Raw genomic sequence first — 114,554 nt, 5'->3', positions numbered from 1 at the left:
CTCCCCCCTTCGGGGGAGCTGGCATCGCGCAGCGATGCCTGAGAGGGTTCAAACAAAAACAGAAAGTTGAGTGTGATTTCCCTTTTTATGGACGATGGCAGTATTACGCTTTTGGCGGCGCTGATCATTCTGGTGGCATTTTCCGCCTTTTTCTCCGCCTCTGAGACCGCATTTTCTTCCCTGAACCAGATCCGCCTGAAAAGCCGCGCCGAGGACGGCGATTCGGCAGCAGCCCGTGTGCTGGCTATGTCGGAAAAGTACGACAAGCTGCTCTCCACCATCCTCATCGGCAACAATATCGTCAACATTGCCGCAGCATCCATTGGCACAGTGCTGTTCACCCGCCTGCTGGACCCGGAGCGGGGCGCGACGGTGTCCACCTTCGTGCTGACCATTGTGGTTCTGATCTTTGGCGAGGTGACCCCCAAGAGCCTTGCAAAGGAGATGCCGGAGACGGTTGCCACGGCGGTTTCGCCCTTTTTGAACCTGCTCATGATCCTGTTCACCCCGCTGACCTGGCTGTTCACCCAGTGGAAGCGCCTGTTGGGGCATTTCATCCGCAGCACCGAGGAGGACACCATCACTGAGGGCGAGCTGATGACCATGGTCAGCGAGGCCGAGAACGACGGCGAGCTGACCGACCGGGAAAGCCAGCTCATCCGCAGCGCCATTGAGTTCGACGATGTGGAGGTGGAGGAGATCCTCACGCCCCGCGTGGATGTGATCGCGGTGGAGGACGATCTCTCGCTGGATGAGGTGGCCGATACCTTTGCGGAATCGGGATATTCCCGTCTGCCCGTCTACCACGGCACCATTGACAATATCATTGGTGTGGTACATGAAAAGGACTTTTACCTTGGCCGTCTGCGCAAGGATACCACGCTGGAAGACCTTGTGAAGCCCACCCTTTATACCACCGGCTCCACCCAGATCTCCCAGCTGCTGCGCACCCTGCGCGAGCAGCACCATCACATGGCGGTGGTGGTGGACGAGTACGGCGGTACCGAGGGCATCATCACGCTGGAAGACATTCTGGAAGAGCTGGTAGGCGAGATCTGGGACGAGCACGACGAAGCGACCGAGGACTTCCGCAAACAGTCGGACGGCAGCTGGATCGTACTGGGCAGTGCCGGTGTGGACGACCTGTATGAGAGGCTGGGCCTGCCGGAGGATGAAGATATCGATTCCAATACGGTGAACGGTCTGGTGCAGGAAAAAACCTGCCATCTGCCCAAGGTGGGCGACCGGTTCACGCTGGGCGAGTACGACGGTGTCGTTACCCGCACGGCCAAGCGCCGCGTGACTGAGGTGCGCCTGACCCCGGCGGAAAAGCCGGAACCGAAGAAGGAAGAAGACGAAAAGCCGCACTTCAACCGGCTGACCAATAAGTAAATCTAAGGGAGGATGCCGTTTTCCAATACGGCCCTATCCTGTGAAAAAGCAAACTCCGGCAGACCGCGGTCTGCCGGAGTTTGCTCTATAAAAATAATTGTTCCGCTGAATATGGTTAGAGCGAAGCGGAAGCCATTAAATGGTTTTGCTTTCCGCCTGCAGATAGGTATACAATGCTCCCACCTGATTGGCTTCGCTGCTGAAATGGCAGGGCACGATCTCGCAGCGGGGCAGACCGATCATGTAGGGTGATTCCCCACGGGAAGCAAACAGCCCGGCATATACCCGGCGCAGATCGTCCAGCAGCAGCGGCTGCTTGCTGATGCCGCCGCCGATGGCTACCTTTTCCACATCCAGCAATACGGTCAGGTTGTAGATCTGCACGGCCACCATCCTGCAGAACCGTTCCAGCACTTCCAGCGCTTCCGGCTCGGCGGCATTGGCGGCATCAAAAAAGAGTTTACCGTTCATGGGGGCATCGGCGGGCAGGCCTTTGCGGGCACGGTACCACTTGAGCAGGTATTTGGTGCTGCACTGGCAGGCCATGGTTTTTTCGGTATTCTCCCACTCGTCGGCGTTGGTGTTCACAAAGCTGTACTCTCCGGCGGTAAAGTGCACGCCGCGCACCAGCTGGCCATTGGCAATGATGCCGCCGCCCACGCCGGTGCCGATGATAAACACTGCCGCATTGCAGCAGCCCTGCAAGGCACCGGCCCGCAGCTCTGCAATGGCTGCAGCCTTGCCGTCGTTTTCCAGCGTGACACGGCAGCCGCATCTTTCGCGCACCAGCTGCCCCACCTGTGTGCCGGTGTTGTACAGAAGTGCCCCGCCGTTGGAGACATAGCCGGTGTTGGCATCCACAAAGCCGGGCAGCGCCATGGCGATACCGTCCACTTCATCCTTATGCGGTGCATACAGAGCGTATATTGTGTCGAGAAAATGCTCCTGCGTATCCTGCGGCGTGGGCACGGAACCGGCATCGAAACGGTTCATCTGCTCGTCCATGACCGAATATTTGATCTCGGTGCCTCCTACGTCAAAAACCATGACCTTCATTGCTGTTCCCTCCGCAAAGCTGATCTTCTTCCTTATTATGGCAAATGCGTGCAAAAAAGTAAAGCCATCCGCAACATGCCGCGAATAGCTTTACTTTAATTTAGAGCTTGCTCAGCTGCGGGCCCTGTGCGGTGTCCTTGACCGCCCAGCCCAGTTCGGTCAGCTGTGCACGGATGGCATCGGCAGTGGCCCAGTCCTTGGCCTTCTTGGCGGCGGCACGCTTCTCTACCAGCTCAGTCACCTCGGCGGGCACCTCGTCCTTCTTGCGGTTGTACAGCAGGCCCAGTACGCCGGTAATCTCGTCGAACGCAGCGGCGGCGGTCTGCAGGGCATCCTTGGAGGAAACAGCCGACAGCGTGTTGATCTCCTTGACCAGATCGAACACGGCAGCCAGTGCATCCGGGGTGTTCAGGTCATCGTCCATGGCGGTGCAGAACTTGGTGCGGGCCTCGGCAGCCTTTTCCTTCAGAGTCTCGTCGGTGCCAAAGGCATCCTTGGTCAGGGCAAAATCCAGATTTTCGCGGCAGGTGTACAGGCGCTCGAGACTGTTCTTGCAGCTCTCGATGAGATCCACGGTGTAGTTCAGCGGCATCCGGTAGCCTGCGGTCAGCATGAAATAGCGGATGGGCTCGTAGCCGTAGACGTCCGCCACGTCCCGCACGGTAAAGAAGTTGTGCAGGCTCTTGGACATCTTCTGATTGTCCACGTTGATGAAGCCGTTGTGCATCCAGTAGCGGGCAAAGGTGCAGCCGTTGGCGCACTCGCTCTGTGCGATTTCATTCTCGTGGTGGGGGAAGATCAGGTCCTGACCGCCGCAGTGCAGATCGATGGTCTTGCCCAGATGGGTGCGGCTCATGGCGCTGCACTCGATATGCCAGCCCGGACGGCCCATGCCGTAGGGGCTTTCCCATGCAGGTTCACCGGGCTTTGCGGCCTTCCACACGGCAAAGTCTGCGGGATCCTCCTTCAGGTCGTCGTCCATCTGGCTGCGCAGCTCACGGTTGCCGCTCTCCAGATCGTCCAGCTTCAAATGGCTCAGCTTGCCGTACTCGGGATCGCTCTTCACCCGGAAATACACATCGCCGTTCTTGGCAACATAAGCGTGGCCGGAGTCGATCAGATCCTTCACGATATCCAGGATCTGCTGGATGTGCTCGGTAGCCCGGGGCTGGACGGTGGGCTTTTTGCAGTTGAGGCCGGCGGCATCCTTGAGGTACTCGGCCTCAAAGCGCTGAGCGACCTCCTTCATGGAGGTGCCCTCTTCCTGCCCCTTCTTGATGAGCTTGTCGTCGATATCGGTGATGTTGGAAACATAGAACACCTTGTTGCCGCGGTACTCAAGGTAGCGGCGCAGGGTATCGAACACGATCAGCGGGCGGGCGTTGCCGATGTGGATATAGTTATAAACGGTAGGGCCGCAGACATAGATGCGGTATTCACCGGGCACCTGCGGCACGAATTCTTCTTTCTGGCGGGTCAGCGTATTGAAAATCTGCATGGCTGTTTCTCCTTTTTTACTTTTTTCATTATAACGGTGTACAGAAGGGAAGTCAAGAAAAAACGACCGCTCCCGGCGCATTCTGCACACCGGAAACGGTCGTTTTTCAAATCAGGAGCTTAGCCGGGATAACGGCTCACTTCCAGCAGCTCTTCTGCACGCTTCACCTGCTCCGCGGTGGGCGGCACGGCGTCCGGCAGTGGATAAGGGATGCCCAGCTTCTGCCACTTGAACAGGCCCAGCGTGTGGTAGGGCAGCACCTCCACCCGCTGCACCGTTTTCAGGCTGCGGATGAAGTCTGCGGTCCTGCGCAGGCCCTCCTCGTCGTCGGTCAGGCCGGGTACCAGCACATGCCGGATCCACAGCGGGATGCCGAGGTCAGAAATATGCCGCGCCATCGCAAGGATGTTGGCATTGTCTTTGCCGGTGAGCTGCCGGTGGCGTTCCGGGTCGATCTCCTTCAGATCGAGGATGACCAGACTGGTGGACTTCATCAGCCGGTCAAAACCGGCCAGATAATCCGGGTCATCGGGCCGGAAGGGCTGCCCGGCGGTATCCAGAGCCGTGTGCACGCCTTTGGAGCGGGCCAGCTCGAAGAATGCCGTCAGGAACTCCATCTGGCGCAGCGGCTCGCCGCCGCTGACCGTGATGCCGCCCTTTTTGCCCCAGTAGTTGCGGTAGCGGTAGACCCGCTGGAACAGCTTTTCTGCCGTCCATTCCTCGCCGCCCTCCGCAGCCCACGTTTCCGGGTTGTGGCAGTATTTGCACCGCAGGGCACACCCCTGCAAAAACACCACAAAGCGCACACCGGGGCCGTCCACAGAGCCGAAGGATTCCAGCGAGTGGACATAGCCGATGGGGTTACAGGGCTGCATGGCAGGTGCGGGAGATAACGTCCATCTGCTGCTCGCGGGTCAGGTCGATGAACTTGACGGCGTAGCCGGAGACGCGGATGGTGAAGTTGGCGTACTCCTCCTTCTCGGGGTGCTCCATGGCATCCAGCAGCTTCTCCTTGCCAAAGACGTTCACGTTCAGGTGGTGTGCGCTCTGATCGAAGTAGCCGTCCATGACCTGTACCAGATTCTCCACCCGCTCGTCTTCACTGTGGCCCAGAGCGTCCGGGTTGATGGTCTGGGTGTTGGAGATACCGTCCAGTGCCCAGTGGTAGGGCAGCTTTGCCACCGAGTTCAGGGAAGCCAGCAGGCCGTTCTGCTCTGCGCCATAGCTGGGGTTTGCACCGGGAGCAAACGGGGTGAATGCGGCACGGCCATCGGGCAGAGCGCCGGTGTACTTGCCGTACACCACGTTGGAGGTGATGGTCAGGATAGAGGTGGTAGCCTCAGAGTTGCGGTAGGTGTGGCGCTTCTTGATCATCTCCAGGAAGGTGCGCAGCAGCCACACGCCGATCTCGTCGGCGCGGTCATCATCGTTGCCGTACTTGGGGAAGTCGCCCTCGGTCTCAAAGCCGGTGGCAAGGCCGCTCTCGTCACGCACTACCTTCACCTTGGCGTACTTGATGGCGCTCAGGGAGTCGATGACGTGGGAGAAGCCTGCAATGCCGGTGGCAAAGGTGCGGCGCACGTCGGTGTCGATAAGGGCCATCTCGGCTTCCTCGTAGTAGTATTTGTCGTGCATATACTGGATCAGGTGCAGCACATTGACGTACAGGCCAGCCAGCCAGTCCAGCATCTGGACATACTTGGGCAGCACCTCGTCGTAGTTCAGGTACTCGCTGGTGATGGGGGCATAGTTGGGGCCGCACTGCTCGTGGCTCTTCTCGTCCACACCGCCGTTGATGGCGTACAGCAGGCACTTGGCAAGGTTGGCGCGGGCACCGAAGAACTGCATCTCCTTGCCGGTCTGGGTGGCAGACACGCAGCAGCAGATGGAGTAATCATCGCCCCAGACGGGCTTCATCACGTCGTCGTTCTCGTACTGGACAGAGCTGGTATCGATGGACACCTTGGCGGCATATTTCTTGAAGCTCTCCGGCAGAGCGGAGGAGTACAGAACGGTCAGGTTCGGCTCCGGTGCGGGGCCCATGTTTTCCAGCGTGTGCAGGAAGCGGTAGCAGTTCTTGGTGACCATGCTGCGGCCATCCATGCCGATGCCGCCCACTTCCAGCGTTGCCCACACGGGGTCGCCGGAGAACAGCTGGTTGTAGCTGGGGATGCGGGCAAACTTGACCATGCGGAACTTCATGACCATGTGGTCGATCAGCTCCTGAGCCTGGGTCTCGGTCAGGGTGCCGTTGTCCAGATCGCGCTGGATGTAGATATCCAGGAAGGTGGAAATGCGGCCCACGCTCATGGCAGCGCCGTTCTGGGTCTTGATGGCGGCAAGATACCCGAAATACAGCCACTGGCAGGCCTCCTTGGCGTTCTTTGCGGGCTGAGAGATATCATAGCCGTAGGCCTCGGCCATCTTCTTCATGCCCTTCAGGGCGCTGATCTGGCGGGCGATCTCCTCGCGCAGGCGGATCACGTCGTCGGTCATGGTGCCGTCGCCGCAGTTGGCAAAGTCCTCCTGCTTGAACTTGATCAGTGCATCGATGCCGTACAGCGCCACACGGCGGTAGTCGCCCACGATGCGGCCGCGGCCGTAGGTGTCCGGCAGGCCGGTGATGATGTGGGTGTGGCGGGCCGCCTTCATTTCAGGGGTGTAGGCATCGAACACTGCCTGATTGTGGGTGCGGGTGTAGTCGGTAAAGATCTTGTGCAGCTCGGCGCTGGGCTGGTAGCCGTAGGTGGTGCAGGCCTGCTCTGCCATCTTGATGCCGCCGTAGGGCATGAAGGCGCGCTTGAGGGGCTTGTCGGTCTGCAGACCCACGATCTGCTCCAGATCCTTCAGGCTTTCGTCGATATAGCCGGGGCCGTAAGCAGTCAGGCTGCTGACCACTTCGGTCTCCATATCCAGCACGCCGCCCTTGGCGCGCTCGGCCTTCTGCAGCTTCTGCAGGGCCCCCCACAGCTTGTCGGTCGCTTCGGTGGGGCCGGCCAGAAAGCTTTCGTCGCCGTCATACGGGGTGTAGTTCTTCTGGATGAAGTCGCGCACATTGACTTCTTCTTTCCAGATGCGGCCCTCAAAGCCTTCCCACTGTTCAAAATTGATCATTGGAACCTCCTTGCTCCATTACGCAGTTAGCGTTTTCTAACTAATGAGCCTTTGAAAAACCGCTCTGTATGGCGGCTTTCTGGGGGCAAAACGGTCTTGAACTGCCGACTGCGGCAGCCCCAACTACAAGGTATAGACAAAAATGAAAACCTGCCCACAAAATCTTGCGTTATTATAATAGCAAGAACCACTTTAAAATGCAATAGAAAACAAGTGGGTTTTCTGCCAAAGCAAGGGGCTTTCTTTGGGCAGAATGTAGAAAAAGCGCCGAAATCCCGGCGGTGCACCTATTTTGCGAAAAAAATCGAAAAATAAGGGTTGACAAGACTAACCGGCTGTGGTATTCTGTTCTCGCAACGAGGTTAGACAAATCTAACCACGTTGCACCAGAAAAGCGGAAGCCTCTGCAAGGGCTTCTGCGAAAACCGGATCCGCCATGGCAGAGCTGCGGAGCTGTGTCAGGTGATCCCCAAGTTTGTCGTGGCGAGGCCACTCCATCTTGCTTACGCAAGACCGCTTTGTGGCTTAAAAGCCCCACTGGGGCTTTCATTGCTGCGCAAACGCCAATTCCTCCATTCCATTCTCTTTTTTCAAGTGAGCTGTGGTTTTAGTTTGCTCCCACGGCTCGATGCGCGGCATTCGGTGTGATTGGTACCGCACCAAGTGCAAAAGAAAAACAAAAACGGGACATGCAGCTTGACCACCTGCGTGCCCCGTTTTTTGTTTTTAACTCCTTCAGTCATGGCTGACACCATGCCAGCTCCCTCAAAGAGGGAGTCCTTGGCAGTGCGGAAAACTTTACAGTTTTGCCAAAGCCTCCCTCACTGAGGGAGGTGGATGTGAGTGCAGCGAGCAGACGGAAGGAGTTTTACTTCACGATTTCCGCCAGCTTTTGATACACTTCCTCCGCGCCGCCTTTGGGCGCTTTGACCTTTACGAACTGGCTGTTCACGATGGCGGTGCCATCGGAGTAGACGGTGAACAGGAGGTTATTGTTCTCGGCATCATCGTAGTAGCTCACAGTGACGGAATCCACCGGGTATTCGTGGCTGTAGGAGGAATACTGCTGGTTGAACCGCTTGACACAGGTAAGGCCGGAAAGCACGTTTGCGATCTGCTGATAGGCAGGGTCGTCGGCAGAAAGCAGCTGAACATCCATCTCTGCGGAGCGGGCAAAGTTCTGAATGTGCTCCACCCGGACACTGGCCTGTGTGCTGGCCTTGATCCCGGATGCAAGATCGATCTTTGCGGAAGGAAAGATCAGCACCAGTGCAAGCAGCACTAAAATGACAATGCCGAACCGGGACAGAATGCCTTTTTCCTTCATAAGAGTCATGCCTCCTTTGGCGGCTCCGCTCCCATTTGGCCCAGATGCCGCTGAGCGATGAAGAAGCCCACGGCGCTGGCGGCGAACACCACATAATAGCTGGCGATGCGGTAGAGCATCATCACGCTCATCACCTCGCCGCGCTCCAGAAAGCTGCCGAACACCAGCAGGAATGCCGTCTCGATGGAGCCCATGCCGGCCACATTGGGCAGGGCGTTGGACAAAAACAGCATCAGGCTGGTGAGCAGCTGCACCTGCAAAAAGCTCAGAGGGGAAAGCCCCATGAACCGGATGCACAGGTAGGGCAGGCAGAACAGCCCGAACAGCTTGACCGCCTGTAATGCCAGAATTTCAGCGCAGTGGGGCTTATCTGCCAGCAGACGGCGGCTCTCCTCGCCCAGAATATCCAGCTGCTGCTGCCAGTCGGCGCGGCGCTGCTGCCATTTTTCCGTTTTGGGCAGCAGACGCATCAGCCAGCGGGCAAGGTTCTGCACCAGCGGCGATACGCACACCAGCACCAGCACCACAATGATGGCCGCCACTACAGCGTATGCCATGGGCAGATAATTCATCACACCGGTGGTGTTGGCGGCAAGCCACCTGTGCTGCAACAGCAGCATCACCGTGGCATACAGCAGCACGGTGGTTTTGTGGAACACGTACTGCAGGGTCATCAGGCCCACACCCGGGCCCACCGGCAGGCCGCAGCGGTGGAGATACCAAGTCTGCACCGGCACGGCGCCTGCGCCCAGTGTGACCACATTGCCAAAGGCGCCGCACCACGCGGTATCGATGCCCTGCCGGAGCCTGAAGCCCGGGATGCGGCTGCGCACGATGACCCACGCCACGCACCCTTCCAGCAGCGGATAGCTGAGGCCGATGGCCAGCACCACCAGCACCTGCCATGCGGACAGCTGCGAAAGCGCTGCGGTGATCTCGGCCCAGTTGTCCTTGAACAGCAGCACGATGATGCCGGTAAGTGCGGCGAGCACCAGCAGCGAGATCACTGTCTTTTTGCGGGAAGGTGCGGCAGAGGCGGGTTGGCTCATAGAGAGAACAGGCTCCTTTCAGGCGGAATGATTTGATAAAAGTATAACACACGCGGACTGTGTCTTTGTGAACGGAACTGGAATTTTCTTGTGCAATTTTGATGGAATGATAAAAAGGCAAGGGCAGATGTACGCATCGACCCTTGCCTTTATCTTGTTTTTAGTCTGTTGATTCGTTCACCAGCCGTGTCAGGGTGGCAACATAGGCTTCGTTGGAATAATATTTCTCGTACATTTTCCGGCAGTCAGCTTTCATGGCGGCCAGCTGTTCCGGATGCAGGATAGCATGCTCCAGCACCTTTGCCAGCTGATCCGGGTCGTCGTCTTTGTACACAAAGCCGTCCACGCCCTCGGTGATCAGCCCGGCGGTGCCGGTGTGCTCCGACACGATGGAGGGCTTGCCGAAGATCAGGCCCTCGGTGACGAAGGTTGGCATGGGATCATCGCGGGAAGCGCATACCACGCAGGCGCACTGATCCATCAGGGATTTAATCTCGGGCCGTTCCAGACGCTTGCGGTAGAAAACGGTGTCCGGGTAGTCCTCCACCAGTGCATCCACGGCGTTCTTCAGGCTCTTGTCCGCCGCCTTGCCCACGAACAGGAAAGCAGCCTTCTGGCGCACCTCGGGCTTTAGCAGGCGGATGGCGTTGCAGAAAATATCCTGACCCTTGCGCGGCTCAAAGGAACCTACGGTCACGAACAGCGGCCTGCCGCCGGCATAGCTGATATCGTAGGGCGGGAAGCTTTCCTGCGCATAGTCCGGCAGACCGTAGATCAGCTGTTCAATGCTGAAGTCCGGCCGCACCGAGTGCATGGCGGCAGTGGCGTGGGAGCCTACGGCGCACACATGCACATTGGAGCCCAGTGTTTTGGGAATCTTGTGCGCAATGAACGGGTAGCCTGCAAAGGCATCGTGCAGCCACCACAGCACCGGCACGAAGGAGCCGTTCAGGGTGCTCACGGCGGCAGCCTCTACCACGGTGTTGGCCAGCACAAAATCGGCACTGGTGGCAAGGCCCCACAGCGACGAGTTCATCACGCAGTCGCTGCGGGTCACTACGGCGGCACCGGCATCCAGAAACAGCGGCAGCGAGCCGTCGTCCGCAGGGCCAAGCACCACCACTTCAAAGCCCATGCTGCGCAGCACCGGCACGGCACTTGTCAGCACGATGGGCGCACCGGTCATGGTCAGCTCGTGGCTCAGGATCAAAGCACGCTTTCCGTCTGCAGAGAACACATCGTCGGCACACAGCTCCCGCCGGAAGTGCAGCAAAGACTGCGGGATGCGGTGGCAGTTTTCCGCCATGGCGGTGGCAAGGCGCAGCAGCTCGGTCACGCTGTCCCTGCCGCGCGCAGCGGCGCGCACCCGGTCCAGAAGCTTCCGCGATACCATGGCGCAGCGGCTGCACGGGATGTGCTGGGTGCTCAGATAAAGGGCGGTGGAGCCATCGAAGCCAAAGGCGGCATCACACACCACAAAATCGGCACCGGTGCGCAGGGCGGCGGCAAAATAGGTCAGGGCGGTGGAGGTGCACTCCAGATCTTCGCTGACCAGCAGCACGCCCTCCACCGAGTCGGTCAGGGCGGGGGCCAGCTCCGTCACCAGCCGGAACTTGCGGTGCAGCTGGTTTTCCAGTGCGTGCTCCAGCGCCTGATGACGGCCCGGTGCATACACCAGCAGATAGGTGCTCTGGGTATCGGTATAAACCTGCTTCGTCAGCTGCTTACGCTGCAGGGTGCTGTAACTGCTGTACATGTTGACAACTCCTTTAGCGATCCGATTCAGCCGCGCAGCAGGCGGCGCAAAGCACGCAGCGGTGCGGTAAGCCGCCAGCTGCTGCTCTCGTACAGGTTTTCCAGCGAATCTTCATAGGCAGCACGGCTGTTCTGCAGTTCCGTCAGCTGATTGTTCAGCCGGGTGTTCTCGGCAAGGGCGGCCTGCAGCTGTTCCAGAACATCGTTCTTTTCGGCCTCAGCCTGCAGCTTGATGGTATTCAACGCGCTGAGCAGGGCCTTGCCGGGCTGCTCGTGCTGGAAGCGGCCCAGCGGATAGTAATGATAGGTTACGGCAAACTTCATCCCGGCCGCAAAGGGCACGGTGCTGCACACGGTCAGGTTGGGGTCCACATCCAAAAACAGCAGGCAGTCTTCCTGCAGCCGGATGCCGTTCATGGCGCGGCATTCCAGCCGCTCGTCCGAGATGCTCAGGTCAGTCACGCAGCAGGCCAGCTCACCGGGGTCCAGCCGCAGCGCACGGGCATCCGTGGGCAGGGTGAACACCGCAGAGACCTCGTGGGTCAGTTCGTCGTAGGCGTCCTCGGCAACGGTCAGGCATTCCCGCGGGGAATAGCCGGAGCCGGAATCGTAGAACAGCTGCGGCAGGGTCAGGGCGGCAGGTTCGTTGTCGCTGCCGTGCCTTGCCAGTGCGGCCTGATAGTTCAGCACCTGTTGTTCCAGCTCCAGACACCGCTGTGCCAGCCGGGATACACCTTCGTCAGAGAGCTTGAGCTGCTGTTCCAAGTCAGCAGCGCGGCTGCGGGCCGCAACAAGGGTCTCGGGGGCATCGTTGTTCATAACCGGATTCTCCTCTTACTTTTATGATGGCTGCACCGCAGCAGCCGGAAAAACATGTCAGTGCCGGGAGGTATAGTGCACGGCGGGCGTTCTGCGCTGTGCAGGGAAAAATCGGATGATGAGTGCGCGGCGTACACGCAGCAGCTCACACACCAGCCAGATAGAGCCCAGAGAGATGGCATATTGCAGCCACATGCCCAGCACCGGCTGCGCAGAGAACTTTGCTACCATCAGATACCACGGAATAGCGATGATCTCCACGGTATGTACGCAGAAAATGTTCAGCGAACGGCGGCCCACCGCTTCCAGAAAGTGCACGATGGGGCCATGGCCGCGGCTGAGTCGCATGAACAGCCGGATGAAAAGCAAGCCTGCAGCACCGTCCAGAAAGATGCTCAGCGGCCCCAGTGACCACTCGGCCAGCGAGATGCAGTCGGTGGTGCGGGTAGCAAGAGCGCCTACGGCAATGAGTGCTGTGGCGGCCAGCAGCCCGGCAAAGACCTTGGGCGGCAGGGGCTCGTCCAGCAGATGCTTCTTTTTGGCAAGGAAGCCGATATAGAGGTAGGGCACCACCACGGCACCTTGGATCAGGCAGAAGGGCAGTTCCCACACAAGGCTCGCGCCCCAGCCCAGCAGGACGCAGCCTGCCACAGCCCATGGAACATAGCGCTCCGGGAAGATGTTCAGGATCACATCCAGCAGCACCCAGCCTACCATCAGCGCCAGCAGATACCACATCGGCCCGCAGGAGAAGAACTCCTGCCCGAAATACTTGGCCGTGTGGGGCAGGCCCAGCAGAAAGCCGCCGGTGACCTTGATAGACTCGCCGATGGTGCCGGGCAGGTACTGGAACGTCTTATAATGAATGATAAAGTGCAGCACGCAGGTGAACAGCGCCGTGTAAGCATAGGGTTTGAGCAGGCTTTTGAGTTGCTGGTGGATGCACTTGTGGATAGAGCGCTTGCGGAAGCCGTAGCCGCTGGCAATAAAAAAGGCGGCCATCAGCGCTTCGCGGTAGATGAACGGGAAAAACGCGGTCAGGGACAGGCCGCTGACCGCCTGCATGGGATAAAGCTCGGCGGTATGCGCAAAAACGATGGTCAGCATACCGGCACCCTTGAGCATGTCGAACATGCCGATGGAGCTGGCGGTGCGGGGCTTGGTTCCTTCCATGGAGGTTCCTTCCTTGCGCGGGACATTCCATCAGAGCCGGACGCCGCACAATGCGTAGATTTTGAATGAAAAAGATAAAATTTTGTATGGATATGAACCCAGTATAATGCTTTTTGCACAGACTGTCAATTTTGAATTGCGGTCCGGCGGGCGGGGACACATTGCAGCCTGCAATAAAAGCATAGCACAGGCAGGGCGGCTTCGCAACGAAAGCCAGAATTTACATCTGGAAACGACATGATATGCAAGATTTTATTGTCAATGTTTGGAATTAAATGTTGCAAAACTCTTGCATTGACACGGGCCTTATTGTATACTGGGCACAGTTGGAAATGACTGGAAGGATCTGTGCTGGCCTACACAGGAGCGCCGGATCGGATGATAAAAATGGAGGAAAAAATGATTACATCGCTGTATCAGTCACTTTGCAATATGGAAACCAACATTGCAGACCGTGTGGCTCTGCGCTGGTATGATGAAAAAAAGCAGGGCGTGGCCGAGGTGCACTACGCACAGTATGCCCAGGATCTGCGCCGGTTCGTGGCGTTCCTGCGTGCAGAGTATGGCGATGTGCGCGGCAAGCGTGTGGCGATCCTGGCCCGCAACAGCTACCAGTATGTCATCTGCATGTACGGCACGGTCATTGCCGGAGCCGTGGCTGTGCCGCTGAACCTTGGCAAGGACTGGGATGCCATCTCCTATGAGCTGGGCCTCACCGAGCCGGTGTGCATTCTGCAGGATGGCGAGTTCGCGGAGCGGGAGCCTGCCCTCGCTGAGACCTACGGCAGCATCCTGAAGCCCATGGACGTCTTTGCGGCCTATGAGCCTGCCGAGGACGTGACCGAGGTGGAGGACCTCTCTGCTCTGGCCTTTATCATGTTCACCTCCGGCACCACCGGCCGCAGCAAGGGCGTTATGCTGAGCCAGAAGAACCTGTTCAGCGCCATGCCGGCTTTTCTGGACCCCTTTGACGATGTGAAGAAGTACACGGGCTGGAATACCGACGAGTTCTCGTCCCTGTCCGCCCTGCCCATGTTCCACATCTCCGCCATGACCAGCCTTGTTTCGTGGAGCATCACCGGCCACTCCATCAACCTGTGCAACAACCTGAAGTATTTCTACCGTGATCTGGGCGCCATGCACAGCGAGGTGATGGCGGTGGTGCCGGTGCTGCTGAAGAGCATCTACAGCGATGTGATGAAGGGCCGCCGCGACCGCCTGAACGGCCTGTGCGTGCTGACCTGCGGCGCTGCCATGTTCGACCCCAAGATTCTGAGCGATATGATGGAGAAGGGCTTCTTTGTGGCCCAGATGTACGGCCTGACCGAGACCTGCGGCGACGGTGCATGGAACTCCTCGCAGGAGGCAAAGTACCTGACCAGCGTGGGCCATGTGGACCTCAGCTGTGAATACAAGCTGGACGACGGCGAGCTGTGCATGCGGGGCAACCCCATCATGCTGGGCTACTACAAGGACCCGGAAGGCACTGCAGAAGTCATCGATGCAGACGGCTGGTTCCATACCGGCGACATTGCCCGGGTGGAAGAGGACGGCTACATGTACCTGACCGGCCGCAAGAAGAACGTGATCATTCTGGACAGCGGCGAGAACGTGAACCCCGAGGAGCTGGAAAAGCTGCTGGTGCCCTGTGCGGACATTCAGGAGTGCATCGTGAAGGAAAAGGACAAAAAGATCTGTGCCCTCATCTACTGTGACCCTGCAAAGCAGGATGCGGTGAAGGAGTTCGTCACTGGGGTCAACCGCGGCCTGCCGCTGTACAAGCGCATGGTGACGGAGTTCAGCGCACAGCCGCTGCCCCGCAACGCCATGGGAAAACTGCTTCGCTGAACACGGGAGGAAACAGAACAATGCGTAAGATCAGAGTGCTGGATAATGTCTACGACCTTATCACCATCAACATGGAAGACCGCTTCAAGGATAATGTGGCCTTCCGCTTCTACGACACCGCAAACGATGCCGTGACCACCATCCTCTATAAGGATTATGTGCAGGATATCCGCAAGGCGGTGAATTACTTCCAGTCCACAATCCCGGAGATCAAGGGCAAAAAGATCTGCCTGCTCACCAAGAACAGCTACGAGTATGCCGTGAACACCTTTGGCGTGGTGGCGGCCGGTGCGGTGCTGGTGCTGCTGAACCAGCGCAAGAGCTGGGACGAGCTGAGCTACGAGCTGGGCCTTGTGGAGCCGGACGCCATCCTGACCGACGGCGACGACTACGGCTTCAACGACCAGCTCAAGGCTGCCTACGGCGATATCCTCCGCCCCATGGATGGCTTCCGCAGCTATGAGCCTGCGCAGCTGACCCGCTGCATCGACCACGAAGCCCTGATGGTCCTGATGTTCACCTCCGGCACTACGGGCCGCAGCAAGGGCGTGATGCTGAGCGAGAAGAATTTCTTCTCGGTGATGCGTGCCCACACCCAGATCGGTGAGCACATGATGGCGTATAAGCACGAACCGGACCTCGTCATGAGCCAGTACACCGTGCTGCCCATGTTCCATCTGGGCGCTTTCATCTGCCTGTTCTCCTGGGCCCATGCAGGCTGGGTGCTGAACGTCAGCAGCGACATCCGCAACTTCTATAAAGAGGTAAAGCGGATGCCCAGTCAGGCCATGGCGGTGGTGCCGGTCATTATGAACTCGCTCCACCACGATGTGATGCGCGGCCGCAAGGAACGTCTGGGGGAGCTGTGGGTGCCCATCTGCTCCTCTGCCATGTTCGACCCGCAGGTGATGCTGGATATGGCGGAACACGGCATGTTCGTGGTGCAGACCTACGGCAGCACCGAGACCTGCGGCGACGGCATCATCAACTACGCACAGGACGCAAAGCACATCGGCGCTGTGGGTCAGGGCAACGATTATCTGGACTACAAGATCGCCGAGGACGGCGAGCTGTGCATGCGCGGCGACAGCATCATGCTGGGCTACTACAAGGACCCGGAGGCCACCGCCGAGGTCATTGACGCGGACGGCTGGTTCCACACTGGCGATCTGGCCCGCAAGGACGAGGACGGCTACTATTTCCTGACCGGCCGCAAGAAGAACCTCATCATTCTGGACAGCGGCGAGAACATCAGCCCCGAAGAGCTGGAAGGCATCGTGGGCAAGTGCGAAGCCGTGAAGGAATGTGTAGTAAAAGAAATGGGCAAGAAGATCGGCGTGGTGGTCTATTGTGACGAGGACAAACAGCAGCAGGTGCGGGACTTTATCACCGAGGCAAACCGCACCCTGCCGCTGTACAAGCGTATGAGCGCAGTGGAGTTCAGCACCGAGCCGCTGCCGCGCAACGGTGCAGGCAAGCTGCTGCGCCAGTGATACGGATGCGATCGAATGCCCGGATGCATAAATGGGCCGGCAGACCGGCAGACTGAAAACAGGAGTTCCGACAAAAAACAAAGCTTTGTTGCCGGAACCCTTGCGCACAGGAGAGAATCAGGGTATTATTATGGAAAGGCATAGGAGATTGTGCCTATTATCCGTCACGGAAAGGAAGAAAATTTCTATGGAACGAGCAGAGATCATTTCCCAGATCCTGGCCATCCTGGAGGATGTTGCCGAGGTCTCTCCCGAAGATGTGAATGAGAACAGCGTCCTGATGGACGATCTGGATCTGTCCTCAATGGAGATCCTGACCATTGTGGCAGACCTCGAGGAGACCTTCGGCCTGCGCATCCCTGAAAAGGAGCTGCGCAACTTTGTGACCATAGGGGATCTGGTGGATTATCTGGCGGCAAACGCGGGGTAACAGTTCATGAATGAGTCGCAGCGCTCGACGGAGTACATCTTTCAGGGAACGATGTACTTCTTCCGTCGGGAGAAGATCCTGTGTCGGTACCAGTTTGCGCTGCAGGATGCGGTGGAACCCGCTCTTTTGCAGCGCGCACTGGACGCGGCGCTTTCGGCCGCACCGTACTATCGGGTACAGCTGGTGCAGGAAAAGCGGAGCTTTTTTCTGGAGCCGAACCCGAACCCCTGCCTTGTGTATCAGGGCAGTGCACAGCGCGATATCCCGGAGGAAACGAACGGCTATCTTTTCAGCGTGAGCTGTGAGGGGGATACCGTCTATTTTGACTGGTATCATTTCCTCATGGACGGCCACGGGGTGTCGCCCTTCCTCACCCGCATTCTGGAACAGTACTGCAACCTGCGCTATGGCACGGCGTTTGCAAACACGCCCATCGTGTGCAGCCCGGCCTATGACATCGAGGCCATGATGGCAAAATACCCGCCCCCCACAGCCACCGAAAGCACGATGCAGAGGGATGTGGTGCAGACATGGGAGGGCAGGATGCGCCGCACTCGGGTGCGGCTGACCAAGCAGAGCCTTGTGGACCGGGCAGTGGAGAACGGTGTCAAGCCCTTTACAGCGCTGGCCGGTCTGCTGAGCCTTGCGCTGCGCAACTATCTGGGCAAAGACGAGATCCAGTATTCCTACTCGGCAGATACCCGCAGGGAAGCGGGCGTGCCGGATGCCCTTTACAACTGCGTGTGCTCCTTTCAGAGCGGAGTGAAGCTGAACGATGACACCCGCCTTGCGGACATCGTGCCGGAAATGGATGCCGAGGTGCTCCGCACCCTGCAGCCGGAGGCAAAGCTGCGCCAGATGGTCCAGCAAATGAGCTGGGTGTACAAGGTGGACCAGCAGAAAGCGCCCCTGCGCATCAAGCAGAGGGTGTTCCAGATGGGTGAGTACATCAGCGGTGTCCCGGCGGATTTCTGGCTCAGCTATCTGGGCAATCCGCTGCTGCCGGCTACGCCGGAGCTTGAGCAGTACACCAAAGACTTCAACGTCTGGGTCCCGCCGGATGGCGGCTCCATGGGTGTGGAAGCCTCCAGCCTGAATGGCATCATCACCCTGTGCATCGAGAACAAGGCCGAAATGCCAGGCCTTGCCGGGATGATCCGCACCGCCTTTGAAAAAGAGGACATCACGGTGCTGGAAGCCGTGGATCTGGATACATAAGTGCAGAACATAAAAAGCACTCTTTCCGGGCAGGAAAGGGTGCTTTTTTGCGTCTTATTCGGTCCGTGCAGGCCGTGTGGTCACCTCGCCGCAGCGCAGAGCCTCCTGTCGGCCGTTCTCCCGCTGAATGACCAGCCGCCCTTCCTCGTCGATGGCAAGGGCCTTTGCGGCGTAGGTCTCGGTCTCGGCACACACCGTCACCCAGTGGCCGGGCACAAAGCACCGGGCGCGGTACTCATCCAGACAGTCAAACGCCGGGCAGAGGGCCAGCAGCTCCCGGGCAATGGCCCCGGCCAGTGCGGCCCGGCTCACCGGGGCAGGCCCGCCGGGGTACAGGCTCCCGGCCTTGCGGGCCAGCTCCTCCGGCCAGTCGGCAGCGGTGGAGGTAAGGTTCAGCCCGATGCCCACCACCAGCCATTCCAGCTGTCCGCTCTCGAGGTCGGTCCCCGCTTCGGTCAGGATGCCGCAGACCTTTCTGCCCTGATAGTACAGGTCGTTGACCCACTTGATGGCAAGCTCCAGCCCACAGAGCTTTTTCACGGCACGGCAGACCGCCACCGCGGCGCTGATGGTAGCGGTCTGGGCATTGGCGGCGGGCATTTCCGGGCGCAGCAGCACCGAGCAGTAAACGCCCTTGCCTGCCGGGCTTTCAAATCTCCGGCCCAGCCTGCCGCGTCCGGCGCTCTGGTGGGCGGTGAGCACCAGCGTGCCATGGGGTGCACCATCCAGCGCCAGCAGCTTTGCCGTGCGGTTGGAGCTTTCCAGCGTGTCATATAAATAGATGGGTGCAGGGTAGTCCCCGATGGCTTCGGTGCAGAACGGGTCGCCGCCTGCCAGCCGGTAGCCCCGGCGGGGCGCAGCTTCCAGCGCGTACCCTTGGGCCGTGAGGGCCGCAGCGGCCTTGTGCACGGCAGCGCGGCTCACGCCGAGGGTCTCGGCCAGCTGCTGGCCGGAAACGTAGCTGCCCCCGGCAGCGGAAAGTGCCTGCAAAAGTGCCTGACGGGTACTGACAGCCATGGCCGAATGCCTCCTTTTGTGCTATACTACTTCTATTGTATCATAAAAATAAAAGTTTTTGCAGGATTTTGAACGGCTGTTTCGTATGAATGTGCAGAAGGGCAGCGCAGGGGCTGCACTTCGTCGGACTGGGACGAAACTGAAAGGAGGTGGGCAGGCCGTTGACGACCTTGGAATTCAGCGCGATGGTGCAGAAATACCAGTCGCTCGTATATACGGTCTGCCACCAGCTGGTGCCGGATGCCGGCGATGCGCAGGACCTGACGCAGGAGACCTTTCTGGCGGCATGGCGGGCCATTGACCGCTGCCCGTCCGGGTTTGAAAAACAGTGGCTGGCACGCATCGCTGCCAACAAGGCAAAGGACTATCTGCGCAGCGCATGGGTGCGCAGGGTGAACATTCCCGGCGACGATGTGCTGGCGCTGGAAGGTGCGCCGCCCGGCACCCAGCCGGAACAGCAGGTGCTGGATGCTCTGGGCGAGGAAGAACTCACCGCCATGATCCTGGACCTGCGGGAGCCCTACAGAACGCCTTGCCGTCTGGTGCTGCTGGAACAGCACACCATGGCCGAGGCGGCACAGCTGTGCGGCCGTCCGCCCAAGACGGTGGAAGCACAGATCTACCGGGCAAAAAAGATGCTGGCACAGCAGATACTACAGCGTGAAAACGATGGAAAGGAGTGCGTACATGGAACTGTTTGACAAAAACGGCTGCCTGACCGACGAAGGCCTACAGGCCCTGCAGGCAGGCGGGCTGGATGAGCTGGGCCGGCTGGAAACCGCCGAGCATTTATCCCACTGCGATAAATGCATGGACCGCTACACCGCTCTGCTGACGGCAGATGCGCTGGAAACGCCGCCGCACTCCGCGCACAAGGCGGTGATGGCCGCCATCTGGGTGCGGCTGATGCAGAACACATGGGGCTGTGCCGCAGTGGCCGGTGTGGCGGCGGTGCTGGCCTTTACCATGTGGCGCTCCGGCACCATAGACCAGCTGCTGAATTTCCGGCAGGAGCTGCACACATGGACACCGGAGACCAGCCAGAGCCAGACCGAAGAAGCCTTGCAGCTGGGCAAGCCGATGGAAGATGACCGCCAGCCCGCCCAGCCGGAAATACTGGGAAAGCCAATGGACGACGACAAGCCGAAGCAGCAGGCTTCGCTGGCAAAAGCACTCAATGACCTGCTGTTCGGAGCCGGCGGCCCTGCAGCAGAAAAACACAAAAATTCGCCACTTGCAGATCAAACGAAATAAGGAGATCGATTATGATGAAAAACGGAATCCTGACCTTCCTCTTCGCCTTTTGCCCGGGCGCAGGCCAGATGTATCAGGGCTACATGAAGCGCGGCCTTTCGCTCATTACGATGTTTTGCGTGGCCTTTGGTGCGGGCACTCTGCTGGGAGTTTTGTATGTAGCCATGCCCATTGTGTGGATGTACAGCTTCTTTGACACCTTCAATCTCCGGGCGCAGATCGGCGCAGGCACCGCCCCGCAGGACGATTATCTGGTGCACATCAACTGGCACGACCAGCGCATGGAACAGTTCATGCTGGACAGCCACAAGCTGCTGGGGTGGGGCCTGATCGCGCTGGGCGCGCTGGTGGCCTACCAGAACATCCTTATGAACACGCTGGGGGATATCGTGTGGCGCTGGGGCCAGAGCAGCCCTTTCTTCCGCGCACTTTACCTGATGATGGATCAGCTGCCGGAGGTGGTGGTGTGCGTGGCCCTGATCATCTGCGGTGCATGGCTGGTGCGCGGCCCCAAGGGCAGAAAGCAGAAGCCGCAGAACGATGCCGAAGATGAAGATTTTACCGAGTATACTGCACAGGATGCGCAGGCGGAGCCGAAAGCAAAGGGCTTTGCCATGCCCAAGCTCTCGGCTCTGCTGGGCAAGCCCGTGACCCCGGACGATGAGACGGAGGATGCCGACGATGGACGAGACGAGAAATGATGCGCCGCTGACCGGCGAAGCACCGCAGCCTGCAAAACCGCAGCCGCTGCGCCGGGTGGGCAGCTTTACGCTGGGCGTATGCCTGATCGCAGCGGGCATCTTCTTTCTGCTTGCCTATTTTGTGCCGGGCTTTGACTGGCAGCTGGCGCTGAAGATCGCCCCAGCGGCAGGGCTGATCCTGCTGGGCGGCGAGGTGCTCTTTTTTGCCGCCCGCCCGGGCCGCTGGAAATACGATTTCTGGTCGGTGCTGATCTGCCTTGTGCTCATGGGCGGATGCTTCTGTCTGTCGCTGCTGCCGGTGGTGTGGGATGAACTCGGCCCGGAGCGGAATCAGGCAAGCATGAAGCTGGGGCAGGAATATACGACAGAAGCCTATGACAAGATCAAACAAACAGCCCCGGATATCCGTGTGAAGAATATCAGCGGAAACGCCTACCTGTACAGCAGTGAGGCGAAAACGCTGCGGGATGTGAATGCCGGAAACGGCTATCTGAGCCTGACTGTGGAGCTGTTTGGCGGCTATGACAGCGTACAGGCCTTTGCGCAGGACTGCCGCAGCGTGACCGATGCCGTGCAGCAGTGCAGCGCACAGCCGGATGAGCTGCGCATTACATGGTCGCCGGAGAACGACCCGGGCCAGAGTCTTGCCTCCGGTAGCCTGCAGAATGTGGAGCAGTACACGCTGGAACTGGAAGGCATCGCACAGCTGGACTGGACAGCAGAGCAGATGGCAAAGCAGACCGAGGTGCAGTATCTGCTGGACGAAGAAAACGAAGAAACGGCAGAGTCCGAAGCTTTTTCCGAGGAAAGCGCGGAGCTGAGTGAGTGAAACAAAAAATGCTTCCGTGCGCCGCACGGAAGCATTTTTTTGTACGTTTATACGGTCGATCTTACAGCTTTTTGCCGGTGAGCAGCTCGTAAGCCTCCAGATACTTGGCAATGGTCTTGTCAATCACGTCCTGCGGCAGGTCGTAGTTGCTGTCGGGGTTGGCCTTGAGCCAGTCGCGAACGAACTGCTTATCGAAGGAAGGCTGGCTGTGGCCCGGCTCGTAGCCCTCCAGCGGCCAGAAGCGGGAGGAATCCGGGGTGAGCATTTCGTCGCCCAGCACCACGTTGCCGTTCTCATCCAGACCAAACTCAAACTTGGTGTCGGCAATGATGATGCCGCGGGAGAGCGCATATTCAGCGCACTTCTTGTACAGGGCAATGGTGTAGTCGCGCAGCTTGGTGGCGTACTCCTCGCCGTGGCCAGGGAACTGCTTTTCCAGCACCTCGATGCTCTTTTCGTAGGAGATGTTCTCGTCGTGGTCGCCGATCTCGGCCTTGGTGGAGGGAGTGTAGATAGGCTCGGGCAGCTTGTCGGATTCCTTCAGGCCCTCGGGCAGCTGGATGCCGCACACCTTGCCGGTCTTCTGGTAGCTGGCCCAGCCGCTGCCGGTGATGTAGCCGCGCACGATGCACTCGATGGGCAGCATGGTCAGCTTACGGCACATCATGCTGTTGCCGTCGAACTGCGGCTGCTGGAAGAACTCCGGCATATCCTTCACGTCCACGCTCAGCATATGGTTGGGCAGCAGATCGCGGGTGTAATCGAACCAGAATTTGCTCATCTGGGTCAGAACGGTGCCCTTTTTGGTGACCTTGTTTTTCAGGATGACATCAAACGCGGAAATGCGGTCGGTAGCAACCATGATGAGGCTGTCACCGTTATCATAGATCTCACGAACCTTGCCTTCTTTAATGGGCTTGAACTCAGTCATAATCAAACACTCCATTTTCCAATGCCGAAAAAGCGGCGGTGTATCTTACCTGATTATTGTACCATGTCTGCGGACAGTTTGAAAGAAACAGAATGAAAGGAAAATCAGGCCGTTTTTGCATTTTTCTCGTGAAAAATGTACGAAAAATAGAATCAAAATTCGGCGATTTGACGATAAAAGTCGTACTTTCACAACAATGAAGCACCTTTTTGTAAAATGTAGGCATGGACATTCCGGCGATTGTGCGGTATCTTATAATCAACAAATTAAAATAGGGAGGGTTTACATATGGGCAGTTTTCCCAAAGATTTTCTGTGGGGCGGTGCCACCGCTGCCAACCAGTGCGAGGGCGCATGGCAGGCAGGCGGCAAGGGCCTTGCCACCGTGGATGTGACCCCGTTTGGCCCGGACCGCTTCCCGGTGGCGCTGGGTCGGCTGGAAATGCTGGAGTGCGACGACAAGCACTATTATCCCAGCCATGAAGCCATTGACCTGTATCACCATTATAAAGAGGACATCGCCCTCTTTGCCGAGATGGGTTTCAAGTGCTTCCGGCTGTCCATCGCATGGACCCGCATCCTGCCGAACGGCGACGATGCCAAGCCCAATGAAGAGGGCTTGAAGTTCTATGAGGATGTGTTTGATGAGTGCCACAAATACGGCATTGAACCGCTTGTGACCATCTGCCACTTCGATACCCCCATTGCCCTCATAAAAAAGTATGGCGGCTGGAAAGACCGCCGCATGGTGGATGCCTATGTGCACTACTGTGAAGTGCTGTTTGACCGCTACAAGGGGAAGGTGAAATACTGGCTCACCTTCAACGAGATCAACATGCTGCTGCATCTGCCCTTTACCGGCGCGGGGCTAGTGTTCTATCCGGGCGAGAATGTGCAGCAGGTGGAGTATCAGGCGGCACATCATGAACTGGTGGCCAGCGCAAAGGCGGTCAAGCTGGCCCATGAAAAGATGCCCGGTGCCATGGTGGGCTGTATGCTGGCGGCAGGCCAGTATTACCCGCGCACCTGTGCACCGGAGGATATCCGTGCCGCGCAGGAAGCGGACCGCGACAACTACTTCTTTACCGATGTGCAGGCCCGGGGAGCCTACCCGGTGTGGGCAAAAAAGCGGATGGAGAAGGCCGGCATCACCCTACACACCGAGCCGGGCGATGAGCGGGTTCTGAAAGAAGGCACCGTGGATTTTGTCTCCTTCAGCTACTATTCCAGCCGCTGCATCACCACGGATCAGGAGATCCTGGCAGAAGAAAAGGCCGACGGCAATGCGGTGATGGAAGCCGTGAAGAACCCGTACCTCAAGGCCAGCGAGTGGGGCTGGGCCATCGACCCGGTGGGCCTGCGCGTGACCCTGAACACCATCTACGACCGGTACGAAAAGCCCATGTTCATTGTGGAGAACGGCCTTGGCGCGGTGGATACCGTGGAAGCGGACGGCTCCATCCACGACAGCTACCGCATCGATTATCTGCGCGCCCACATCGAGCAGATGGAAAAGGCCGTCAACGAGGACGGCCTGCCGCTGATGGGCTACACCACATGGGGCCCTATCGACCTTGTGAGCGCATCCACCGGTGAGATGAAAAAGCGCTACGGCTTTATCTATGTGGATAAGGACAACGACGGCAACGGCACACTGGCCCGCAGCCGCAAGGACAGCTTCTACTGGTACAAAAAGGTCATTGCTTCAAACGGCGCCGACCTTGCCTGAAATTTGCGAAAAAATAAATTTGTGAGGAAGAATTGGAACTTATGACACCTGAGATCATTGCACACCGCGGCGCGTCCTATCTTGCGCCGGAAAATACCCTTTCTGCGTTCCGCAAGGCGATGGAGATCGGCGCGGACGGCGTGGAAATGGACGTACAGCAGACCAGCGATAAAAAGCTGGTGATCCACCACGATTTTGTCATTGACTGGCACACCGATATGCGTGGACAGATCTACGACATGACCGAGGGCGAGCTGAAGGCGCTGGACTTTGGCAGCTGGAAGGATGTGAACTATCAGAACGAGAGGATCGCTACCCTGCAGGAGGCACTGGCTCTGTGCAGGGAAATGGAAGGTACCATCGTTCAGCTGGAAATGAAGGCCACCATCGATGACGACCCGGATTTTGTCCCCCGCGTGATCGAGGAGGTGCGTGCAGCAAACATTACCGACCGCCTGGTGGTGATCTCGTTCAACCACGACCTGCTGCGGCAGGCAAAGCAGCTGATGCCGGAGCTGAAGGTGGGCGTGCTGGTCTACGGTGCGATGGAGACCATGGCGTTGCCCACTAGCACATGGGAAATGCTTGGCCTGCAGAACGGGCTGGAAGAGGATGATTTTCCACAGCTGCCGCCGCTGTCGGTGGAAAATGTGGATGACGAAAACTGCAGCTGGGCCCTGCGCTGGATGGGCAATCAGATCAGTATGCTGCAGGCGAACTTTCCGGGCAAGAGTCTGGTAGAGGTAGCCCAGCGCCTGCTGGAACAGCGGGACCCGGTAAAGTATGTGCAGACGCTGGACTTCAAGCCGGACTGGGTGAGCTGTGAATATCACACCGCTTACCAGCAGCCCAGCATGGTGCAGAAGCTGCATGATCTGGGCATCAAGGCGGCATACTGGACGGTGGACGGGGAACAGGCCGTGAAAGACCTTTGGCCCCTGCAGCCGGATGCCATCGTCACAAACCGCCCGGACCGCGTGCGGGAATGGATCTCTGAACTGGAAATGACAGAATAAAGGGCAGAAGCTGCATCCCTTCGGTGCGGCCTGATTCCCCAAGCAACATCTGAAAAGCAAACAGCGGACGGCCTGCAGGCCGTCCGCTGTTGTGCTATGCAAAAGATGTTATAAAATATATCCGAGGCTCCGCAGCACGAACAGCCAGAAGGTCAGGCTGAATGCGCTGAACAGGGTGGTGGTAACGCACACGCTGCCGGTAAGCACACCTTCGTGGCCCATCTGCTTTGCCATAACGTAGCACGCCGGGGTGGTGATGCTGCCCAGCATCACCAGCAGGGCCACCAGCTTTTCGTCGGTAAAGCCAAAGCGCACAGCCAGCGGCAGGAACAGCGCAGGCAGCACCATCAGCTTGACCACAGTAGCCACAGCAGTAGGCTTGAGGTATCCCAGAGCTTTTTTGCCCTTGAAGCCTGCACCAATGGCAAGCAGGGCCAGAGGGCTGGTCAGACCGGCCACGTTGGAAAGGGCCTTATCCAGCATGGCAGGCATGGAAATGTGCAGCATGCTCCACGCAAAGCCCGCTGCAATGCCCAGAAGGATGGGGTTCGTCAGGATGCCTTTCACACTCTTTTTGAGCTTTTCAGTCATATTGCCGGTCTGAGCCTGCGCAGTGGGCGCTTCCAGCATCAAAATGACCACTGCCATGATGTTATACAGCGGCACACTGCCAAGGATCATCAGGCTGGACATGCTGGCGTCGCCGTAGATGCTCTGCAGAAAAGCCGAGCCGAGGATGGCAGCCGACGAGCGGTAACACACCTGAACGAACTCGCCCACAAGGCCGGTGCCCTTTAAAAACAGCTTTGCCAGCGCCCAGATCACAAGGATGCACGCCAGTGTGACCGCAAAGCAGAACAGCACATACCGGCCATCGAAGGTGGCGCGGACATCGTTTTTGCCAAGGTCGCGGAACAGCTGCACCGGCAGTGCCACATAAAACACGAACTTGTTGGCCCCGGCCACGAACGCATCGCTCAGAAAACCGGTGCGGTGCAGCACATAGCCCAGCAGCATGATAAAGAACAGCGGCATGGTGCTGTTCATGCTGAACAGAATATTTTCCAGCATGGCTCACACTCCGCCATGACGGCGCTGTTCCGCTGAAAGCTCCTGCTGCAGAGCAGCTTTGCGGTGGTCCAGCAGCAGGTCTTTGTTGTACTTGAAGTAGCGTTCGCAGCCGTTCTCGGTGAGGAAGGCGTGGGACACCGGGTCCACCGTCAGCTCGGTGACGAACACCACCATCTCCTGGCTTTCGGCAAAGGCCTGCTCCATAAAGTCGAAAGCGGCTTCCAGCGCGGCGCTGGCGGTCTGCTGGGCCTTTTCGCGCTCATCGGCAAGGGACTGGAACTGCCCGCGCAGCAGGTCGAAGGCTTCCTGTGTACCGGCGGCGTTGGCACGGCGCAGTTCGCCCTCCCAGCCGCGCAGCACGGCCAGCACCTGCAGGCGGGTGGTCAGAGCATCTTTGCTCAGCAGCCCGGCGGCACGCTTTTGCTGTGTTTCGGTGTCGTAATCCATGATCTGCTGGTGGAACATTTCTGCCGAGCCGTCCGGGATATCCTCCGGAACGGTGGCAAGGGCTTTTTTGGTCTCCCGCAGAAAGGCATAGCAGCTGTCGGCCACTGCATCTGCCTGACGGGAGGCCGTGAACCGGGTGCCGAGGCCTGCAAGGATCAGGCTGACCAGCGAAAGCCGCTCGTCGAAGGGGGCCTGCAGCAGCCGTGCGAACACGGCGGGCTTTGCCTGTCCGGCCAAGATCTCCTCTACGCCGTAGTCGTCGCGGTACTTATAGTAAAGGTCGAGGTAGGCGGAGAAGTCCTCTGCGATCTTCGGGTGCTGGATGTACTCGCGGATCAGGTCTTCATCAGCCTGCAGACCCAGTGTTTCGTAGGTGTCCAGCAGATTGGAAAGATCCTCCCAGCCGCGGGCGGTCACGAACTGGGTGCCGTCCACATCGGCGTTGATCTGGTAGAAGTTCTGCGGGTGCAGCTCCAGATAGCTCAAAATGGCGCTGTGGATGTGGGCAGCGCGGGCATAGTCCTTCCACACGGGCAGGTCCGGCTCAATGTCCATGCGGCGCACGCGGTCCAGCGTAACGATATCAAAGTCGCGCACAGATTTGTTATATTCCGGTGGGTTGCCTGCCGCCACGATCACCCAGCCCGCAGGCACGGCCTGATTGCCAAAGGTCTTGCATTGCAAAAATTGCAGCATGGTGGGGGCCAGCGTTTCCGACACACAGTTGATCTCGTCGATGAACAGAATGCCCTCGGAGAGGCCGGTGGCCTCCATCTTGGCGTAGATGCTGGCAATGATCTCGCTCATGGTATATTCAGTCACTGAGACATCTTTTCCGCCGTAGTTGCGCTGGCGGATGAAGGGCAGGCCCACGGCGCTCTGGCGGGTGTGGTGGGTGATGGTGTAGGCCACCAGCGCCACGCCGCACTCCCGGGCTACCTGCTCCATCACCTGCGTCTTGCCAATGCCCGGAGGCCCCATGAGCAGAATGGGACGCTGCCGGATGGCCGGGATGGCGTATTCGCCCAGAGCATCCTTGGCAAGGTAGGCTTTTACGGTGTGTTCAATTTCTTCTTTGGCTCGTTTGATATTCATAGCAAATTCCCTCACGAATTGTTCAGGTCACGGTACAGGTCGTCCTCTTCGGCCAGCGCGTCGGCAAGGGTGCTTTGCGGGCGGGCTGCTGCACCGGTAAATTCCTCTTCATCCAGAACCACCTTCATGGCCCACGGTGGTACATTGGCATCGTCGAACCGCTCCCCCAGAAACAGAAAAGCGGTGTCGTAGGCCGGGCGCTTGGCGGGGTAGGTTCCCATGCCGTCGGTGAAGTACAAAAGGCCCCGCAGGTTCGAGAACTTCTTCTCGGCGCACAGCTGGTTCACATATTCAAAGGCCGGGCGGAAGTCCGTTCCTCCGCCGCCCCGCAGCTCAAAGTGGTTCATGGCGTGGATCAGCTCGTCCTCGTTGTGGATCAGGATATCCTGCCGGATGGCGTTATCGGCCTGGATCAGGTGCAGGTTCATCCGGTGGAAAAAGTTCTCCTGTCCTTTCAGCAGAGTGTAGGTCTCCGCAAGGAACGCCCGCACCAGTTCACCGGAGGTGGAGTAGCTGGTGTCGATGACAAGGGCCAGCTCCTCGATCTTTTTGCTCTCCCGGCTTTCCAGAGGCTCGATGAGGGGCAGGTTTCCGTACACCGAAAGGCCGTAGGTGTAGAAGTTCAGGTCGAACTCGTCCGGGTCCAGCTTTACTTCCTCCCGCAGCACGCAGAACCGGCGCAGAAAATCCCGGTAGCTGCGGCGGCTGCGGTTGGAGGCCTTCACCTGCTGCTTCAGAGCATCGGCCCCGTCGCCCGCTTCCTTGTCCCGCAGGTCCAGCTCTGTCTGCATCCGCTCCCCGATCTTCTGCCACGTTTTCTGGGGCAGCGGCGTGGGCATCTGCTGGGGCTGGTCAGGCGCATCCTTCGGCCACAGACGGTGGTCGTCGGTCACGAACTCCCGCTCCAGCTGGCGCAGCACACCGGGGGTCTGCCGGGTGAGCCACCGATACACCGGCGCGGCTGCCACCACGGTTTCCTCGGCGGTGATCTGCTGGTAGGCGTTCTGGCGCACATAGGTCAGCGGGCGCTTGACGCTGGTGCGGTTCAGGCTGTCGATAACGTTTTCCACTGCGATATCACAGGCAAGGCTCCACAGCTGCGGCTCCCGGCGGCCTTTCAGCCACAAATGTCGGAATACGCAGTGGAATATGGTGTGCAGATACAACCGGTTGAGATATTTTGGATTGTCCTGATAGAGCCGCAGCAGGTGGCTGGGCTGATAAAACAGGACCTGACCGTCCGTAGCCAGCACCCGGCAGCGCTCGTCCGGGGCGGGGGACAAGGCACTGAGCGCCATATCCAGAAAGCGGAAGTCCAGATACAGCCCGCTGCGCACCACCGCCAGCACCTCGCCGCCCATGCGTGCCTGCCACTCCTCGTGGGTCTCCGGCCGCTGGGACTGGAACGGCTTGCGCGGGTCAAAAAATTTTTCTTTTTGGATCGTTTGGGGCAAAAGTGTCACCTCACTTAGAACCCTCTCAGCCTCGCTGCAAACTCCCCCAGTCATCGCTGCGCGATGCCAGCCCTCTCAGGGATGGGGTCTCTGGCGAAACCGGAAGCTTACCCTTACTGCCAAAGGCTTCCTCTTAGAGGGAGCTGGCGCACGAAGTGCGACGGAAGGAGTTTTCTGCTGTTTAAAAATCAAAATCGTACCGCTGCTTTTTGGGCTGAGGAACATACTTTTTGTGCTCCGCATCCGCCAGCAGAGCGGCGGCAGCGGCGTTCCCGGCCTTGGCAGCAAGGGCTGAAGCTTCGGCAAAGCCGTCTTTGTCCAGCACATCCAGCGCAATGAGTGCACGCACGGCATCATTGTCCTGTGCCTTCAGCAGGCGGGCCAGCACCCGGTCGGTGTTTGCCGCCAGAAACGCCCGGTAATGCCCGGCGGCAGCTTCGGTCAGCTGCCACGGATACCGCAGCCGGTCAAAGCAGAGCATTGCCATCACATTGGCATCGTCGGCATCGTGGCCCTGCGGGAAGATCGCGTCGTATTCTGCGGGGAGGAATTTGTTCTCTAAAAAACACTGCCGGTAATGGTATCCTTGGCCGGAAAAGGTGTGCAGAAGGATGTGGGCGGGGGTCTCCTCGATGTCCTCCCAGTAGGCGGGATACCACAGCGCCGCCAGCGGCGCGGCGGCACCGGCAGGGCAAAACTCAGCCCGCACGGCCTCGGTGATGTTGTTCACAAGGGCAAACAGGCCGGTAGGTTCTTCAGGGCCTGCCTGCACCCGGATGGTCTCCAGCGCGAAGCAGTTCAAAAACACATCGCTGCCTACGGTCAGGCTGCCGCTGCCCACCGTGAGCAGGCGCAGGCTGCGGCAGTTGTAGAATGCGCAGCTGCCGACGACCTGTAAGCTGTCCGGTAGGGTCAGCTCTTCGAGAAAGTTCCCACACACCGGGTGCAGGTCGTCTGCATCCAAACCGGCAGCGGGCGCGTCAAAGTCGAAGTCGTACCGGCGGCAGGTGCCGCCCACCGTCTGCCCAAAGGCCCGGGTCAGCTGCACCGTGCCGTCCGGCTCCACCGTGTAGCGGCAGGTCTTGTCTGCCGCAGGCAGGCTGCGCGGCTTTTCGGAAAAGCAGTAGTCGCCCAGTTCGGTAACAGCAAAGCTGCCGCCCTCCGGTGCTGGCAGGGTGCCGGGCAGCGCGATACACGGCTCTGTGCCGTACACCCGCACCAGCCGGGCTGTGTCTGCCGAAAGCGGCAGGATGTCCAATGTAAGGGCGTTTTCCGGATATGCCATGTTCTGACCTCGTTTTCCTGCAATTCATTCAAGGTTCAGTATACCGCGAACAGGGGGTGATTGTCCAGAGCGGAGAAGAGAAAAGGAGCCGCCGCACGGCGGTGTGCCGGTGCGGCGGCTCTTTTGAGAAGGTAGAAAAACGCTTAGTCCTCGGCCAGATTGCCGGTGTACAGCTGGTAATACTTGCCCTTCTTGGCGATCAGCTCGTCGTGGCTGCCGCGCTCGATGATGCGGCCCTGCTCCAGCACCACGATGCAGTCTGCATTGCGGACGGTGGACAGGCGGTGCGCAATGACAAAGCTGGTGCGGCCGTACATCAAGCCGTCCATGCCGCGCTGCACCAGCGCTTCGGTGCGGGTATCGATGGAGGAGGTGGCCTCGTCCAGGATCAGCACCGGGGGATCTGCCACGGCGGCGCGGGCGATGGCCAGCAGCTGGCGCTGGCCCTGCGAGAGGTTGGCACCATCGCCGGTGAGCATGGTGTTGTAGCCTTCCGGCAGGCGCTTGATGAAGCCATCCGCGTTGGCAAGGCGGGCGGCGGCGATGCACTCTTCATCGGTGGCATCCAGCCGGCCGTAGCGGATGTTCTCCATCACCGTGCCGGTGAACAGATGGGTGTCCTGCAGCACGATGCCCAGAGAACGGCGCAGATCGGCCTTTTTGATCTTGTGGATGTTGATGCCGTCGTAGCGGATCTTGCCGTCCTGAATGTCGTAGAACCGGTTGATGAGGTTGGTGATGGTGGTCTTACCGGCACCGGTAGAGCCGACAAAGGCGATCTTCTGGCCCGGACGGCCATACAGATTGATATCGTGCAGGACGGTTTTTTCCGGCACATAGCCAAAGTCTACATCGGTAAAGGTGATGCTGCCTTCCAGCTTGTGGTAGGTGGTAGTGCCGTCGTGGTGCGGGTGCTTCCATGCCCAGATGCCGGTGCGCTCGGTGGCTTCCACAAGGTTATCGTCGCGGTCATACTTGGCGTTGACCAGCGTGACATAGCCCTCGTCGGTCTCGCTCTCTTCGTCCATCATCTTGAAGATACGCTCGGCACCGGCCAGAGCCATGATGATGCTGTTGGCCTGCATGGACACCTGACTGATGGGCATGTTGAAGCCCTTGTTCAGGCTCAGGAAAGCCACCACCGTGCCAAGGGTCGTGCCGCCCATGCCGCTCACGGCCATGGCTGCGCCTGCCAGCGCGCAGACGGCATAGCTGATGTTGCCCAGCTGGGCGTTGACCGGCATCATGATGTTGGCAAAGCTGTTGGCTTTGTTGGCGCTGTCCTTCAGCTGGTCGTTCAGCTGGCGGAAACCGTCCAGCGCCTTCTGTTCGTGGGTGAACACCTTGACGACCTTCTGGCCCTCCATCATCTCTTCGATGTAGCCGTTCAACTTGCCCAGATCCCGCTGCTGCTGGATGAAGTATTTGCCGGACTGCTGGGTGATCTTTTTGGAGCAGAACATCATCAGCGCCACCATCAGCATGGTAACGATCGTCAGCTGCCAGCTGAGCATGCACATGCTGAAGAACACCGAAACAATGGTAATGGCGCTGGACACTAGCTGCGGGATGCTCTGGCTGAGCATCTGGCGCAGGGTATCCACATCGTTGGTGTACACGGACATGATGTCGCCGTGGGGATGCTGGTCAAAATACTTGATGGGCAGGCTCTCCATGTGGGTGAACAGCTGGGTGCGCAGGTTGCGCAGGGTGCCCTGCGTCACGTTGACCATGATGCGGGCGTTGAGCCATGCGGCCAGAATGCCAATGACGTAGATAATGCCTACCCGCAGCAGAGCTGCTGCCAGCGGGGCAAAATCCGGATCCTGCTGCTGGGTCATGGGCACGATGTAATCGTCCATCAGGGTCTTTAAGAACAGACTGGCCTGTACGTTTGCCAGCGCGCTGACCACGATGCAGACAAGTACAAGGATGCAATGGGGCAGATAGTGCCGGAATACCTCATCCATGATGCGCTTCAGCAGCTTGCCCGGGTTTTCCACTTTGGGCCGGGGGCCGCCCATGCGGGGGCCGGGGCCGCGAACTTCTTTTGCCTGAGCCATTACTGTTCACCTCCCTGTTTGTCAAAGTCGCCGCTGCCCTGGGTCTGGCTGTTGTAAACTTCCTGATAGATGGCGTTGGTTTTGAGCAGCTCTTCGTGGGTGCCCAGACCATCGATCTTACCGTTATCCAGCACAAGGATGCGGTCGGCGTCCTGCACCGAGGAAATGCGCTGTGCAATGATGATCTTGGTGGTGCCGGGGATCTCCTCCCGGAATGCCTTGCGGATCTTGGCATCGGTAGCGGTATCCACGGCGCTGGTGGAGTCGTCCAAAATCAGCACCTTGGGCTTGCGCAGCAGGGCGCGGGCGATGGTCAGGCGCTGCTTCTGGCCGCCGGACACATTGGAGCCGCCCTGCTCGATCCATGTATTGTATTTGTCCGGGAAGCGCTCGATGAACTCATCGGCGCAGGCAAGCTTTGCCACACGGATGCACTCTTCCTCGCTGGCGTTCTCGTCGCCCCAGCGCAGGTTATCGAGAATGGTGCCACTGAACAGCACGTTCTTCTGCAGCACCATGGACACCTCGCGGCGCAGCACGTCGAGGTTGTAGTCGCGCACATCCACGCCGCCCACGCGCACGGTGCCGCTCTCGGCATCATACAGGCGGGGGATCAGCTGCACAAGGCTGGATTTTGCGCTGCCAGTGCCGCCGATGATACCTAAGGTCTCACCGGGCTTGATGCTGAAGGTGATATCATTCAGCACCGGCTGGCCGCTGCCGTGCTTATACTTGAAGGTGACATGCTCGAACTCGATGCCGCCGTCCTTCACCTGCTGCACCGGCTGCTTTGCGGGGGGCAGGTCGGTGGTCTCGTCCAGCACTTCCACAATACGCTTTGCGGAAGCGGCAGACATGGAGATCATGACAAAGGCCATGCTCAGCATCATCAGGGCCATGAGGATGTTCATGATGTAGCCGAACAGAGCGTTCAGCTGGCCGGTGGTGATGGCACCATGCAGAACGTACTTGGCACCCAGCCAGCTCAGGGCGATGTTGCAGCCGTAAACGGCGGTGAGCATGGCAGGGTTATTGAAGCTCAGGCGGCTCTCAGCGTTCACAAACTGGTCGTACAGGCTCTGGCAGGCTTTGGTGTACTTCTCGTTTTCAAAGCCCTCGCGCACGAAGCTCTTCACTACGCGGATGGCGGAGACGTTTTCCTGCACGGAAGCGTTCAGGGCATCGTAGTTTTTGAACACCCGGTCAAAGATGTGGAAGGTGGGCACCATGATGCCTGCCAGCACCGCCACCAGAAAGACCACAGCCACCACGAAGATCAGTGACAGCGGGCCGCCGATCATCACGGCCATGAACAGGGCGAACACCAGATGCACCGGGGCGCGCACGCACATGCGCTCGATCATCTGGAATGCGTTCTGTACGTTGGTCACGTCGGTGGTCATACGGGTGACAAGGCCTGCGGTGGAGAATTTATCAATGTTGGAAAAAGAATAATGCTGGATGTTCTCATACATGGCATCGCGCAGATTTCCGGCAAAGCCGGTGGATGCCTCGGCGGCGTATTTGCCGGCCAGAACGCCCAGCGCCAGCGCGACCACAGCCACCAGAAAGGTGAGCAGGCCGTACTTGAGGATGGCGTTCATATCGCCCTTTTCAATGCCCTGATCGATGATAAAGGCCATGATGGTGGGCAAAAGCACATCCATCACGGCTTCCAGAGCGGCAAAGAGCGGTGTCAGGACTGCGGCGCGTTTATACTCGCCCAGATGTGACACTAACTTTTTGATCATCTGAGTTACCTCCTGTTGCTTTTTATTTGTTTGGTACAGAACAATTTTATACAAAACATTTTAATTGTCAAGACGTTTCAAAAAATGTTCATAATTACTAATTTAACGAACACTTTTTCGGCAGGTTGCATCACTGCAGTGCATCCCGCAGCTTGTTTAAAAGCCGCAGCAGCTCGGTATTTTCCTCCGCTGTCAGCAGCCCGGCCACATAGTCGTCGGTCTGGTGGAAGCAGAGCATCGTCTTTTCGTGGAAGCAGATGCCCTCTTCGGTGAGCACCAGCTGCTTGAGCCGGGCGTCCTGCGGAACACTGCGCCGCTCGATATAGCCCTTGCGCTCCATCAACTGCAGGATGTTGGTCACGGTGGAGCGGGTGATAGAGAACTCCCGCTCAATGTCCCGCTGGAACACGGGGGTGTCCCGGTGGCGGTAGAGATACCCAATGATCCACCCGTGCATGGGGGTGGCCTGCTCCACGTCATTTTCGCGGGCAAACTGGTTGATCTTGCGGAAGATCAGGTTGTCCACCCGGCGGATCTGCGCCGGGATGACCTGTGGGCCTTCCCAAGGGGGATCGGCGTGATTGCAGCACTCGTTTTTGGTTTCGTCACACATCATGGTTTTGTCCTTCATGGTTGTTTTGGCATTGAACAGTTTCAAATAAAACTGTTTGATAGCATACATATTATACAGCAGTCAAAGTGAATGTCAAGGGGAAGGAAACGATTTTAAATGCCCTCCGCTTTGCTCTGGGCATAAAATAATGAAATATTATTTTTTATATTGCAAACCAGCCAAGCCTGCGGGCTTGGCTGGTTTGCTTTTTCACGGAAGGGGCCGTAGTTGCAAGCGGCATATTTTCCGGTTGCGCGGTCATTTCCGAAGGAAATAAGCGCAACAGATGGAGTTTACCTTTTGGGCCATTACTGTGAAAATGCAACAGCAGACAGCCCGCAGGCTGTCTGCTGTTGCCCTATTATAAAAATATTTTTCCGCTAAATATGCCCAGAGCGAAGCGGAGGGCATTCTAAATTATTATTCCAGATTGTGTTTTTTGCAGAACTGTTTGCTCACCCAGTACATCCCGCCCCACAGCAGAACGGCCAGCACCAGATACAACGGGTTTTTCATGGAACTGACCAGCGACTGCCCAAACACTGCCATCATGGCAATCATCACGCCCTTGCCCAGCAGCATGGTAATGAGATAGCGCTTTTCGTCAAAGTCCGAGATGCCAAAGGCCAGATGCATAAAGGAGCTTGGCGCGAAGGGCAGCAGCGCGAGCATGAACAGCGACGAAGTGTCAAAGCGGTTCACCCACTGCTGAGCCTTTTCCAGCTTGGGCGAGCGGGAGGCAAACTTCCAGAAGAAGCACTTGACCACCCGCCGCCAGAACAGGAACATGATGCTGCCGCCCAGCGCCACACCGGTCCAGCTGTACAGAAAACCCAGAATGCCGCCGTGAGCCGCTACATTCAGCGCCACAATGGCAATGAGCGGCAGCGGCGGAAAAAACGACTCCACCATGGCCAGCGTGATGGGGGCAATGGGGCCAAGGTTGCCAAAACTGTCCAGCAGAGTTTCCCAGAACTCCAGCGTTCCCAGCTGGCGCAGACAAAAGTTCATTGTGCACATCCATCCCTTCCGCCTGCGCTTTCCCATCCGCAGGTTCCTCTATCCGTAGTATATCCATATTGTATGACACAAGCATGAACACAAAGCGACATTTTTTTTGCCCTGTGCACAGCTTCCTTGGGATACTACGAAGCTGCCGGTGCTGTTTTACTCCGCAGCCTGCTTTTCTGCGCGGGCCTTCATACGCTCCAGCTGGGCGGTGCGCTGCTTTTCCCACCGGGCAAGAGAAGCATCGTCCGGGATCTGCAGGCAGCGGGCGTAGCTCCAGTGCAGGCCGTCGCGGCGGGCCAGCTTGTAGCGCTGGAACACACCCTTGCCTGCGGCATTGCTGCTGCCGGCGCAGTGGGGGCACTGGCTCAGGGTGTACCAGCTGTTGCTGCCCTTTTTCAACCATACATCGTCCGGAGTCAGTGGTGCGCCGCACTCCGGGCAGCTCATGGTGTAAATTTTGGGGTCGGTGCGCCAGGTGTACTGCTCCACATAGCCGCGGAAGACCTCAAAATCCCGGTAGTCGCCGGGGGTGGGGCACAGGCTGGCCCGCAGGGATTCCTCTTCAGTGGGGTAGGCCGCAAGACCGGCCCGCAGGTCGAGCATCCGGCAGACATCGGCGGTGTACAGCGTGTCGGAAAGGGCATCGTGGAACTGCCGCTCCATGGGCAGCCCTAAGCGGGTGACGACGCTTTCCAGCGTCATGCCCTCGCCCTCTTTGCGGGGATGCTCCCGCAGGAACACCTGCTGCAGGTCGTACCAGACGGTGGGCTTTGATTCATCGATGTTGCACAGGTACAGGTTCTGCTTGAGCACCGGTACGTCATCCATGCCCCACTCGGCAAATTCGGCATCCGGGCCGCACCACTGCATAAAGCGGCGCAGGCCCTGCACGATGGGCTCACCCTTGTCCAGATCGGCCTGCGTCAGGCCGGTGACTTTAGCAATGTGATGCTGCAGCTTACGGAAGATGCGGGGCCGCAGATGGATGGAAAAGGTGTCCAGCACGTTGGCATCCTCGTCGATCTTCACGGCACCGATCTCCACGATCTCGCCCCGGAAGGTCTGCTGCACGCCATGGTAATTAAAGGTATACGGCTGGTAGCCGATATTCCATTCCAGATCAAATAAAACCAGATTGCGCGGCATTTTGTTTGTCCTCTCTTTTGAATCAAACCCTCTCAGTCACGGCTTGCGCCGTGCCAGCTCCCCCAAAGGGGGAGCTTTTATCATACGTTACGATTAGATGGATGAAACCTCGCCCTTCGGGAGAGGTGGATTTGCGAAGCAAAGACAGAGAGGGTTATAAAATAAACTTCTCCACAGCCTCGGCCACACCGTCGTGGTCGTTGTCGGCGGCAGTCACATAGTCGGCCACGGCCTTTACCGGCTCTTCAGCGTTCTGCATGGCCACGCCTACACCGGCGTACTCGATCATGGAGCGGTCGTTCAGGCCGTCGCCGCAGGCCATCAGGTTTTCGCGGCCAAGGCCCATGTGCTCCAAAAGGGCGGCAAGGCTGCCGTCCTTGGCAACGCCCAGCGGCACGGCTTCAATAAAGAACGGGCTGGAGGGGTACAGGTCGATGCGGCCGTCAAACTGCTTTTTGCCGGCGGCCCACACTTCGTCCCGGCGGGCTGGGTCCAGCGTGATGAGCATTTTGCAGATGGGGTAATCCACATACTTTGCCAGATCGTCCACGCCGGTCATGGGCAGCTTGCAGGTAAAGCACTCGCGCAGTGCCCATTTGTCGTCCGGGTGCTCGGTGACAACGCCTTCTTTATTATAGGTGATAATGGTCACGTTCTGTGCGGCGGCAAAGGCGCACAGCTCGGGTACGTACTGGGCATCCAGCTGTTTCTGGTACAAAGTCTCGCCGGTGCGGCAGTCGATGATCTTGCCGCCGTTGTAAGAAAGGATGCAGCCGCCCTTTTTATCCAGCCCCAGTTCCTTTGCCAGCGGCAGCACGCCCGCGGTGGGACGGCCGGATGCCAGCACGATGGTGACACCCTTTGCAATTGCGGCATCCAGTGCGGCGCGGGTGCGGGGTGTAACTTCCTTCTGGCTGTTGGTCAGGGTGCCATCCAGATCCAGTGCCAGAACTTTGATCTCTGCCATATAAAATCCTCTCAACTTATATAAAGGTAAAAAAGCACTTACTCTCTTATTGTACAATGAAATGCCATCATCTTTCAACCCTTGCAGAGACGTTTGTGGAAAAAGTGGTGGCACTTGAGCAGGATTTTACATCCCTTTCCGGCTTTTTACGTTGGCGCGGATGCAGCCGCACCGGTTTTACCAAAGCTTTGCGGCGGCATGGTTTTTCCCCGCAAGGCGGTGCGCTACAATAAAAGCGTTCCCACAAGAAGAAAAACGGGGCCTGAGGCAGGCCCGCAATGTTTGATTGAATGAAAAGAGAGGATCACGTCATGAAAGAAAACAAGATCTCCCGCCGCAGCTTTCTCAAGTTTGGCGCAGCTGCTTCTGCCGTCGGCATGATGGCTGCTGCACCCGTTGCCGCAAACGCAGCACAGCCGGATGCGGATGCCGCAGCCGACGAGGAAAACTGCCTGCTGGGCCTGTTCCAGAAACCCAAGTACATCTTCCTGTTCATCGGCGACGGCATGGGCACTGCCCAGATCCAGTCTGCCCGCTTCTACAAGGGCACCGTGGACAACAACGGCGCTGTGACCGAGGCCGACCTGAGCTTCACCAGCTTCCCCACCGTGGGCAGCGTGACTACCTACGACAGCACTTCTTTCTGCCCGGACTCCGCTTCCACCGCAACCTCCATCGCCACTGGCCACAAGACCGAGAGCGGTGTCATCAATATGTGCCCGTGGACCCGCGATGTGCCCTATGAGACCATTGCCGAAAAGCTGCACGCCCAGAAGGGCTACAAGGTGGGCATCATCTCCTCGGTCAATATCGACCACGCCACTCCCGCCGCCTTCTACGCTCATCAGAAGACCCGCAAGAACTACTACCAGATCGGCGTGGAGCTGGCAAACTCCGGCTTTGAATACTTTGCCGGCGGCGAGTTCCAGAAGGTGAACGGCGACGGCACCGGCCCCAACAACCACGAGGTGGCTGCTCAGGCCGGATACAATGTGGTCACCACGCAGGCAGGCGCTGCCGCCCTGACCGCAGGCGCAGGCAAGACCCTGATCATTGCCGAAAATCTGGCCGACGGCAAGGCCATGAACTACGCCATGGATGCCGCCGCAGGCGAGTGGCAGCTGACCGATTACGTCAAGAAGGGCATCGAGCTGCTGGATAACCCCAAGGGTTTCTTCCTCATGACCGAGAGCGGTAAGATCGACTGGGCCTGCCATGCAAACGATGCCGCTGCTTCCATCCACGATGTGCTGGAGATGAGCAACGCCGTGCAGGCAGCTGTGGAGTTCCAGAACAAGCACCCCAACGAGACCCTGATCCTTGTCACCGCCGACCACGAGACCGGCGGCATGGCCATCGGCTACAAGACCACCAACTACGACACCTTCCTGACGAACCTGACCCACCAGAAGATGTCCTACGCAAAGTTTGATTCCACCTATGTGCAGAACTACATCGCCAACAAGACCCCCTTTGAAGCTGCCATGCAGGATGTGAAGGCAAACTTCGGTCTGACCCTGCCCACCGACCCGGATGCCGCCAACGCCGGCAAGCTGCTGCTGACCGACTACGAGGTGCAGAACCTGCGCACCGCCTACGAGCGCACCCTGAAGGTTGGCTCTGCCAGCCAGAAGGACATGTCTCAGCAGGACTATGAGCTGTACGGTACCTATATCCCGTTCAGCATGGCAATCTGCCACACCATCAACCACAAGTCCGGTATGGATCATACCACCTACGCCCACACCGGTGCCATGGTGAACGTCTACGCCAACGGCGTGGGTGCGGAGAAGTTCGGCGGCGTGTTCGACAACACCGAGATCTTCCACAAGCTGGCCGACCTGACCAAGGTCAAGTAAAGCTTCACCGGACTGATTTTTCACATTTTCCCGGATAAAGTAAAACCTCCCCGCTCTGGAACCGCAGCGACTGCGGCCGGGCAGGGAGGTTTTGCGTTGATTATGCTGTTTGCCTTTGCGGCTCCGCGGGTGAAAAAACAAATCGGGAAAGTCCGCAGACTTTCCCGATTTGTAATTTAGAAAATGATTCCGCTGAATATGGCCAGAGCAAAGCGGAGGCCATTCAAAATTTAATTGTTGATCTCCGGGAAGCCCTCCAGCTTACTGGTGCAGTGGGGGCAGCGCACTGCCTTGATAGAGATCTCGCTCTGGCAGTAGGGGCACACCTTGGTGGTGGGCTCTGCGGGAGCTTCCGGCTCAGCAGGCTTCTTGTGCAGGGCATTGATGGTCTTGATGACCACAAACAGCACAAAGGCCACGATCAGGAAGTTGATGATGGCATTGATAAAGGAACCAATGCCGATCATCACGTCACCCACATGGATGCCGACGTCCGAGAAATCGGCGTTGAAAAACAGGCCGATGGAGGGGTTGATGATGTCGTTCACCAGTGAGTTGACGATGGCGGTAAAGGCACCGCCGATCACAACACCGACTGCCATATCCAGCACATTGCCGCGCATGGCAAAGGCCTTGAACTCTTCAAAAAACTTTTTGATGCCTTTCACTTCTTTTTCTGCCATAAGAAAATCCACTCCTTTACTCCCTTTATGCCGCAAGGGAACGTATTTGCGTCTATGATAGCGGATTTTTGGCGTGATTGCAAGGGAAAATGACAGCCTCAGCCCTCTTTTGGCAAAAAATAAAACGGGAAAGCCCGCAGACTTTCCCGTTTTGCAAGGATGAAACAGTTTTTACTTTTCCGGTGCAGTAAAAGCGATGGGGGTAGCACCTGCAGCGGCATCCACACTCAGCAGGGAGATGGGAGCGACCTCGTAGTGCAGGGTCTCAAAGCTCTGGGTCTGGCCGTCCTCGGTGGTGAACTCCAGAATGTAGGTCACGTCGGACTGCTTGTCAGCCTCCACGTCGCGGGTGATGACGATGTTTTCGCCGTCAGCCAGACCGTTCTCGCCGGCCAGATTGTCGCCCTTCTCGTCGCTGCCTGCATCGTACAGGTACAGCTCGGTGACGGTAGAACCGGTGGTGTTGTACACAGTGTACTCAGCGGTGGTGGGCTCAGCTGCTTCGCTGGAAGCAGCCTCAGAGCTTGCAGCCTCGGAAGAAGCAGCAGCAGAAGAAGCCACAGAAGAGGAAGCGGCGGTGGAGGATGCAGAAGAACCGCAGGCGGTCATGCCAACAGCCAGTGCTGCAGCGGCAGCAACGATCGCAATGTTCTTGAGTTTCATGTGAAATATACTCCTTTGAAATTTCTTCGTATTCAGATCAACCAACAGGATGTGATGGATGATGAAGACGATTATACGGGAATTTCGACAAAAAATCAAGACGCCTATGTACATTTTGAACGATGAAACAGGAACTGTTACCAATTTGACATGAAATTGGAACATTTTAACATGAGTTGACATGAAGCAAAGTTTTGTAGGAAAGGCTGCTTGCCGTTTCGTAAAAAGACAGCCCCATGCAGATCTTGATCTGCACAGAGCTGTCTGGTCGGAAGGTTAAAGAAGGCGCAGCACCAAATGGTCTTACTTGGGCTGGCGGCCGATGTAAGCCAGAATGCCGCCGTCGGCGTACAGAATCTGACCGTTCACAAAGTCGGAAGCGTGGCTTGCAAGGAACACGCAGGGGCCCACCATGTCGTCCGGCTCACCCCAGCGGCCTGCGGGGGTCTTGGCGGTGATGAACTGGTCGAAGGGGTGGCGGCTGCCGTCCGGCTGCACCTCCCGCAGGGGTGCGGTCTGGGCAGTGGCAATGTAGCCGGGGCCCATGCCGTTGCACTGGATGTTGTACTCGCCGTACTCGGAAGCGATGTTCTTGGTGAGCATCTTCAGTGCACCCTTGGCGGCAGCGTAGGCGGAGACGGTCTCGCGGCCCAGCTCGCTCATCATGGAGCAGATGTTGATGATCTTGCCCTCGCGCTTTTCCATCATGTCCGGCAGAACGGCCTTGGAGCAGTTGAAGGCACCGCCTACATGCACGTCGATGACCCGCATAAAGTCGGCGTGGCTCATCTCAATCATGGGCACGCGCTTCATCAGGCCGGCATTGTTTACCAGAATGTCCACAGGGCCGACCTCGGCCTTGATCTTTGCAACCATGGCGTTCACAGCGTCCTCATCGGACACGTCGGCCACATAGCCGTGTGCGTCGATGCCGGCTGCCTTGTATGCTGCAAGGCCCTTTTCAAGGCTTGCTTCGGAAGAGCAGTTGAAGCAGATGGCGGCACCGCACTTGGCCATGCCTTCGGCGATGGAAAAACCGATGCCGTGGGCACCGCCGGTGATCAGAGCCACCTTGCCCTGCAGGTTGAAAGCGGAAAGATCCATGATTTTCTCCTTCTCAAGTTAAATTTTTAGCAAAAAGCCCCGTACCGGTGGACCCGGTACGGGGCTTGTGTATGGTGCTTTTTAGCGCAGGTCAGTGGTAGCGATGTTGTCCATGTCGTCAAACTCCATGTTCTCGCCGCCCATTGCCCAGATAAACGTATAGTTCGAGGTGCCTACGCCGCTGTGAATGCTCCAAGAAGGGCTGATGACAGCATCCTCGTTGTGCATCACGATGTGGCGGGTCTGGGTAGGCTCGCCGCACATGTGGAACACCACCTGCCCCTCGGGCAGTTCAAAGTAGGTATAAATTTCCATGCGCCGCTCGTGGGTGTGGCTGGGCATCGTGTTCCAGTTGGAACCGGATTCCAGTTCGGTCATACCCATGCTGAGCTGGCAGGTCTTCAGCACATCCGGGTGGATGAACTGATTGATGGTGCGCTTATTGCAGGTCTCGACGCTGCCCAGAGGACGGTGATTTGCATCGGCCATCTTGATCAGGCGGGTCTCGTAAGAGCAATGTGCGGGAGCGGATACCATGTAGAACTTGGCGGGATGCTCCGGGTCGGCGGAAGCAAAGGTGACTTCCTTGGTGCCCTTGGTGATGTACAGGCAGTCCTTGTAGCCCAGCTCGTACTTCACGCCGTCGGCCACCACGATGCCGGTGGAATCCTTGCCGATGTTGAACATGCCGATCTCGCGGCGCTCCAGAAAGTAGTGGGTGCCGAAGTTTGCCCACACATCGATGCCCTTGTCGATGGACACGGTCTCGTGCACCGGCATGCAGCCCAGCGTGACCATGCGGTCCACATGGCTGTACACAGCAACGACCTCATCGGCCTTGTACAGGCCGGTGATGAGCATTTCGTCCCGCATTTCCTCAGTGGTATAGCGCTTGAAATCCTTCTGGTTGCAGGAGTAGCGGATATCCATTCTGGACTCCTTCCTGCAATTAGCGCTGGATACGGCCGGAACCGTCGCCGCCAGCCAGCTTCTCGACCTCGGACACGGTCATCATGTTGTAGTCGCCCTCGATGGAGTGCTTCAGAGCAGAAGCAGCAACAGCGAACTCAACAGCTTCCTGAGTGGTCTTGCCGGTCAGCAGGCTGTAGATCAGGCCGCCGCCGAAGGAGTCACCACCGCCAACGCGGTCGATGATCTTCAGCTCGTACTTCTTGGAGAAGCAGTACTCATTGGAAGCAACATCGTACAGCATTGCGCTCCAGCCGTTCTCGGAAGCGTTGTGGCTCTCACGCAGGGTGATAGCGACCTTCTCGAAGTGGAACTTGTCAGCCAGCTGCTTTGCAACGCTCTTGTAGCCCTCAGCATTCAGCTTGCCGCCGTAGATATCGGTAGCCTCGGCCTCGATGCCGAACACGTCCTTTGCGTCCTCCTCGTTGGAGATGCACACGTCAACGTACTGGCACAGATCGGTCATGGCAGCGCGGGCCTGCTCACGGGTCCACAGCTTGCCGCGGTAGTTCAGGTCGCAGCTGATCTTCACGCCGTGAGCCTTAGCAGCCTTGCAGGCCTCGCGGCAGATCTCGACGACATTCTCGCCCAGAGCCGGGGTGATGCCGGTGAAGTGGAACCAGTCCACGCCCTCGAAGATCTTATCCCAATCAAAGTCGGAGGGCTGAGCCAGCTGGATGGCACTGTTGGCACGGTCGTAGATGCAGACGGAACCACGCTGAGAAGCACCCTTCTCGTTGTAGTAGATGCCAACGCGATCGCCGCCGCGGGTGATCATGCTGGTGTCAACGCCGTAACGGCGCAGGCTGTTGACAGCGGCCTGACCGATTGCGTGTGCGGGGAGCTTAGTGACGAAAGCTGCGTCCAGACCGTAGTTGGCCAGAGAAACAGCAACGTTTGCCTCGCCGCCGCCGAAGCTGAACTCCAGGCTGTTAGCCTGAACGAAACGCTCGTAGTTGAACGGCTGCAGACGAACCATCAGTTCGCCAAAAGTAACGACTTTCATTGGTTATTCTCCTTTTATTTACAGGTGTTTATGACCTTCTGCTGCGGGGCATCCCCGGCGCAGCAGGGCTTTCACGGATAGGGGAGCCGGAGCTCAGGCCTGAACCAGATGGAATGCGAAGCCGCCGATCTCGTCTGCAAAGTAGCAGGCGATGGTCTTGCCGTTCTTCACGTTCTTGCTGTCCAGATCGAACTTCACGCCGCGCTGAGACAGGTGATAGATGGCACGGTCGACGTTGTTGCAGCCGATGGCGATGTGGCCATTGGTGCCGCGGCCGGGCTTCTTCATGATCTCAAACTCCTTGTTGCCCACAAAGATACTGGAATTGCCGGGAGCGACCTTCATGTTCAGCAGGCTGCCGATGAGGTTTGCCAACTTCATGGCCTCTTCCTCGTTCTCGGTGTTGATGCCAATGTGCATCAGCTTCAGGCCCAGCATGGTGTCAACAGCTTCCTTGCTCTGAGCGGTGATCTTTGCCCAGTCGCCGGCTTTGATCACGTCGCTCTTGCACATCCAGGTGCCGCCCACAGCGAAGATCTGGTCATAGCCCAGATAATCGTTGACGTTCTTTGCGTTGACACCGCCGGTGCACATCCAGCGTGCGCTCTTCAGGGCAGCGCCGATGTTCTTCAGCATGCCGACACCGCCGTTTGCCTCAGCGGGGAAGAACTTCAGGGCCTCGCAGCCCATGTTCATAGCCTGCTGCATCTCGCCTGCAGAGCAGGTGCCGGGCATCATAATGCCGCCCTTGTCGATGACGTGCTTGCAGACTTCGGGGTCGAAGCCGGGAGCAACGATGAAGGATGCGCCTGCTGCCATTGCACGGTCAGCCTGCTCGGTGGTCAGGACAGTGCCTGCGCCCAGCAGCATCTCGGGCATCTCCTCGTGGATCTTGCGGATGCACTCCTCAGCGCATGCGGTACGGAAGGTGACCTCAGCTGCGGGCAGACCGCCGTCAGCCAGAGCCTTGCACAGGGGCAGGGCTTCATCAACGCTGTTAAAAGCGATAACAGGGATAATGCCGATCTGATAGACCTTTTCTACGATGGGATTCATAAATGCATTTCTCCTTTTAGTTTGAACTCTCTTGGTGCGCGTGGGCTGCCGTTTAGGCATGGTGCACCCACTGTGCGCTTGTAATATTAGTATAAACGACGGAAACAAGTTTGGTAATGCTCAACAAGCACAATGTTTTGCATAAGAGCTTGTATACATTGCACAAAAATGACGAATGACCTGAAAAGCAGGGCCGTTTTGCCCCGGTTTGCTCAGATGCCGAGCCTGCCGAACAGCTCTGCAACGCCGTCGTGATCGCAGTCGGCTTCGCTCACAATGCTGCCAATGGCCTTGATCTGGGGCATTCCGTTGGCCATAACAGCGGCGATCCCTGCCTTTTCCAGCATGGCGCGGTCGTTCTCGCTGTCGCCCACGGCAAGGGTATTCTCGTGGGGGATGCCCAGCAGGTCGGCCAGAGCCAGCAGGGCACTGCCCTTATCCACACCGGCAGCGGTCACTTCAATGTTATCCGGCGAACCCTGCACCACGGCCACGCCCGGGATAGCCTGAAACTTTGGCAGGGCAGCGGCGGTCTTTTCGGTGCTGTCGAAGAACATGCACAGTTTTTCAATCTCGTGCGCATGGCGGGACATCCAGCTCTCGATGCCGGGAATGACGGTAAAGCGGCCGTCGGTCAGGTTCTGCCGCGCCTCGGAGGAGAGAAAGTGGGCGGTGCGGGAGGTGAGCTTTGCAATGCCCTCCGGAGTCTTGATGGCAAGGCCGTCGCTGAATACGCTCAGCTCGCCATCGTACTGCTGGAACAGGTCAAAAGCTTCCCGTGCCACTTCTGTCGGCATCAGGCGGTGCAGCAGGCAGGCGGGTTCGCTGGTGTGGCGCTGGGCAGCGTTGGCATAGCGGCTGTGCACAGCACCCATGGGGTCATCACCAAGGTCCCACACGGCGGCACCGTTGGAGGTGATGGCATACCGGATGCCGGGCAGCTTTGCCACAACAGGCGGCAGACTGGCCAGTGGGCGGCCTGTGGCGGGCACCACCACCACGCCATGCTCTACAGCGCGGGCAATGGCTTGACGGGTGGCAAGGGTGACCTCGTTGTTCCGGTTCAGCAGGGTGCCGTCCAGATCCAGCGCGGCAAGGCGGACAAGGGGAAAGCTTTGCAACATAATGGCTCCTTTTATAATAGGTACGCTCAAAAACAGAGCGCAAGTTTACAACACTCTTTTTATTTTATCGCACCGGAAAGGTTTGCGCAAGATGGCGTGATGTGGTATAATTATATCTTATCACATTGAAAATATAGGAGAAATACCATGAATCCCAAACAATTGTGGAGCCGGCGCCGCCCGCACCTGTGGTTCCAGCTGTACTGGGTGGTGTATCTGATCTGGTTCTTCTGGCTGGATCTGACCATCAAAGATCCCAAATATATCATCCACGCCCCGCTTGATGACCGGATCCCCTTCAATGAGTGGTTCATCTTTCCGTATTGCAGCTGGTTTGTGCTGCTGGCTGGTGTGACGGCCCTGCTGTGGTGGTGCGACACCCAAAGCTACGATAAGCTCTGCCTGACCATGTTTTCCGGCATGACCTTCTGCCTGATCCTGTACATGCTGCTGCCCAACGGTCTGGATATCCGCCCCACAGTGGATGCGGTGGGCCGCAGCAACATTGCAATGAGCATCATGCAGCTGATCTGGAGGGCGGACGCCTCGGTCAATGTGTGCCCGTCTATCCATTGCCAAAGCTCGGCCTGCATGGCACTGGCGTTCAGCCACAGCAAGCTGGCAAAGGAGCGCCCGGCCCTGAAAATTCTGGCCTGGGTGTGGGCTGCACTGATCTGTGCGTCCACAGTGTTCACCAAGCAGCACTCCATCATTGATGTGGTGTGCGGTCTGGCCGTGGCCTTTGTGTGGGTGCCGGTGGTGTACCGTTCCGCTAAAAAGTAAACGCAGCAAAAGCCCTTCACCCGGAGGGCTTTTGTGCTGCCATGGGGCCTGTCTTGACAAAACAGAGAAAAATGTTGGCGATTTTTAGCTGCAGCCACACTTGACAGCCGCCCTGTGGTTGGGTAATATGGTCTTGATAACTTCAATACTAGTATATCAATTTTTGCTTTACACCGGAGGTTGAAGGGAGAGAGACCACATGCCATTACTGAGTGCGCGCGAAACGGCATACCAGACGATCCGCAGCCGGATCATCACGATGGAGCTGAAGCCCGGTGATCCGCTGAATGACCGGGAGCTGGCCGAAGAGCTGGGCATCAGCCGCACGCCCATGCGGGAGGCTTTGCTGATGCTCAATCTGGCCCGCATGGTGGACATCAAACCGCAGAGCGGCACCCATGTGGCACCCATCAACCTGAAGTTGATGGAGATGGAGCAGTTTGCCCGCTATACACTGGAAAAAGAGATCCTGAACCGGCTGCGCGGCCGTGTGACACCCCGGCAGGAGGAAGAATACCGCAGCAACATTGAGACATACCGTGTGCTGGAAGCGGATATGAGCCAGCCGGACCGCACTGCCCGTATGCTGGAGCTGGATAATGCATTCCACCGCAAATCCTTTGAGTTGTGCGGCATGGAAGCTCACTACGACCACATGCTGGCCAGCCTGCAGCATGTGGAGCGCATCCGCAAGTTCAGCCTGCTGACCGAGGAAAACAAGTCGGTCTGCTCCTCGCACACGGCAATTCTGGAAGCACTGCTGCACGGCAGCACGGACGACGTGAGCGAAGCGCTGGAAAGCCACCTGAGCCGGTATAAGCAGTCGGTGGCGCAGGCCCGCAGCGTCCACCCGGAATATTTTATTGATGAATGAACTTGAGGGAGAAACCACTGGAAGAGGGCAGGTTCCTCTTTTTTGCATAAAATATAAAAAAATTGAATTACTTGAATCACGTTATTGACCAAAACAGCGTTTTGCGGTAAAATCGAGGTGCAACAGGCATGGTATCATGCCGGTTCCCGACGCAGTGTGCCGTGGGGCGCGGCTGTGCGATCCCTTTATAGAATAAGGAGGTCTTAAGCAATGAAGGCCAAACGATTGATAGCTCTTGCACTGGCAGCAGTGTTCCTGCTCAGCGCGGCAGCAACGCCGGTGTTTGCCGCAGCAGCTCTGCCGCAGGAAAATGCAGCGCTGGAGCAGCAGAATGATATGGTTTCCATCCGGCTCAAAGCCACGGGCGACCTTGTTTATGGCTCCAACTACAAGCTGGAGGTGCAGACCAACCCTGCCGATACCCAGTATATCGGTGTTGTGGTGGGCGTTGGCGGCGAAGCGAATGGCTATGTGACGCTGGTGCTGTCGGATAAGATCCGCACGCTGCTCAAGATGATCCCGCTGCCCAAGAAGATGTCCAAGACACCGGATCAGGCAGAGGAGTTCAATGTGTACAGCTACCTCAAGCAGCTGATCGACGGCAACGATGTCAGCGTGCTGCTGCGGGTGGCCGATGAGGCCGTCTCGGTGATGGATGTACTGCACTTCTATGTGCCTACCATCGATCAGGTGTCCAACGGCCTGCGCCTTGCGCTGAACCTGATCCGCAAGTATCTGCCGGAGGGCGCGTTCAGCCGCATTTATCTGGACGAGCAGCCGGTGGATGCCGGCAACTATGTGGCCGGTGCACTGGCGCTGGAAAGCAGCGATATGAACACCGCAGGCTTTGCCATGTTCAAGATCAAGCCCAAGACAAACGGCGTGCGCATGTACTGGGCACAGCAGGCCGAAAAGCCCATGACCGCCGTAGAGCTGCAAAGCTTCAATGAAGCGGCTGTGCTGGAAGTGGATGGTCAGGTGGTGCCCACCGATAAGATCCGCTACAGCTACAAGAAGTCCGGCTGGGGCAGTGATGCCACCAGCGAGCTGCCCACAGAGCCGGGCACCTATGTGCAGACGGCAGAGATCGGCGGCAATTACTCCTGCAGCAAGATCAGCCGCAACATCACCGTAAAGTGATGTCGTAAAGCAAAAACAAGACCCCGCACCAGAAGGTGCGGGGTCTTGCTGTATCTTATGAGAAAAACGGGATCACATGCGGAAATGGAAGCCCCAGCCGCCGCAGCAGCAGTTGCAAAGCAGGTTCAGCAGGATCATGCTCCAGCACCACTGCATCAGGCCGCCGGGGCTGGTGTAGGTGGCCTGTGTGGTGCGGTAGGTCTGGCCGGGGTTCTGCATCCGGCGCAGGTGCATCTGGTACTCGGTGTTGCCCGGGTCCAGCTGCACGGCACGGCGGGCATCCTGCAGCGCATCGATGCGGTTGCCCAAGCCCTGATTTGCGAGGGAGGAAAGATAATACCACCGGGCATTGCGGCCGGTCATGCCGTCCAGCACGCGGCGGGCCTCCGCATAGCGGCCATTGGCCACAAAGTTGCGGGCGGCCTGCATCTCCGGGCTGTCGGAGCCGGAATAGCTTGCGCCCTGCTGGCCGTAACCCTGCTGGTAGCCGCCAAAGCCAAACCCGAAACCGAACGGGTCAAAGCCATCGAATCCGTCAAAACCGCCGTAACCGTTCTGATAACCCTGCTGCTGGTAGTTCTGCTGGCCGTAACCCTGTTGTTGGTAGCTGCCGTAGGGATTTCCGCCCATCTGGGGGCCGGTCTCGCCCTTGGTAATGGCATCGTAAGCCGCCTGCACTTCCTTGAAGTGCTCTTCGGCGGTAGGATCGTTGGGGTTCAGGTCCGGGTGCCAGCGCTTGCACTTGGCGCGGTATGCTTTTTTGATCTCGTCATCGCTTGCGCCGCGCGAAACGCCCAGCACCTCATAGGGGTCTCTCATGGATATACTTCCTCACGTCTCATTTCGCGCAGCCACAGCGCCGCGCAATATTTATAGTCTACCGTATTGCCGTGGAAAAATCAAGACAAAGCCGCCATTCAGCCACGGCTGCGGGCCTGCTTGGCTGTTTTGCAGTTGTATTTGAGCCATACGCCGGAGTAAAGGATGTTGCGCAGCAGGTCTGCGTCCTCCACGCAGGGCAGACGTTCAAAGCTCTGGGCACACTGCGCCAGCAGCAGCTCAAAGATCTCTTTCATCTCTTCCTCATAGCCGGGCTGCTGGCTGAGTGCTTTCAGCGGATTGTAGGCCCCCTTGCGCTGGTCATGCTCCAGATCGTCATAGGCATCCAGCAGGTAGATGAACTTGCCCAGATGGAAGCCGATGCTGCGCAGCTCCGGTGACCAGTGATCCTGCCGGTAGTCGAACAGCTCTGCCATCAGCTCGCCAAAGCAGCCGGACACGGCATCCAGATCTTCGCTCCCGGCAGCTTCATATTCTGCCAGCCTGTCCAGACAGGTGCGGATGGCGCTGCACTGACGGGGCCAGCGGCTCTCGGCAGCCTGCTTACAGCCGGTAAGCAGCTTTTCATATCCAAGGCCCAGCAGGCTGCGGTCGTCCTTCCACTTATCCTCGGCGTTGTAGTAGTGCAAGGCTACGCTCAGATCTGCACAGTAATCGGTGGGGGAGGCCGCCCGCCATTCCACACCGCCCAAGGGGTGGATGGGGCACCGGTCGTGGCCGGAAGAAGCTTCGGTCTCGCCCTCGTACAGGCTGCACAGCAGCAGGTTCAGGAAGGTGAGGTCATAGCTCAGCGTAAAGCGGCCCCGCAGGCCGTGCAGTGCGTCGATGCGGCGGCACAGCCCGCAGTAGGCGGTGCGGTAGCGCTTTTGTGCTTCGTCCGAAAGCGCAGCCTGATTGGGCACAACATAACCAAACATGGCCGCTCAGCTCTTTTTGATGAACTGGGTGCCGCAGCGCGGGCAGGAGATCTGAATGCGGCCGCGGCCACGGGGCACACGCAGCTTCTGGCGGCACTTGGGGCAGCGGTAGTAGTGGTAGAGCTTGCGGTTGGCCCACTGATCCTTCAGACCGCGGAACTTACGGTCTACGCGGTCCTTCAGGGCATAGTACTGGTAGTTCTCCTCCGTGCGCTTGGAAATGTTGCGGCTGAGCGAGCGGTAGTAGCACAGCACCAGCAGCACCAGACCCAGCCATGTGAACAGGCTGAAGCGGGTGAGCAGCGAGATCAGCAGCAGCACGATGGACGCGATGCTCAAAAACTGGTTTAGGCCATCGGTACCGTAGCGGCCGATCATAAACTGACGGAATTTTTCTCTCATAACTCCTGCATCCTTTGTTTTGGAATCAAAGCGGGCGCGCCCGCCGTTATTTTACAGTTCTTAGGATACCAGTCAACCATGATGAAATTTTGAACAGAGTGCAAATCTATCATGAAGGGACGGAAATTAAGCTTCCCGGCAGCGGATGGTCACCACGGCATCGGTATCCAGCGCACCTTCCATGCGGCAGTGCAGCACGGCGCGGCCCGCTTCGCCGGTAGTGGCAAGGTAGGTGCCCGCCATGCCGCCGCGCAGCGGCACCACGCTGGGACCAATGATCTTCAGCGGGCCGTCCACGCTCAGCTGAACGGCTTCGCCGCAGTAGGGCAGCAGGCTGCCGTTCTGGTCGATGGCGCGCAGGCTGACGGCGGCGCAGTCCCAGGTGGGGCCGTCGGTGAGGATGGGGTTGTGCACGGTGCATTCCAGCCGGACGCTCTGCACCGGTTCCCGCACCACGGTGCGCACGGTGCGGCCATGCCACACGGCTTCAAAACGGTAGGCTGCGCACGGTGTGCCCAGCACGCCGATGTATTTGTAATACATGCGGGCTACCTCGTTCCAGCTCAGCCGCAGCGAAAGCATCCGCGCCTTGGAAAGCGGTGAAAGCTCCATGGCATCCCGGCGCATCTCGTTCAGGATAGCGGCTGTCATCTGGGCGGAGGCCGGGTCCATGCCCTCGTACTTTTCCAACAAAGAACCCACAAAATCGTTGATCTCAATGGGCGGATGCGTCATGGCGGCAAAACGGCCGTGCCGGTCAGGCGTGAACTCGGCAATGTAGTCGTTGCCGCGGTACAGCCGCACGCTTTCGGCGTTGGTGAACACCCAGCAGGCTGTGGGAACGCCGCCGGGCAGGTCGCCCAGTGCCATGCCGGAAGAGACTTCCAGCACGATGTCCGAGGGGGAACGCGGCGTTTTCTGGCTTGCATATACCGCCGCCGAAAGCTTCGGGTTGCGGAACATATCCATCACACCGTGGTAGCAGATGCGGTCGCCGCTGCCAAATTCCCGGTGGGTGTTGTAATCGGCCATGCACCAGCCAAAGCTGCCGGCCACACCCTGCTGTGCAATGGAATCGTTGATCCCGGCGGCATAGCGCAGAGCCTGCACCAGCCGGTGGGTCTCGTCGTCAAAGGGCTTGGTGGGCAGCTGCTGCCCGCCGAACTCGCTGATGAGGTAGCCTTTGCGGGGGTCGGAAGTCACCGCGGCGCGGGCTTCGCAGGCGGCACCGCGCCCACGGTAAGAGTAATCGTTGTAGGCGTAAACATCCTCCAGCAGCTGGCTCTTGCGGTGGTTCCGCGCGCCTGCCGTGGGACGGGTGGGGTCCAGCCGGTGGATGGCCTCGTTGGTGCGCTTATAAAACGCTTCGTCGTCGGCGCTGCCGTTCACACGGGCACCCCACAAAAAGATGCTGGGGTGGTTGCGGCACTGGCATACCATTTCGCGGCAGTTCTGCAAGGCCTGCGCCTTCCAGCTCTCGTCGCCGATGTACCGCCAGCCGGGCATCTCGGTGAACACCAACAGGCCCAGCTCATCGCAGGCATCCAGAAACGCCGGGCTCTGGGGGGAATGGCTGGTGCGCACTGCGTTGCAGCCAAGGTCTTTTTTCAGGATCTGAGCATCCAGCCGCTGGATGCTGTCCGGCATGGCATAGCCCTGATAGGCGTAGCTCTGGTGGCGGTTCAGGCCCCGCAGCTCCACGCGCTGACCGTTCAGGTACAGCCCGCCTGCCACGAACTGCACGGTGCGGAAGCCGAAGCGGATGGTCTTTTCGTCCAGCACACGGTCCGGCAGACCGGCAGAGCCGGGGCGGATCAGCTGTACGGTGAGGGTGTACAGGGTGGGATGCTCGATGCTCCACGGGTGCACACCGTTCAGCACGCCGGTGATGGGCAGGGAAAGCTCGCCGCTGTAGGCGGCGCGGCTGCCGGAAGGGCTGCGGATCTCGGCCTGCAGGGTGCAGCCTACCGTCTCACCCACGGTGGAGGTATAGATGCGGAAATCGCCCTCGGCCTTTGCCTCGATGAACACATCCCGCAGATAGGCGGGTTCCTTGATGTCCAGACTGACGGCACGGTAGATGCCGCCGTAGGTCAGGTGATCGATCTGCCCGCCAAAGGGCGGAATGTTCAGATCCTCGCGGCTGTCGCAGCGCACAGCCACCACGTTTTTCTGCCCCAGATGCAAAGCGCTGGTCAGATCTACCGTGAAGGCGGTGTAGCCGCAGGCGTGGTGGAACAGCCGCCGCCCATTGCAGAACACGGTCGCGTCATGGGCAACGGCACCAAAGGTGAGCAGAACAGTGCGGCCTGCCCACTCTCTGGGGGCAAAAAACTCCCGCCGGTAGCCGCACAGGCACTGGTATTCATTTTCGTTGCAGTAATTGTAGGGCAGCACCCGCACAGTGTGGGGGATGCGCACCGGTTCCAGTTCCAGTCCGCACTCCGGCCGCACCAGTGCCGGGTCGAACCGGGGCGTGAACAGCCAGCCTTCGTTCCAATCGTAGTGTTCCATACAAGGGTCTCCATCCTGCTAAAATCACTTTACATCTTATAGTAACACAAACTTATGAACGAAAAAAGAAGCGGAAGGCGCTTTGAAAAAGGTTTTTTACTGTTTTTGGCACGAAATGGCGTGGACTGCAAAGAAAAAGAGGCTCAGAGCAGCTTACGGACTGTTCTGAGCCTTTGGATCAGAAATTGATTTTCCGATCAGCGGATAAAATTGGTCATGGGGCGCTTGGGGTTCTGCGGGTGTTCAAAGCCAGCGGCCCTGCCTGCTTCGATGCAGTGCAACAGCCATGCCATGTTGCGGCCCAGCTCCTGCATTACAGCGCAGCCCTCGGCATCCTGCAGCACCTGCTCGGCATTGGAGCCGTGCACCATGGCCCAGTAGGAGCCGTTCACCAGCGGCATGTGGAAGAACTGCGGGTACTTTACCAGCTGGTCCAGCGTGGTGGTGGTGCCTGCACGGCGGGCCGAGCAGCAGATGGCGGCGGGCTTGTAGGCCAGATATCTGCCGCCCGCGTAGGCAAGGCGGTCCATGAAGCTGGTCATGTTGCCGGATGCGGATGCATAGTGCACCGGGCTGCCGAACACGAAGCCATCGGCAGTTTTGGCCTTCTCGATGGCCTCGTTGACCACGCCGCCAAACACGCAGCCGTTGCCTGCGGCACAGCCGCCGCAGCCGATGCAGCCGCCCACGGGTTTGCCGCCGACATGCAGGATCTCAGTGTCCACACCGGCATCGTTCAGTTCCTTTGCAATGAGCGAAAGGGCGGTATAGGTGCAGCCTTTTTCGTGCGGGCTGCCGTTGATGAGCAGAACTTTCATGGGAATACTCTCCTTTTATGCCAGAATGCGCCGCAAAAGCCCGGCGCTGCCGATTTTATTGTAGCACAAACCGCCAGACGGCGCAACGCGCGGCCCTTGACAAGAATATGCAGTTGGGTGATAATAAAGTGATACAAAAAACGTGTTTGCAGCCATATCTTTCGGCTGCAAGGAGGAGGAAAGAGAACATGCGCGTGATCGCAGGAGAAGCCCGGGGCCGCAGTCTGGAGGCCCTGCCGGGGACCGACGTGACCCGGCCCACCCTTTCGCAGGTAAAGGAGGCGATGTTCAGCATCGTCCAGTTCGACCTGCCCGGCGCACGGGTGCTGGACCTGTATGCGGGCAGCGGCCAGCTTGGCATTGAAGCACTGAGCCGCGGCGCGGCGCGCTGCGTGTTTCTGGACGAGAACCGCGAGGCGGTGAACATCATCATGCGCAACTGCAAGGCCTGCGGCGTGTTCGACCGCAGCCGCGTCAATATCGGTGAGGCTGCGCGGTATCTTTCCGCCTGCCGCGAGCAGTTCGACATCGTACTGCTGGACCCGCCCTTCCGCAATGGTACACTGGAAAAGATCCTGCCTGCGGTGGATAAATGCACCGCGCCCGGCGGCATCGTGCTGTGCGAGAGCGAGACCGGCATCGTGCTGCCGGCCGAGGCAGGCGGCCTGACCCTGAAAAAACAGTACAAGTACGGCAGGGTGCTGCTGTGGAAATACACAAAGCCCATGCAGAACACAGACCCTGCCGAGAACGAACCGAAGGGAGAAGCACTATGAACGTGAACGAACTTTTGGATACCATTGAGGATGCTCTGGAGGAAGGTGCCAATGTGCCCCTTTCCGGCGGCAAAAAGATCGTGGATGTGGAGCAGATCCGGGATTATCTGGACGAGATCCGCGCAAACCTGCCCGGCGAGCTGCGGCAGGCCCAGCAGATCGTGAACGACCGCGCTCAGATTGTGGAGACGGCCAACGCACAGGCGCAGGCCATTGTGAAAAAGGCTGAGGAGCGGGCGCGCATTCTGGTGAGTGAAGCCGAGATCGTGAAGGCTGCACAGCAGCGCGCCGGGGAAATCACCACTGCAGCCCAGAACGAGGCCCGCACCCTGCGCCAGACCGTGACCGACTATTGCGACAACATGCTCAAGAACACCGAGGAAACAATGGTGGAAAATGCGGCACAGGTAAAGAATGTGCGCGCAAATCTGCGCCAGAACGCCAAGAAAAACGGCTGAAGACAGCCTTTTTCACACACAAATTACACATACGGCAAAAACCAAAGTTCCTGCAGGCAGAAATGACGGCCGACAGGGACTTTTTTTGTTGCATTTTGCGGCAAAAACGGGAGCACAAACCCTTGCAATCAGGGGCCTGATTTGTTAAAATAAAACTGTGTTATCGGGTAAAAGTGTGCGCTGTGTGCACAGTGCCCGGAACACGGAAAGCTTATGAACTGAGAAAGGAGGCCGCAGCGATGGAACTTGAAACACAAGCAGCCTTTGACCCGGCCTCGTTTGAGCATATCCCCGTTCTGCTGAACGAGTGTCTGGAGGGTCTTTCCATTGATCCGGCCGGCACCTACCTTGACGGCACTGCAGGCGGCGCGGGACATTCCCGCCAGATCGCCTTGCGGCTGGATGCAGAAAAGGGCGGCAGGCTGATCTCGCTGGATCAGGACCCGGACGCGGTGCAGACCGCGCGTGCCCGCCTTGCGGGCCTGCCTGCCACGGTGGTGCAGATCAACTTCCGCTATGCCGGACAAGCTCTGGAGAGCCTTGGCATCGACAAGGTCAACGGCGCGCTGCTGGATCTGGGCGTTTCCAGCCATCAGCTGGACGATGCGGCCCGCGGCTTTTCCTACCGTGCGGATGCACCGCTGGACATGCGGATGAGCCAGCAGGGCGAAACGGCAGCGGACCTTGTGAACACCGAGAGCCGCGAAGAGCTGGCACGCATTCTGCGGGATTACGGCGAAGAACCTTTCGCATGGCAGATCGCGGGCAGGATCGTGGAGGCAAGGGAGAATTCTCCCATCGAAACGACCCTGCAGCTGGCAGATATCGTGGCCAGCGCCATGCCCCCGGCGGAACGCCGCAAAAACAAGAACCCTTCCCGCCGCACCTTTCAGGCGCTGCGCATTGCAGTGAACCATGAACTGGATGCGCTGGAAGAAGGCTTGGATACCATTTTTGATCATCTTGCGCCGGGCGGCCGGCTGTGCGTGATCACCTTCCACTCGCTGGAGGACCGGCTGGTGAAGAACAAATTTCGCCGCTGGTCCACCGCGTGCACCTGCCCGCCGGAGTTTCCGGTGTGCGTATGCGGCGGCAAAGCCAAAGCGAAGCTGATCACCCGCAAACCCATTGAAGCAAACAGTCAGGAATTGGAAGAGAACCGGCGCAGCCGGTCCGCCCACCTGAGAGTTTTGGAAAAATGCTGAACGGCAGAAGCCGTTGTGTGAGGAGGAGAGCAAACCATGGGTCAGGCAGCATATGATTATAACGCGGTACGCCGCAGAAAAGCCCCGCAGACACAGCGCAAGGCAGATCTGCGGGTAGCAAAGGGCGGCAAGCGTCGGCTTTCGCCGCTGCAGGCAGCGGTGCACAACGCCATGCACCTGGTAGCAGCAGCACTGCTGGTGGGGTTTGCCATCAGCCTGCTGTGGAGCGAGTCCAAGCTGGTGGAGCTGAACGACCAGATTCAGGACGCAAAGGCTCAGCTGGTCAGTGAGCAGAGCCAGTATACTTACTATAACAGCACCCTGAACAGCAAGACCAACATTACCAGCGTGGAAGAGACGGCCGGCAGGCTGGGCCTGATGAAAATTGATCAGAGCCAGATCACCTACATCCGTTTGGGCGAGAGCGACACGCTGGAGCGCACCCAGTCCGCTGTGCGGCAGTGGACCGACTTTATCTACAACGGTGCCGTGAACATTCTTGGCACTGTAAAGTGAACCAAATATGGGAAAGCGTGCGGCAGCGCACGCTTTTTCGGTTTATACACCCTGTTTGCAGGGCAGTTCCAAATTTGACAAAAGCGCGGCAGAAGGCAGCAAATGCCCGCTGCCGCAGGAGCATACCATGTGGAAATTCTTCCGAAAATTCATCAAAAAAATAAAAGGCCCCTGGCCGGAAACCAGCACCGGTGCCCGCATGAACCCCAGAACCAGTCTGATCTGCGGCGGTCTGGCCCTTGTGGTCATGGGCCTTGCTGCGGCCCGTGTGACCTACAGCCTGTATGATATCCAGATCAAAAACGGTGATACCTACCGCCAGCTGGCCGCAAAGCAGCAGCTGCTGGATACCACCATCAAGGCCACCCGCGGCGAGATCTACGATACCTCCGGCATCACGCTGGCCTCCACCAGCGTGGTGTGGACCATCTGGGCCGACCCGGACAACAGCAAAATCTTATATACCACCACCGGCAAGGATGAGGAGGCGGCGCGCACGCTGGACACGGCCATGTGCGCCGAGGTCAGCCGGGAACTGACCCTGCGCCTGCTTTCCGGCGACGGCGAAAGTCTGGACGCGGTGGACACTTCCTCGGAAGCGTACCAGACCCAGTACCAGAAGGTTTACGATGCACTTTCCAAGACGGACACCAAGTATCAGGTGCTGGCCACCAAGGTGAACAACGCTGTCAAGCTGTCCATCGAATCCTACGTTTCCCAGTTCAACAAGGCACACAAGCGTGCCACTGAGACCTCCCGCAAGGGCAACATCTCGGTCGGCAGCGAGAAGAGCTTCCAGCGCAATTACCCCTACGGAGCGTTTGCAGCGGCAGTGCTGGGCTTTACCGATGCGGACGGCATTGGTACTTACGGTCTGGAAAAATCCTATCAGTCCACGCTGGCCGGTGTGGATGGCCGCACCATTACCCAGCGCAATGCCTACGGCAACGCCATTGCGGACGAGAATGCCACCACCTTTGCAGCCAAGGATGGCTCCAATCTGGTGCTTTCGCTGGATGTGAATGTGCAGGAGATCGTGGAACGGTATCTGAACGAAGCCATTGCAGCCAACACGGTGGAGAACCGCGGCTGCGCCATCGTGATGAACGTCAAGACCGGTGCCATCCTTGCCATGGCTTCCAAGCCGGATTTTGACCCCAACGACCCGCTGGACTACAGCGCAAATCTGGATTACCTCAACGAGCTGGTGCGCGCTGAGCCGGAGCTGTACGGCATCTACAAAAAGGATGAGAACGGCAACGAGCTGAAGGATGCAAACGGCAACCGCATTCTGGACGAGGAGGGCGATTACTCCGGCTACTTCCGCGATATCCAGTGGAAAAACAAGGCCATCACCGAGTTGTACTACCCCGGCAGTGTGTTCAAGGTGATCACCTCGGCCATGGGCGTGGACTCCGGCCTTGCAAACATCAACACCACCTTTACCTGCGCCGGTGCTTACGGCGTGGCAAAGGAGACCTACCACTGCGCAGGCCACAAAGCCCACGGCACCATCACACTGGCCGAAGCTCTGCGCCAGAGCTGCAATATCTACTATATCCAGCTGGGTCAGCGCGTTGGCTCCCAGACCTTCTATAACTACTTCGATGCCTTTGGCTTTACCAGCCGCACCGGCGTGGACCTGCCCAGTGAGACGGGCTTCATGCAGTATTATAAGGCCAACCAGCTGGGCGAAGTGCAGCTGGCTTCCTCGGCCTTTGGTCAGGCAATGGCCATCACCCCGCTGCAGATGTGCACCGCTGTGGCCGCAGCCGTCAACGGCGGCTATCTGGTCACGCCCCATGTGGTGGATAAGATCACCGATGCAAATGGCAACGTGATCGAGGAGATCGGTGCCAATGTGCGCCGTCAGGTCATCAGCGAGAGTACCAGCAATGTGATCCGCCAGATCATGGAATATGAGGTGGGCAACGGCACCGGCGGCGGCAAGTATGCCTATGTGTCCGGCTACCGTATCGGCGGCAAGTCCGGCACTTCCGAACAGTTGAACATGGACCGCCGTGCCGACGGCGACTACAAGAAGGTGGCATCCTTTGCCGCTGTCCTGCCTGCCGACGACCCGGAGATCATCGTCTATGTGATGCTGGATGACCCCAACAACGCCAGAACGGACTACTCGTCCCTGCTGGCAGCGCCCGTTGTGGGCAACATCATCAGCGAGATCGCACCCTACCTTGGCATTGCCGCCGACGGCGAGGATCGCAGCCAGACTGTGGTCACTGTGCCGAATCTGGTGGGCACCGAGTGGAGCAGTGCGCAGGTGCAGCTGAACATCAAGGGCCTCAGGCATCAGCTGGCCGAAAGCACCACCAGTCAGGCGGCAGCAGCTGTCACCTACCAGTATCCGCACGCGGGTGCAAAGGTGGCCTACGGCACCACCGTGTACCTGTATACCGATACCTATGAGGGCAGCCATACCGATGTGCCGGATGTGACCGGCAAGAGCGCGGACTTTGCCCGCCAGATGCTGTCTGCCGCCGGATTGAACTGTGTGGTGGAGGGCAATGCGAACGGCACCGTGCAGGCCCAGAGTGCAGACCCCGGTTCCAGTGTGCAGCGCGGCACCGTCGTGACCATTACCTGTGGATAAGAGAGAGTATCCTGTGATCCTGAATAAACAGAGAGGGGACATGAACAATGGAAAAAATTTCTGCAAGCAAGCTTCTGGCAGGGCTGGTGCCCGCAGACTTCATCCGGGAAGAGGTGCAGGTGGAACTGGTGACCACCGACAGCCGCGAGGTGCGGCCCGGCTGCATTTTTGTAGCGTTCCCGGGTGAAAAATTTGACGGCCACGATTTTGCGGCCAAAGCACTGGAGAACGGTGCTGTTTATGTGGTGGTGAACCACCCGGTGGAGGGCGTGCCTGCGGAAAAGGCCATCCTCTGCCCGGACAGCTACCACGCCATGATGGTGATGGGTGCGAACTACCGCAGCCAGTATCACCCCAAGATGGTGGGTGTGACCGGCAGCGTGGGCAAGACCACCACCAAGCAGATGACCTACGCCGCCCTTGCAGGCTTTGGCGAGACCATCAAGACCGAGGGCAACCAGAACAATGAACTGGGCATGCCCCGCACCCTGATGCGGCTGGAAAGCAGCACTGAGTATGCCGTGATCGAGATGGGCATGAGCCATGCGGGCGAGATCGACCGTCTGGCCCGGGCCGCACGCCCGGATGTGGGCATCATTACCTGCATCGGTGTGTCCCACATCGGCAATCTGGGGAGTCAGGAGAACATCTGCAAGGCAAAGCTGGAGATCTGCAACGGCCTGCCGGAGGGTGCACCGCTGGTGCTGAACTATGATGATAAGTTCCTGCGCGCCGCAAAGCTGCCCGCCCACGTGAAGCCGGTATGGTTCAGTCTGGCAGATGAGAACGCTGATGTGTGTGCACTGTCCATCCGGCAGGAAGAGGACGGCATGAGCTTTGTGCTGGAAGATCAGGAAGAGGGCACCTTTGTGGTCAAGATCCCGGCCATGGGCAAGCACAATGTGGCAAACGCTCTGGCTGCCTACTGCGCCGCCACCCGCTTGGGCTGCGACCCGCGCGGTGTCATCAAGGGGCTTTCCAATTTTGAGCAGACCGGCCGTCGCCAGAAGGTGGTGCACAGCAAGGGCGTTACCGTCATTGAGGATTGCTACAATGCAAACCCCGACAGCATGAAGGCCGCGCTTGCCATGTTCAAGGAATTCCCCTGCAAGCGCCGCTTTGCCCTGCTGGGCGATATGCTGGAGCTGGGCGAGCTGTCCCGCGAAGCTCACGAGGAGCTGGGCCGTCTGGCTGCGGAGAGTGATCTGTACTGCCTTGTGACCTACGGCGAAAACGCAAAGCGCACGGCTGTGGTGGCTGCAGCCAAGGGGGTCAAGACCCTCCATGCCAACAACTACCGCGAGGCAGCGGATGCTCTGCTGAACCGGATAGAGCCGGGCGATGCCCTGCTGGTGAAGGCAAGCCGCGGCATGGCGCTGGAAAAAGTGCTGGAAATTTTCTACGCAGAGCAGAAAGATGCCGAAGAATAACCCTTTGGCATGAATTTGGAGATTGAAAAATGATTCGTTTCGCCTTGGTCGTCGCGTCGGTGCTGGGTTTTGTGCTGACTGCGGCGCTCGGCAATATGATGGTGCCGCTTCTGCGGGAGCTGCAGCGTGCGGCACGCGGCACACAGCCGGACAGCGATGCCCCGGACAGCCCGGTGCCTACCATGGGCGGGCTGTGCCTGATGGTGGGCACCCTTGCCGCTGTGGGCGTGGGCTGGCTGGCCGCATGTGCTGCACAGCCTTCCCTGCTTGGCAGCGACCGGCAGATGACCTCCCGCCTGCTCATTGCACTGCTGGGGTCGCTGGCCTTTGGCGCAGTGGGGCTGGCCGATGATCTGGCCCGCATCCGCAGCCGCTACCCGGACGGTTTGGGCCTTGGCCTGCGCCGCACACAGCGCCTTGCACTGGAATGCATCGCTGCAGCGCTGGTGCTGGGCCTGCTGGCACTGAACGGGTGCTTGCCCACAGGGCTGATCCTGCCGGGAGCAGGCTATGTGGAATGTGCGCTGGCACCGCTGCTGTGGGCTGTGCTGCTGGTGGCGATGGCCGAGGCGGCCCGCGTGGCCGACGGTGCCGACGGCACGGTGTGCGGCGCGGCCTTTGTAGCTATGCTGGGCCTGATGATGCTGGAAACGCAGCTGGGCTGGTTCCCGCTGGCAGTATTCCCGGCGGCACTGGCCGGTGCACTGATGGCCTTTCTGCTGTGGGATTTTCCACCGGCGAAGCTGCACCCCGGCCGGTGCGGCTGCTTGTATGCAGCGGGAGCCATTGGCTGCATTCCGCTGTGCATTGGCTACGCAGAGCTGAGCATCCCGCTGGCACTGCCCTTCTGGGTGGAGGGCGGCATGGTGTTGCTGCAGGTCCTGTTCTGCCGCTGGAAGGGCAGGCCGCTGTTTGCGGCGGCACCGCTGCACCGCTGGCTGGAAAAGCGCGGCATGAGTGCAGTGAATATTTTTTACAGCCTGTGCGCACTGAGCGTGTGCGGGCTGGCGCTGGCCGTGCGTCTGGCACGCTGGGCCTGAGCGCCTGATTCTGAAAATAAGGGGGCGTGGCAATGGCAGCCACCCGCAGACAACATAAAAACCAAAAAGAAAGCGCATGGGTGCCGCCGCTGCAGCGGGACCCGGGACCGTGGAACCGGCTGCTGCTCAACTGGCTGGCAACGCTGGCCATTATCATGGTGTTCGGCCTTGTAATGCTGTACAGCGCAAGCTACACCACCGGCTACCTGCGCATGGGCGACAGCCTGCACTACATCAAGCAGCAGGCTATCTGCATGGCCATTGGCATTGGCTGTATGGTAGTCATGAGCTATGTGGATCACCGCTTCCTGCGCTGGGCGAGCAAGCCGCTGTACTGGGTGGTACTGGCCATGCTGGCCGTCACGCTGACCTTTGCACCGCTGAACGGCTGCCGCCGCTGGATCCGTCTGGGCGGCCTGACTCTGCAGACCTCTGAGGTGGCAAAGTTTGAGATGATCCTGCTCTCGTCCCATCTGGCGGCAAGTGCGCCGCAGATCGGCCGGTTCAGCCCGTCGCTGAGAGAAAAGATCAAGCCAAAGGATTGGCTGTTCATCCGCATCGTAAGGCAGCTGATCGTGCCGGTGCTGCCGCTGGTGCCGGTGGTGGTGCTGCTGTTTTTAGAGCCGCACATGTCCGGCATCCTGCTGACCACCGCCATCGTGGGCACCATCCTCATGCTGACCGGCTGCGGCGGTGTATTGACATGGTGCGGGGCCGCAGCGGCGGCTCTGCTGCTGAAACCGGCCCTGACGCTGGTGGAATCCATTGGCTATCTGCAGGACCGCCTGAACACATGGTCCGATGATCTGGAAGCGCTGAACGACCAGACCAAGCAGAGCTTGTACGCCATCGGCTCCGGCGGACTGAAGGGCCTTGGCCTTGGCAACAGCGTAGAAAAGCAGCTCTGGCTGCCGGAAAGCACCAACGACTTCATCTTCAGTGTGGTGTGCGAAGAGTTGGGCTTCATCGGTGCGGTGCTCATCATCGTGCTGTTCATACTGCTCATAGCGCAGGGCCTGATGATCGCCTATAAGGCCGAGAACCAGTTCTGCACCATGGTGGGGATTGGCATTATGGCGCAGATCGCCTGGCAGGTGTTCTGCAACATCGCCGTGGTCACCAACACCATCCCGAATACCGGCATCAGCCTTCCGTTTTTCTCGTCCGGCGGCACCAGTCTGATCTTGCTGCTGGCAGAAATGGGCGTGATGGTGAACATTGGGCGCAACGGAGAGCGGGCGGCGCAGCAGAGGGCAGCGGCCCACGCACAGCGGCAGGCTGCAAAGGCTCAGCGTGATGCGGAGCTGAAGGACCGTACCATCAATCTGGACGATGCCCGCCGTGCGCGCAATGAACTGTAACGACTGTTTTGAGGGCGCAGGCCAGTGGGGAACTCCCCGATAGCCTGCCCAGATGCACTAATAATAGAGGAGGAATCGTCATGCGAGTTCTGATCGCTGCCGGCGGCACTGCCGGCCATATCAACCCGGCACTTGCCATTGCAGGTGCTATCAAAAAGGCAGACCCTTCTGCCGAGATCCACTTTGCCGGCCGCAAGGAGGGCATGGAGTACCGTCTGGTAGGACAGGCGGGCTATCCCTTCCACCATATCGAGATCACCGGTTTCCAGCGCAGGCTGTCGCTGAACAACATCAAGCGCAACATCGTTACGCTGTGGAATCTGGCCCTCTCTGGCCCCAAGGCAAAGGCCATTATGAAGGAGGTCAAACCCGATCTTGTGATCGGCTGCGGCGGCTATGTGTCCGGCCCGGTGGTGCGCTGTGCCGCCAAAATGGGCATCCACACCGCCATTCATGAGCAGAACGCCTTCCCCGGCGTGACCAACAAGCTGCTGGCACCGGATGTGGATCTCGTGTTTGCCGCCGTGCCTGCTGCAGTGGAAAAGCTGGGCGCACCTGATAAGACCATCGTGGTGGGCAATCCGGTGCGCCCGGAGGTGTTCACCAAGGCAAAGGACCGCGATGCCATCCGCGCTGAGCTGGGCGCGGGCGACCGCACGGTGATCCTTTCCTTCGGCGGCAGCCTTGGCGCACGCCGCGTCAACGAGGTGGTGGCCGACCTGTGTGCATGGGAACAGCACGAGAAGAAGCCGGTGCTGCATCTCCACGCTACCGGCCAGTACGGTGTGCAGCTGTTCAAGGATCTGGAAAAGGAAAAGAACTTCGCGGAGGGCGACGGCCTTGTGGTGAAGGAATACATCAACAATATGCCGGAACTGCTGGCTGCGGCAGACCTTGTCATCAGCCGCGCCGGTGCGCTGACGCTGGCCGAGCTGGAAGCTGTTGGCCGTGCAGCCGTGCTCATCCCCAGCCCCAATGTGGCTGAGAACCACCAGTACTTCAATGCCATGGAACTGCAGAAGGCCGATGCCGCTGTGGTGATCGAGGAAAAAGACCTGACCGGCGAAAAGCTGGTGAGCACGGTGTCCGACATGCTGGCACAGCCCGGCAAGCTGGCTGAGATGGGCAAAAATGCCCGCAGCCTGTCGGTGGATGACAGCCTTGACCGTATTGCAGACGCTCTGATGAAACTGGTGCAGAAGTAAAACAAAACCTAAACCGGAAAGGAGGTGTGCGCCATGCAGCAATACCGCAATAACAGAAACAACGGCAATATCTACGACCTGCGGAAAGACCTGCAGCATACTCCGCCGCCTTCACAACAAAAAGGATCTTCCGGCAGTGCGGACGGGCGCTATGGCTTCAACGGGGAACCGCTGAGCTTTGCGCCGGACCGCACCGCCAATGGTACGGTGCGCCGCACCCGTACCGATAACAGCATCGAGTTCCCTTCGCAGCCGCGCCGCACCGAACAGAGCGGCACCCGGCGCACCAGCGGCCAGAACCGGAACCGTACCGCGCAGCGAAGCCGCACGGCCCAGCCGGAACAGCGTGCATCCGGCACGGCCCGCAAGCCGCAGCAGCGCCGTTCACAGGGGCAGAAGCCGCGCAAGACAGCGGCTCAGGCAGCGCAGCAGCGCTACAAAAACCAGCGTCTGCGCCCGGCACAACAGCAGCCACGCGACCCGGTACAGCGGGAAAAACGCAAGAAGCGCCGCCTGACCCGCGCTGCACTGAAGCGGCGGCGGATGCTGCGGCGGCTGATGGCCTTTGTGACCCTGCTGGCCGTGATCGCCGCCGGTGTTTACCTGACCATGACCATGCTGTTTAAGATCGGTACCATTCAGGTGCAGACGGCGGACGGCACCGTGGTGCAGGAGGTGGGCGGCTATTCCAGCAGCCAGATCCTGCAGGCACTGGGTGTGCAGACCGAAGAGAACATTTTCAGCTTTGACCCCGCCGCCAAGGAAGCGGAACTGGAAAAGCAGTTCCCGCTGCTGGAATCCATCAGGGTGGTTCGGGATTACCCCAACACGGTGGTGGTGCAGGTGACCGAGGCGGTGCCTACCTATGCCATGCAGACGAAGAGCGGCTGGCTGACCCTCTCGGATCAGTTCAAGATCCTGGCCTGCGAGTCTGCCCAGCCGGAAGAACTCAAGACCCTATACGGCGGCGAGCCGGTGTCGGTGACACCCGGCGACCAGCTGACCTTTGCAGCGCAGGCAGACCCGGCGGCATCGGATGCATCCGGTTCGGCAGCAGCTTCGGCAGCGGTGCAGACGGACGACCGTCTGGATGCGCTGAATGAGCTGCAGGCAAAGCTGGAAGAGTATGGGATGCTGGACGATGTGACCCGCATGGAATTTGCGGACACCGACCAGATGGCATTTTTGTATCAGGATCGTGTCAGTGTGCTTCTGGGTACACGGAACGATCTGGATTATAAGCTGGACCGCGCACGCTATGTGCTGACCAATGCCGACGGCAAGGGTTGTGCCCCTACCGACACCGGCAGACTGGATTTCAGCCATGTCAGCGCGGGCAGCACCCGTAAAATTTACTTTGCACAGGGCCAGCCGACCCTGCCCTCCGGTTATGTTGTGCCGGAAAAGACCGTGCCGGAAGAGCCTGACACCTCTGCTGCCGAGGATACTGCGGCAGACGGTGCAGAGGATGCCGCTGCGGCCCAGCCTGCGGACGATACGGCGGCAGCTGCGAAAGAAACACCGCTGACCGAGCCCGCCCGCATGACCGCAAATAACGAAGAAAACCCCATGTGACAAAATGTTTTGAGGAGCGTGTGCAGTATGAAACTGGAACAGTTATTGGAAGGCGTGCCCTTTACCCTTGCGCAGGGCAGTCTGGACACCGAGATCTCGGATATCATCTACGACAGCCGCAAGGCGGCACCGGGCCTTTTGTTCGTGTGCATCGTGGGCACCCAGCGTGACAGCCATGAGTTTGCCGCCGACTGCGCGGCAAAGGGTGTCAGCGCACTGGTCATCCAGCACGACATCGACCTTTCCGCCATGCCGGGCGTGACCGTGGTCAAGGTGGAAAGCAGCCGCTATGCCATGGCTCTGATGAGCGCGAACCTCTTCGGCAACCCGTCCCGCCAGATGACCATGATCGGTGTGACCGGCACCAAGGGCAAGACCACTACCACCCACATGATCAAGAGCGTGCTGGAAGCTGCAGGCCGCAAGGTGGGCATGATCGGCACCAACGGCATTTATTATATGGGCCGCCACAAGGAAACTGCCAACACCACCCCGGAAAGTTACGAGCTGCAAAAGACCTTCCGGGAGTTTCTGGATGCAGGCTGCGACACCGCGCTGATGGAAGTTTCCAGCCAGGGCTTGATGATGGACCGCGTGGCCGGTGTGCACTACAATGTGGGCGTGTTCACCAACCTTTCGCCGGATCACATCGGCCCCGGCGAGCACAAGACCTTTGAGGAGTACCGCAGCTGGAAGGGCCAGCTGTTCAAGCGCTGCGACGTGGGCGTGGTGAACATTGACGATGAGAATACCGAAGCACTTCTGGAAGGCCACACCTGCCGCCTTGTCACCTATGGCCGCGCTGAGCAGGCGGACTACCGCGAGACCGGCTTTGAACTGCTGCGCACCCACGATTTTCTGGGCGTGAAGTTCCATGTGACCGGCAAGGACGAGATGGATGTGAAGGTGAACATGCCCGGCGAGTTCAGCGTGTACAACGCGCTGGCAGCTCTGGCGGTGGGCAAGGTGCTGGGCCTGCCGGATCAGGCGATCTACGACGGCCTTGGCAAGTGCGTGGTCAAGGGCCGCGTGGAGCTGGTGCCCATCAGCAAGAAGTTCACCATCCTGCTGGACTATGCCCACAACGAGGTGTCCACCGAAAGCCTGCTCACCACTCTGCGGGCCTACAAGCCCCACCGTCTAGTGGTGGTGTTCGGCTGCGGCGGCAACCGCTCCAAGCTGCGCCGCTACGGCATGGGCGAGATCTGCGCCAAGATGGCGGATCTCTCCATCCTTACCGAGGACAACAACCGCTTTGAAAAGGTGGAGGACATCCTTGCTGATATCCGCGTGGGCATGAACAAGGGCAACCCGGATGCAAAGTTCGTGGAGATCCCCGACCGTCTGGATGCGCTGCACTACGCAGTGGATCACGCGCAGGAGGGCGACCTGATCGCCGTCATTGGCAAGGGCCACGAGACCTACCGTGACCGCGAGGGTGTCAAGACTCCGTTCCTGGAGCGGGAGCTGCTGGAAGAGTATGCACAGCAGATCGGGCTGGAATAACAGATAAAAAATAACGCCGTGTCGAATGTTCAGACACGGCGTTATTTTTTGCGGTAATTATGCTTTCAGCTGCGGAGCCTTGTTCTCCGGCAGGAGATTGGTCATGCTCTTCAGGCTGATGCCGATGGTGGAGAGATTATGCAGCATGGCAGAGGAGGCCGGCTGCAGGATGCCCAGAGCACCCAGCGCGATGAGGGCCGAGTTGAAGGTGAGCACGAAGCGGTAGTTTGCGTGCACGCGCTTTTGCAGAGAGTTGGCGATGGCCTTGAGGGCCACCAGTTCCTCCAGACTGTCGGCTTTGATGGTCACGTCTGCGATCTCGCGGGCGATGGCAGCGCCGGAGTTGATGGCAATGCCAATGTCGGCAGCGGACAGGGCGGGGGAGTCGTTGATGCCGTCGCCGATCATCACCACGGTGTGGCCCTCGGCCTTGGCCTGCTGGACGAAGTTTGCCTTGTCCTCGGGCAGCACCTCGGCAAAGAAGCGGTCCACGCCCACCTGCTTTGCAATGGCGGCAGCGGTGCGTTCGCTGTCGCCGGTCATCATGACGGTGTTCCGGATGCCCAGCGCACGCAGGCCGTTCAGCACAGCGGCGGCTTCCGGGCGCAGCGGGTCGGAGATGCAGATGACGCCCACCAGCTGCCCGCTGGCTGCCATGTACAGGTGCGAATACGCGGGCTTGAGGGCATCGAACTTCTGCTGCTCGGCTGTGGGGATGGTACACTTTTCATCCTCAAAGACGAAGTGGTGGCTGCCGATGACCACGCGCTGGCCGCCCACGCGGCTTGCAATGCCGTGGGCCACGATGTACTCCACCTCGGAGTGCATCTCCTCATGGGAAATGCCGCGCTCTTTGGCGGCACGCACCACGGCGTTGGCCATGGAATGGGGGAAGTGCTCTTCCAGACATGCGGCCAGCTGCAGAACTTCGCGCTCGTTGCAGCCGGAGAAGGGCACGACCTCCACTACCTGCGGGGTGGCACGGGTGAGAGTGCCGGTCTTGTCGAACACGATAGTGTCGGCCTGAGACAGCGCTTCCAGATACTTGCCGCCCTTGACGGTGATGTGGTAGCTGCCGCACTCGCGCATGGCGGAAAGCACGGCCAGCGGCATGGAGAGCTTGAGCGCGCAGGAGAAATCCACCATCAGGCAGGAGATGGCGCGGGTGGCGTTGCGGGTGAGCAGATAGGTGACCACCGTTGCGCCCAAACACCATGGCACCAGCTTGTCGGCCAGCACCAGCGCACGGTTCTCGGTGCTGGACTTGAGCTTTTCGGATTCCTCGATCATGGCCACGATCTTGTCGTAGCGGTTGGAACCGCCCTCGGCCTTGGCGATAAAGACGCACTCGCCCTCCTCCACAACGGTGCCGGCATAGAGGGTGGACCCCTCTGTCTTGCGCACCGGCATGGCTTCGCCGGTCAGGGCAGCCTGATTCACCATGGCTTCGCCTTCCAGCACGGTGCCGTCCAGCGGGATCATGTTGCCGCTGCGCACGACCACCTCATCGCCGGAGCGTACTTTGGTCAGAGGCACCAGCACTTCGGTGCCTTGGCTGCGCACCCACACCTTGTCCACGTTCAGGGCCATGCTGCGGGCCAGATCGTCCAGACTCTTCTTGCGGGTCCACTCTTCCAGCAGAGAGCCCAGATTCAGCAGGAACATGACAGAACCGGCGGTGCCAAAGTCGCCGCGCAGCAGCGAGACGCCGATGGACAAAGCGTCCAGCACCTCCACTTCCAGCCTGCGGCTCAGCACGCAGCGCACACCCTTCCAGAGGAAGCGGATGGAGCGGAAGGCGGTGTAGGCAGCGTCAAGGGGTGCGGGCAGGAACAGCTTGCGCAGGCAGCGGCCTGCCACCAGATCGAACATTTTATCCTGATATTCCCGGTTCAGCCTGCGGCTGTCGGCGGAGGTGACCAGAGCGTCATACTCGGCCACATCGAACTTGTAGCCTGCCAGAATGGCAATGGCGGCGGTGCGCTTGCCGGTATAGGTAATGACCACATCGCCGGTGCGCTCGTAAACGGCGGCATGGACGATGGCATCTTTGTGGTTCAGATATGCTTCCAGCACATCGGCACGGTGCAAAGTCATGCGGACGTTTTCCACATGCACGCGCATCCGGCCTTTGCCTTCATGCAGAATGGTACATTTCATATATCAAATATCCTTCTCTATCTTTTTGCCGCAGCGTCAGGCTGCTATACCCTGCACGCCTGCGGCCCCACTCTCACAAAAAAGAGCCGCCCGAAGGCGGCTCGAAAGCCACGTTGGGGCTTTCAGTGCTTTACGAACCGAAAATTACTCAGCGGTCTCTTCGGTGGTCTCCTCGGCGGCATCCTCGATCACAGCAGCCTCGGCTTCAACAGCACGAGCCTCGTTGATGGCCTTTGCATCGGCCAGAATGTCACCGGCCTGCTCCTGGACCTTGCTGACGGTCTCCATGGTGGAGTCCTTCATGCGCAGCACGGCAGCAGTGGTCTGGGTGTAGACCTTCTTGGCATCCTTGCTGGACAGCAGCTTGAAACCGGCAGAGCCGAACAGAGTACCGGCGGCGAACAGTGCGATCTTCTTGATATCCATAGTAACTTCCCTACCTTTTCTATTTCCTGTCAGAGGCCCTGCACCGCAGGACCTGTAAGATGAATATACCGGCCCAAAAGCCGGAGAACAGGGTGGACATTTCCCTGCTGTCGAGCCTATTGTAGCACAGAATTTACCATTTTCAAGGTTTTCCTTGAATGTTAATACGTGTAAACTTTTTACGATGTGTAGTTAGAAAAAACTATCTTTAACGCGTTTTTTGAGACAAACTACAGTTTGTAAATGGAAACTAACCGGCAGATGGGACGAGAAAGAATTTCCGGCTTGTAAAAAATCCTGGTTTGGAAATGCAGGCTGCCGCCACGGCCCTTCTCTGTGAAAAAGCAACCCGGAAAAATCCGCAGATTTTTCCGGGTTGCTAAAATAAAAATCGTTTTCCGCTGAAGATGCCAAGAGCGACGCGGCGGACATTTTAAACCGTTTTGCTTTACAGGATGCGCACCCGGATCACGGCGGGGATGGCAGCCAGCTTTTCGGCCAGCTTCTTGTCCACAGCACCGGTAGCATCCAGCATGGTGTAGGCCATGTTCTTTTTGCTCTTGTTCACCATGTTCTCGATGTTCAGGCCGGCTTCGGTGGTCAGGGCGGTGATCTGGCTGATCATGCCGGGCTCGTTTTTGTGGATGATGCAGATGCGCTTGCCGCCGGCGCGGGGCTGGTTGACCTCCGGCATGTTCACCGAGTGGATGATGTTGCCGTTCTTCAGGTAGTCGCTCAGCTCTTTTGCAGCCATCACGGCGCAGTTGTCCTCGGCTTCCGGGGTGGAAGCGCCCAGATGGGGGGTGCACACGATGCCGGGCTTGCCCAGAATGGCCTCAGACGGGAAGTCGGTCATATAGCCGGACACCTTGCCGGTCTCCATGGCTTCCAGCAGCGCTTCGGCGTTCACCAGTTCGCCGCGGGCGTAGTTCAGGATCTTCACGCCGTCCTTGCACAGGGCAAGTGTCTGGGCGTTGATGGTGTCCTTGGTGGTGGGCAGGTAGGGCACATGGATGGTGATGTAGTCGCACAGGGGCAGCATGTCGTTCAGGTTCACGCAGTGGCGTACCTGACTGCTCAGGTTCCAGGCGGCGTCAATGGAGATGTAGGGGTCGTAGCCGTAGACCTCCATGCCCAGCTCAATGGCGCAGTTGGCCACGCGGGAGCCGATGGCACCCAGACCGATGACACCCAGCGTCTTGCCCTTGATCTCGTTGCCCACGAACTGCTTCTTGCCCTTTTCCACGGTCTTTGCCATGGCGGGGTCGCCGACAAGGCCCTGACACCACTGGGCAGCAACAGCCACATTGCGGCTGCCGGCGATCAGCATGCCGATCACCAGCTCGGCCACAGCGTTGGCGTTGGCACCGGGGGTGTTGAACACCACGATGCCCTGCTCACTGCAGCGGTCCAGCGGGATGTTATTCACGCCGGCACCGGCGCGGGCAATGGCCAGAAGATTGTCGTTGAAGGTGGTATTCAGCATGTCGGCGCTGCGGACGAGGATGCCGTCCGGGGCATCGGTGTCCACAGCCACGTCAAACTGCTTGTTGTTCAGCTTTGCCAGACCCACCGGGCTGATGGCGTTCAAAGTTTTGATGGTGTACATAGTCCAGATTTCCCTTCTGTTATACGAGAACCCTCTCAGTCACGGCTTGCACCGTGCCAGCTCTCCCGAAGGGTGAGCTTAGAAAGCGGGTTCGATCAAGTTGTCCTTCTGATAAAAAGCTCCCCCCTCGGGGGAGCTGCCGAACGAAGTGAGGCAGAGAGGGTTTTATGCATTTTCTTTGCGGAACTTCTCCATGAAGTCCACCAGCTTATCCACGCCCTCGGCAGGCATGGCGTTGTAGATAGAAGCGCGCATGCCGCCCACCAGACGGTGGCCCTTCAGGTTCACGAAGCCTGCTTCTGCAGCTTCGGCGCAGAACTTCTTGTCCAGATCTGCATTGGGGCTGGTGAAGGTGACGTTCATGGTGCTGCGGTAGCGGTGCTCCACAGGATTCGTGAAGAAGTCCTGACCATCCAGATAGTCGTACAGCACCTTGGCCTTGGCTTCGTTGATCTTCTGCATGTTGGCAAGACCGCCGATGTCATTTTCCAGATACTTGAGCACCAGACCGGTCATATAGATGCACCAGCAGGGGGGCGTGTTGTACATGCTGTCCTTGCCCAGCAGGGTGGTGTAGTTCATCATGGTGGGCACATTGTCGGCGGCATGGCCCAGCAGGTCATCGCGGACGATGGCAATGGCCATACCGGCGGGGGCCACATTCTTCTGCACGCCGAAGTAGATGCAGCCGTACTTGGTCACGTCCACCGGCTTGGAGAGGATCATGGAGCTCATGTCTGCCACCAGAGGCACACCCTCCACCTGCGGCACCTCCACGAACTGGGTGCCGAAGATGGTGTTGTTCTGGCAGATGTGGATGTAGCTGGCATCCTTATCATAGTTGATGGCGTTCACGTCCGGGATGTAGGTGAAGTTTTTGTCCTTGCTGGAAGCAACAATGTTCACCTCGCCGAACTTGGCAGCTTCCTTGGCGGCAAGGTTCGAGAAGTTGCCGGTGACAAGGTAATCTGCCTTGCCGGTGGTCATGAAATTCAGCGGGACCATGGCGAACTGCTGGGTGGCACCGCCCTGAAAGAAACCGACCTTGTAGTTGTCGGGAATGTTCATTACCCGGCGCAGGGTGGCCTCGGTGTCCTTGATGATGGCATCGAACCACTTGCTGCGGTGGCTCATCTCCATCACGCTCTGACCGCTGTCGCCATACTCGAGCAGCTCTGCCTGTGCCTGCTTGAGCACCTTCTCGGGCAGCATGCTGGGGCCTGCGCTGAAGTTGTAAACTCGTGCCATAATGAACTCTCCCTTTCCTGTATCGCACAGCACCGCGGTTTTCTGCGGTGCGTTCTGTTGATTGCTGTAGCCGTAGTATACCGGTTTTGCAGGGATGAAAACAAGAGCATCTTTGCACAAAGATACGGCGCAAAAGCCCCTGTGCGGGCACAAAGCACACAAATGTCCTTGATAGAAAAACAAAAACAAAGACAAATGTAAAATATAGCTAAAAAAGCCTGATTTCATCGGCGTTTTCGGCTCTTGCACTTTGGAGCAGAAATTGGTATAATAATAAAACAAAGACAAACGTAAAAGAAAAAAAGATGCCAAAAGGAGGGAGAACAGCAGGATGTATGGCATCCCGGACAGTGTAAAGCCGCTTTCGGCGGCAGAGGAGCAGGTGATGCTGGCGGTGTGGGCCTGCCGTGCGCCCGTCACCCGGCGGGACATCGACGCAAAGCTGCGCGCAAAGGGCTGGGCACCGGCGACCGTGCTCAACTTTCTTTACCGGCTGGAAGAAAAGGGTTGGGTGAAAAGCGGCAAGGATGGCAACCGCAACACCTACACTCCGGCCATCACCCAGCGCGCCTATAATGTGTGGAGTATGCGGGAACGGCTGGATACCCTCTTTGGCGGCGACCTTGCGGCGGCGGTGCACGCGCTGGTCAGCGAGAGCGGCTGCGGCCAGAGCGAGCTGGAACAGGCCATGAAGGTGCTGGAGGAAAAGCATCTGGAAGCGGAAGAATATGATCTGTATGACCCTTATGGGTAAAAAGGAGAGCGGAAGATGGATTGCAAACTGCGTGCCAAAAACTGCGGCGGCTGCCCGATGCTGGGCATGGACTACGCCGCACAGCTGAAACAGAAAGAAGAGACCGTGAAAAAGCTGTTGGGCAGATTCGGCCCGGTGGAGCACATCCGGGGCATGGAAACGCCGTACCACTATCGGAACAAGGTGATCTCCACCTTTACCACCGGCTGGGGTGGAGAACTTACTTCCGGCATTTACGCGGCAAACAGCCATAAGGTGCTGCCGGTGGAAAGCTGCCTTTTGCAGGACGAAGTGCTGGATAAGACCATGCTGGCTGTGCGCGCAGCGGCGGGCGCCTGCCATTACCAGCCTTTTAATGAGGATAAGGGCACCGGCCTTCTGCGTCACTGCCTGCTGCGGCGGGGCGTTATGACCGGGCAGGTGATGGTGGTGCTGGTGACGGCTCAGCCGGTGCTGCCGGGTGCCAAGAACTTTGTCAAAGCCCTGCTGACCGAAGCCGGAAAGCAGGGCGTGGCCATCACCACCATCGTCCAGAACGTGAACGACCGCAAAACCAGCGTGGTGCTGGGCGATATGGAAAAGGTGCTGTACGGCAAGGGCTTCATTCTGGATACCCTCTGCGGCAAGACCTATGCCATCAGCCCACGCAGCTTTTACCAGATCAACCACGCCCAGACTGAAGTGCTGTACGGCCTTGCGGTGGACGCGGCGCATCTCACCGGCAAAGAAGTGGTGCTGGATGCCTACTGCGGCATCGGAACCATCGGCCTGACCGCCGCCGACCATGCAAAGCAGGTAGTGGGCGTGGAGGTGAACCGCGAAGCGGTGCACGATGCCATAGGCAATGCAAAGCACAATGGCGTGAAGAACGCCCGCTTCTTTGCCGCAGATGCCACCCGGTGGATCGGCGAAGCCGCTGCGGCTGGTGAACGCGCAGACGTGATCTTTATGGACCCGCCGCGAGAGGGCTCTACGCCGCAGTTTATCGAAAGCGTGGCCCGCATGGCCCCGAAACGTGTGGTCTACGTGAGCTGCAACCCGGTCACGCTGGCCCGGGATCTGGAGCTGCTGACCCGGAAGGGATACAAAGTGGAGAGCAGCACGCCGGTGGATATGTTCCCTCACAGTGAGCATATCGAGACGGTATGCGCATTGTCCAAACTGGATATCCACCAGAAGATCACGGTAGACCTGAAGATGGATGAGTTGGACGTGACTGCTGCAGAGACCAAGGCTACTTATGAAGAGATCCGGGAGTACGTCAAGGAACACACCGGTCTGAACGTGAGCGACCTCTATATTGCACAGGTCAAGCAGAAATGCGGCATCAAGGAGCGGCAGAACTACAACAAGCCTAAGGCTGAGAACCCCAAGCGGCTCAAGTGCCCGGCGGAGAAGGAAAGAGCCATCCGGGAGGCGCTGAAGTATTTTAAGATGATTTGAAATAAAAAAATAGACGGATGTCTGTCAACTGGCAGACATCCGTCCGTTTTTATGATAATCTGTTATGATCGCAGTTCCTCAAGCAATGCCGTGCATCCTTCCAGTATATCCTGCCATGTGGCTTCAAAATCTCCCGTGAACCATGGGTCTGCCACTTCACGGGGATGATCTGTATGCGCCATCAGCAGCGAGACTTTATGCTGTGGGTCTCCGCCGACAAGCCGCAGGATGTCGCACAGATTACTTTCGTCCATGCCAATCAGATGATCATACCGTGCATAATCCAGCCGGGTCATCTGCCGGGCGGTCTTGCCGTTGCAGTCGATGCCATGTTCTGCCAGCTTCTGCCGTGCAGGAGGATAGACCGGATTTCCGATTTCCCATGCACTGGTGGCGGCTGATGCGATTTCAAATTGCTCGGATAGTCCTGCCTTGGACGTAAGGTCTTTCATCACATACTCCGCCATCGGGCTTCGGCAGATATTTCCGAGACAAATAAATAAGATCCTGGTCATGCCGGGTCGTTCTCCTTTTGGCTTACAAAAGCATAGCCGCCGTGGGTAGTGCGGATAAAGCTGCCGCAGCCGGCCAGCTTCTTTCGCAGATTGGAAACGGTATTTGCCACGACCTTTAAGGTGTCGTCACAGTTTTGTCCCCACACAGCACGGAAAAGCTCTTCTTTTGAGAAGATTTGTCCTTCGTGGGAGGCAAGCATCAGCAGCAAATCGAACTCCAGTCGTGTAAGGGAGACTTTTCTGCCGTTGCACGACACTTCGTGGGTCATTCCGTCCAGTGTAAGCCCCGGAAGAACCAACTTCTCCCATGAATCAATGGATATTTGCTCTGCCTCGATGTGCTCTCGTTCCAGAAGCATCCGGATCTTCTGCTCCAATTCCGGGTCAGGCTGTCGGGTCTTTATAACGATCATGGCAAACTCCTGCGTGTATTTTACTCTGCGGCGGTATCCATTTCCCGGAGCAGGTTTACCATCTCGATGGCACTGACTGCACAGTCATAGCCTTTATTACCTGCTTTGGTGCCTGCCCGCTCGATGGCCTGTTCGATGTTTTCGGTGGTCAGAACACCAAAGAGGACGGGAACCCCGCTTTCCAGCGAGACCGTGGCAATGCCTTTGGAAACCTCATTGCACACATAGTCGTAATGGCTGGTAGAACCGCGAATCACGGCACCAAGGCAGATCACAGCATCATACTTTCCGCTTTTTGCCATTTTAGAGGCAACCAGTGGGATCTCAAAAGCACCCGGAACCCATGCAACATGAATATCAGCGTCCTGCACATCGTGCCGGAGCAGACCATCCATTGCTCCGCTCAGAAGTTTGGACGTGATAAATTCGTTGAAGCGGGCAGCTACGATACCGACCTTGATGTTCTGAGAAACCAGCTTGCCTTCAAATGTTTTCATTTTTAAATACCTCTTTCGTTGTTAATATTCCAGAAGATGCCCCATCCGTGCCTGCTTCGTTTTCAGGTAAAACAGGTCATACGGGGTCGCCGTCATCTGAATGGGTACGCGCTCGGAGATCTCCAGCCCAAACTCGGAGAGCTGATATACTTTGTCCGGGTTATTGGTAAGCAGGCGCAGGCTTTTTACGCCAAGTTCCCGGAGGATCTGCGCGCCGAGATAATACTCCCGTTCATCTCCATGGAACCCCAGAGCGAGATTGGCTTCCAGCGTATCCATGCCCTGCTCCTGAAGTTCATAGGCACGCAGTTTGTTGATCAGACCGATGCCCCGGCCTTCCTGCCGCATATAGAGCAGGATACCCCGGTCTTCTTTTTCGATCTGCGTCATGGCAGCGGCCAGCTGCTGGCCGCAGTCACAACGCAAAGAGCCAAATGTATCTCCTGTCAGGCATTCCGAGTGGACGCGGCACAGAATATCCTTTCCATCGCCAATGTCACCTTTTACCAGTGCAATGTGATGCTCTCCGTTCAGGCGGCTCACAAAACCATAAGCTCTGAAGGTGCCATACTTGGTGGGCAGGTTCACTGCCGTCACCTGATCGACCAGTTTATCGTGACACTTGCGGTACTCCTGTAAATCACGGATGGTGATGAATTTGATCTGGAAACGCTCTGCCAGCTTTGCCAGTTCAGCGGTGCGCATCATCGTGCCATCCTCCCGCATGATCTCGCAGCACAGGCCGCATTCTTTCAGCCCTGCCAGACGGCACAGGTCAACGGTTGCTTCCGTGTGACCGTTGCGCTCCAACACACCGTTCTTTTTTGCCAGAAGGGGGAACATATGGCCCGGTCTGCGGAAATCTTCTGCTTTTGCGTGATCGTCCACACAAGCCATCGCCGTAATGGAACGCTCTGCGGCAGAAATGCCCGTAGAAGTAGAAACGTGGTCGATGGACACCGTAAATGCCGTTTCATGGTTGTCGGTGTTATGCTGCACCATCTGCGGAAATTGCAGCTTCTGGACGAAAGCCTCGGACATCGGCATACAGATCAGACCTTTGCCGTGGGTCGCCATAAAGTTGACGTTTTCGGTGGTGGCAAATTCGGCAGCACAGATGAAGTCCCCCTCGTTTTCACGGTCGGGGTCATCCGTTACCAGAATGATTTTTCCTTGCTTCAGGTCTTGCAAAGCTTCGGGAATGGTATTGAAGTTCATCGTAAACTCTCCTTAAAAGCCGCAGCGCAGCAGCATTTCTTTTGTGAGCGTGTTTTGCTTCGGTGTTTCTGATGGAAGCAGCCTCTCGATATATTTTCCAACAACATCGGTTTCCAAATTGACAAAATCCCCTTTGTGCCGTTGGTTCAGGTTCGTCTGACGGACGGTGTGCGGTATCGTGGACACGGAAAAGCCCGTAGGTTCCACCGCAGCCACGGTCAGGCTGATACCGTCTATTGTGATAGAGCCTTTTTCAACGACATAGCGAAGGATCGCAGAATCTGCATGAATGGTGTACCAGATAGCCGTATCGTCTTTTCGGATATTAGCAATGCGTCCGACGCCATCCACATGGCCTGCTACGATGTGTCCGCCAAAACGTCCGTTGGCCGGCATGGCACGTTCCAGATTGACAGCACTTCCAACGGTGAGCTGTGCAAGTGCAGAGCGGTTCAAGGTCTCGTGCATGACATCCGCAGCAAAGCTATCCGGGAAGAGCTGCCTGACGGTCAGACAGATGCCGTTGACGGCGATGCTGTCGCCGATCCTGGTTCCTTCCAGAACCGTTTTTGCACGAACAGTCAGTACGGCGGAATGCTGTCCCCGATTGATGGACTTTATTGTTCCGACTTCTTCCACGATTCCGGTAAACACGGGTACTCCACCTCACTTTCGATCAGGAAATCTTTGCCAAGCTGTTCCAATCGGCTGTTCTTCAGGCGGAATGCAGCATCCGGAAGCGGGACACCTGCACCCTCAATGGGTGCTTTGGCATCCCTTCCTCCGAACAGCTTCGGGGCAATGTAAGCCTGTACCTGCTGCACGATACCGCTTTCCAGTGCAGACCAGTTCAAGGTTCCGCCGCCTTCCAGCAGAATGCTGTCGATCTGCTCCTGCCCCAGCTGTTCCATCAGTTGCAGAAGATTCACATGACCGCAATGCGCTTCCAGACAAAGGACCCGGCACCCGGCCTGTTGATATGCCGCCTGCTTCTCCGGGTCGCCGCAGCAGGTCGCAAGAATGGTCGGAACCTGTTTGGCGGTCATGACCACCTGGGATTGCAGCGGTGTCCGCAAATGTGTATCACAGATGATCCGGACGGGATCACGGCCACCCTCTATCCGGCAGGTCAGCAGCGGGTCATCTGCTAGGATGGTTCCGACTCCCACCATAATGCCGCGGAATCGGTGTCGCTGCCGTTGAACATGATTCCGGGCAATTTCCCCGGTGATCCATTTGGAAGCGCCTGTGTATGTGGCGATTTTTCCGTCCATCGTCATGGCGTATTTCATGGAAACGAAGGGGCGTTTTGTGGTGATATAGTGGAAGAACACCTTGTTCAGCGCATCGCATTCCTCTTGCAGAACATTTTCGGTCACATCTATGCCGTGTGCGCGCAGGATTGCAATTCCTTTTCCAGCCACCAGCGGATTCGGGTCAGCAGAACCCACGACCACCCGGTGAATGCCCGCGTCCAGAATCGCATCCACGCAGGGCGGCTGCTTTCCGTAATGGCAGCACGGCTCCAATGTCACATACAGGGTCGCTCCCTGCGGATCTTCGGTGCAGGATGCCAGCGCATTGCGCTCCGCATGAGCCTGACCGTATCTCTGGTGCCAGCCCTGTCCGATGATCCTGCCCTCTTTTACGACCACGGCACCCACCATCGGGTTGGGAGATGTCCATCCGCAACCCTTTTTTGCAAGCTGCAAAGCCAGACGCATATACTCTTTGTCGTTCATCGTGTCGCCTCCAAAAGAAAAAGCCCTGAACAAAAACGTTCAGGGCAAGCCGAAAAGACACAAGGAACCCTTATGCAAAAAAAGAAAGCTCCAGAATGCAAACGCATCCCAGAGCAGCCTCCACAAGCGCAGAACCGTGCGGGCTCTGCGCTTGGTATCTTCTTTCATCCAGACTGTACTGTCGGCTTCGGAGTTTCACCGAATCATGCCTTACGGCTCGTGGGCTGTACCACCGGTAGGGAATCGCACCCTGCCCTGAAGATTTCTGATTCAATTACAGCGGCATTATAGCACGGCTCCTTTCGGATTGCAAGGGCATTCTGCAAACCGGGACGAAACCGGGATGAAGCGAATCGCTACAACAATAAAATCACATCGTCCGTAGGACAATGTGAACGGAGAATCCAAAGGGGCGCGGGTCGCCAGTGGCAACCTCAAAATGCGTTGCATTTTGAAGCGCTTGACCGAGCCGACAGGCGAGAGCAGCGCCCTTTGGCACACGACTTTGCTTGCAAAGTCTATTCCGAACAAGACGGTACGAACGGGAGGTGCTGGAAATGGCAGCAGAAAAGATCAAGGTCTACACATGAAGGTAGATACCACTGCCATTGAGCAGGAGATCGCCGCCTATGAGAAGCAGCTGCGGCAGCACTACTCCACAAAATCCCGGCTTATGGAGGAGATCGACAGCCTTGACCCGGACGACCGGCACTTTATCGCCCGAAAATCTGACCTTGACGACCGCCTTTATAAGATGTACGATAAAATCGAAGAGGTGGAAAATGAACTGATGGATGCCCGGGCAAAGAAGCAGGCCATTGAAGCCGACAAAATCACAGGCGGCAACATCTATAAGATCCTGATTTGCTTTGACAAGCTTTATGCCACCATGACCGAGGCGGAACGCCGCAGACTGGTGGAGATTTTGATCGACGAGGTGCAGATCTACCCGGAACGCCAGCCTAACGGACAGTGGCTGAAGTCCGTCCGGTTCAAGCTGCCTATCATCGACCATGACCTTGAATTGAGTTTGGACAATCAGGATCGTGTCGAGGTCGTGTGTTCGATGGTTAGATTCAAAAAGCATTGATCTAATGTGAAGTAGGGTGAACTGTTTTATGGATTCTGTTACACAGCGTATAAAAATGATCCAGCAATATGAAGGAAAATAAGAAGACCTGTGCGGTCTGGTGAAAAATAACAACACAAATAGTACAGAGAAAAGGAGCATCCCATGAACGCAAATATCAATTATGATGAGATCCCGGATACCAGTGCCGTGCAGGAGGACCTGCTTGCGGCGCTGAGCAGCCAGCATGTGACCGTGCACACGAATGAGGAGCCGGACTTCGACTACATGGAAAACGGGGATGTGGCTTTTGTGGTCAAGAACCCGCACAATGATGAGAATTTGCTCATTGAACTGGGCGGCGAGTTCTCGGTGTTCTTCGGCCTGTGGCATGGGCAGTACAAGGCCGTGGAGTACGACTACGACCGCATGAAGAAGGACATTGCAGCCATTCTGGCGGGCAATGCCGGTGCGCTGAGCCTGTATGCCGATGGCAGATGGCAGGGCAGTACCCTCTGCCCGGAGAAGGTGTCTGCCGATGCCGACATGGAAAAGCTGCTGGAACGCTGCTGGCAAAAGCAGGAGCCAAAGGAAAAACTGCTGGCACAGGGCGGCAGGGTGGAACTGCTCTACTGGGACCCGGCGGAAAATAAGAGCTTTATGATTCCGGCAAAGAACTGAATTATAACAAAAAGGACACACCATAACGGCGTGTCCTTTTTGTTATACGATATGAAGCTCAGATCTTCTCGATGGTGATGCTCCAATCAGCGGTCATGGCCTCGTCCGGCTCCAGCACTTCGTGCTTGCCTTCCTCATTGACGCTGTTGGCCCAGCCGTTCCACGGCTCCATGCACACAAAGCTCTCGGCATCCTGCTGCCACAGCACGGCGTGGTCGAAGCTGTCGTCGGCATCCACAGTCACCTTGTGGCCGCTGCCGCTGTCGGTGAGGGTCATGGGGAACTGCACGCCGGTCAGCAGGCGCACGCTGTTGTCCGCACCTTCCTTGCGGGTGAGGGTGATCTTTTCCGGGGCAGCGGGCTGCTCGCCCTTGGCGCTCTCGGAACAGGTGGCGCACTTGATATCGAAGTCCACATTCTCCAGCTTGGAAGCCTTGAAGTAGGGGTGGAAGCCGAAGCTGAAGGGCATGTTGGTGTCGCCCTCGTTGATCACGGTCATGTTGATGGCGGCAGTGTTGCCCTCAAGGTTATAGTTCATCAGCACGGTGAAATCGAAGGGATAGAGGAACTTGGTCAGCGGGGTGGACTCCAAAATCAGGGTCACGCCGTCCGGGCCGACGCTCTCCACATCCCATGCGCACAGGTCGGCAAAGCCGTGGTTCTCCATGGGGTATGCCTTGCCGTCAAAGATGTGCACGCCGTTATCCGGCAGGCCGCAGTTGGGGAACAGCACCGGCACGCCGAAGCGGGGGCGGTTGCACTCGGAAAAATTGGGGTGGCGGGTCCAGATGTACTCCTCGCCGTTCAGGGAGAAGCCGGTGATCATGCCGCCGCGCTCCGGGGTGATGACCAGCTCGGTCTTTGCCTCAGCATCGGTGATAACGTACTGCTCATAGCAGGCACCGTTTTCGGTGACATAACGGGTGGTGATCTGATTCATAGTTCAGTCCTCCTTATGTTTCTGGTTCTGTGCCAGTTTTTCAAAATAATAATCAATGCCATAGCGAATGAGATATTTTATGACCCTTGCAATAACGGCCACGATAGCGGCAAAAATGCCGCCGTAAAGCAGAAACGCATAGATCATCATGCGAGTGGTCATAGCCATAAAAACACTTCCCTTCCGTTTTCATGCACAAAGAGGCTGCCGTACAGCCAAAGTGCCATACAGCAGCCTCGAAACGATTACAGAACGACGCCGTCCTTGAAGATGGAGATCTCGCGGAAGCCGTGCTTCTCGGCCTTGGTCTGCTCACCGCTTGCAACGCGGATGACCAGATCCAGCAGGTCCTTTGCAGCCTCGTCGATGGTCTTTTCGCCATCGGCGATCACGCCGGTGTTGAAGTCGATCCAGCCGGATTTCTTCTGGGCCAGCGGGGTGTTGGTGGAGATCTTCAGGGTGGGAGCCGGGGCCGAGAACGGAGTGCCGCGGCCGGTGGAGAACAGGATCAGGTGTGCGCCTGCGGCGGTCATGGCCGTGGCAGAAACCAGATCGTTGCCGGGGCCGTACAGCATGTTCAGGCCCTTGGTGACAACGGGATCACCGTAGCCGATCACGTCCATGATGGGGGCGGTGCCGCCCTTCTGCACGCAGCCGCAGCTCTTGTCTTCCAGCGTGGTGATACCGCCCTGTTTGTTGCCCGGAGAGGGGTTATCGTAGACCACCTCGTTGTGGCTGATAAAGTAATCCTTGAAGCCGTTGATCATGTGCTCAGCCTTGACAAAGACATCATGGTTGATGCAGCGATCCATCAGGAAGCCCTCGGCACCGAACATCTCGGGCACCTCGGTCAGCACGGTGGAACCGCCGCGCTGGCCCATCATGTCGGAGAAGCGGCCGATGGTGGGATTGGCGGTGATGCCGGACAGGCCGTCCGAGCCGCCGCACTTCATGCCCACCACCAGATCGGACACGGGGATAGGCTCACGCTTGAACTGCCCGGCGTAAGCGGCCAGTTCCTTGAGGATATCGCGGGCAGCGGTGAACTCGTCGTCCACCTCCTGACAGGTGAGGAACTTCACACGGTCGTGGTCGTACTCGCCCAGCTCTTCCACGAACTGATCGTGCTGCAGGTTCTCGCAGCCCAGATGCAGCACCAGAACGGCGGCAGCATTGGGGTGGCGCACCAGCGCAGCCAGCAGCTTGCGGGTCTGTGCATGGTCGTGGCCGGTCTGGCTGCAGCCGAAGGGATGGGTGAAGGTGTACAGGCCCTCGATGGAGCCGGTGACCAGATCCTGATTGTCGGCAACGATCTTCTTGGCGATGTCGTTGACGCAGCCCACGGTGGGGATGATCCAGATCTCATTGCGGATGGCGGCACGGCCGTCCTTGCGGCGGAAGCCCATAAAGGTCTCCGGCTCGACCTTGGGCAGGGGAGCCAGATCCGGGGCGGGGTTGTAGCTGTACTCTACCTCACCGGACAGGTTGGTGTGCACGTTGTGGGTGTGCATCCAGCTGCCGGGAGCGGCATCTGCGGTGGCGTGGCCGATGGGAAAGCCGTACTTGATCACGTTCTCACCGTTCTTGATGGGCTTCACGGCCATCTTGTGGCCCTGCGGAATGTCCTCCAGAGCAGTCACAGAAAGACCGTCCACTTCCACCAGCGTGCCCTTGGCAATGGGGTGCAGGGCAACGACCACGTTGTCGATGGGGCTGATATGAATTGCCTGCGGCATAGTAGTTCTCCTTATCGTATCGCACAAAAGGGCTGCTGCCCAAAGCAGCAGCCCTTTGTTGTGCGGGTAGGTTGGTTTTTCAGGCTTACAGGCAGCTCTTGTAAGCAGCCTCGGCACCCTGAGTGCGGATCATTTCCAGATCAGCCAGAACAGCGGCCTCGAGACCCTCGATCTTGGTCAGATCCTGATCCCACATCTGGGTGTTGGTCAGCACAGCGTTCACCAGCTGAGCAGCGGTGTCGTCCTTGTGTGCATAGTAGAAGTCCAGTGCCCATGCGTCATCCTGGATTTTGTAGGTGTTGCCGGCAGGGCGCTTGCAGATCAGGCCGTCGGCGGTGCGCTCCTGAATGTCGCTGGAATAGAAGGCAATGTAGGCTGCCAGAGACATGGTCAGGCACTTGGGCAGCTGCTTCTGCTCCTCGATGTAAGCCAGGAAGGAAGGCATGTTGCGGGCCTTCCACTTGGAGGTGGAGTTCAGGGAAATGCTCATCAGCTCGTGGTTGACAAAGGGGTTGTTGAAGCGGTCCTCAACAGCGGAAGCAAACTCTTCCAGATCCTTCTTGTCCAGCGGCAGGGTGGGGATGATCTCCTCGTGCAGCATCTTGTTCATGAAGCCGCGGATGGTGTCGTTGTGCATGCAGTCACGCACAATGTCGAAGCCGGCCAGATATGCGCCCAGAACGAAGCCGGTGTGTGCACCGTTCAGGATGCGGACCTTGCGCTTCTTGTAGGGGGTAACATCGGGCACGACCATGACGTTCACGCCGGCCTTCTTGAACGGCAGCTTGTCCTCCAGCTCAGCGGGGCCTTCGATGACCCACACGCCGAACACTTCGCCCACGTCCAGAGCGGCATCATGGTAGCCGTTGGCCTCTTCCATGGCAGCCAGTTCCTTGGGATCGCGGATGCGGCCCGGAACGATGCGGTCCACCAGAGTGGAGCAGAAGGTGTTTGCGTTGTTCATCCAGTCGATGAAGGCAGGCTCCAGATTCCAATCCTTGGCGTAGTTGTTGCAGCACTTCTGCAGCTCCTTGCCGTTGTTGTCGATCAGCTCGCAGGACAGGATGGCCAGACCCTTGTCAGCAGCGCCGTTGAATGCCTTGTAGCGCTCGAACAGCACGCGGGTCAGCTTTGCGGGGAAGCTGTTGGGAGGAACCTGATCGAACTGGCTGTCGCCCTGCGTGTAGGCGATGCCGGCCTCAGTGGTGTTGGAAACGATGGTCTCGAGATCGGCAGAGCGTGCAAGCTCCAGCACTTCGTCCCACTTGCCGTCGATGTAGGGGCACACACAGTCGGACACGCAGGAGATCACGCGCTTTGCATCGACCTTCTGGCCCTTCTCACTGCCGCGCAGGTACAGGGTGTACAGGCCTTCCTGCTCGTTGATCCAGTCTGCCATCTGGGGGAAGTTGCTGATGGGCTGCACCAGCTTGACCTTGCCGTTGTAGCCGGCCTTCTCGTTTGCGATGTCATAGAAGTAATCCACGAAAGCACGCAGGAAGTTGCCCTCGCCAAACTGCATGACCTTGACGGGTGCATCCTTCAGGATGTAGCCGTTATAGCCGGTGCCTTCCAGAACCTTGTAGTTCAAAGTTTCCATCTTGTTGATCTCCTTTATAAACTTGCTTTGCTTATCAGAGAGCCTCTTTGTCTGCCCTCTGCTCCTTACCCTATTTTATGCTGTTGTATACAAATAAGTCAAGAGCTTTGTGCAATATTTTTAGCCTTAAGGTGACGATTTGGGGCATTTCCAGCGAAAAGCACAATTGTGTGCTAGAAAATTTGTCACTTTTTCAGTTGTATACATGCACATTTTCCGTTATACTAAAGGTAAGACAAACCTGCCCGTGCAGGCGGGCGTCCCGTTGTACACAAGGTTTGACGGATTTTTAACAAAAACCATCAGAGAAAAGGAGTTATCGACCCATGAAAGCATTTATGGATAAGGAATTCATGCTCCAGTCTCCCACTGCTCAGCATCTGTACCACGACTACGCTGCGGATATGCCTATCTGCGACTACCACTGCCACATCCCTCCCCGTGAGATCTACGAGAACCGCCGCTTTGAGAACATCGCTCAGGTATGGCTGGGCGGCCGCAACCCGGACGGCAGCTACTTTGGCGACCACTACAAGTGGCGTGTGATGCGTTCCAACGGTGTGCCCGAGGAGTACATCACCGGTGATAAGCCCGACCGCGAGCGCTTCCAGAAGTTTGCAGAGGCTCTGCCCATGGCCATCGGCAACCCGATGTACCACTGGACCAACCTCGAGCTGCATGTGTTCTTTGGCTACGACGGCGTGCTGAACGGCGACACCGCTGAGGAAGTGTGGAACCTGTGCAACGACAAGCTGCAGCACGATCCCAAGCTGACTGTCCGCGGCCTGATCGAGCAGTCCAACGTGGCCTTCATCGGCACCACCGATGACCCCATCGATGATCTGTACTGGCACAAGAAGATCAAGGAAGACTCCACCATCAAGTTCACCGTGGCTCCTTCCTTCCGCCCCGATAAGGCCATCAACATCAACAAGCCCGGCTTTGCCGAGTACATGGGCAAGCTGGCCGCTGTTGTGGGCAAGGAAAAGCTGGCCTGCATCGACTGCGTCACCGACGCTCTGACCAAGCGCATCGAGTTCTTTGCCGAGATGGGCTGCCGCGCTTCGGACCACGGTCTGGATTACATCCCCTACCGTGAGGCCACCAAGGAAGAGGTCAACGCCATCTACCAGAAGGTGATGAAGGGCGAGACCTGCACCACCGAAGAGGCTGAGAAGTACCAGACCTACGTCCTGATCCATCTGGGCAAGCAGTATCACCGTCTGGGCATCGCCATGCAGATCCACTACAACTGCCTGCGCGGCGTGAACCGCAAGATGAACGCTCTGCTGGGACCCGACACCGGCTTTGATATGATCAACACCGCTACCTGCGGCGGCGAGATCGCAAGCCTGCTGAGCGCCCTGAACGACACCGACGAGTGCCCCAAGACCATCATCTACAGCCTGAACCCCGCCGACGACGCACAGATCGGCACCATTCTGGGCTGCTTCCAGAACAGCGAGGTGCCGGGCAAGATCCAGCACGGCTCCGCATGGTGGTTCAATGACCACAAGATCGGCATGGAAGAGCAGATGACCCGTCTGGCAAGCCTGGGCCTGCTGGGCAACTTCGTTGGCATGCTGACCGACAGCCGCAGCTTCCTGAGCTACACCCGTCACGACTACTTCCGCCGCATCCTGTGCAACATCATCGGCCAGTGGGTCGAGGATGGCGAGTATCCCAACGACGAGAAGGCTCTGGAGAAGATCGTCAAGGGCATCTGCTTCGACAACGCAAAGCGCTACTTCAACCTGTAAGAGAAGTGCCTGAACCTGAATAAGGCATAACACAAAGCCCCCGGAACGGTGTGAAACGTTCCGGGGACTTTTGCTGTAAGCAGATAATGTTTACTTTACAAGGCCGCGCAGCACAACGCGGGCAGTGGAAACATCGGAACCGAGCAGGGTGTCGTAGGCATTCAGGATGTCGCGGATGGCCTGCAGGTTGTCCTTGGTCAGGGTGTAGGTCTTGGTGGAGCCGTCTTTGCCGGTAAAGGTGGCGGTGACGCTCTTGGCGGCAAGCCACTCGTTCAGCCAGCTGGTCTCGTCGTCCATATCGAACAGCTCATAGTCAAACCATGCCTTGAGGTCGTTGTCGTAGCCGCCGATGAACTCTTCATCACAGGTGAAGTCGTAGTAGTTATCCTCGGTCTCTACCCGAACAGATTTCATGTCCAGCTTTTTATTGCCGAAGTAGGTCATGCCCAGACTGAGATACACGGTGGGATCATCGTTGGTAACGAACAGGTAGGGGTACAGACCGCAGGAGGCCTTTTCCATGCTGGCCTCCTCGTAGGGAGAATCGATCTGCCAGCCCTCGGCCTCGCTGTCATAGGTGACAGTGAGCTTGGACAGGGCAGAGCGCAGCTGCGCCTCCGACACCGCATTGGTCACAGAGAGCTCTGCCGGGGCAGGCTCGTCCGGAAGAGCAGGGCTCAGGGCAAAGGCGGAGACGCCGCCCATCAGGATGGCGGCGGTGCACAGGCAGGCGGCACCGCGCTTGAACAGTCCGGTCAGTTTCATAAGGATCTCCTTTCGCTTCACAGAAACGCTTTTTCTCTGTCCAGAGCATACCAGATTTTACAGCTCCTGACAGCAAAACGGCATGAATCGCCCCTCAGATGCATCAGAACGACCATTCAGACGGGGTGCGGTGCGGATGAAAACGGCTTCTTATACCTGATGGGTCTCCAGCCAGTCGGTCATCTGCTGGGCGATGCCCTTGATGCTGCCTTCCTCAAAGGGGACTTTCAGCCCTGCGGTCTCCAGCAGCTCGGTGTAGCTGGCCATGCCTGCACGGCGCACAAGGCGCAGGTAGCGCTCCCACGCATCCTTGTGGTCGTCAAGGCTCAGCAGGAAGAACTGCAGTGCGGCCATGGTGGACAGGCAGTAGTCGATATAGTAGAAGGGGCACTCATAAATGTGCAGCTGACGCTGCCAGCCTGCACCGCGGCCATAGAAGGGCAGATTGTCAAAATCGATCCACGGGCGGTACTTCTTTTCCAGCTTGAGCCACTCGGCATTGCGTTCATCGGGGGTCAGATCCGGGTTCTGGTACATGATGTGCTGGAACTCGTCCACTTCGCATCCGTAAGCAAGGAACACAAAACTGTCCTCAGCGTGGAGCAGGGCGTATTTGTCGGTATCCTGGCCGAAGAGCAGATGATGCCACGGTGCGGTCAGGAACTCCATGGCCATGGAGTGAATCTCGGCGCTCTCCATGCCGGGGCATTCCAGATCGGCGGGGATGGCGGGGTCACGCTCGGCTACATAGCCCTCAAAGGCGTGGCCGCACTCGTGGGTCAGCACGTCCACATCGCCGGAGGTGTTGTTCCAGTTGGCAAAAATGAAGGGGGCCTTGTAGCTGGGCAGGCTGGTCATGTAGCCGCCGGACATCTTGCCGGGGCGGCTCTCCACATCGAACAGCTCGTTGTCCTGCATAAAGTCGATGAACTCGGCGGTTTCCGGGCTAAGCTCATGGTACATGGTGCGGGCGGCATCCATACGGGCTTTGTAGCCGGGAATGGGCTTGGGATTGCCGTCCTTGAACATGATGGGCAGATCGGTGAAGGTGGGGCGGGCAATGCCGGTGCGCTTTGCACGCATGGCCATCACCTTTTGCAGCTGGGGCACCACATCGTTTGCCACCTGATCGCGGAATTTCCGGATCTCCTCCGGGCCGTAGCCGATGCGGTTCATGCGCACATAGGAAAGCTCACTGTAGTCGTGATAGCCCATCACCCGGGCCTGTGCATTCAGGTTCTTCACGATCTCGCCGTACAGCTCGTCCAGCTCGGCACGGTGGGCGTCAAAATAACCAGCCTCGGCCTCGTAGGCGGCGCGGCGCACGGCAGGGTCCAGATCCTCCTTGTAAGGGCCCAGCTGCGGGATGGTGAGCTGTTTGCCGTCCAGCTCCACCAGTGCGCCGCCGTAGATCTGCTGGTAGCGGCTCACCAGAGCATTGAACTGCTGCTGCAGCTCCACGGTGCGGTCATCCATGCCCAGAACGGCATTCTTCATACCGGCCACACAGGTGGTGCCGAATTTTTCGGTCAGGGCATCCACATGGGGATTTGCCAGAAATGCCCGGCTGATCTCCACGCTGGCGTTGGTCACGGCGGGGCCGGTGGCATCAAAGAAGTCCTGTTCGGCCTTCCAGTAAGCGTCGCGGGTGTCGCAGGTGTAGTGGATGTTGGCAAGGTTCGCGGCGGTGTTGTACTCCGCAAAGGCTTCGCTCTGCTCGTAGTAGAGCCGGACAAGAGCATCGCCGTCCGGTGCGGCAGCGGCCTTTGCGGCCAGCTCTTTGCACCGGGCCAGCAGGGCACCGATGTCCGGGCGGGTATAGGTCATTTCGTTGAATTTCATCGGGAAACATTCCTTTCCGGGAGAAGACTCCATATTTAAGGTTAAACCCATCTTACCACGTTATGCGGCAAATGAAAAGGGGACACAGGCCAAAACCCGGCAGATGCTATGCACAACTGCTAAAATTTGACGATGCGGTTTGGCAAAGTTGTCTGTGCAGGCGGTTGCATGGCTGTGGCAAAAGGACTATAATAAAACCATCAACAGAGTAAGGCCATGTGCGTTAAGTGCCGCATCAACGGGGAGTTGTGCTGTGGACGAAGGTGTACCCGCGGTGCATGGTCTGCATCCCGCTGCTGCATGGACTTGGGTGCAGGCGAGACGGCTTGCGTCCCGCCCGGAAGTGAAAGTTGTTGGATTCACGCCCTCCTTTGTGCGGTTTGTCACAGGGAGGGCGTTTTTGTTTGTGCAGACCGCCCGCCCGGTATTCCTTTTGCAAGGAGGACAGTTGATATGAACAACTCGAAAAATTCCGTCCGCACGCTCACCATGCTGGCCTTGCTGGTGGCAATGAGCATCGTGTTCAGCCGGGTGCTGAGCATCTCCACCGGCTTTGTGCGGTTCAATCTGGGCAGCCTGCCGGTGCTGCTGGCAGCGCTGCTGTTCGGCCCCGGTGCCGGCTTTGCCGTGGGCGCCGTGGCCGATATGATCGGCGGCGTGCTGGCAGGCTACGCCATCAACCCGCTCATCACGCTGGGCGCGGGTGCCATTGGTCTGGTGGCGGGGCTTGCATGGCAGAAGCTGCCCGGGCTGCGCACCGGCCTGCGGCTGCAGATCAGCGTGCTGCTGGGACACTTTGTGGGTTCCATGGTCATCACCTCGCTGGCACTGCGCATCTTCTACGGCTACCCGTGGGCAACGCTGGCAGTGCGCATCCCCAATGCACTGATCCTGGCTGCGGTGAACACTGTGCTGCTGCGCATCCTGCTGGAGAACCGTACCCTGATGAAGATGGTGAAAAAGTAAAAAGAGGCATTACAATGAATTACGAACAGGCAATGGAATACATCCATGCGGTCCAGTGGGCCGGCCACAAGCCCGGCCTGACGCGCACCCGCACCCTGCTGGCCGCACTGGGCGACCCGCACAAACAGCTCAGATTCGTGCATGTTGCAGGCACCAACGGCAAGGGCAGCACCGCCGCCATGATGGCGTCCTGCCTGCAGGCCGCGGGCTATCGGGTGGGCCTGTACACCTCGCCCTTCATCAACCGCTTCAACGAGCGCATCCAGATCAACGGCGTGCAGATCCCGGACGAAGAGCTGGTGAAACTGGTGGAGCAGGTAAAGCCCGCCGCCGATGCCATGGAAGATGTGCCCACCGAGTTTGAGATCATCACGGCGCTTGGGATGCTCTATTTTGCCCAGCAGAAATGTGAGATCGTGGTGCTGGAGGTGGGCCTTGGCGGCACGCTGGATTCCACCAATGTCATTGATGCCCCGGAATGCGCAGTCATCACGGCACTGGGTATGGATCATGTGAAGGAGCTTGGCCCCACTCTTGCGGACATTGCCGCCGCCAAGGCGGGGATCATCAAGGAAGGCTGCCCGGTGGTGAGCTACGGCGGCGTGCCGGAGGCAGATATTGTTATCCGCCGCGTCTGTGCTGAAAAGCATGCCGAGCTGACTGAGGTGGATTTCAGCAGGCTGAAATACGAGGGCGGCAGCCTTGACGCAGTGGAGTTCGACTTTGACGGCCTGACGGATGTGCACCTGCCCCTGATCGGCAGCTACCAGCCGCGAAATGCGGCGCTGGCTATCACGGCTCTGCGGGTGATGCGCACCCATGGCTGGAACATTCCGGAAAATGCCATCCGTACCGGTCTTGAAACGGTGAGCTGGCCGGGCCGCTTTGAACTGCTGCGGCACGCGCCCGCGTTTCTGCTGGACGGCAGCCACAACGCCCACGGAATGCGTGCCACGGTGCAGAGCCTGAGAGACCGCTTCCCCGGGCAGAAGTTCGTTTTTCTGGTCAGCATCATGGCAGACAAGGATGTGGACCAGATGCTCAGCCTGCTGGCACCGCTGGCGGTGCGGTTCGTCACGGTGGCGGCGCACACGCCGCGCGCCATGCCTGCCGAAACGCTGGCAGAACACATCCGGGCCTATGGCTGCAGGGCGGAAGCGGCAGCTTCCATTGAAGCGGGCGTGGCCCGGGCGGTGGAGCTGGGCGGCGAAGGCCCGGTGTGCGCACTGGGCACGCTGTATTTCTCTGGCGATGTGCGGAAGGCGTTTGCGGAACTTGTGAAGGGCTGAAGATTTAAAATGGCTCCGCGTGCGCTGCGCCATCATCAGCGGAAAAATTATTTTTAATATTGCAAATCAGGAAGATCAGCTGATCTTCCTGATTTGCTTTTTCACGGAAAAAGTTGCTTCTTGTGCAGAGAGCGGTCGCGTGGGACAGGCTTAAGGGCTTTTATGAAATTCTTCTCCGCCGGGTATGTTCTCTTTTGCGTGCCAAAAGAGAACCAGAAAGGACGGCGGTGCCCGCAGGGCATGAAAGCCCCAGTGGGGCTTTTAAGCCGCAGACCGGTTTGCAAAGCAAATGCCGCGTGTTCAGCGCGGAAAGGTCTCCGCTACTTTCGAGGCGGCGGGTTGCGGCTCCCTGCGTCTGCTTCGTGCCTTGGATGGCACTCGCATCCTGCAGGCCGCTGCCCCAACAGCTCCTCCCTGTTTCGGCCACTGGCCGCGGTCGTCGCCGTTGCAAACTAAGGGCTGCTCGCCCTTAATAATCCCAAAGCAGATGGGCTCCATACAAAAAATCCAAGTCGCTCCGCTAAAGGATTTTTTGTGTTGCGCCGATTTCAAGGCCCCTCAGTCGCTGTGCGACAGCTCCCCGCAGGGGAGCGAGCGCCAGCAGATGCAGCTACTCGCCACGGCCCCTTCCCGTGAAAAAGCAAATCAGGAATGACCGCAGTCATTCCTGATTTGCAAATATAAAAATATTTTTCCGCTGAAAATGCCCAGAGTGAAACGGAGGGCATTTAAATGGTTAGGCCTGCGATAGCACAGACAAAAAGAAAAAGCGGTGACTCGTGCAGGTTGAGTCATCGCTTTTCTTGCCCCTTGTGGGGCAGGCAGGGTAAATGATAAGAAGGTAAATGAAGAAAATAGCAATTTTAAGAACAAAGGTTTTGTGCTGAGCGAAGAACCGCTCGTAGAAGTTCATGTATCCAACGTAATGCCTTTGTTGGATACAACATACCACTTTTTTGGAAGAATTACAAGCCCTTTTTTCGATTTTTCACCAATAAACGTGCGAAAAATCGCATTTTTGGAGAAACGCACAAATTCAACGAGAAGTTCCCGGCAAACTGACGAACAAGCATAAAAATGAGCAGGTGCGGCCCGGAACGGCGGCAAAAAAGACGCAGAATGCGACAGTTCTTTACAAGAACCGGTCCGTGTGCTAAGATGAATACATTCAATGGAGAGTCTGCCCTGCGAAGGGTGGGCGTATGTGTCCGAGCGGGATGGCCCGGCACGGGGAAAGGAGCATATCAATGGAAAATCAGGCGGTGAGCGGAACAAAAAAGCCGCTCTTCGGAGGGCGGAAGCCGCTGTTCACACAAAAGGAACTGCTGCTGCTGACCGGCCCGCTGCTGGTGGAGCAGCTGCTGGAAGTGACCGTGGGTATGGCCGATACCATGATGGTGTCCCGCTGCGGCGAAGCGGCCATTTCCGGTGTCAGCCTTGTGGACATGATCAACAACCTCATCATCGTGCTGTTTGCGGCGCTGGCCACTGGCGGCGCAGTGGTGGTAAGCCAGTTTTTGGGTGCGCGGGAGCAGAAGGAGGCCGATGCAAGCTCTGGCCAGCTGCTTTTGCTCAGCGGCGTATTCGGTTTGCTGGTGGGGGCATTCTGCTTTGTTTTTGCAAGGCCGATGATCCGGCTGTTCTACGGCGCCATCGATGCCGATGTGCTGGATGCCAGCGTGCTGTACCTGCGCATCATCGCCATCAGTTATCCGTTTCTGGCACTGTATAACGGCGGTGCGGCACTGTTCCGCAGCATGGGCAACTCCAAGATCTCCATGCAGATCAGCTTTTTGATGAACGTGATCAACATTGTGGGCAACGCAGTGTGCATCTTCGGATTTAAAATGGGCGTAGACGGTGTTGCATGGCCCAGCGTGCTGTCTCGTGTGGTGGCAGCGGCCCTTATCCTGCGCAAGTGCTACCAGAAGGGCAATGCCATCACGGTGCCCAAGACCACCCGGCTGGATACAAAGATGACAAAGCGCATTCTGGGCATCGGCATCCCGTCCGCCTTTGAGAACAGCCTGTTCGAGGCTGGACGCATTCTGGTGGTGAGCATGATCTCCACCTTCGGCACAGTGCAGATCGCAGCAAACGCCGTGGCAAACAATCTGGACGGCATGGGTGTGATCCCCGGCAAGGCCCTCAGCCTTGCCATGATCACGGTGGTGGGCCGCTGCATCGGTGCGCGGGACGACGAGCAGGCTGTTTATTATACCCGCAAGCTGACGGTGTGGTCTTACATCGCAATGGGGCTTTCCAACGGTGCCATCCTGCTGTTTTTGCACAAGCTCATCGGCATCTACGCGCTGTCCGGTGAGACGATGGTGCTTTCTGAGCTGCTGGTACGTATCCATGCAGGCTTTGCCATCCTGCTGTGGACCCTGTCCTTCGTGCTGCCCAACGCCCTGCGTGCAGCCAACGATGTGAAGTTCACCATGATCGTGTCCATCCTGAGCATGGCGGTGTGGCGGCTGGGCTTCAGCTACCTGCTGTGCGTGCGCATGGGCTGGGGCGCTGTGGGCGTGTGGATCGCAATGATCATTGACTGGGTTTGCCGCGTGACATGCTTTGTGCTCCGCTTCCGCAGCGGTGTATGGAAAACCAAATATCAGGCATAACATAAAGAGGAGTATACCTATGAAACTGATCAGCTGGAACGTCAACGGTCTGCGCGCCTGCCTGACCCATGGCTTTGCCGAGAGCTTTGCGGCTCTGGATGCCGATATCTTTTCGGTGCAGGAGACCAAGATGCAGCCCGGTCAGGCGGATTTTGCGCCGGATGGCTACACCGAGTATACCTATTCTGCCGAGAAGAAGGGCTACTCCGGCACGGCCTGCTGGTGCCGTGAGCAGCCGCTGACCGTGACCGCCGGCATTGGCATTGAGCAGCACGACCACGAGGGCCGTGTGCTCACGCTGGAATACCCGGGGTTCTGGCTGGTGAACTGCTATACCCCCAACAGTCAGGACGGACTGAAGCGTCTGGACTACCGCATGGAGTGGGAGGATGCCTTCCGTGCCTACCTGCTGGCACTGGACGCAAAAAAGCCGGTGATCCTGTGCGGCGATCTGAATGTTGCCCATAGAGAGATCGACATCAAGAACGACAAGACCAACCACATGAGCGCAGGCTTTACCGATCAGGAGCGCGGCAAAATGACCGAACTGCTGGACGCAGGCTTTGCCGACAGCTTCCGCGTGCTGCACCCGGACGAGGTGAAGTACAGCTGGTGGAGCTACCGCTTCCACGCCCGCGAGAAGAATGCGGGCTGGCGCATCGATTACTTCATCGTGTCCCGCCGCATTGCCGATAAGATCCGCGCGGCGGAGATCCACAACGAGATCTTCGGCTCAGACCACTGCCCGGTGGAGCTGGACATTGACCTGTAACCTGTAAAAAAATGCCTGCTCTCCCGGAAAGAGCAGGAAAAAGGAGACTCTATGCTCAAAAGCTATCTGCTGGTATTTTTTGTTTCCATGGTGCCGCTCATTGAACTGCGCGGAGCCATTCCCATCGGGCTTGGCATGGGCCTGCCCATCCTGCCCACCTATCTGGTGTGCGTGGTGGGCAACATGATCCCGGTGCCGTTCATCTATCTGTTTGCACGCAAATTCCTGATCTGGGGCTACCACAAGCCCCTTATCGGGCCAATCTGCAAGTTCTGCATCGTCAAGGGCGAAAAAGGCGGACGCGCACTGGAAGCCAAGGCGGGCCGCGGCCTTGTGGTGGCGCTGCTGCTGTTCGTGGGTATCCCGCTGCCGGGCACCGGCGCGTGGACCGGGACGCTGGCGGGCTCGATCCTGGATATGAAGTTCAAGGACGTGGTCAAGGCCTGCATGGGCGGCGTGCTGCTGGCGGGCATCATCATGGGTCTGGCCAGCGCGGGCCTACTGGGTGCGCTGAGCACCCTGTTCTCGGTGGGCTGAGAAAAAAAGACTGTGTTCTGGCAAAGAACAACAATTGACAATGGCATTTTGCCGCTGAGTATGCTAAAATAAAAAGGTGTTTTGAAACCGGCGGCGCAAAGCTGCCGGACAGAAAGGAACGATAAGATCATGGATCAGGCACTGAATCAGAAAATCGACGCATATATTGCGCAAAACAAGGAACAGCTGCTGAAGGATATTGCCGCTCTGGTGGCAGTCAACAGCGTAGAGGGCACCCCGGAAGAGGGCGCACCCTATGGCGCAGGCCCCCGCGCCGCACTGGACAAGACGCTGGAGCTGGCTGCAGGCATGGGCCTTGCCACCCGCAACTGTGAAAACTACATCGGCTATGCAGAGCTGGCCGGCAAGGACCCTGAAAAGTATCTGGCGACCATCTGCCATGTGGACGTGGTGCCCGTGGGCAACGGCTGGACGGCCGACCCCTTCACCATGCGCATTCAGGACGGCTGGCTGCTGGGCCGCGGCGTTGCCGACGACAAAGGCCCCATGGTGGCTACCCTGTATGCCCTGAAGTTCCTCAAGGAGCAGGGCTATGAGCTGCGCTACCCCATCCGCGCACTGGCAGGCACCAACGAGGAGACCCACATGCAGGATGTGGACTACTACCTCAAGAACTACCCGGCTCCCGCTTTCTGCTTTACCCCGGATGCCGAGTTCCCGGTGTGCAACGGCGAGAAGGGCCTGTTCGGTGCCAAGATCGTCAGCCCGGTGTGCAACGGCGTCATCGTGGAGATCGAGGGCGGCGTGGCAAACAACGCCGTGCCCGACCGTGCAAGCGCGCTGGTCAGGACCGACATCTCCAAGCTGAAGAATGCCCCGAACATCACGCTGGAGCCGGAAGGCGACGGCGTGCGCATCCGCGGCTGGGGCAAGTCCGGCCACGCAGCCATGCCGCAGGGCACCGTGAACGCCATTGGTCTGGTGGTGAACTACCTGCTGGACAACGGCCTGTGCAATGAGACCGAGCGCACCTATCTGGAGGCCGTGCGCAAGCTGCACGCTTCTACTGCCGGTGAGGGTCTGGGCATCAACTGCGCCGACGGCCCCTTTGGTCCGCTGACCGTGATCGGCGGCCGCATCTACATGGAAGATGGCCGCATTTTCCAGACCATGGACAGCCGCTTCCCCACCTGCACCAACGGCAAAAAGATGACCGAGCAGATCCGTGCCGCACTGGGCGATGGCGCTGAGCTGCGCGATGTGACCGCTGCCGAGCCCTTCTATATTGAAGCCGACAGCCCTGCCATTCTGGCCTGCATCAACACCTACAACGAGGTGACCGGCGAGAACGCCAAGCCCTTCACCATGGGCGGCGGCACCTATGCCCGCCACTTCCCCTATGCGGTCAGCTTCGGCCCCGAGCATGTGGACCTGCCGCTGCCGGAATTCGGCGGCCCGATGCACGGTGCAAACGAAGCGGCACCCATCGACAAGCTGCTGGAAGCCGTGAAGATCTATATCATCGCGCTGCTGCGCCTTGAGGAGATCGACTTCTGATGCAGCCGATGAATGTGCTCGTCATCGACGGGCAGGGCGGGGGCCTTGGCAAACAGCTGGTGGCAGCCCTGAGCGCGCAGTGTCCGGAGGCCCGGCTCACTGCGGTGGGCACCAACAGTCTGGCGGCAAACGCCATGCGCAAGGCCGGTGCCCCGCGTGCCGCCACCGGCGAGAACGCCGTGGTGGTGAACTGCCGCAGCGCGGATATCATCGTGGGGCCCATCGGCATCGTCGTTGCGGATGCACTGCTGGGCGAGATCACGCCCGCCATGGCCACGGCCGTGTGCCAGAGCCATGCGATGCGGGTGCTCATCCCGGTGAACCACTGCGAAAACTATATCGTGGGTGTGCCGGAGCAGCCCATCAGCGATCTGGTGGCCGCTGCGGTGCAGAAGGTGAAAGCTCTCTGCGCCGGGGAAGGCTGCGGAAAAAGGGTTTATTGAAAATGCCCTCCGCTTGCGCTCTGGGCATCTTCAGCGGAAAAATATCTTATAATAGAGCAACAGCGGACAGCCTGCGGGCTGTCCGCTGTTGCATTTTCACGGAAAGGGTCCAAGAGGGAAACTTGATCTGTCTGTGCTTGTTTCCTGCGGAAACAGCCGCACAGCCGGGAAACAGGCCACTTCTTCATTGTGCCCGCTCCAGTGAAAAGGCAAGTCGGAAAATCCCGCAGGATTTTCCGACTTGCATCTAAAGAATATAAATTCCTTGAATAATGCCCAGAGCGCAAGCGGAGGGCATTAAAATGGTTACGACTTCTGTCGTGCGGCGATCTGCGCTGCCGTGGGCGGGGTGTCGCCCTGCGCAGCGTTTTCCAGCGCGCCGAGGCGGCGGTCCAGATCGGTCAGGCGCTGGGCTACGATATCCGGCAGATCCTGCTGGTCCAGATCGTCCGCCGGGTTCACGGCCTTGTTGTTGATGCGCACCACCTCGGCGGGCACGCCCACGGCGGTGCAGTTGGCGGGCAGATTGCGCAGCACCACGCTGCCTGCGCCGATGCGGGAGTTGTCCCCGATATACACCGGGCCAAGGACCTTGGTGCCTGCACCGATCAGCACGTTGTTGCCCAGAGTGGGGTGGCGCTTGCCGGTGTCCTTGCCGGTGCCGCCCAGAGTGACACCGTGGTAGATGGTGCAGTTGTCCCCGATCTCACAGGTCTCACCGAACACGATGCCCATGCCGTGGTCGATAAACAGGCATCTGCCGATGGTGGCACCGGGGTGGATTTCGATGCCGGTGCGGCGGCGTCCGTGCTGGCTGACCCAGCGGGCAAGGAAAAAGCGCTTATGCCGGTACAGCCAGTGCGCAATGCGGTGATACACCAGAATGTGAAAGCCCGGATACAGCAAAATGACCTCCAGCACGTTGCGTGCAGCGGGGTCCTTGCGCTGGATGTTCCGCGCGTCCTCCAACAAACCCATGGGAAAACCCTCTCTTTCCTGATTCCGATGAAGCTGCTCTGAATAAAAATCACGCCTCTGCCATGAAAACAGCCTCTGACTCTTTTGACCATATTATAATAGCACACCCGGACGGGAATGTACAGCAATATGCTAGGAATTGATGTGACTAACCCTGAATCTGGCGGGGAAAAACTGCTTTTGGGTAGAGTAGCTAAAATTCCGGGAGGGAAGCGGCAAACCTTTTTGCAACAAAATATATGCGGAAGCATTGACACATTTCGCGCTTCTATGCTAAAATATTATGAAAAGATTCCAGACTTATAAAAGGAGACAGCACCATGCAGAAAAGCGCGATGTGCACCAAACTGAACAAGCAGTTCGCATCCGGTTTTGCCGTGGGTTCGTTGTTTCCTTTTTTTGTGGAATGAGCTTTTCCCTTTGCGGGGAAAAGTTTTTTTTTGCCCGTAAGCCGGAAAGCCGAACCAGACAAACGCAAATCAGGAGGGAACTGCGATGCTGCTTGTAAATGCTGTGAACACCGAAGGAAGACCGCTTGAGATTTTTGTAAAGGACGGCAGGATCGCTGCTGTAGGTCAGGAGCTGGAGGCACTGGCCGGGGAGAACGAAACGGTCATTGATGCCGGCGGGCTGACCGTGCTGCCCGCCTTTGTGGATCTGCACTGCCACTGGCGCACCCCGGGCTTTGAGTACAAGGAGGACATCGAGACCGGCAGCCGCGCCGCAGCTGCCGGCGGTTACACCTTCGTGAACCTGATGCCCAACACAAAGCCGGTGTGCTCTTCTGCGGCACAGGCGTTCATGGTGGAGCAGAAGGCTGCCGAAGTAGGCCTGTGCGATGTAAACCAGACCGTCTCCATCACCGAGAACTTTGACGGTGTGAGCATCGACCACCTCAAGACCCTGCCTGCCGGTGTGAAGTTCATCACCGAGGACGGCCACGGCGTGCAGGACAATGCCACCATGGCAAAGGCGTTTGCCATCTGCACCCAGAAGGATATCACCGTGATGAGCCACGCTGAGGATATGGAGATCAGCCCGTGGGACTACCGTCTGGCTGAGGACATCGAGACGGTGCGCAACTGCTGGCTGAGCGAATACTACCAGACCAAGCTGCACATGTGCCACGTGTCCACCCGCGGTGCGCTGGATGCCATCCAGATGGCAAAGCTGCGGGGGGCACCCGTCACCTGCGAGGTGACCCCGCACCACCTGTGGTTCACCAATGATACCTGCGATTACCGTGTGAACCCGCCCATCCGCACCGCCGACGATGTGCAGGCGCTGGTGGACGGCATCCGCACCGGCATCGTGGATGCCATTGCAACCGACCACGCGCCCCACTCCGAAGAGGACAAGCTCAAGGGCATGGCCGGTATGGTGGGCAGCGAGACCGCTTTCGGCGTCTGCTACACCAAGCTCTGCAAGCAGGAAGGCCTGCCGCTGGAAGTGCTGGTGCACCTGATGAGCACCCGCCCGGCAGAAATTCTGGGCCTTGCCAAGGGCCAGCTGGAGCCGGGCTACGATGCCGACATGGTGCTGGTGGATCTGGATACGCCTTATATTGTGGACAAGGACAAGCTGCACTCCAAATCTCACAACACCCCATTCGACGGCGCTGAGCTGTACGGCAAGGTGTGCGCCACCATCAAGGGCGGCAAGCTGACCTATCAGGCAGAGAACTGAGAAAATGTTTCACAAAATAATATGATATAAAATAGATAAGAGAGCAAACAGGAGGTACACCCAAATGACGAACATGGACAAACTGTACGAAGCTGTGGAAGCCCGCGGCCCGGTGTGCGTGGGTCTGGACACCGACTTCAGCTACCTGCCCGCCGATTTTGTGGACAACACCCTGTCCCGCGGCGAAAACATCGTGCGCTTCAACAGGAAGCTCATCGATGCCACCAAGGCCGTGGCAGGCTGCTACAAGGTGCAGATCGCTTACTACGAGTCTCTGGGTCTTGAGGGCATGAAGGCCTACGCCGACACCCTGAAGGCTGTGCGTGAGGTCGGTGTGCCGGTGATCGCCGACATCAAGCGCGGCGACATTGCCAAGACCGCCGAGATGTACGCCATGGGTCACTTTACCGGCGATTTCGAGAGCGATTTCGTCACGCTGGCACCCTATATGGGTCTGGACTCCATCAGCCCATACCTGCCCTACGCCGAAAAGCAGGGCAAGGGCATGTTCGTGCTCTGCCGCACCTCCAACGGCGGTGCCAAGGACTTTGAGTATGAGAAGCTGGCCGACGGCCGCCACGTCTACGATCTGGTGGGCGACAAGCTGAACGCTCTGGGCAAGGACTACATGGGCGAGCACGGCTACTCCTCCATCGGTCTGGTCATCGGCGGCACCCACATCGAGGAGGCCACCGAGATCCGTGCAAAGTATCAGGACAGCTTCTTCCTGATCCCCGGCTACGGCGCACAGGGCGGCAAGGCCGAGGACATTGCCCAGTACCTCACCAAGGGCAACGGCGGCGTGGTCAACTCCAGCCGCGGCATCCTGCTGGCCTATAAGAAGCAGCCGGGCACTGCCTTTGACGAAGCCGCTTACAACGAATGTGTGAATATGAAGGAGGCCATTGCTCATGCGTGCAGCCTGCTGTGAAGCCACTGTTCTGCGCAATGAGGTCATTGCCCCGGACATCCGCCTGCTGACGGTGGTCTGGCCGGACCGCGATCACGCACCCCACGCAGGCCAGTTCTTTACCCTGCGTGCATGGGGCGCAGACGAAGCCCCCTTCCTGTCCCGGCCCATCAGCGTGCACCGCTGGAACCCGGACAGCAGCACCATCGAGTTTCTGTATCAGGTGGTGGGCGAGGGCACTGAAAAGATCGCGCAGCTCAAAATGAAGGATACCTTCCAGCTCACCGGCCCTATGGGCAACGGCTTTGATGTGCCGGACATCCTGAGCAAGTACAAAAAGATCGCTGTGGTGGGCGGCGGCATCGGCACCGCGCCCATGTTCCAGCTCACCCGTGAACTGGCAGCGGCAGGTGTGAAGCCGGATGTGTTCTTCGGCTTCCGGGATGCCCCCTACTGCATGGAGGAGTACCGCGAGATCGCAAACCTCGTCAAGGTGTCCACCGACACCGGCGCGGTGGGCTTCCACGGCTTTGTCACCCAGCTGTACGACCCCGCCGACTACGATGTGGTGCTGGTGTGCGGCCCCACGGTCATGATGAAGAACGCCGCCCGCCTGTGTGCCGAGAAGGGCACCCCCTGCTTTGTGAGCATGGAAAAGAAGATGGCCTGCGGCATTGGTGCCTGCCTTGGCTGCACCTGCGAGACCAGGAGCGGCGAGGGCAAGAGCGTGTGCAAGAACGGCCCGGTATTTGATGCAACGGAGGTGTTCTTCTGATGGCTGACCTGAAAACCAACCTGCTGGGCTTTGTGATGAACAGCCCGGTCATCGGCGCATCCGGCACTGTGGGCTACGGTGTGGAGTACGAAGAGCTGGCAGACTTTGCCAAGATCGGCGGCATCTCCGGCAAGGGCCTGACCCTGCACGGCCAGTACGGCAACAAGGGCGAGCGCCTGTGGGAGACCCCCTCCGGCCTCATCAACAGCATCGGCCTGCAGAACCCCGGCGTGCAGCACTTCATTGACGTGGAGCTGCCCGAGATGCTGGAACTGAAGCAGAAGTACGGCACGGTGGCCATTGCCAACCTTGGCGGCCACAGTGAGGAAGAGTATGTGGAAGGTGCCGCGATGCTGAGCGACAGCGCAGTGGACATCGTGGAGCTGAACATCTCCTGCCCAAACGTCAAGGTGGGCGGCATGGCCTACGGCGTGAAAGCCGAAGCTGCCGGTGAGGTGGTGCGCATGGTGCGCGCTGCCTGCAAAAAGCCCCTGATGGTCAAGCTGAGCCCGCAGGCCGAGAACATCCCTGAGATGTGCAAGGCCGTGGAAGCCGCCGGTGCGGATGCCATCAGCCTGACCAACACCTTCCAGGCCTGCGCCATCGATCTGGAAAAGCGCCGCCCGGTGTTCAACAACATCTTTGCGGGCCTGTCCGGCCCGGCGGTGCGGCCCATTGCCCTGCGCATGGTGTGGCAGGCCGTGGGCGCTGTGAACATCCCGGTGGTGGGTCTGGGCGGCATCGCCACGGGCCGTGACGCACTGGAGTTCATCATGGCCGGTGCTGCGGCGGTGCAGGTGGGTGCCGCAAACTTTGCCAACCCCCGCGCCATGGAGACCATTGCCGACGAGATGGCCGCATGGATGGACAAGAACGGCGTGAAAACGCTGGACGAGATCCGCGGATGTGCCCGGAATGCTGAATAATCCGATTGATATACCAGTAAAATGCTGATTTATACGCATAAAAACAAAGCTACTGCATAAATTTGCAAATCACGCAAAAGCGTGGTACAATACCGTTTAAAAGACATTTTTATAAAAGAGAGGGAGAAGTACAATGAGTGAAGCACTTGAGATCCTGAAGAGCTGTGACGCGTTCCTGGAAGGCCACTTCCTGCTGTCCTCCGGCCGCCATTCCAGCGCATACTGCCAGATGGCCTACCTGCAGCAGTACCCCGACCGCTGCGCCGAGGTGATGAAGGTCGTGGCAGATAAGGTCAAGGAAATGGACGTGGATGTGATCGTCGGCCCGGCCATGGGCGGCATCGTGTACGCCTACGAGCTGGCCCGCCAGACCGGCAAGCGCGCCATCTTTACCGAGCGCGTGGACAATGTGATGACCCTGAAGCGCTTCGCCATCCACCCGGGTGAGAAGTGCCTCATCGCTGAGGACGTGGTCACCACCGGTATCTCCTCTCTGGAGACCAAGCGCGTGATCGAAGAGAACGGCGGCATCTGCGTGGGCATCACCTGCGTGGTGGACCGCACCAAGCCCGAGGCTCCGTCTCCCATTCCCATCGTGGCAAGCGCCCTCAAGCTGGACCTGCCCAACTACGCACCGGAAGAGTGCCCCATCTGCAAGGAAGGCAAGCTGCCGCTGGTGCATCTGGGCAGCCGCAAGATGAAGCAGGAAGCAAAGCAGACCCTGTAATGTGTTGAAACGAGGAAAACTATGAACGCATATCTTCTTTTGGCAAATGGCATGGTCTTTGCCGGCCAGTCGGTGGGTGCCGAGGGTGTCACCGTGGGCGAGGTGGTCTTTGCCACCGGCATGGTGGGCTTTCAGGAGACCCTGACCGACCCCAGCTACTATGGCCAGATCATCACCCAGACCTACCCCCTTATCGGCAACTACGGCATGAATAAGGACGACATGGAGTCCGACCGCATCTGGGCAAAGGGCTACATCGTGCGCGAGGCCTGCACCACCCCCTCCAACTGGCGCTGCGAGGAAACGCTGGACAGCTTTTTGAAAAAGAACAACACCATCGGCATTGAGGGCATCGACACCCGCCACCTGACCCGCATCATCCGGGAGAGCGGTGTGATGAACGGTGCCATCCTGACCACCTTCGACCCCGCCGACCCGGCCAACAAGGCCGAGACCGAGGCTCTGTTGGCTCAGATCCGCGCCTATGCCGTCACCGATGCGGTGAAGAATGTTACCTGTGAAAAGCCCGAGGTGTTCAACCCGCAGGGCGAGACCCATATCGTGCTGATGCACTACGGCTGCAAGCGCAACATCGTGCGCTGCCTTGTCAAGCGCGGCTGCAAGGTGACGGTCATGCCCGCCTTTGCAACGGCAGAGGAAATCAAGGCCCTTGCTCCGGACGGCATCATGCTGTCCAATGGTCCCGGCGACCCGGCGGAACCCGTGGAGGTTATCGAGAACCTCAAGCACATCTTTGAGCTGAACATCCCCACCTTCGGCATCTGTCTGGGCCACCAGCTGAGTGCTCTGGCAGCCGGTGCCAAGACCATGAAGCTCAAATACGGCCACCGCGGTGCCAACCAGCCCGTGACCGACTTTGAGTCCGGCCGCACCTTCATCACCAGCCAGAACCACGGCTACGCTGTGGTGGGCGACGAGCTGCCCGCCGAGATGGGCGAGGTGGCACAGGTGAACGCCAACGACGGCACCTGTGAGGGCATCAAGTACAAGAAGTGGAACTGCTTTACCGTGCAGTTCCACCCGGAAGCAAACGGCGGCCCCAAGGATACCGAGTTTCTGTTCGACCGCTTCCTGAACAACGTCAAAGCAGCAAAAAAGGAGGCACGCTGAAATGCCGAAGGACCCTAGAATCAAGAAGGTGCTGGTCATTGGCTCCGGCCCCATCATCATTGGTCAGGCTGCGGAGTTCGACTACTCCGGCACGCAGGCCTGCCGCGCCCTGAAGGCAGAGGGCATCGAGACCGTTCTGCTGAACTCCAACCCCGCAACCATCATGACCGACCCGGATGTGGCCGACCATGTTTACATCGAGCCCATGACGCTGGAAGTCGTGGAGCGCATTCTGGACATCGAAAAGCCGGACTCTGTGCTGCCGAACCTCGGCGGCCAGATGGGTCTGAACCTGTCCATGGAGCTGGCCCGCTCCGGCTATCTGGACCGCACCGGCATCCGTCTGCTGGCCTGCAAGCCCGAGACCATCGACCGTGCCGAGGACCGCGAGCTGTTCAAGGAGACGATGGAAAAGCTGCACCAGCCCATCATCCCCTCTGAGGTGGTGGAGACGCTGCAGGACGCTCTGGCCTGCGCCGACCGCATCGGCTACCCGGTCATCGTGCGCCCGGCCTTTACCATGGGCGGCACCGGCGGCGGCATCTGCGAGACCCGCGAAAAGCTCATCGAGATCGGCACCAACGGCCTGCGCCTTTCCCCCATCCATCAGATTCTTGTGGAAAAGTGCATCGCCGGCTGGAAAGAGATCGAGTATGAGGTCATGCGTGACCACAAGGGCAACGTGATCACCGTGTGTAACATGGAGAACCTGGACCCTGTGGGCATCCACACCGGCGACTCGGTGGTCGTGGCTCCTTCCCAGACCCTGACCGACCACGAATACCAGATGCTGCGCACCGCTGCTCTGGATATCATCACCGAGCTGGGCATTGAGGGCGGCTGCAACTGCCAGTTCGCCCTGAAACCGGACAGCTACGATTACGCGGTCATCGAGGTCAACCCCCGTGTGTCCCGCTCTTCCGCACTGGCTTCCAAGGCCACCGGTTATCCCATTGCCAAGGTGGCTACCAAGATCGCCATTGGCTACACGCTGGACGAGATCACCAACGATGTCACCGGCAAGACCTGCGCCTGCTTTGAGCCCGCGCTGGACTACATCGTGGTCAAGTACCCGAAGTGGCCCTTTGATAAGTTCGTCTACGCCGACAAGTCTCTGGGCACCCAGATGATGGCCACCGGCGAGGTGATGAGCATTGGCAACAGCTTCGAGGCTGCCATGATGAAGGCAGTCTCCTCCATTGAGCTGGGTATGGACACCCTGACCCACAAGCCCTTTGAGGAGCTGACCGATGACGAGATCGTGGCCCACATGCATGTTCAGGATGCCGAACGCGTGTTCTGCGTGTACGAGGCTCTCAAGCGCGGCATCGACCACCAGACCATCTACCGCATCACCAAGATCGACTGGTGGTTCCTAGACAAGATGCAGCATCTGGCAAACCTTGAGAATGGCCTTGCCAAGTGCAACGGCGTGCTGACCGAAGAGCAGTACAAGACTGCCAAGAAGTACGGCTTCCAGGATAAGACCATCAAGCGTCTGGCTCAGGTGGACACCCTGCCCGTGGAGAACTACCGCGCCGGCTTCAAGATGGTGGATACCTGTGCTGCCGAGTTCTCGGCCAACACCCCCTATTTCTACTCCACATACGACGGCGACAACGAAGCCGCTGAGTTCATTGCCGAGAAGGAAGCCGAAGCATCTGCCAAGGGCGAGCCTAGGAAAAAGAAGGTCCTGGTCTTTGGTTCCGGCCCCATCCGCATCGGTCAGGGCATCGAGTTCGACTACTGCTCGGTGCACTGTGTGTGGACCCTGAAGAAGCACGGCTGCGAAGCCATCCTGGTCAACAACAACCCCGAGACTGTCTCCACCGACTTTGACACCGGCGACCGTCTGTACTTTGACCCGCTGAACCCGGAGAGCGTGGACAACATCATTGCCACCGAGAAGCCGGATGCCTGCGTGGTGCAGTTCGGCGGCCAGACCGCCATCAAGCTGGCAAAGCACATGGACGAGATCGGCCTGCCCATTCTGGGCACCCCGGCAGATGCCATCGATGAAGCAGAGGATCGTGAGCGCTTCGACGAGCTGCTGGAGCGCTGCAGGATCCCCCGCGCACCGGGCCGCACTGTCTTCAATCTGGACGAGGCGCTGGCCGCCGCCGATGAGATCGGTCTGCCGGTGCTGATGCGCCCCTCCTACGTGCTGGGCGGTCAGAACATGATCGTGGCCTACACCAAGGCGGACGTGATCGAGTACATGGGCGTTATCACCGAGCATGTGGACATGGATCACCCTGTGCTGCTGGATAAGTATATTCTGGGCACCGAGTGCGAAGTGGATGCCATCTGTGATGGCGAAAACTTCCTGATCCCCGGCATTATGGAGCAGGTGGAGCGCACCGGCGTGCACTCCGGCGACTCCATCTGTGTCTACCCGGCACAGCACCTGACTCAGGCCGAGATCGACACCATGGTGGATTACACCGGCCGCTTTGCCCGCGAGCTGCATGTCAACGGTCTGGTGAACGTGCAGTACGCAGTTTCCAACGGCAAGGTGTACGTCATTGAGGTGAACCCCCGTTCCTCCCGTACCGTGCCGTATATCTCCAAGGTCACCGGCGTGCCCATGGTGGATCTGGCGGTGCGCTGCTGTCTGGGCGAAAAGCTGGCAGATATGGGCTACGGCACCGGCCTGCACCCCAACGCACCTTATGTGGCCGTCAAGGTGCCTGTGTTCAGCTTTGAAAAGCTGCACGGTGTGGATACCCAGTTCGGCCCCGAGATGAAGTCCACCGGCGAAGTGCTGGGCATTGCCCCCAACTACCACGATGCCCTGCTCAAGGGCCTCATCGGCGCGGGCTACACCTTCAAGACCCCCGGCCCTGCAAGCTGCTGCATCTTCACCGTGAAGGACAGCGACAAGCCGGAGTTCGTGGATATCGCATGGAAGCTCAAGAGCATGGGCTACAAGCTGTACGGTACCTCCGGCACCTGCGCATGGCTCAACAAGCACATGGTGCCCTGCAACGAGGTGCGCAATATGTCCGGCGAGTCGCCCAACATCGTGGACCTGCTGCAGAGCGGTCTGGTGGATTATGTGTTCTCTACCAGCGCTAAGGGCCGTGACCCCAAGCGCGACTCCGTCCGCCTGCGCCGCAAGGCTGTGGAGCTGAGCATCCCCTGCATCACCGCAGTGGATACCGCCAACGCTCTGGTGGACTGCCTGCGCAGTGATCACAGTCTGGAAAATATCCCGCTGGTGGATATTGCCACCCTGTATCACCGCAAATAATTACCTCACGAATTACCCGTAAAATGCTTTTTTGCAGCGCCCGCCAAAACAGCGGGCGCTGTATTTGTGAAGGACGGAGAGAGATTACATAAGTTCGTGCGCAATAAATGACGTTTTGTGCGCAATCTGTCGCAAACAGTGTGTGAATTATGTTATACTCAACAACGCAAAATTTGCCAAAAGACGTTACTTTTGGACACTCCAGGAGGATATAGATACATGACCCGTTCCCAGATGATCGAGACTGTGGCACGCAAGACCGGCTTCACCGAAGCACAGGTCGAGACCACGATGGATGCAATGTTTGACCAGATCGCCGACTGCCTGCGCGCAGACGAGAAGGTGACCATCGCAGGCTTTGGCCGTTTTGAGATGCGTCCCCGCAAGCCCAAGGCCTACACCAACCCCAAGACCAAGGTTTCCAGCCGTCTGGAGTCCACCTCCATCCCCGGCTTCAAGGCCAGCGGCCGCTTCAAGCAGAAGCTGGAAGCAGGCAAGGCTGCCAAGACTGAGGAAGCTGTCTGATCCTCAAATCAAATGCAAAGAGCTGTGCCCTCCACTCGGGGCGCAGCTCTTTTTGTTTGGCAATCCCTCAGGTTCGCATTTGCTCAACAGCTCCCTCGGAGAGGGAGCCTCGCCGTGCGGAAAAGTCTCCCTCTGGGAGGAAGGTGGCATCGCATTAGTGATGACGGAAGGAGTTCGTTAAGAACCTGCTGACAAGTGTGGCATTTCATGCTATACTGGGTTCAGAATATAAAATGACAAAGGAACGGAGAATCAGATGCTTTACAGTGAGTTGCAGTGCAGCGATGCCATCCACAAGGCCGTGGAGCGCATGGGCTTTGCCGAAATGACCGAAATTCAGGAAAAGACTATCCCCGTCATGATGGCGGGCTATGACGTGATCGCAAAAGCCCCCACCGGCACCGGCAAGACCTGTGCCTTCGGCATCCCGGTGGCGGAGCATATCTTACCGGAAAACAAGTACCCGCAGGCCGTGATCATGGCCCCCACCCGGGAGCTGGCCCAGCAGATCGCGCAGGAGCTGGAAGAGCTGACCTATTTCATGCCCGAAGTGCAGGTGGCCTGCGTGTACGGCGGTGCCAACATGGAAAAGCAGGCAAAGCGCCTTGCCGAGGGCTGCCAGATCGTGGTGGCAACGCCGGGCCGTTTGATGGACCACTACAAGCACCATTCCATTGATATCTCCCATGTGACCCAGATCGTGCTGGACGAGGCCGACGAAATGCTGAACATGGGCTTCTATAAGGATGTGCGGCATATCATTGAAATGATGAAGGCCCGCAAGTCCCTCTCCATGTTCTCGGCCACCATCAGCCGCGAGGTAATGGACATCGGCTGGCTGTACCAGCACAACGCCGAGGAGATCACCGTCCAGCCCAAGGAAGAAAGCCAGCCCAAGATCACCCAGTATATGCTGGAGACCTCCGGCCGCAACAAGCTTTCCGACCTTGCACAGATCATCATTGGTGAGAACTACAAGCGGGTGATGGTATTCTGCGATACCAAGTTCAACACTGCCACTCTGGCCAACCAGCTGGCACGGCTGGGCTTCTCGGTGGACTGTCTCCACGGCGACCTCTCCCAGAAGGAGCGCAACCAGATCATGCAGAACTTCCGGGACGGCAAGCTGGCCATTCTGGTAGCCACCGACGTTGCCGCCCGCGGCATCGATGTTTCGGATGTGGATGCCGTGATCAATTACGATGTGCCCAGTGAGAACGAACATTACACCCACCGCATCGGCCGCACCGGCCGTGCCAAAAAGGAGGGCGTGAGCTACCTGTTCTATGTGCCGGAGGAGAAAAAGCGGGTGCAGGAACTGCTGCGCCTGACCCGCAATACCGACCTGTGCACCCCGGTGCACTTCGACTTCAACCATGAGCACATTGTGGTGGAGAAAAAGCAGGACAGCGCCGACCGGTTCCAGATCAAGTGCTACTTCTGATAAAATAAGAACTCCTTCAGTCTCGCATTCGCTCGCCAGCTCCCTCAAGGAGGGAGCCTTTGGCAGTGCGGCAAAGTTTTATGTTTTGCCAAAGGCCCCATCTCCGAGGGGGCTATCTGCGAAGCAGACTGGGGGAGTCTCACTTTTCTATTAAAATCTATTGACCTTCCCCTTTCTGGAAGGTGTAACATAGGCACGTAAGGAGGCACCGGAGCCATGAAGATCAACGAAGTGGAAGCCGCTGTGGGCGTGACCAAAAAGAACATCCGCTTTTACGAGGAGGAGGGGCTCATTACCCCCAGCCGCGAGCCGGGCAACGGCTACCGCAGCTACTCGCAGGCGGACGTGGAACGCCTGCGCCGCATCAAGCTGCTGCGCAAGCTGGATGTGCCGCTGGCCGAGATCCGGGAAATGCTGGAAGGGCAGAAGACGCTGGCCGAGGGAATGGCCCAGCAGCTGGAACGTCTGAGCACCCGCCGCAAGGATCTGGACGAAGCCATCGGCTTTTGCAAGCTGCTCCAAAAGGACTCCGGCAGTCTGGAAGAACTGGATGTGGAGCAGACGCTTGCGCGCCTTGCTGCACGGGAGAAACAGGGAGTGACCTTTGTGAACATTGAACGCACAGACCGAAAAGGCGAGCGCATCCGCGGCGCCTGTATCGGCGCTGCCCTTTTTGTGGCGCTGATGGCTTTTGTGATCGCAACGATGGCGTGGGCCTTTTACAGCGACCCGCAGGAAGCGCCACCGCTGCCGCTGCTCATCGTATTGTTCGGCATCCCGGTGGGGTGCATCGTGGGCACGCTGAAGGTGTTGCTGGAACGCATTGAAGAGATCGGAAAGGGAGAAGAAGATGCTTATCGTAACTATTAACGAAGTGCCCGGCAAAAAGCTGGAAGCGCTGGGCGTGGTGCGCGGCAGCACGGTGCAGAGCCGCAATCTGGGCCACGATCTGATGGCGGGGTTCCGCACGCTGGTGGGCGGTGAAGTGACCGACTATGCGGATATGCTCACCGAAGCCCGGCAGATCGCCACAGGACGCATGGTCAAGGATGCAGAGGCCCTTGGTGCGGATGCAGTTGTAGGGATGCGCTACGCTTCCGCCAGCGTCATGCAGGGCGCAGCAGAGGTCATTGCTTATGGAACGGCGGTGAAGTTCGTATGACCACAAAAGAAAAGCAGGGCTTCGGCCTTTATTTCCTGTTAGCATTTGGTCTGGCATGGCTGTGTCAGGTCGGCGGCTGCATGGTGCTGCTGCAAAAGCAGAATGCCGTGCTGTATCAGTTGGCGCTGGTCGCCACCATGCTCTGCCCGCTGCTGGCGGTGCTGCTGGTGCAAAAGGTCTTTCTGCGCCAGCCCACCGGCATCGGCTGGAAGGTGCAGGGCAAGCGCCGCTACTGGCTGGCGGCGTGGTTCGGCCCGGCGGTATTTACGGTGCTGGCCGCAGTGCTCTACTTTGCGGTGTTCCCGCATCGACTGGACCTCTCCGGCAGCTGGCTGGCAGCGGCCTACGGCGGCGAGATGGACGCTCAGACCCTGCGCAGGGAGCTGGGCGTATCCAACCTCAGCTACATGCTGGAAACAGGCCTGTTCGCGGTCACGCTGGCTCCGGTCATCAATATGTTCGCAGCTTTGGGCGAGGAAGCCGGCTGGCGCGGGTATATGATGCCCCACCTGAAGAAGCAGCTCGGCCTGCTCAACGGCCGCCTGCTGGGCGGCGTGATCTGGGGTGTCTGGCACTGGCCGCTGATGCTGCTGGTGGGCTACGAATACGGCACCAACTACTTGGGTGCGCCAGTGCTGGGCCTTTTCGTGTGGTGCATAGTCTGCTTTGCGCTCAATACCCTGTTGGACTGGCTCTATGAAAAGACCGGGTGCATCTGGGTTCCGTCCATCGCACACGGCGCATTCAATGCGGTGGCAGCGCTGTTTGTGGTTTTGACGAACCCGGCAGACAGCTATTACAATGTATTGGGGCCGGCACCCATTGGCCTGATCGGAATGCTGCCCATGCTGGCTGCTGCAGTCTGGCTGACCCTGCGAAGATCCTGAAAACCTGAATAGTTCCGGGAGAGGACTCTTCCGCTTTTGCCGCCGCAGCTGCAATGCAGCTGCGGCGTAGTTTTTCCTGCGGCCTGCTGCTGTTTTGGGGTGCACGCAAAAAAGAATGGAAAAAATCTGTCAAAAAGTGTTGACAAGGAGGCGGGGGTGTGGTATTATACTTGAGCGCCAAGCGCTGAGGCAAAAGAATGACTTCCAAAGCCTCGGCAGGAAGCCCTTGAAAAGAACCAATAGACGCAGAAAACACCAGTTGACACTGAGATGTTTGAAGCGCTCCAAGTTCAGAAAGTTCAAAAGCTTCTAAAAAATAAGGCTTGACAAAAAACCACTTCGGTGGTAAAATAAACAGGTCGTCAGCCGCAAGGCTGAGGCGCTACAGGACCTTGAAAATTGAACAATATCGAAAAACTTGTAAGGAACCTTTTAAGTGTTTGGAAAAACACTAAAAACAATTCCAAAAGTAATTCACACAGGACGCAAGCGATTGCGTGCTGAGCGAACAAGATTTAACACTTTAAAAGTGATAAATATCATTTATAAAGAGTTTGATCCTGGCTCAGGACGAACGCTGGCGGCGCGCCTAACACA

The 114,554-nt window shown here is 58.3% G+C and carries 101 protein-coding genes and 2 riboswitches; of the genes, 51 read left to right on the top strand and 50 right to left on the bottom strand.

Annotated elements, in window-relative coordinates:
- Positions 1–87 precede the first annotated feature (87 nt).
- Entirely contained in the window at positions 88–1,392 is a 1,305-nt protein-coding gene (locus J3348_RS10635) for a hemolysin family protein (RefSeq protein WP_207698967.1), read from the top strand.
- A gap of 135 nt (positions 1,393–1,527) precedes the next feature.
- Here J3348_RS10635 and J3348_RS10630 read toward each other — a convergent pair whose 3' ends face one another.
- The 9 genes from J3348_RS10630 to J3348_RS10590 all read right to left on the bottom strand — a co-directional run bounded on the left by J3348_RS10630 (position 1,528) and on the right by J3348_RS10590 (position 13,183).
- A complete protein-coding gene (locus J3348_RS10630; RefSeq protein ID WP_207698955.1) occupies positions 1,528–2,448 on the bottom strand; it encodes an ROK family protein in 921 nt (306 codons plus the stop codon).
- 100 nt (positions 2,449–2,548) lie between these two features.
- Positions 2,549–3,946, bottom strand: coding sequence for a cysteine--tRNA ligase (gene cysS / locus J3348_RS10625; protein WP_097774303.1), 1,398 nt, complete (start codon positions 3,944–3,946; stop codon positions 2,549–2,551).
- A gap of 119 nt (positions 3,947–4,065) precedes the next feature.
- Entirely contained in the window at positions 4,066–4,821 is a 756-nt protein-coding gene (gene pflA, locus J3348_RS10620) for a pyruvate formate-lyase-activating protein (RefSeq protein ID WP_005943928.1), read from the bottom strand.
- The gene (pflB, locus tag J3348_RS10615) at positions 4,808–7,060 is read right to left on the bottom strand and encodes a formate C-acetyltransferase (protein ID WP_207698954.1); all 2,253 of its coding nucleotides are present in this window, start codon (positions 7,058–7,060) and stop codon (positions 4,808–4,810) included. The genes pflA and pflB overlap by 14 nt, the downstream gene beginning before the upstream one ends.
- 868 nt (positions 7,061–7,928) lie before the next feature.
- Positions 7,929–8,387 carry a hypothetical protein gene (locus tag J3348_RS10610; protein ID WP_207698953.1) on the bottom strand — a complete coding sequence of 153 codons (459 nt, stop codon included), beginning with the start codon at positions 8,385–8,387 and terminating at the stop codon, positions 7,929–7,931.
- A 5-nt stretch (positions 8,388–8,392) separates the two neighbouring features.
- Positions 8,393–9,436 carry a lysylphosphatidylglycerol synthase transmembrane domain-containing protein gene (locus J3348_RS10605; protein ID WP_207698952.1) on the bottom strand — a complete coding sequence of 348 codons (1,044 nt, stop codon included), beginning with the start codon at positions 9,434–9,436 and terminating at the stop codon, positions 8,393–8,395.
- Between the two features lie 160 nt (positions 9,437–9,596).
- Entirely contained in the window at positions 9,597–11,192 is a 1,596-nt protein-coding gene (locus J3348_RS10600) for a glycosyltransferase family 4 protein (protein ID WP_154255531.1), read from the bottom strand.
- Positions 11,193–11,218: 26 nt separating this feature from the next.
- The gene (locus tag J3348_RS10595) at positions 11,219–12,010 is read right to left on the bottom strand and encodes a hypothetical protein (protein ID WP_207698951.1); all 792 of its coding nucleotides are present in this window, start codon (positions 12,008–12,010) and stop codon (positions 11,219–11,221) included.
- Between the two features lie 57 nt (positions 12,011–12,067).
- A complete protein-coding gene (locus J3348_RS10590; RefSeq protein ID WP_097781330.1) occupies positions 12,068–13,183 on the bottom strand; it encodes an acyltransferase in 1,116 nt (371 codons plus the stop codon).
- A gap of 399 nt (positions 13,184–13,582) precedes the next feature.
- Here J3348_RS10590 and J3348_RS10585 point away from each other — a divergent pair, with 399 nt between their 5' ends.
- From J3348_RS10585 to J3348_RS10570, 4 genes are all read left to right on the top strand, one after another.
- On the top strand, positions 13,583–15,031 hold the full coding sequence (locus J3348_RS10585) for a class I adenylate-forming enzyme family protein (protein WP_242702959.1): 1,449 nt from the start codon (positions 13,583–13,585) through the stop codon (positions 15,029–15,031).
- A 20-nt stretch (positions 15,032–15,051) separates the two neighbouring features.
- Positions 15,052–16,524: a class I adenylate-forming enzyme family protein gene (locus J3348_RS10580; protein WP_207698950.1), complete on the top strand. Its 1,473-nt coding sequence runs from the start codon at positions 15,052–15,054 to the stop codon at positions 16,522–16,524.
- Between the two features lie 187 nt (positions 16,525–16,711).
- Positions 16,712–16,954 (top strand): acyl carrier protein, encoded by a 243-nt coding sequence (locus J3348_RS10575; RefSeq protein ID WP_044953961.1) that lies wholly within the window; start codon positions 16,712–16,714, stop codon positions 16,952–16,954.
- Between the two features lie 6 nt (positions 16,955–16,960).
- Positions 16,961–18,172, top strand: coding sequence for a hypothetical protein (locus J3348_RS10570; protein ID WP_207698949.1), 1,212 nt, complete (start codon positions 16,961–16,963; stop codon positions 18,170–18,172).
- Between the two features lie 54 nt (positions 18,173–18,226).
- On the opposite strand, the gene J3348_RS10565 is transcribed toward J3348_RS10570, so the two are convergent.
- Positions 18,227–19,189 (bottom strand): biotin--[acetyl-CoA-carboxylase] ligase, encoded by a 963-nt coding sequence (locus J3348_RS10565; protein ID WP_207698948.1) that lies wholly within the window; start codon positions 19,187–19,189, stop codon positions 18,227–18,229.
- 161 nt (positions 19,190–19,350) lie between these two features.
- Here J3348_RS10565 and J3348_RS10560 point away from each other — a divergent pair, with 161 nt between their 5' ends.
- The 4 genes from J3348_RS10560 to J3348_RS10545 are packed head-to-tail and all read left to right on the top strand — an operon-like array spanning position 19,351 to position 21,973.
- The gene (locus tag J3348_RS10560; protein ID WP_223388239.1) at positions 19,351–19,890 is read left to right on the top strand and encodes an RNA polymerase sigma factor; all 540 of its coding nucleotides are present in this window, start codon (positions 19,351–19,353) and stop codon (positions 19,888–19,890) included.
- Positions 19,877–20,443 carry a hypothetical protein gene (locus J3348_RS10555; protein WP_207698947.1) on the top strand — a complete coding sequence of 189 codons (567 nt, stop codon included), beginning with the start codon at positions 19,877–19,879 and terminating at the stop codon, positions 20,441–20,443. The genes J3348_RS10560 and J3348_RS10555 overlap by 14 nt, the downstream gene beginning before the upstream one ends.
- A gap of 11 nt (positions 20,444–20,454) precedes the next feature.
- Positions 20,455–21,144, top strand: a complete 690-nt coding sequence (locus J3348_RS10550; RefSeq protein WP_207698946.1) for a hypothetical protein — start codon at positions 20,455–20,457, stop codon at positions 21,142–21,144.
- Positions 21,125–21,973, top strand: a complete 849-nt coding sequence (locus J3348_RS10545) for a hypothetical protein (RefSeq protein ID WP_207698945.1) — start codon at positions 21,125–21,127, stop codon at positions 21,971–21,973. The genes J3348_RS10550 and J3348_RS10545 overlap by 20 nt, the downstream gene beginning before the upstream one ends.
- A gap of 61 nt (positions 21,974–22,034) precedes the next feature.
- On the opposite strand, the gene J3348_RS10540 is transcribed toward J3348_RS10545, so the two are convergent.
- The gene (locus J3348_RS10540) at positions 22,035–22,904 is read right to left on the bottom strand and encodes a phosphoribosylaminoimidazolesuccinocarboxamide synthase (RefSeq protein WP_044953963.1); all 870 of its coding nucleotides are present in this window, start codon (positions 22,902–22,904) and stop codon (positions 22,035–22,037) included.
- Positions 22,905–23,192: 288 nt separating this feature from the next.
- Here J3348_RS10540 and J3348_RS10535 point away from each other — a divergent pair, with 288 nt between their 5' ends.
- Both J3348_RS10535 and J3348_RS10530 read left to right on the top strand, forming a co-directional pair.
- On the top strand, positions 23,193–24,632 hold the full coding sequence (locus J3348_RS10535; protein ID WP_207698944.1) for a 6-phospho-beta-glucosidase: 1,440 nt from the start codon (positions 23,193–23,195) through the stop codon (positions 24,630–24,632).
- Positions 24,633–24,673: 41 nt separating this feature from the next.
- Entirely contained in the window at positions 24,674–25,648 is a 975-nt protein-coding gene (locus tag J3348_RS10530; RefSeq protein ID WP_207698943.1) for a glycerophosphodiester phosphodiesterase family protein, read from the top strand.
- Between the two features lie 108 nt (positions 25,649–25,756).
- On the opposite strand, the gene J3348_RS10525 is transcribed toward J3348_RS10530, so the two are convergent.
- From J3348_RS10525 to J3348_RS10480, 10 genes are all read right to left on the bottom strand, one after another.
- The gene (locus J3348_RS10525; protein ID WP_207698942.1) at positions 25,757–26,719 is read right to left on the bottom strand and encodes an AEC family transporter; all 963 of its coding nucleotides are present in this window, start codon (positions 26,717–26,719) and stop codon (positions 25,757–25,759) included.
- Positions 26,720–26,722: 3 nt separating this feature from the next.
- Positions 26,723–28,261 (bottom strand): AAA family ATPase, encoded by a 1,539-nt coding sequence (locus tag J3348_RS10520; RefSeq protein WP_097781341.1) that lies wholly within the window; start codon positions 28,259–28,261, stop codon positions 26,723–26,725.
- A gap of 11 nt (positions 28,262–28,272) precedes the next feature.
- Positions 28,273–29,724 carry a VWA-like domain-containing protein gene (locus tag J3348_RS10515; RefSeq protein ID WP_347565381.1) on the bottom strand — a complete coding sequence of 484 codons (1,452 nt, stop codon included), beginning with the start codon at positions 29,722–29,724 and terminating at the stop codon, positions 28,273–28,275.
- Positions 29,725–29,896: 172 nt separating this feature from the next.
- Positions 29,897–31,000: a leucine-rich repeat protein gene (locus J3348_RS10510; RefSeq protein ID WP_207698940.1), complete on the bottom strand. Its 1,104-nt coding sequence runs from the start codon at positions 30,998–31,000 to the stop codon at positions 29,897–29,899.
- Positions 31,001–31,143: 143 nt separating this feature from the next.
- Positions 31,144–33,063 (bottom strand): ABC transporter ATP-binding protein, encoded by a 1,920-nt coding sequence (locus J3348_RS10505; RefSeq protein WP_207698939.1) that lies wholly within the window; start codon positions 33,061–33,063, stop codon positions 31,144–31,146.
- The gene (locus tag J3348_RS10500; RefSeq protein ID WP_120080572.1) at positions 33,063–34,814 is read right to left on the bottom strand and encodes an ABC transporter ATP-binding protein; all 1,752 of its coding nucleotides are present in this window, start codon (positions 34,812–34,814) and stop codon (positions 33,063–33,065) included. Before J3348_RS10500 ends, J3348_RS10505 begins: the two co-directional genes overlap by 1 nt.
- Positions 34,815–34,944: 130 nt before the next feature.
- Positions 34,945–35,430, bottom strand: a complete 486-nt coding sequence (locus tag J3348_RS10495) for a MarR family transcriptional regulator (RefSeq protein WP_223388226.1) — start codon at positions 35,428–35,430, stop codon at positions 34,945–34,947.
- A 417-nt stretch (positions 35,431–35,847) separates the two neighbouring features.
- Positions 35,848–36,438 carry a VTT domain-containing protein gene (locus J3348_RS10490; protein ID WP_242702958.1) on the bottom strand — a complete coding sequence of 197 codons (591 nt, stop codon included), beginning with the start codon at positions 36,436–36,438 and terminating at the stop codon, positions 35,848–35,850.
- Between the two features lie 156 nt (positions 36,439–36,594).
- Positions 36,595–37,584 (bottom strand): 3'-5' exonuclease, encoded by a 990-nt coding sequence (locus J3348_RS10485; protein WP_207698937.1) that lies wholly within the window; start codon positions 37,582–37,584, stop codon positions 36,595–36,597.
- 154 nt (positions 37,585–37,738) lie between these two features.
- Entirely contained in the window at positions 37,739–38,551 is an 813-nt protein-coding gene (locus tag J3348_RS10480; RefSeq protein WP_120080576.1) for a Cof-type HAD-IIB family hydrolase, read from the bottom strand.
- A 95-nt stretch (positions 38,552–38,646) separates the two neighbouring features.
- Here J3348_RS10480 and J3348_RS10475 point away from each other — a divergent pair, with 95 nt between their 5' ends.
- Both J3348_RS10475 and J3348_RS10470 read left to right on the top strand, forming a co-directional pair.
- Positions 38,647–38,784: a hypothetical protein gene (locus J3348_RS10475; RefSeq protein ID WP_154255525.1), complete on the top strand. Its 138-nt coding sequence runs from the start codon at positions 38,647–38,649 to the stop codon at positions 38,782–38,784.
- A gap of 78 nt (positions 38,785–38,862) precedes the next feature.
- Positions 38,863–40,410, top strand: a complete 1,548-nt coding sequence (locus tag J3348_RS10470; protein WP_242702957.1) for an alkaline phosphatase — start codon at positions 38,863–38,865, stop codon at positions 40,408–40,410.
- A 230-nt stretch (positions 40,411–40,640) separates the two neighbouring features.
- Here the strand turns inward: J3348_RS10470 and mscL are convergent, their stop codons facing one another.
- The 7 genes from mscL to J3348_RS10435 form a co-directional block, all read right to left on the bottom strand.
- Positions 40,641–41,093: a large conductance mechanosensitive channel protein MscL gene (mscL, locus tag J3348_RS10465; RefSeq protein ID WP_207698935.1), complete on the bottom strand. Its 453-nt coding sequence runs from the start codon at positions 41,091–41,093 to the stop codon at positions 40,641–40,643.
- 171 nt (positions 41,094–41,264) lie between these two features.
- Positions 41,265–41,756 (bottom strand): hypothetical protein, encoded by a 492-nt coding sequence (locus J3348_RS10460; protein WP_044953969.1) that lies wholly within the window; start codon positions 41,754–41,756, stop codon positions 41,265–41,267.
- A 303-nt stretch (positions 41,757–42,059) separates the two neighbouring features.
- Positions 42,060–42,860: a gluconate 5-dehydrogenase gene (locus J3348_RS10455; RefSeq protein WP_097774328.1), complete on the bottom strand. Its 801-nt coding sequence runs from the start codon at positions 42,858–42,860 to the stop codon at positions 42,060–42,062.
- An 81-nt stretch (positions 42,861–42,941) separates the two neighbouring features.
- Positions 42,942–43,790, bottom strand: a complete 849-nt coding sequence (kduI, locus tag J3348_RS10450; protein WP_005944042.1) for a 5-dehydro-4-deoxy-D-glucuronate isomerase — start codon at positions 43,788–43,790, stop codon at positions 42,942–42,944.
- A gap of 19 nt (positions 43,791–43,809) precedes the next feature.
- The gene (locus tag J3348_RS10445; RefSeq protein ID WP_005944043.1) at positions 43,810–44,835 is read right to left on the bottom strand and encodes a sugar kinase; all 1,026 of its coding nucleotides are present in this window, start codon (positions 44,833–44,835) and stop codon (positions 43,810–43,812) included.
- A 93-nt stretch (positions 44,836–44,928) separates the two neighbouring features.
- Complete coding sequence (eda, locus tag J3348_RS10440; protein WP_207698934.1) at positions 44,929–45,891, bottom strand: bifunctional 4-hydroxy-2-oxoglutarate aldolase/2-dehydro-3-deoxy-phosphogluconate aldolase; 963 nt, start codon at positions 45,889–45,891, stop codon at positions 44,929–44,931.
- 212 nt (positions 45,892–46,103) lie between these two features.
- Complete coding sequence (locus J3348_RS10435) at positions 46,104–47,015, bottom strand: HAD-IIB family hydrolase (protein WP_097774331.1); 912 nt, start codon at positions 47,013–47,015, stop codon at positions 46,104–46,106.
- A 147-nt stretch (positions 47,016–47,162) separates the two neighbouring features.
- Here J3348_RS10435 and J3348_RS10430 point away from each other — a divergent pair, with 147 nt between their 5' ends.
- The 3 genes from J3348_RS10430 to J3348_RS10420 all read left to right on the top strand — a co-directional run bounded on the left by J3348_RS10430 (position 47,163) and on the right by J3348_RS10420 (position 49,812).
- On the top strand, positions 47,163–47,798 hold the full coding sequence (locus J3348_RS10430; RefSeq protein WP_005944050.1) for a phosphatase PAP2 family protein: 636 nt from the start codon (positions 47,163–47,165) through the stop codon (positions 47,796–47,798).
- A 199-nt stretch (positions 47,799–47,997) separates the two neighbouring features.
- Positions 47,998–48,672 (top strand): GntR family transcriptional regulator, encoded by a 675-nt coding sequence (locus J3348_RS10425; RefSeq protein ID WP_207698933.1) that lies wholly within the window; start codon positions 47,998–48,000, stop codon positions 48,670–48,672.
- Between the two features lie 210 nt (positions 48,673–48,882).
- On the top strand, positions 48,883–49,812 hold the full coding sequence (locus tag J3348_RS10420) for a hypothetical protein (protein ID WP_207698932.1): 930 nt from the start codon (positions 48,883–48,885) through the stop codon (positions 49,810–49,812).
- 72 nt (positions 49,813–49,884) lie between these two features.
- Here J3348_RS10420 and J3348_RS10415 read toward each other — a convergent pair whose 3' ends face one another.
- The 5 genes from J3348_RS10415 to J3348_RS10395 form a co-directional block, all read right to left on the bottom strand.
- Entirely contained in the window at positions 49,885–50,631 is a 747-nt protein-coding gene (locus J3348_RS10415; protein WP_154255515.1) for a J domain-containing protein, read from the bottom strand.
- Positions 50,632–50,729: 98 nt separating this feature from the next.
- Positions 50,730–51,569, bottom strand: coding sequence for a DUF5685 family protein (locus J3348_RS10410; protein ID WP_097777430.1), 840 nt, complete (start codon positions 51,567–51,569; stop codon positions 50,730–50,732).
- Positions 51,570–51,575: 6 nt separating this feature from the next.
- Positions 51,576–51,971: a hypothetical protein gene (locus J3348_RS10405; RefSeq protein WP_005944061.1), complete on the bottom strand. Its 396-nt coding sequence runs from the start codon at positions 51,969–51,971 to the stop codon at positions 51,576–51,578.
- Positions 51,972–52,097: 126 nt separating this feature from the next.
- Complete coding sequence (locus J3348_RS10400) at positions 52,098–54,485, bottom strand: glycoside hydrolase family 2 TIM barrel-domain containing protein (RefSeq protein ID WP_154255514.1); 2,388 nt, start codon at positions 54,483–54,485, stop codon at positions 52,098–52,100.
- A gap of 197 nt (positions 54,486–54,682) precedes the next feature.
- On the bottom strand, positions 54,683–55,303 hold the full coding sequence (locus tag J3348_RS10395; RefSeq protein ID WP_005944067.1) for a flavodoxin family protein: 621 nt from the start codon (positions 55,301–55,303) through the stop codon (positions 54,683–54,685).
- Positions 55,304–55,491: 188 nt separating this feature from the next.
- On the opposite strand from J3348_RS10395, the gene rsmD reads away from it, so the two are divergent.
- From rsmD to J3348_RS10340, 11 genes are all read left to right on the top strand, one after another.
- Positions 55,492–56,079: a 16S rRNA (guanine(966)-N(2))-methyltransferase RsmD gene (rsmD, locus tag J3348_RS10390; protein WP_044953972.1), complete on the top strand. Its 588-nt coding sequence runs from the start codon at positions 55,492–55,494 to the stop codon at positions 56,077–56,079.
- A complete protein-coding gene (locus J3348_RS10385; protein WP_005944071.1) occupies positions 56,076–56,537 on the top strand; it encodes a hypothetical protein in 462 nt (153 codons plus the stop codon). Before rsmD ends, J3348_RS10385 begins: the two co-directional genes overlap by 4 nt.
- Positions 56,538–56,776: 239 nt before the next feature.
- Positions 56,777–57,742 (top strand): 16S rRNA (cytosine(1402)-N(4))-methyltransferase RsmH, encoded by a 966-nt coding sequence (gene rsmH / locus J3348_RS10380; RefSeq protein WP_005944076.1) that lies wholly within the window; start codon positions 56,777–56,779, stop codon positions 57,740–57,742.
- A gap of 36 nt (positions 57,743–57,778) precedes the next feature.
- Positions 57,779–58,258: a hypothetical protein gene (locus J3348_RS10375; protein WP_005944079.1), complete on the top strand. Its 480-nt coding sequence runs from the start codon at positions 57,779–57,781 to the stop codon at positions 58,256–58,258.
- A 127-nt stretch (positions 58,259–58,385) separates the two neighbouring features.
- On the top strand, positions 58,386–60,869 hold the full coding sequence (locus J3348_RS10370; protein ID WP_207698931.1) for a penicillin-binding protein 2: 2,484 nt from the start codon (positions 58,386–58,388) through the stop codon (positions 60,867–60,869).
- A 47-nt stretch (positions 60,870–60,916) separates the two neighbouring features.
- Entirely contained in the window at positions 60,917–62,299 is a 1,383-nt protein-coding gene (murF, locus tag J3348_RS10365) for a UDP-N-acetylmuramoyl-tripeptide--D-alanyl-D-alanine ligase (RefSeq protein ID WP_118528655.1), read from the top strand.
- A gap of 29 nt (positions 62,300–62,328) precedes the next feature.
- Positions 62,329–63,339: a glycosyl transferase family 4 gene (locus tag J3348_RS10360; protein ID WP_154260698.1), complete on the top strand. Its 1,011-nt coding sequence runs from the start codon at positions 62,329–62,331 to the stop codon at positions 63,337–63,339.
- Positions 63,340–63,371: 32 nt separating this feature from the next.
- Complete coding sequence (locus tag J3348_RS10355) at positions 63,372–64,700, top strand: FtsW/RodA/SpoVE family cell cycle protein (protein ID WP_207698930.1); 1,329 nt, start codon at positions 63,372–63,374, stop codon at positions 64,698–64,700.
- An 80-nt stretch (positions 64,701–64,780) separates the two neighbouring features.
- Positions 64,781–65,905, top strand: a complete 1,125-nt coding sequence (gene murG, locus J3348_RS10350) for an undecaprenyldiphospho-muramoylpentapeptide beta-N-acetylglucosaminyltransferase (protein ID WP_097774340.1) — start codon at positions 64,781–64,783, stop codon at positions 65,903–65,905.
- A gap of 33 nt (positions 65,906–65,938) precedes the next feature.
- The gene (locus J3348_RS10345; protein ID WP_207698929.1) at positions 65,939–67,480 is read left to right on the top strand and encodes an FtsQ-type POTRA domain-containing protein; all 1,542 of its coding nucleotides are present in this window, start codon (positions 65,939–65,941) and stop codon (positions 67,478–67,480) included.
- A 27-nt stretch (positions 67,481–67,507) separates the two neighbouring features.
- Positions 67,508–68,986: a UDP-N-acetylmuramoyl-L-alanyl-D-glutamate--2,6-diaminopimelate ligase gene (locus tag J3348_RS10340; protein ID WP_207698928.1), complete on the top strand. Its 1,479-nt coding sequence runs from the start codon at positions 67,508–67,510 to the stop codon at positions 68,984–68,986.
- A 57-nt stretch (positions 68,987–69,043) separates the two neighbouring features.
- Here the strand turns inward: J3348_RS10340 and J3348_RS10335 are convergent, their stop codons facing one another.
- The 4 genes from J3348_RS10335 to serC form a co-directional block, all read right to left on the bottom strand.
- Positions 69,044–71,146, bottom strand: coding sequence for a heavy metal translocating P-type ATPase (locus J3348_RS10335; RefSeq protein WP_207698927.1), 2,103 nt, complete (start codon positions 71,144–71,146; stop codon positions 69,044–69,046).
- 144 nt (positions 71,147–71,290) lie between these two features.
- Positions 71,291–71,572 carry a DUF6110 family protein gene (locus J3348_RS10330; RefSeq protein ID WP_005944105.1) on the bottom strand — a complete coding sequence of 94 codons (282 nt, stop codon included), beginning with the start codon at positions 71,570–71,572 and terminating at the stop codon, positions 71,291–71,293.
- A gap of 448 nt (positions 71,573–72,020) precedes the next feature.
- A complete protein-coding gene (locus J3348_RS10325) occupies positions 72,021–73,181 on the bottom strand; it encodes a phosphoglycerate dehydrogenase (RefSeq protein WP_207698926.1) in 1,161 nt (386 codons plus the stop codon).
- A 165-nt stretch (positions 73,182–73,346) separates the two neighbouring features.
- Positions 73,347–74,429, bottom strand: a complete 1,083-nt coding sequence (gene serC / locus J3348_RS10320; RefSeq protein WP_207698925.1) for a 3-phosphoserine/phosphohydroxythreonine transaminase — start codon at positions 74,427–74,429, stop codon at positions 73,347–73,349.
- Positions 74,430–74,760: 331 nt separating this feature from the next.
- On the opposite strand from serC, the gene J3348_RS10315 reads away from it, so the two are divergent.
- Both J3348_RS10315 and rlmD read left to right on the top strand, forming a co-directional pair.
- Positions 74,761–75,183 carry a BlaI/MecI/CopY family transcriptional regulator gene (locus J3348_RS10315; RefSeq protein ID WP_097774344.1) on the top strand — a complete coding sequence of 141 codons (423 nt, stop codon included), beginning with the start codon at positions 74,761–74,763 and terminating at the stop codon, positions 75,181–75,183.
- Between the two features lie 15 nt (positions 75,184–75,198).
- Positions 75,199–76,626 carry a 23S rRNA (uracil(1939)-C(5))-methyltransferase RlmD gene (rlmD, locus tag J3348_RS10310; protein ID WP_207698924.1) on the top strand — a complete coding sequence of 476 codons (1,428 nt, stop codon included), beginning with the start codon at positions 75,199–75,201 and terminating at the stop codon, positions 76,624–76,626.
- Positions 76,627–76,688: 62 nt separating this feature from the next.
- On the opposite strand, the gene J3348_RS10305 is transcribed toward rlmD, so the two are convergent.
- From J3348_RS10305 to ribD, 6 genes are read right to left on the bottom strand one after another with little or no spacing between them, the layout of a single operon-like run.
- The gene (locus J3348_RS10305) at positions 76,689–77,141 is read right to left on the bottom strand and encodes a low molecular weight protein-tyrosine-phosphatase (protein WP_005944118.1); all 453 of its coding nucleotides are present in this window, start codon (positions 77,139–77,141) and stop codon (positions 76,689–76,691) included.
- Positions 77,138–77,554, bottom strand: a complete 417-nt coding sequence (locus tag J3348_RS10300) for a response regulator transcription factor (RefSeq protein ID WP_005944121.1) — start codon at positions 77,552–77,554, stop codon at positions 77,138–77,140. Before J3348_RS10300 ends, J3348_RS10305 begins: the two co-directional genes overlap by 4 nt.
- 20 nt (positions 77,555–77,574) lie before the next feature.
- Entirely contained in the window at positions 77,575–78,051 is a 477-nt protein-coding gene (ribE, locus tag J3348_RS10295) for a 6,7-dimethyl-8-ribityllumazine synthase (protein WP_097781396.1), read from the bottom strand.
- A gap of 21 nt (positions 78,052–78,072) precedes the next feature.
- A complete protein-coding gene (locus tag J3348_RS10290; RefSeq protein WP_097781397.1) occupies positions 78,073–79,269 on the bottom strand; it encodes a bifunctional 3,4-dihydroxy-2-butanone-4-phosphate synthase/GTP cyclohydrolase II in 1,197 nt (398 codons plus the stop codon).
- 12 nt (positions 79,270–79,281) lie between these two features.
- Positions 79,282–79,923: a riboflavin synthase gene (locus tag J3348_RS10285; protein WP_154261081.1), complete on the bottom strand. Its 642-nt coding sequence runs from the start codon at positions 79,921–79,923 to the stop codon at positions 79,282–79,284.
- Positions 79,887–81,011, bottom strand: coding sequence for a bifunctional diaminohydroxyphosphoribosylaminopyrimidine deaminase/5-amino-6-(5-phosphoribosylamino)uracil reductase RibD (gene ribD / locus J3348_RS10280; protein WP_005920567.1), 1,125 nt, complete (start codon positions 81,009–81,011; stop codon positions 79,887–79,889). Before ribD ends, J3348_RS10285 begins: the two co-directional genes overlap by 37 nt.
- A 152-nt stretch (positions 81,012–81,163) precedes the next feature.
- Positions 81,164–81,278, bottom strand: a riboswitch (FMN riboswitch).
- 319 nt (positions 81,279–81,597) lie between these two features.
- Between ribD and J3348_RS10275 the strand changes: the two genes are divergently transcribed.
- Positions 81,598–82,101 (top strand): resolvase, encoded by a 504-nt coding sequence (locus J3348_RS10275; protein WP_242702956.1) that lies wholly within the window; start codon positions 81,598–81,600, stop codon positions 82,099–82,101.
- 144 nt (positions 82,102–82,245) lie between these two features.
- A complete protein-coding gene (locus J3348_RS10270; protein ID WP_154261077.1) occupies positions 82,246–82,761 on the top strand; it encodes a hypothetical protein in 516 nt (171 codons plus the stop codon).
- A gap of 58 nt (positions 82,762–82,819) precedes the next feature.
- On the opposite strand, the gene J3348_RS10265 is transcribed toward J3348_RS10270, so the two are convergent.
- From J3348_RS10265 to J3348_RS10250, 4 genes are all read right to left on the bottom strand, one after another.
- The gene (locus J3348_RS10265) at positions 82,820–83,701 is read right to left on the bottom strand and encodes an aldose epimerase (protein ID WP_097774347.1); all 882 of its coding nucleotides are present in this window, start codon (positions 83,699–83,701) and stop codon (positions 82,820–82,822) included.
- Between the two features lie 3 nt (positions 83,702–83,704).
- Complete coding sequence (locus J3348_RS10260) at positions 83,705–83,869, bottom strand: hypothetical protein (protein ID WP_005944144.1); 165 nt, start codon at positions 83,867–83,869, stop codon at positions 83,705–83,707.
- A gap of 77 nt (positions 83,870–83,946) precedes the next feature.
- Positions 83,947–85,437: an altronate dehydratase family protein gene (locus J3348_RS10255; protein ID WP_005944146.1), complete on the bottom strand. Its 1,491-nt coding sequence runs from the start codon at positions 85,435–85,437 to the stop codon at positions 83,947–83,949.
- An 85-nt stretch (positions 85,438–85,522) separates the two neighbouring features.
- Positions 85,523–87,037: a tagaturonate reductase gene (locus tag J3348_RS10250; protein WP_005944147.1), complete on the bottom strand. Its 1,515-nt coding sequence runs from the start codon at positions 87,035–87,037 to the stop codon at positions 85,523–85,525.
- A gap of 326 nt (positions 87,038–87,363) precedes the next feature.
- Here J3348_RS10250 and uxaC point away from each other — a divergent pair, with 326 nt between their 5' ends.
- Positions 87,364–88,797: a glucuronate isomerase gene (gene uxaC / locus J3348_RS10245; RefSeq protein ID WP_207698922.1), complete on the top strand. Its 1,434-nt coding sequence runs from the start codon at positions 87,364–87,366 to the stop codon at positions 88,795–88,797.
- Between the two features lie 90 nt (positions 88,798–88,887).
- Here the strand turns inward: uxaC and J3348_RS10240 are convergent, their stop codons facing one another.
- Together J3348_RS10240 and J3348_RS10235 are read right to left on the bottom strand one after the other, a co-directional pair.
- Positions 88,888–89,562: a hypothetical protein gene (locus tag J3348_RS10240; protein WP_242702955.1), complete on the bottom strand. Its 675-nt coding sequence runs from the start codon at positions 89,560–89,562 to the stop codon at positions 88,888–88,890.
- Positions 89,563–89,712: 150 nt separating this feature from the next.
- Entirely contained in the window at positions 89,713–91,404 is a 1,692-nt protein-coding gene (locus tag J3348_RS10235) for a M3 family oligoendopeptidase (protein ID WP_207698920.1), read from the bottom strand.
- Positions 91,405–91,606: 202 nt separating this feature from the next.
- Positions 91,607–91,702: riboswitch (THF riboswitch) on the top strand.
- Positions 91,703–91,857: 155 nt separating this feature from the next.
- Between J3348_RS10235 and J3348_RS10230 the strand changes: the two genes are divergently transcribed.
- From J3348_RS10230 to J3348_RS10200, 7 genes are all read left to right on the top strand, one after another.
- Positions 91,858–92,370, top strand: a complete 513-nt coding sequence (locus J3348_RS10230; RefSeq protein WP_097781364.1) for a folate family ECF transporter S component — start codon at positions 91,858–91,860, stop codon at positions 92,368–92,370.
- Between the two features lie 14 nt (positions 92,371–92,384).
- Positions 92,385–93,659 carry a folylpolyglutamate synthase/dihydrofolate synthase family protein gene (locus J3348_RS10225; RefSeq protein WP_207698919.1) on the top strand — a complete coding sequence of 425 codons (1,275 nt, stop codon included), beginning with the start codon at positions 92,385–92,387 and terminating at the stop codon, positions 93,657–93,659.
- Between the two features lie 1,247 nt (positions 93,660–94,906).
- Positions 94,907–96,283 carry an MATE family efflux transporter gene (locus J3348_RS10220; RefSeq protein WP_207698918.1) on the top strand — a complete coding sequence of 459 codons (1,377 nt, stop codon included), beginning with the start codon at positions 94,907–94,909 and terminating at the stop codon, positions 96,281–96,283.
- A gap of 19 nt (positions 96,284–96,302) precedes the next feature.
- Positions 96,303–97,055 (top strand): exodeoxyribonuclease III, encoded by a 753-nt coding sequence (locus J3348_RS10215; RefSeq protein WP_097781367.1) that lies wholly within the window; start codon positions 96,303–96,305, stop codon positions 97,053–97,055.
- A gap of 51 nt (positions 97,056–97,106) precedes the next feature.
- Positions 97,107–97,592: a small multi-drug export protein gene (locus J3348_RS10210; RefSeq protein ID WP_005944184.1), complete on the top strand. Its 486-nt coding sequence runs from the start codon at positions 97,107–97,109 to the stop codon at positions 97,590–97,592.
- A gap of 129 nt (positions 97,593–97,721) precedes the next feature.
- Positions 97,722–99,110: a Sapep family Mn(2+)-dependent dipeptidase gene (locus tag J3348_RS10205; protein WP_005944187.1), complete on the top strand. Its 1,389-nt coding sequence runs from the start codon at positions 97,722–97,724 to the stop codon at positions 99,108–99,110.
- An 8-nt stretch (positions 99,111–99,118) separates the two neighbouring features.
- The gene (locus tag J3348_RS10200; protein ID WP_207698965.1) at positions 99,119–99,553 is read left to right on the top strand and encodes a DUF3842 family protein; all 435 of its coding nucleotides are present in this window, start codon (positions 99,119–99,121) and stop codon (positions 99,551–99,553) included.
- Between the two features lie 306 nt (positions 99,554–99,859).
- Here J3348_RS10200 and epsC read toward each other — a convergent pair whose 3' ends face one another.
- On the bottom strand, positions 99,860–100,531 hold the full coding sequence (gene epsC, locus J3348_RS10195; protein ID WP_097774358.1) for a serine O-acetyltransferase EpsC: 672 nt from the start codon (positions 100,529–100,531) through the stop codon (positions 99,860–99,862).
- A 495-nt stretch (positions 100,532–101,026) separates the two neighbouring features.
- Here epsC and J3348_RS10190 point away from each other — a divergent pair, with 495 nt between their 5' ends.
- The 12 genes from J3348_RS10190 to J3348_RS10135 all read left to right on the top strand — a co-directional run bounded on the left by J3348_RS10190 (position 101,027) and on the right by J3348_RS10135 (position 113,957).
- Complete coding sequence (locus tag J3348_RS10190; protein WP_207698917.1) at positions 101,027–102,217, top strand: dihydroorotase; 1,191 nt, start codon at positions 101,027–101,029, stop codon at positions 102,215–102,217.
- Positions 102,218–102,281: 64 nt separating this feature from the next.
- Positions 102,282–103,148, top strand: coding sequence for an orotidine-5'-phosphate decarboxylase (gene pyrF, locus J3348_RS10185; protein ID WP_207698916.1), 867 nt, complete (start codon positions 102,282–102,284; stop codon positions 103,146–103,148).
- Positions 103,129–103,902, top strand: a complete 774-nt coding sequence (locus J3348_RS10180; protein ID WP_207698915.1) for a dihydroorotate dehydrogenase electron transfer subunit — start codon at positions 103,129–103,131, stop codon at positions 103,900–103,902. The genes pyrF and J3348_RS10180 overlap by 20 nt, the downstream gene beginning before the upstream one ends.
- The gene (locus J3348_RS10175) at positions 103,902–104,828 is read left to right on the top strand and encodes a dihydroorotate dehydrogenase (protein ID WP_005944201.1); all 927 of its coding nucleotides are present in this window, start codon (positions 103,902–103,904) and stop codon (positions 104,826–104,828) included. The genes J3348_RS10180 and J3348_RS10175 overlap by 1 nt, the downstream gene beginning before the upstream one ends.
- Before the next feature lie 133 nt (positions 104,829–104,961).
- The gene (gene pyrE / locus J3348_RS10170; RefSeq protein WP_207698914.1) at positions 104,962–105,555 is read left to right on the top strand and encodes an orotate phosphoribosyltransferase; all 594 of its coding nucleotides are present in this window, start codon (positions 104,962–104,964) and stop codon (positions 105,553–105,555) included.
- 21 nt (positions 105,556–105,576) lie between these two features.
- Entirely contained in the window at positions 105,577–106,686 is a 1,110-nt protein-coding gene (locus tag J3348_RS10165; RefSeq protein ID WP_005944209.1) for a carbamoyl phosphate synthase small subunit, read from the top strand.
- A gap of 1 nt (position 106,687) precedes the next feature.
- Positions 106,688–109,939 carry a carbamoyl-phosphate synthase large subunit gene (gene carB, locus J3348_RS10160; protein ID WP_154255479.1) on the top strand — a complete coding sequence of 1,084 codons (3,252 nt, stop codon included), beginning with the start codon at positions 106,688–106,690 and terminating at the stop codon, positions 109,937–109,939.
- 219 nt (positions 109,940–110,158) lie between these two features.
- Entirely contained in the window at positions 110,159–110,464 is a 306-nt protein-coding gene (locus tag J3348_RS10155) for an HU family DNA-binding protein (RefSeq protein ID WP_005944215.1), read from the top strand.
- Between the two features lie 256 nt (positions 110,465–110,720).
- Positions 110,721–111,908, top strand: coding sequence for a DEAD/DEAH box helicase (locus tag J3348_RS10150; protein WP_005944218.1), 1,188 nt, complete (start codon positions 110,721–110,723; stop codon positions 111,906–111,908).
- Positions 111,909–112,124: 216 nt separating this feature from the next.
- Positions 112,125–112,778 carry a MerR family transcriptional regulator gene (locus tag J3348_RS10145; RefSeq protein WP_207698913.1) on the top strand — a complete coding sequence of 218 codons (654 nt, stop codon included), beginning with the start codon at positions 112,125–112,127 and terminating at the stop codon, positions 112,776–112,778.
- Positions 112,759–113,070 (top strand): heavy metal-binding domain-containing protein, encoded by a 312-nt coding sequence (locus J3348_RS10140; RefSeq protein WP_005944222.1) that lies wholly within the window; start codon positions 112,759–112,761, stop codon positions 113,068–113,070. The genes J3348_RS10145 and J3348_RS10140 overlap by 20 nt, the downstream gene beginning before the upstream one ends.
- Positions 113,067–113,957: a CPBP family intramembrane glutamic endopeptidase gene (locus tag J3348_RS10135; protein WP_207698912.1), complete on the top strand. Its 891-nt coding sequence runs from the start codon at positions 113,067–113,069 to the stop codon at positions 113,955–113,957. Before J3348_RS10140 ends, J3348_RS10135 begins: the two co-directional genes overlap by 4 nt.
- Positions 113,958–114,554: the final 597 nt, after the last annotated feature.

The organism is Faecalibacterium sp. Marseille-Q4896, assembly GCF_017377615.1.
In the GTDB taxonomy this organism is placed as follows: domain Bacteria; phylum Bacillota; class Clostridia; order Oscillospirales; family Ruminococcaceae; genus Faecalibacterium; species Faecalibacterium taiwanense.
The sequence above is the reverse complement of the archived record's forward strand: the minus strand, read 5'-3'. Positions and strand labels throughout refer to the sequence as shown.

Excerpts from the sequence above, each read along its gene's own strand:
- J3348_RS10530 (WP_207698943.1), top strand. The coding sequence starts at position 24,674 with ATGACACCTGAGATCATTGCACACCGCGGCGCGTCCTATCTTGCGCCG.
- J3348_RS10250 (WP_005944147.1), bottom strand. The coding sequence starts at position 87,037 with ATGGAAACTTTGAACTACAAGGTTCTGGAAGGCACCGGCTATAACGGC.
- J3348_RS10225 (WP_207698919.1), top strand. The coding sequence starts at position 92,385 with ATGAATTACGAACAGGCAATGGAATACATCCATGCGGTCCAGTGGGCC.
- J3348_RS10275 (WP_242702956.1), top strand. The coding sequence starts at position 81,598 with ATGAAGGTAGATACCACTGCCATTGAGCAGGAGATCGCCGCCTATGAG.
- J3348_RS10360 (WP_154260698.1), top strand. The coding sequence starts at position 62,329 with ATGATTCGTTTCGCCTTGGTCGTCGCGTCGGTGCTGGGTTTTGTGCTG.
- J3348_RS10425 (WP_207698933.1), top strand. The coding sequence starts at position 47,998 with ATGCCATTACTGAGTGCGCGCGAAACGGCATACCAGACGATCCGCAGC.
- J3348_RS10260 (WP_005944144.1), bottom strand. The coding sequence starts at position 83,869 with ATGGCTATGACCACTCGCATGATGATCTATGCGTTTCTGCTTTACGGC.
- J3348_RS10520 (WP_097781341.1), bottom strand. The coding sequence starts at position 28,261 with ATGAATATCAAACGAGCCAAAGAAGAAATTGAACACACCGTAAAAGCC.
- J3348_RS10265 (WP_097774347.1), bottom strand. The coding sequence starts at position 83,701 with ATGAATCAGATCACCACCCGTTATGTCACCGAAAACGGTGCCTGCTAT.
- uxaC (WP_207698922.1), top strand. The coding sequence starts at position 87,364 with ATGAAAGCATTTATGGATAAGGAATTCATGCTCCAGTCTCCCACTGCT.
- J3348_RS10470 (WP_242702957.1), top strand. The coding sequence starts at position 38,863 with ATGAAAGAAAACAAGATCTCCCGCCGCAGCTTTCTCAAGTTTGGCGCA.
- J3348_RS10410 (WP_097777430.1), bottom strand. The coding sequence starts at position 51,569 with ATGTTTGGTTATGTTGTGCCCAATCAGGCTGCGCTTTCGGACGAAGCA.
- J3348_RS10510 (WP_207698940.1), bottom strand. The coding sequence starts at position 31,000 with ATGGCATATCCGGAAAACGCCCTTACATTGGACATCCTGCCGCTTTCG.
- cysS (WP_097774303.1), bottom strand. The coding sequence starts at position 3,946 with ATGCAGATTTTCAATACGCTGACCCGCCAGAAAGAAGAATTCGTGCCG.
- pyrE (WP_207698914.1), top strand. The coding sequence starts at position 104,962 with ATGAGTGAAGCACTTGAGATCCTGAAGAGCTGTGACGCGTTCCTGGAA.
- J3348_RS10630 (WP_207698955.1), bottom strand. The coding sequence starts at position 2,448 with ATGAAGGTCATGGTTTTTGACGTAGGAGGCACCGAGATCAAATATTCG.
- J3348_RS10370 (WP_207698931.1), top strand. The coding sequence starts at position 58,386 with ATGTGGAAATTCTTCCGAAAATTCATCAAAAAAATAAAAGGCCCCTGG.
- J3348_RS10580 (WP_207698950.1), top strand. The coding sequence starts at position 15,052 with ATGCGTAAGATCAGAGTGCTGGATAATGTCTACGACCTTATCACCATC.
- J3348_RS10575 (WP_044953961.1), top strand. The coding sequence starts at position 16,712 with ATGGAACGAGCAGAGATCATTTCCCAGATCCTGGCCATCCTGGAGGAT.
- ribE (WP_097781396.1), bottom strand. The coding sequence starts at position 78,051 with ATGAAAACATTTGAAGGCAAGCTGGTTTCTCAGAACATCAAGGTCGGT.
- J3348_RS10240 (WP_242702955.1), bottom strand. The coding sequence starts at position 89,562 with ATGAAACTGACCGGACTGTTCAAGCGCGGTGCCGCCTGCCTGTGCACC.
- J3348_RS10210 (WP_005944184.1), top strand. The coding sequence starts at position 97,107 with ATGCTCAAAAGCTATCTGCTGGTATTTTTTGTTTCCATGGTGCCGCTC.
- carB (WP_154255479.1), top strand. The coding sequence starts at position 106,688 with ATGCCGAAGGACCCTAGAATCAAGAAGGTGCTGGTCATTGGCTCCGGC.
- J3348_RS10150 (WP_005944218.1), top strand. The coding sequence starts at position 110,721 with ATGCTTTACAGTGAGTTGCAGTGCAGCGATGCCATCCACAAGGCCGTG.
- murG (WP_097774340.1), top strand. The coding sequence starts at position 64,781 with ATGCGAGTTCTGATCGCTGCCGGCGGCACTGCCGGCCATATCAACCCG.
- J3348_RS10595 (WP_207698951.1), bottom strand. The coding sequence starts at position 12,010 with ATGAACAACGATGCCCCCGAGACCCTTGTTGCGGCCCGCAGCCGCGCT.
- J3348_RS10550 (WP_207698946.1), top strand. The coding sequence starts at position 20,455 with ATGATGAAAAACGGAATCCTGACCTTCCTCTTCGCCTTTTGCCCGGGC.
- J3348_RS10175 (WP_005944201.1), top strand. The coding sequence starts at position 103,902 with ATGGCTGACCTGAAAACCAACCTGCTGGGCTTTGTGATGAACAGCCCG.
- J3348_RS10395 (WP_005944067.1), bottom strand. The coding sequence starts at position 55,303 with ATGAAAGTTCTGCTCATCAACGGCAGCCCGCACGAAAAAGGCTGCACC.
- mscL (WP_207698935.1), bottom strand. The coding sequence starts at position 41,093 with ATGGCAGAAAAAGAAGTGAAAGGCATCAAAAAGTTTTTTGAAGAGTTC.
- J3348_RS10355 (WP_207698930.1), top strand. The coding sequence starts at position 63,372 with ATGGCAGCCACCCGCAGACAACATAAAAACCAAAAAGAAAGCGCATGG.
- J3348_RS10135 (WP_207698912.1), top strand. The coding sequence starts at position 113,067 with ATGACCACAAAAGAAAAGCAGGGCTTCGGCCTTTATTTCCTGTTAGCA.
- J3348_RS10570 (WP_207698949.1), top strand. The coding sequence starts at position 16,961 with ATGAATGAGTCGCAGCGCTCGACGGAGTACATCTTTCAGGGAACGATG.
- J3348_RS10330 (WP_005944105.1), bottom strand. The coding sequence starts at position 71,572 with ATGGATATCAAGAAGATCGCACTGTTCGCCGCCGGTACTCTGTTCGGC.
- J3348_RS10485 (WP_207698937.1), bottom strand. The coding sequence starts at position 37,584 with ATGCCGCGCAATCTGGTTTTATTTGATCTGGAATGGAATATCGGCTAC.
- J3348_RS10420 (WP_207698932.1), top strand. The coding sequence starts at position 48,883 with ATGAAGGCCAAACGATTGATAGCTCTTGCACTGGCAGCAGTGTTCCTG.
- J3348_RS10455 (WP_097774328.1), bottom strand. The coding sequence starts at position 42,860 with ATGGATCTTTCCGCTTTCAACCTGCAGGGCAAGGTGGCTCTGATCACC.
- J3348_RS10385 (WP_005944071.1), top strand. The coding sequence starts at position 56,076 with ATGAACGTGAACGAACTTTTGGATACCATTGAGGATGCTCTGGAGGAA.
- J3348_RS10220 (WP_207698918.1), top strand. The coding sequence starts at position 94,907 with ATGGAAAATCAGGCGGTGAGCGGAACAAAAAAGCCGCTCTTCGGAGGG.
- J3348_RS10345 (WP_207698929.1), top strand. The coding sequence starts at position 65,939 with ATGCAGCAATACCGCAATAACAGAAACAACGGCAATATCTACGACCTG.
- J3348_RS10490 (WP_242702958.1), bottom strand. The coding sequence starts at position 36,438 with ATGAACTTTTGTCTGCGCCAGCTGGGAACGCTGGAGTTCTGGGAAACT.
- rsmD (WP_044953972.1), top strand. The coding sequence starts at position 55,492 with ATGCGCGTGATCGCAGGAGAAGCCCGGGGCCGCAGTCTGGAGGCCCTG.
- eda (WP_207698934.1), bottom strand. The coding sequence starts at position 45,891 with ATGAATCCCATCGTAGAAAAGGTCTATCAGATCGGCATTATCCCTGTT.
- J3348_RS10435 (WP_097774331.1), bottom strand. The coding sequence starts at position 47,015 with ATGTTGCAAAGCTTTCCCCTTGTCCGCCTTGCCGCGCTGGATCTGGAC.
- murF (WP_118528655.1), top strand. The coding sequence starts at position 60,917 with ATGGAAAAAATTTCTGCAAGCAAGCTTCTGGCAGGGCTGGTGCCCGCA.
- J3348_RS10590 (WP_097781330.1), bottom strand. The coding sequence starts at position 13,183 with ATGGAAGGAACCAAGCCCCGCACCGCCAGCTCCATCGGCATGTTCGAC.
- J3348_RS10505 (WP_207698939.1), bottom strand. The coding sequence starts at position 33,063 with ATGGCTCAGGCAAAAGAAGTTCGCGGCCCCGGCCCCCGCATGGGCGGC.
- J3348_RS10555 (WP_207698947.1), top strand. The coding sequence starts at position 19,877 with ATGGAACTGTTTGACAAAAACGGCTGCCTGACCGACGAAGGCCTACAG.
- J3348_RS10635 (WP_207698967.1), top strand. The coding sequence starts at position 88 with ATGGACGATGGCAGTATTACGCTTTTGGCGGCGCTGATCATTCTGGTG.
- J3348_RS10270 (WP_154261077.1), top strand. The coding sequence starts at position 82,246 with ATGAACGCAAATATCAATTATGATGAGATCCCGGATACCAGTGCCGTG.
- J3348_RS10460 (WP_044953969.1), bottom strand. The coding sequence starts at position 41,756 with ATGAAACTCAAGAACATTGCGATCGTTGCTGCCGCTGCAGCACTGGCT.
- J3348_RS10180 (WP_207698915.1), top strand. The coding sequence starts at position 103,129 with ATGCGTGCAGCCTGCTGTGAAGCCACTGTTCTGCGCAATGAGGTCATT.
- pflA (WP_005943928.1), bottom strand. The coding sequence starts at position 4,821 with ATGCAGCCCTGTAACCCCATCGGCTATGTCCACTCGCTGGAATCCTTC.
- J3348_RS10235 (WP_207698920.1), bottom strand. The coding sequence starts at position 91,404 with ATGAAATTCAACGAAATGACCTATACCCGCCCGGACATCGGTGCCCTG.
- J3348_RS10290 (WP_097781397.1), bottom strand. The coding sequence starts at position 79,269 with ATGAACTTCAATACCATTCCCGAAGCTTTGCAAGACCTGAAGCAAGGA.
- J3348_RS10565 (WP_207698948.1), bottom strand. The coding sequence starts at position 19,189 with ATGGCTGTCAGTACCCGTCAGGCACTTTTGCAGGCACTTTCCGCTGCC.
- J3348_RS10375 (WP_005944079.1), top strand. The coding sequence starts at position 57,779 with ATGGGTCAGGCAGCATATGATTATAACGCGGTACGCCGCAGAAAAGCC.
- J3348_RS10325 (WP_207698926.1), bottom strand. The coding sequence starts at position 73,181 with ATGTACACCATCAAAACTTTGAACGCCATCAGCCCGGTGGGTCTGGCA.
- J3348_RS10405 (WP_005944061.1), bottom strand. The coding sequence starts at position 51,971 with ATGAGAGAAAAATTCCGTCAGTTTATGATCGGCCGCTACGGTACCGAT.
- rlmD (WP_207698924.1), top strand. The coding sequence starts at position 75,199 with ATGGATTGCAAACTGCGTGCCAAAAACTGCGGCGGCTGCCCGATGCTG.
- J3348_RS10495 (WP_223388226.1), bottom strand. The coding sequence starts at position 35,430 with ATGATGTGTGACGAAACCAAAAACGAGTGCTGCAATCACGCCGATCCC.
- J3348_RS10215 (WP_097781367.1), top strand. The coding sequence starts at position 96,303 with ATGAAACTGATCAGCTGGAACGTCAACGGTCTGCGCGCCTGCCTGACC.
- J3348_RS10300 (WP_005944121.1), bottom strand. The coding sequence starts at position 77,554 with ATGATCGTTATAAAGACCCGACAGCCTGACCCGGAATTGGAGCAGAAG.
- J3348_RS10585 (WP_242702959.1), top strand. The coding sequence starts at position 13,583 with ATGATTACATCGCTGTATCAGTCACTTTGCAATATGGAAACCAACATT.
- J3348_RS10255 (WP_005944146.1), bottom strand. The coding sequence starts at position 85,437 with ATGCCGCAGGCAATTCATATCAGCCCCATCGACAACGTGGTCGTTGCC.
- J3348_RS10610 (WP_207698953.1), bottom strand. The coding sequence starts at position 8,387 with ATGAAGGAAAAAGGCATTCTGTCCCGGTTCGGCATTGTCATTTTAGTG.
- J3348_RS10145 (WP_207698913.1), top strand. The coding sequence starts at position 112,125 with ATGAAGATCAACGAAGTGGAAGCCGCTGTGGGCGTGACCAAAAAGAAC.
- J3348_RS10305 (WP_005944118.1), bottom strand. The coding sequence starts at position 77,141 with ATGACCAGGATCTTATTTATTTGTCTCGGAAATATCTGCCGAAGCCCG.
- J3348_RS10545 (WP_207698945.1), top strand. The coding sequence starts at position 21,125 with ATGGACGAGACGAGAAATGATGCGCCGCTGACCGGCGAAGCACCGCAG.
- epsC (WP_097774358.1), bottom strand. The coding sequence starts at position 100,531 with ATGGGTTTGTTGGAGGACGCGCGGAACATCCAGCGCAAGGACCCCGCT.
- ribD (WP_005920567.1), bottom strand. The coding sequence starts at position 81,011 with ATGAACGACAAAGAGTATATGCGTCTGGCTTTGCAGCTTGCAAAAAAG.
- J3348_RS10525 (WP_207698942.1), bottom strand. The coding sequence starts at position 26,719 with ATGCTGGAAAATATTCTGTTCAGCATGAACAGCACCATGCCGCTGTTC.
- J3348_RS10605 (WP_207698952.1), bottom strand. The coding sequence starts at position 9,436 with ATGAGCCAACCCGCCTCTGCCGCACCTTCCCGCAAAAAGACAGTGATC.
- J3348_RS10400 (WP_154255514.1), bottom strand. The coding sequence starts at position 54,485 with ATGGAACACTACGATTGGAACGAAGGCTGGCTGTTCACGCCCCGGTTC.
- J3348_RS10535 (WP_207698944.1), top strand. The coding sequence starts at position 23,193 with ATGGGCAGTTTTCCCAAAGATTTTCTGTGGGGCGGTGCCACCGCTGCC.
- J3348_RS10445 (WP_005944043.1), bottom strand. The coding sequence starts at position 44,835 with ATGAAAGTCGTTACTTTTGGCGAACTGATGGTTCGTCTGCAGCCGTTC.
- pyrF (WP_207698916.1), top strand. The coding sequence starts at position 102,282 with ATGACGAACATGGACAAACTGTACGAAGCTGTGGAAGCCCGCGGCCCG.
- serC (WP_207698925.1), bottom strand. The coding sequence starts at position 74,429 with ATGGCACGAGTTTACAACTTCAGCGCAGGCCCCAGCATGCTGCCCGAG.
- J3348_RS10430 (WP_005944050.1), top strand. The coding sequence starts at position 47,163 with ATGAATCCCAAACAATTGTGGAGCCGGCGCCGCCCGCACCTGTGGTTC.
- J3348_RS10190 (WP_207698917.1), top strand. The coding sequence starts at position 101,027 with ATGCTGCTTGTAAATGCTGTGAACACCGAAGGAAGACCGCTTGAGATT.
- J3348_RS10600 (WP_154255531.1), bottom strand. The coding sequence starts at position 11,192 with ATGTACAGCAGTTACAGCACCCTGCAGCGTAAGCAGCTGACGAAGCAG.
- J3348_RS10205 (WP_005944187.1), top strand. The coding sequence starts at position 97,722 with ATGGATCAGGCACTGAATCAGAAAATCGACGCATATATTGCGCAAAAC.
- J3348_RS10140 (WP_005944222.1), top strand. The coding sequence starts at position 112,759 with ATGCTTATCGTAACTATTAACGAAGTGCCCGGCAAAAAGCTGGAAGCG.
- J3348_RS10335 (WP_207698927.1), bottom strand. The coding sequence starts at position 71,146 with ATGAAATGTACCATTCTGCATGAAGGCAAAGGCCGGATGCGCGTGCAT.
- J3348_RS10315 (WP_097774344.1), top strand. The coding sequence starts at position 74,761 with ATGTATGGCATCCCGGACAGTGTAAAGCCGCTTTCGGCGGCAGAGGAG.
- pflB (WP_207698954.1), bottom strand. The coding sequence starts at position 7,060 with ATGATCAATTTTGAACAGTGGGAAGGCTTTGAGGGCCGCATCTGGAAA.
- J3348_RS10200 (WP_207698965.1), top strand. The coding sequence starts at position 99,119 with ATGAATGTGCTCGTCATCGACGGGCAGGGCGGGGGCCTTGGCAAACAG.
- J3348_RS10500 (WP_120080572.1), bottom strand. The coding sequence starts at position 34,814 with ATGATCAAAAAGTTAGTGTCACATCTGGGCGAGTATAAACGCGCCGCA.
- J3348_RS10540 (WP_044953963.1), bottom strand. The coding sequence starts at position 22,904 with ATGACTGAGTTCAAGCCCATTAAAGAAGGCAAGGTTCGTGAGATCTAT.
- J3348_RS10165 (WP_005944209.1), top strand. The coding sequence starts at position 105,577 with ATGAACGCATATCTTCTTTTGGCAAATGGCATGGTCTTTGCCGGCCAG.
- kduI (WP_005944042.1), bottom strand. The coding sequence starts at position 43,790 with ATGGATATCCGCTACTCCTGCAACCAGAAGGATTTCAAGCGCTATACC.
- J3348_RS10480 (WP_120080576.1), bottom strand. The coding sequence starts at position 38,551 with ATGGCAGAGATCAAAGTTCTGGCACTGGATCTGGATGGCACCCTGACC.
- J3348_RS10340 (WP_207698928.1), top strand. The coding sequence starts at position 67,508 with ATGAAACTGGAACAGTTATTGGAAGGCGTGCCCTTTACCCTTGCGCAG.
- J3348_RS10415 (WP_154255515.1), bottom strand. The coding sequence starts at position 50,631 with ATGAGAGACCCCTATGAGGTGCTGGGCGTTTCGCGCGGCGCAAGCGAT.
- rsmH (WP_005944076.1), top strand. The coding sequence starts at position 56,777 with ATGGAACTTGAAACACAAGCAGCCTTTGACCCGGCCTCGTTTGAGCAT.
- J3348_RS10155 (WP_005944215.1), top strand. The coding sequence starts at position 110,159 with ATGACCCGTTCCCAGATGATCGAGACTGTGGCACGCAAGACCGGCTTC.
- J3348_RS10230 (WP_097781364.1), top strand. The coding sequence starts at position 91,858 with ATGAACAACTCGAAAAATTCCGTCCGCACGCTCACCATGCTGGCCTTG.